Source organism: Vibrio gallaecicus, from assembly GCF_024347495.1.
In the GTDB taxonomy this organism is placed as follows: Bacteria; Pseudomonadota; Gammaproteobacteria; order Enterobacterales; family Vibrionaceae; genus Vibrio; species Vibrio gallaecicus.
In genome coordinates, this window is sequence record NZ_AP025491.1 from 1,441,789 (window position 1) to 1,557,131 (window position 115,343).

The 115,343-nt window shown below is 41.7% G+C and carries 98 protein-coding genes, 1 tRNA gene and 2 pseudogenes (2 of these 101 only partly in view); 46 read left to right on the forward strand and 55 right to left on the reverse strand.

The genetic code is table 11. The annotated features are described in order from the left end of the window. Nucleotides 1–130: the beginning of a DUF2170 family protein gene (locus OCU78_RS21300; protein WP_137371656.1), read on the reverse strand. Its footprint begins 257 nt before the window's first position; the window shows 130 of its 387 coding nt (coding positions 1–130); it begins with the start codon at nt 128–130; the stop codon falls past the left edge of the window. Between the two features lie 880 nt (nt 131–1,010). Here OCU78_RS21300 and OCU78_RS21305 point away from each other — a divergent pair. The 6 genes from OCU78_RS21305 to OCU78_RS21330 all read left to right on the forward strand — a co-directional run bounded on the left by OCU78_RS21305 (nt 1,011) and on the right by OCU78_RS21330 (nt 5,789). Continuing rightward, nucleotides 1,011–2,159, forward strand: coding sequence for an S-(hydroxymethyl)glutathione dehydrogenase/class III alcohol dehydrogenase (locus OCU78_RS21305; protein ID WP_137371657.1), 1,149 nt, complete (start codon nt 1,011–1,013; stop codon nt 2,157–2,159). A gap of 147 nt (nt 2,160–2,306) precedes the next feature. Beyond that, nucleotides 2,307–3,146 carry an S-formylglutathione hydrolase gene (gene fghA, locus OCU78_RS21310; protein ID WP_137371658.1) on the forward strand — a complete coding sequence of 280 codons (840 nt, stop codon included), beginning with the start codon at nt 2,307–2,309 and terminating at the stop codon, nt 3,144–3,146. Between the two features lie 93 nt (nt 3,147–3,239). After that, nucleotides 3,240–3,659 (forward strand): hypothetical protein, encoded by a 420-nt coding sequence (locus OCU78_RS21315; RefSeq protein WP_137371659.1) that lies wholly within the window; start codon nt 3,240–3,242, stop codon nt 3,657–3,659. A gap of 144 nt (nt 3,660–3,803) precedes the next feature. After that, nucleotides 3,804–4,247 carry a CopD family protein gene (locus OCU78_RS21320; protein ID WP_137371660.1) on the forward strand — a complete coding sequence of 148 codons (444 nt, stop codon included), beginning with the start codon at nt 3,804–3,806 and terminating at the stop codon, nt 4,245–4,247. Between the two features lie 115 nt (nt 4,248–4,362). Next, nucleotides 4,363–5,016, forward strand: a complete 654-nt coding sequence (locus OCU78_RS21325) for an HAD family hydrolase (protein WP_137371661.1) — start codon at nt 4,363–4,365, stop codon at nt 5,014–5,016. 29 nt (nt 5,017–5,045) lie between these two features. After that, nucleotides 5,046–5,789 carry an NUDIX hydrolase gene (locus OCU78_RS21330; RefSeq protein ID WP_137371662.1) on the forward strand — a complete coding sequence of 248 codons (744 nt, stop codon included), beginning with the start codon at nt 5,046–5,048 and terminating at the stop codon, nt 5,787–5,789. Nucleotides 5,790–5,984: 195 nt separating this feature from the next. On the opposite strand, the gene exaC is transcribed toward OCU78_RS21330, so the two are convergent. After that, nucleotides 5,985–7,505, reverse strand: coding sequence for an acetaldehyde dehydrogenase ExaC (gene exaC, locus OCU78_RS21335; protein ID WP_137371663.1), 1,521 nt, complete (start codon nt 7,503–7,505; stop codon nt 5,985–5,987). A gap of 282 nt (nt 7,506–7,787) precedes the next feature. Between exaC and OCU78_RS21340 the strand changes: the two are divergent. After that, nucleotides 7,788–9,390 (forward strand): annotated as a pseudogene (locus OCU78_RS21340) (sigma-54-dependent Fis family transcriptional regulator); the annotation flags it as partial. A gap of 104 nt (nt 9,391–9,494) precedes the next feature. Continuing rightward, nucleotides 9,495–9,629 (forward strand): annotated as a pseudogene (locus OCU78_RS23040) (helix-turn-helix domain-containing protein); the annotation flags it as partial. 13 nt (nt 9,630–9,642) lie between these two features. Here OCU78_RS23040 and OCU78_RS21345 read toward each other — a convergent pair. The 7 genes from OCU78_RS21345 to OCU78_RS21375 form a co-directional block, all read right to left on the reverse strand. Then, nucleotides 9,643–10,638: a LacI family DNA-binding transcriptional regulator gene (locus OCU78_RS21345; protein ID WP_137371665.1), complete on the reverse strand. Its 996-nt coding sequence runs from the start codon at nt 10,636–10,638 to the stop codon at nt 9,643–9,645. Nucleotides 10,639–10,836: 198 nt separating this feature from the next. Then, nucleotides 10,837–11,574, reverse strand: a complete 738-nt coding sequence (chbG, locus tag OCU78_RS21350; RefSeq protein ID WP_137371666.1) for a chitin disaccharide deacetylase — start codon at nt 11,572–11,574, stop codon at nt 10,837–10,839. A gap of 200 nt (nt 11,575–11,774) precedes the next feature. Beyond that, nucleotides 11,775–13,130, reverse strand: coding sequence for a 6-phospho-beta-glucosidase (locus OCU78_RS21355; protein ID WP_137371667.1), 1,356 nt, complete (start codon nt 13,128–13,130; stop codon nt 11,775–11,777). Between the two features lie 8 nt (nt 13,131–13,138). Next, on the reverse strand, nt 13,139–13,498 hold the full coding sequence (locus tag OCU78_RS21360) for a PTS lactose/cellobiose transporter subunit IIA (RefSeq protein ID WP_137372245.1): 360 nt from the start codon (nt 13,496–13,498) through the stop codon (nt 13,139–13,141). 186 nt (nt 13,499–13,684) lie between these two features. Continuing rightward, a complete protein-coding gene (locus OCU78_RS21365; protein WP_137371668.1) occupies nt 13,685–15,019 on the reverse strand; it encodes a PTS sugar transporter subunit IIC in 1,335 nt (444 codons plus the stop codon). A gap of 94 nt (nt 15,020–15,113) precedes the next feature. Then, the gene (locus OCU78_RS21370) at nt 15,114–15,422 is read right to left on the reverse strand and encodes a PTS sugar transporter subunit IIB (RefSeq protein ID WP_137371669.1); all 309 of its coding nucleotides are present in this window, start codon (nt 15,420–15,422) and stop codon (nt 15,114–15,116) included. Between the two features lie 392 nt (nt 15,423–15,814). Then, entirely contained in the window at nt 15,815–16,441 is a 627-nt protein-coding gene (locus tag OCU78_RS21375) for a YgjV family protein (RefSeq protein WP_137371670.1), read from the reverse strand. Nucleotides 16,442–16,600: 159 nt separating this feature from the next. Between OCU78_RS21375 and OCU78_RS21380 the strand changes: the two genes are divergently transcribed. After that, nucleotides 16,601–17,287 (forward strand): DNA-3-methyladenine glycosylase I, encoded by a 687-nt coding sequence (locus OCU78_RS21380; RefSeq protein ID WP_137371671.1) that lies wholly within the window; start codon nt 16,601–16,603, stop codon nt 17,285–17,287. Nucleotides 17,288–17,413: 126 nt separating this feature from the next. Here OCU78_RS21380 and OCU78_RS21385 read toward each other — a convergent pair whose 3' ends face one another. Then, nucleotides 17,414–18,691 carry an MFS transporter gene (locus tag OCU78_RS21385; RefSeq protein WP_137371672.1) on the reverse strand — a complete coding sequence of 426 codons (1,278 nt, stop codon included), beginning with the start codon at nt 18,689–18,691 and terminating at the stop codon, nt 17,414–17,416. 90 nt (nt 18,692–18,781) lie between these two features. Between OCU78_RS21385 and OCU78_RS21390 the strand changes: the two genes are divergently transcribed. After that, a complete protein-coding gene (locus OCU78_RS21390) occupies nt 18,782–20,575 on the forward strand; it encodes an ABC transporter substrate-binding protein (RefSeq protein WP_137371673.1) in 1,794 nt (597 codons plus the stop codon). Nucleotides 20,576–20,709: 134 nt separating this feature from the next. Here OCU78_RS21390 and OCU78_RS21395 read toward each other — a convergent pair whose 3' ends face one another. Continuing rightward, nucleotides 20,710–21,891, reverse strand: coding sequence for an MFS transporter (locus OCU78_RS21395; RefSeq protein WP_137371674.1), 1,182 nt, complete (start codon nt 21,889–21,891; stop codon nt 20,710–20,712). Between the two features lie 178 nt (nt 21,892–22,069). On the opposite strand from OCU78_RS21395, the gene OCU78_RS21400 reads away from it, so the two are divergent. Continuing rightward, on the forward strand, nt 22,070–22,567 hold the full coding sequence (locus OCU78_RS21400) for a GNAT family N-acetyltransferase (protein WP_137371675.1): 498 nt from the start codon (nt 22,070–22,072) through the stop codon (nt 22,565–22,567). Between the two features lie 95 nt (nt 22,568–22,662). On the opposite strand, the gene OCU78_RS21405 is transcribed toward OCU78_RS21400, so the two are convergent. Both OCU78_RS21405 and OCU78_RS21410 read right to left on the reverse strand, forming a co-directional pair. Next, entirely contained in the window at nt 22,663–23,718 is a 1,056-nt protein-coding gene (locus OCU78_RS21405; protein ID WP_137371676.1) for a phosphotransferase, read from the reverse strand. Between the two features lie 56 nt (nt 23,719–23,774). Beyond that, nucleotides 23,775–24,053, reverse strand: a complete 279-nt coding sequence (locus tag OCU78_RS21410) for a GNAT family N-acetyltransferase (protein WP_137371677.1) — start codon at nt 24,051–24,053, stop codon at nt 23,775–23,777. A 146-nt stretch (nt 24,054–24,199) separates the two neighbouring features. On the opposite strand from OCU78_RS21410, the gene OCU78_RS21415 reads away from it, so the two are divergent. Beyond that, nucleotides 24,200–24,946, forward strand: coding sequence for a flagellar brake protein (locus OCU78_RS21415; RefSeq protein ID WP_137371678.1), 747 nt, complete (start codon nt 24,200–24,202; stop codon nt 24,944–24,946). Nucleotides 24,947–25,220: 274 nt separating this feature from the next. Here OCU78_RS21415 and OCU78_RS21420 read toward each other — a convergent pair whose 3' ends face one another. Further along, complete coding sequence (locus OCU78_RS21420; protein WP_137371679.1) at nt 25,221–27,581, reverse strand: Lon protease family protein; 2,361 nt, start codon at nt 27,579–27,581, stop codon at nt 25,221–25,223. 326 nt (nt 27,582–27,907) lie between these two features. Between OCU78_RS21420 and OCU78_RS21425 the strand changes: the two genes are divergently transcribed. Next, the gene (locus tag OCU78_RS21425; protein WP_137371680.1) at nt 27,908–28,402 is read left to right on the forward strand and encodes a hypothetical protein; all 495 of its coding nucleotides are present in this window, start codon (nt 27,908–27,910) and stop codon (nt 28,400–28,402) included. Between the two features lie 12 nt (nt 28,403–28,414). Beyond that, the gene (locus OCU78_RS21430; protein ID WP_137371681.1) at nt 28,415–30,043 is read left to right on the forward strand and encodes an ABC transporter ATP-binding protein; all 1,629 of its coding nucleotides are present in this window, start codon (nt 28,415–28,417) and stop codon (nt 30,041–30,043) included. 315 nt (nt 30,044–30,358) lie between these two features. On the opposite strand, the gene OCU78_RS21435 is transcribed toward OCU78_RS21430, so the two are convergent. Together OCU78_RS21435 and OCU78_RS21440 are read right to left on the reverse strand one after the other, a co-directional pair. Then, nucleotides 30,359–31,372 (reverse strand): LacI family DNA-binding transcriptional regulator, encoded by a 1,014-nt coding sequence (locus tag OCU78_RS21435; RefSeq protein WP_137371682.1) that lies wholly within the window; start codon nt 31,370–31,372, stop codon nt 30,359–30,361. A 214-nt stretch (nt 31,373–31,586) separates the two neighbouring features. Further along, entirely contained in the window at nt 31,587–34,664 is a 3,078-nt protein-coding gene (locus OCU78_RS21440) for a GH116 family glycosyl hydrolase (RefSeq protein WP_137371683.1), read from the reverse strand. 66 nt (nt 34,665–34,730) lie between these two features. On the opposite strand from OCU78_RS21440, the gene OCU78_RS21445 reads away from it, so the two are divergent. Further along, on the forward strand, nt 34,731–35,675 hold the full coding sequence (locus OCU78_RS21445; RefSeq protein ID WP_137371684.1) for an aldose 1-epimerase: 945 nt from the start codon (nt 34,731–34,733) through the stop codon (nt 35,673–35,675). A gap of 61 nt (nt 35,676–35,736) precedes the next feature. Here the strand turns inward: OCU78_RS21445 and OCU78_RS21450 are convergent, their stop codons facing one another. The 11 genes from OCU78_RS21450 to OCU78_RS21500 form a co-directional block, all read right to left on the reverse strand. Further along, a complete protein-coding gene (locus OCU78_RS21450; RefSeq protein ID WP_137371685.1) occupies nt 35,737–38,151 on the reverse strand; it encodes a GH36-type glycosyl hydrolase domain-containing protein in 2,415 nt (804 codons plus the stop codon). 104 nt (nt 38,152–38,255) lie between these two features. Beyond that, nucleotides 38,256–39,347, reverse strand: coding sequence for an ABC transporter ATP-binding protein (locus OCU78_RS21455; protein ID WP_009846155.1), 1,092 nt, complete (start codon nt 39,345–39,347; stop codon nt 38,256–38,258). Then, a complete protein-coding gene (locus tag OCU78_RS21460; protein ID WP_137371686.1) occupies nt 39,347–40,696 on the reverse strand; it encodes a GH1 family beta-glucosidase in 1,350 nt (449 codons plus the stop codon). The genes OCU78_RS21455 and OCU78_RS21460 overlap by 1 nt, the downstream gene beginning before the upstream one ends. Nucleotides 40,697–40,713: 17 nt before the next feature. Beyond that, entirely contained in the window at nt 40,714–41,562 is an 849-nt protein-coding gene (locus OCU78_RS21465; RefSeq protein WP_180033665.1) for a carbohydrate ABC transporter permease, read from the reverse strand. Nucleotides 41,563–41,608: 46 nt separating this feature from the next. Next, nucleotides 41,609–42,595, reverse strand: a complete 987-nt coding sequence (locus OCU78_RS21470) for a carbohydrate ABC transporter permease (protein ID WP_137371688.1) — start codon at nt 42,593–42,595, stop codon at nt 41,609–41,611. A gap of 67 nt (nt 42,596–42,662) precedes the next feature. Then, entirely contained in the window at nt 42,663–43,907 is a 1,245-nt protein-coding gene (locus OCU78_RS21475; RefSeq protein ID WP_137371689.1) for an ABC transporter substrate-binding protein, read from the reverse strand. Nucleotides 43,908–43,925: 18 nt separating this feature from the next. Then, entirely contained in the window at nt 43,926–44,933 is a 1,008-nt protein-coding gene (locus OCU78_RS21480) for a LacI family DNA-binding transcriptional regulator (RefSeq protein ID WP_137371690.1), read from the reverse strand. Between the two features lie 477 nt (nt 44,934–45,410). Further along, complete coding sequence (locus tag OCU78_RS21485) at nt 45,411–47,417, reverse strand: methyl-accepting chemotaxis protein (RefSeq protein ID WP_137371691.1); 2,007 nt, start codon at nt 47,415–47,417, stop codon at nt 45,411–45,413. Nucleotides 47,418–47,588: 171 nt separating this feature from the next. Continuing rightward, nucleotides 47,589–48,899: a carbohydrate porin gene (locus OCU78_RS21490; RefSeq protein WP_137371692.1), complete on the reverse strand. Its 1,311-nt coding sequence runs from the start codon at nt 48,897–48,899 to the stop codon at nt 47,589–47,591. Between the two features lie 486 nt (nt 48,900–49,385). Next, the gene (locus OCU78_RS21495; protein WP_240701678.1) at nt 49,386–51,506 is read right to left on the reverse strand and encodes a prolyl oligopeptidase family serine peptidase; all 2,121 of its coding nucleotides are present in this window, start codon (nt 51,504–51,506) and stop codon (nt 49,386–49,388) included. Nucleotides 51,507–51,656: 150 nt separating this feature from the next. After that, nucleotides 51,657–52,574 (reverse strand): LysR family transcriptional regulator, encoded by a 918-nt coding sequence (locus tag OCU78_RS21500; RefSeq protein WP_137371694.1) that lies wholly within the window; start codon nt 52,572–52,574, stop codon nt 51,657–51,659. Nucleotides 52,575–52,906: 332 nt separating this feature from the next. On the opposite strand from OCU78_RS21500, the gene OCU78_RS21505 reads away from it, so the two are divergent. From OCU78_RS21505 to OCU78_RS21515, 3 genes are all read left to right on the forward strand, one after another. Then, on the forward strand, nt 52,907–54,601 hold the full coding sequence (locus OCU78_RS21505) for an L-lactate permease (protein ID WP_137371695.1): 1,695 nt from the start codon (nt 52,907–52,909) through the stop codon (nt 54,599–54,601). A 245-nt stretch (nt 54,602–54,846) separates the two neighbouring features. Continuing rightward, on the forward strand, nt 54,847–55,986 hold the full coding sequence (gene lldD / locus OCU78_RS21510; RefSeq protein WP_137371696.1) for an FMN-dependent L-lactate dehydrogenase LldD: 1,140 nt from the start codon (nt 54,847–54,849) through the stop codon (nt 55,984–55,986). Between the two features lie 140 nt (nt 55,987–56,126). Further along, nucleotides 56,127–59,006, forward strand: a complete 2,880-nt coding sequence (locus OCU78_RS21515; protein ID WP_137371697.1) for an FAD-binding and (Fe-S)-binding domain-containing protein — start codon at nt 56,127–56,129, stop codon at nt 59,004–59,006. Between the two features lie 241 nt (nt 59,007–59,247). Here the strand turns inward: OCU78_RS21515 and OCU78_RS21520 are convergent, their stop codons facing one another. Beyond that, nucleotides 59,248–60,117, reverse strand: coding sequence for an AraC family transcriptional regulator (locus tag OCU78_RS21520; RefSeq protein ID WP_137371698.1), 870 nt, complete (start codon nt 60,115–60,117; stop codon nt 59,248–59,250). Between the two features lie 115 nt (nt 60,118–60,232). On the opposite strand from OCU78_RS21520, the gene OCU78_RS21525 reads away from it, so the two are divergent. Further along, the gene (locus OCU78_RS21525) at nt 60,233–61,381 is read left to right on the forward strand and encodes an aminotransferase-like domain-containing protein (RefSeq protein WP_137371699.1); all 1,149 of its coding nucleotides are present in this window, start codon (nt 60,233–60,235) and stop codon (nt 61,379–61,381) included. A 284-nt stretch (nt 61,382–61,665) separates the two neighbouring features. Beyond that, nucleotides 61,666–62,649, forward strand: coding sequence for an oxygen-dependent tRNA uridine(34) hydroxylase TrhO (trhO, locus tag OCU78_RS21530; RefSeq protein ID WP_137371700.1), 984 nt, complete (start codon nt 61,666–61,668; stop codon nt 62,647–62,649). A 181-nt stretch (nt 62,650–62,830) separates the two neighbouring features. Here trhO and OCU78_RS21535 read toward each other — a convergent pair whose 3' ends face one another. After that, entirely contained in the window at nt 62,831–63,208 is a 378-nt protein-coding gene (locus OCU78_RS21535) for a DUF1840 domain-containing protein (RefSeq protein WP_137371701.1), read from the reverse strand. A gap of 31 nt (nt 63,209–63,239) precedes the next feature. Further along, nucleotides 63,240–66,164 (reverse strand): alkaline phosphatase family protein, encoded by a 2,925-nt coding sequence (locus OCU78_RS21540; protein ID WP_240701691.1) that lies wholly within the window; start codon nt 66,162–66,164, stop codon nt 63,240–63,242. A 338-nt stretch (nt 66,165–66,502) separates the two neighbouring features. On the opposite strand from OCU78_RS21540, the gene OCU78_RS21545 reads away from it, so the two are divergent. Next, nucleotides 66,503–67,684, forward strand: coding sequence for a GGDEF domain-containing protein (locus tag OCU78_RS21545; protein ID WP_137371703.1), 1,182 nt, complete (start codon nt 66,503–66,505; stop codon nt 67,682–67,684). A 101-nt stretch (nt 67,685–67,785) separates the two neighbouring features. Here OCU78_RS21545 and OCU78_RS21550 read toward each other — a convergent pair whose 3' ends face one another. Further along, nucleotides 67,786–68,067: an alanyl-tRNA editing protein gene (locus OCU78_RS21550; RefSeq protein ID WP_137371704.1), complete on the reverse strand. Its 282-nt coding sequence runs from the start codon at nt 68,065–68,067 to the stop codon at nt 67,786–67,788. A gap of 159 nt (nt 68,068–68,226) precedes the next feature. Here OCU78_RS21550 and OCU78_RS21555 point away from each other — a divergent pair, with 159 nt between their 5' ends. Continuing rightward, nucleotides 68,227–69,087, forward strand: coding sequence for a pirin family protein (locus OCU78_RS21555; protein ID WP_137371705.1), 861 nt, complete (start codon nt 68,227–68,229; stop codon nt 69,085–69,087). Nucleotides 69,088–69,505: 418 nt separating this feature from the next. Here OCU78_RS21555 and ppnP read toward each other — a convergent pair whose 3' ends face one another. Then, the gene (gene ppnP / locus OCU78_RS21560; RefSeq protein ID WP_137371706.1) at nt 69,506–69,787 is read right to left on the reverse strand and encodes a pyrimidine/purine nucleoside phosphorylase; all 282 of its coding nucleotides are present in this window, start codon (nt 69,785–69,787) and stop codon (nt 69,506–69,508) included. A 336-nt stretch (nt 69,788–70,123) separates the two neighbouring features. Between ppnP and OCU78_RS21565 the strand changes: the two genes are divergently transcribed. Then, on the forward strand, nt 70,124–70,585 hold the full coding sequence (locus OCU78_RS21565; protein WP_240701679.1) for a DUF2850 domain-containing protein: 462 nt from the start codon (nt 70,124–70,126) through the stop codon (nt 70,583–70,585). 420 nt (nt 70,586–71,005) lie between these two features. Beyond that, entirely contained in the window at nt 71,006–73,534 is a 2,529-nt protein-coding gene (locus OCU78_RS21570) for a glycosyl hydrolase family 18 protein (RefSeq protein ID WP_137371707.1), read from the forward strand. A 250-nt stretch (nt 73,535–73,784) separates the two neighbouring features. Here OCU78_RS21570 and OCU78_RS21575 read toward each other — a convergent pair whose 3' ends face one another. Then, nucleotides 73,785–74,792, reverse strand: a complete 1,008-nt coding sequence (locus OCU78_RS21575; protein WP_137371708.1) for a DNA cytosine methyltransferase — start codon at nt 74,790–74,792, stop codon at nt 73,785–73,787. Between the two features lie 96 nt (nt 74,793–74,888). After that, entirely contained in the window at nt 74,889–76,235 is a 1,347-nt protein-coding gene (locus OCU78_RS21580; RefSeq protein WP_137371709.1) for a phospholipase D-like domain-containing protein, read from the reverse strand. 395 nt (nt 76,236–76,630) lie between these two features. Here OCU78_RS21580 and secG point away from each other — a divergent pair, with 395 nt between their 5' ends. The 3 genes from secG to OCU78_RS21595 all read left to right on the forward strand — a co-directional run bounded on the left by secG (nt 76,631) and on the right by OCU78_RS21595 (nt 77,657). After that, nucleotides 76,631–76,936, forward strand: a complete 306-nt coding sequence (gene secG / locus OCU78_RS21585) for a preprotein translocase subunit SecG (RefSeq protein ID WP_137371710.1) — start codon at nt 76,631–76,633, stop codon at nt 76,934–76,936. Between the two features lie 9 nt (nt 76,937–76,945). Next, nucleotides 76,946–77,030: transfer RNA gene (locus OCU78_RS21590), tRNA-Leu, on the forward strand. Nucleotides 77,031–77,045: 15 nt separating this feature from the next. Further along, a complete protein-coding gene (locus OCU78_RS21595; protein ID WP_167493979.1) occupies nt 77,046–77,657 on the forward strand; it encodes a DUF2913 family protein in 612 nt (203 codons plus the stop codon). Between the two features lie 148 nt (nt 77,658–77,805). Here OCU78_RS21595 and OCU78_RS21600 read toward each other — a convergent pair whose 3' ends face one another. Then, the gene (locus tag OCU78_RS21600; RefSeq protein WP_137371712.1) at nt 77,806–78,651 is read right to left on the reverse strand and encodes an alpha/beta hydrolase; all 846 of its coding nucleotides are present in this window, start codon (nt 78,649–78,651) and stop codon (nt 77,806–77,808) included. Between the two features lie 95 nt (nt 78,652–78,746). Next, a complete protein-coding gene (locus tag OCU78_RS21605; RefSeq protein WP_137371713.1) occupies nt 78,747–79,334 on the reverse strand; it encodes a TetR/AcrR family transcriptional regulator in 588 nt (195 codons plus the stop codon). A gap of 272 nt (nt 79,335–79,606) precedes the next feature. On the opposite strand from OCU78_RS21605, the gene OCU78_RS21610 reads away from it, so the two are divergent. The 3 genes from OCU78_RS21610 (at nt 79,607) to OCU78_RS21620 (ending at nt 82,517) form a co-directional block, all read left to right on the forward strand. Continuing rightward, nucleotides 79,607–80,563 (forward strand): AEC family transporter, encoded by a 957-nt coding sequence (locus OCU78_RS21610; RefSeq protein WP_137371714.1) that lies wholly within the window; start codon nt 79,607–79,609, stop codon nt 80,561–80,563. A gap of 172 nt (nt 80,564–80,735) precedes the next feature. Next, nucleotides 80,736–81,779: an acyltransferase gene (locus OCU78_RS21615; RefSeq protein WP_137371715.1), complete on the forward strand. Its 1,044-nt coding sequence runs from the start codon at nt 80,736–80,738 to the stop codon at nt 81,777–81,779. Nucleotides 81,780–81,869: 90 nt separating this feature from the next. Continuing rightward, nucleotides 81,870–82,517, forward strand: a complete 648-nt coding sequence (locus OCU78_RS21620) for an START domain-containing protein (protein ID WP_137371716.1) — start codon at nt 81,870–81,872, stop codon at nt 82,515–82,517. A gap of 107 nt (nt 82,518–82,624) precedes the next feature. Here the strand turns inward: OCU78_RS21620 and OCU78_RS21625 are convergent, their stop codons facing one another. The 4 genes from OCU78_RS21625 to OCU78_RS21640 form a co-directional block, all read right to left on the reverse strand. Beyond that, complete coding sequence (locus OCU78_RS21625; protein WP_137371717.1) at nt 82,625–83,185, reverse strand: DNA mismatch repair protein; 561 nt, start codon at nt 83,183–83,185, stop codon at nt 82,625–82,627. An 8-nt stretch (nt 83,186–83,193) separates the two neighbouring features. Next, nucleotides 83,194–83,580, reverse strand: coding sequence for an MAPEG family protein (locus tag OCU78_RS21630; protein ID WP_137371718.1), 387 nt, complete (start codon nt 83,578–83,580; stop codon nt 83,194–83,196). Between the two features lie 808 nt (nt 83,581–84,388). Then, a complete protein-coding gene (locus OCU78_RS21635) occupies nt 84,389–84,856 on the reverse strand; it encodes a YjiG family protein (protein ID WP_137371719.1) in 468 nt (155 codons plus the stop codon). Next, nucleotides 84,856–85,593, reverse strand: coding sequence for a nucleoside recognition domain-containing protein (locus OCU78_RS21640; RefSeq protein WP_137371720.1), 738 nt, complete (start codon nt 85,591–85,593; stop codon nt 84,856–84,858). Before OCU78_RS21640 ends, OCU78_RS21635 begins: the two co-directional genes overlap by 1 nt. A 484-nt stretch (nt 85,594–86,077) precedes the next feature. On the opposite strand from OCU78_RS21640, the gene OCU78_RS21645 reads away from it, so the two are divergent. Then, nucleotides 86,078–86,242, forward strand: coding sequence for a hypothetical protein (locus tag OCU78_RS21645; RefSeq protein ID WP_261856057.1), 165 nt, complete (start codon nt 86,078–86,080; stop codon nt 86,240–86,242). Between the two features lie 180 nt (nt 86,243–86,422). Further along, on the forward strand, nt 86,423–87,886 hold the full coding sequence (nhaD, locus tag OCU78_RS21650) for a sodium:proton antiporter NhaD (protein WP_137371721.1): 1,464 nt from the start codon (nt 86,423–86,425) through the stop codon (nt 87,884–87,886). Nucleotides 87,887–88,052: 166 nt separating this feature from the next. Here nhaD and OCU78_RS21655 read toward each other — a convergent pair whose 3' ends face one another. After that, nucleotides 88,053–88,526 carry a methylated-DNA--[protein]-cysteine S-methyltransferase gene (locus tag OCU78_RS21655; RefSeq protein WP_137371722.1) on the reverse strand — a complete coding sequence of 158 codons (474 nt, stop codon included), beginning with the start codon at nt 88,524–88,526 and terminating at the stop codon, nt 88,053–88,055. A 91-nt stretch (nt 88,527–88,617) separates the two neighbouring features. Beyond that, the gene (locus tag OCU78_RS21660; protein ID WP_137371723.1) at nt 88,618–90,087 is read right to left on the reverse strand and encodes a DNA-3-methyladenine glycosylase 2 family protein; all 1,470 of its coding nucleotides are present in this window, start codon (nt 90,085–90,087) and stop codon (nt 88,618–88,620) included. Between the two features lie 223 nt (nt 90,088–90,310). On the opposite strand from OCU78_RS21660, the gene OCU78_RS21665 reads away from it, so the two are divergent. Beyond that, a complete protein-coding gene (locus OCU78_RS21665; RefSeq protein WP_137371724.1) occupies nt 90,311–90,514 on the forward strand; it encodes a hypothetical protein in 204 nt (67 codons plus the stop codon). Between the two features lie 223 nt (nt 90,515–90,737). On the opposite strand, the gene OCU78_RS21670 is transcribed toward OCU78_RS21665, so the two are convergent. Beyond that, nucleotides 90,738–91,628 (reverse strand): LysR family transcriptional regulator, encoded by an 891-nt coding sequence (locus OCU78_RS21670; RefSeq protein ID WP_137371725.1) that lies wholly within the window; start codon nt 91,626–91,628, stop codon nt 90,738–90,740. 276 nt (nt 91,629–91,904) lie between these two features. Between OCU78_RS21670 and OCU78_RS21675 the strand changes: the two genes are divergently transcribed. After that, on the forward strand, nt 91,905–92,261 hold the full coding sequence (locus OCU78_RS21675) for a DUF413 domain-containing protein (protein ID WP_137371726.1): 357 nt from the start codon (nt 91,905–91,907) through the stop codon (nt 92,259–92,261). Nucleotides 92,262–92,355: 94 nt separating this feature from the next. On the opposite strand, the gene OCU78_RS21680 is transcribed toward OCU78_RS21675, so the two are convergent. Continuing rightward, nucleotides 92,356–92,613, reverse strand: a complete 258-nt coding sequence (locus OCU78_RS21680) for a DUF3081 family protein (RefSeq protein WP_137371727.1) — start codon at nt 92,611–92,613, stop codon at nt 92,356–92,358. 397 nt (nt 92,614–93,010) lie between these two features. On the opposite strand from OCU78_RS21680, the gene nagB reads away from it, so the two are divergent. Together nagB and OCU78_RS21690 are read left to right on the forward strand one after the other, a co-directional pair. After that, a complete protein-coding gene (gene nagB, locus OCU78_RS21685) occupies nt 93,011–93,811 on the forward strand; it encodes a glucosamine-6-phosphate deaminase (RefSeq protein ID WP_137371728.1) in 801 nt (266 codons plus the stop codon). A 314-nt stretch (nt 93,812–94,125) separates the two neighbouring features. After that, nucleotides 94,126–94,524, forward strand: coding sequence for a DUF2061 domain-containing protein (locus tag OCU78_RS21690; protein ID WP_137371729.1), 399 nt, complete (start codon nt 94,126–94,128; stop codon nt 94,522–94,524). Nucleotides 94,525–94,712: 188 nt separating this feature from the next. Here OCU78_RS21690 and OCU78_RS21695 read toward each other — a convergent pair whose 3' ends face one another. The 3 genes from OCU78_RS21695 to OCU78_RS21705 form a co-directional block, all read right to left on the reverse strand. Further along, complete coding sequence (locus OCU78_RS21695; protein WP_206383697.1) at nt 94,713–95,249, reverse strand: MltR family transcriptional regulator; 537 nt, start codon at nt 95,247–95,249, stop codon at nt 94,713–94,715. A gap of 50 nt (nt 95,250–95,299) precedes the next feature. After that, nucleotides 95,300–96,448 (reverse strand): mannitol-1-phosphate 5-dehydrogenase, encoded by a 1,149-nt coding sequence (locus OCU78_RS21700; RefSeq protein ID WP_137371731.1) that lies wholly within the window; start codon nt 96,446–96,448, stop codon nt 95,300–95,302. Between the two features lie 208 nt (nt 96,449–96,656). Then, nucleotides 96,657–98,543 carry a PTS mannitol transporter subunit IICBA gene (locus tag OCU78_RS21705; protein ID WP_137371732.1) on the reverse strand — a complete coding sequence of 629 codons (1,887 nt, stop codon included), beginning with the start codon at nt 98,541–98,543 and terminating at the stop codon, nt 96,657–96,659. A gap of 653 nt (nt 98,544–99,196) precedes the next feature. On the opposite strand from OCU78_RS21705, the gene OCU78_RS21710 reads away from it, so the two are divergent. From OCU78_RS21710 to norW, 4 genes are all read left to right on the forward strand, one after another. After that, a complete protein-coding gene (locus tag OCU78_RS21710; protein ID WP_137371733.1) occupies nt 99,197–100,063 on the forward strand; it encodes a glycerol kinase in 867 nt (288 codons plus the stop codon). A 505-nt stretch (nt 100,064–100,568) separates the two neighbouring features. Beyond that, complete coding sequence (locus OCU78_RS21715) at nt 100,569–101,225, forward strand: nitroreductase family protein (RefSeq protein ID WP_137371734.1); 657 nt, start codon at nt 100,569–100,571, stop codon at nt 101,223–101,225. A 417-nt stretch (nt 101,226–101,642) separates the two neighbouring features. Then, on the forward strand, nt 101,643–103,157 hold the full coding sequence (gene norV / locus OCU78_RS21720; protein ID WP_137371735.1) for an anaerobic nitric oxide reductase flavorubredoxin: 1,515 nt from the start codon (nt 101,643–101,645) through the stop codon (nt 103,155–103,157). A 1-nt stretch (nt 103,158) separates the two neighbouring features. Continuing rightward, nucleotides 103,159–104,313, forward strand: coding sequence for an NADH:flavorubredoxin reductase NorW (gene norW, locus OCU78_RS21725; protein WP_137371736.1), 1,155 nt, complete (start codon nt 103,159–103,161; stop codon nt 104,311–104,313). A 185-nt stretch (nt 104,314–104,498) separates the two neighbouring features. On the opposite strand, the gene OCU78_RS21730 is transcribed toward norW, so the two are convergent. The 4 genes from OCU78_RS21730 to OCU78_RS21745 all read right to left on the reverse strand — a co-directional run bounded on the left by OCU78_RS21730 (nt 104,499) and on the right by OCU78_RS21745 (nt 107,838). After that, nucleotides 104,499–104,915, reverse strand: a complete 417-nt coding sequence (locus OCU78_RS21730) for a hypothetical protein (RefSeq protein ID WP_240701680.1) — start codon at nt 104,913–104,915, stop codon at nt 104,499–104,501. A 211-nt stretch (nt 104,916–105,126) separates the two neighbouring features. After that, a complete protein-coding gene (gene gltS, locus OCU78_RS21735; protein ID WP_137371738.1) occupies nt 105,127–106,353 on the reverse strand; it encodes a sodium/glutamate symporter in 1,227 nt (408 codons plus the stop codon). Between the two features lie 308 nt (nt 106,354–106,661). Beyond that, complete coding sequence (locus OCU78_RS21740) at nt 106,662–107,018, reverse strand: YibL family ribosome-associated protein (protein WP_137371739.1); 357 nt, start codon at nt 107,016–107,018, stop codon at nt 106,662–106,664. Between the two features lie 106 nt (nt 107,019–107,124). Next, nucleotides 107,125–107,838: a CatB-related O-acetyltransferase gene (locus tag OCU78_RS21745; RefSeq protein ID WP_137371740.1), complete on the reverse strand. Its 714-nt coding sequence runs from the start codon at nt 107,836–107,838 to the stop codon at nt 107,125–107,127. Between the two features lie 251 nt (nt 107,839–108,089). On the opposite strand from OCU78_RS21745, the gene OCU78_RS21750 reads away from it, so the two are divergent. Together OCU78_RS21750 and OCU78_RS21755 are read left to right on the forward strand one after the other, a co-directional pair. Then, on the forward strand, nt 108,090–108,911 hold the full coding sequence (locus OCU78_RS21750; RefSeq protein ID WP_137371741.1) for a DUF4344 domain-containing metallopeptidase: 822 nt from the start codon (nt 108,090–108,092) through the stop codon (nt 108,909–108,911). A 298-nt stretch (nt 108,912–109,209) separates the two neighbouring features. Further along, a complete protein-coding gene (locus OCU78_RS21755; RefSeq protein WP_137371742.1) occupies nt 109,210–110,871 on the forward strand; it encodes a methyl-accepting chemotaxis protein in 1,662 nt (553 codons plus the stop codon). 205 nt (nt 110,872–111,076) lie between these two features. On the opposite strand, the gene OCU78_RS21760 is transcribed toward OCU78_RS21755, so the two are convergent. The 4 genes from OCU78_RS21760 to OCU78_RS21775 form a co-directional block, all read right to left on the reverse strand. Continuing rightward, the gene (locus OCU78_RS21760; protein ID WP_137371743.1) at nt 111,077–111,463 is read right to left on the reverse strand and encodes a tautomerase family protein; all 387 of its coding nucleotides are present in this window, start codon (nt 111,461–111,463) and stop codon (nt 111,077–111,079) included. A gap of 33 nt (nt 111,464–111,496) precedes the next feature. After that, the gene (locus tag OCU78_RS21765) at nt 111,497–111,910 is read right to left on the reverse strand and encodes a GFA family protein (RefSeq protein WP_137371744.1); all 414 of its coding nucleotides are present in this window, start codon (nt 111,908–111,910) and stop codon (nt 111,497–111,499) included. A 73-nt stretch (nt 111,911–111,983) separates the two neighbouring features. Next, nucleotides 111,984–112,502, reverse strand: a complete 519-nt coding sequence (locus OCU78_RS21770) for a DUF2867 domain-containing protein (RefSeq protein WP_290347254.1) — start codon at nt 112,500–112,502, stop codon at nt 111,984–111,986. A 166-nt stretch (nt 112,503–112,668) separates the two neighbouring features. Then, complete coding sequence (locus OCU78_RS21775; protein WP_137371745.1) at nt 112,669–112,911, reverse strand: Rho-binding antiterminator; 243 nt, start codon at nt 112,909–112,911, stop codon at nt 112,669–112,671. A gap of 127 nt (nt 112,912–113,038) precedes the next feature. On the opposite strand from OCU78_RS21775, the gene OCU78_RS21780 reads away from it, so the two are divergent. From OCU78_RS21780 to OCU78_RS21795, 4 genes are all read left to right on the forward strand, one after another. Continuing rightward, complete coding sequence (locus OCU78_RS21780) at nt 113,039–113,698, forward strand: LON peptidase substrate-binding domain-containing protein (protein ID WP_137371746.1); 660 nt, start codon at nt 113,039–113,041, stop codon at nt 113,696–113,698. Nucleotides 113,699–113,767: 69 nt separating this feature from the next. Further along, nucleotides 113,768–114,394, forward strand: a complete 627-nt coding sequence (locus OCU78_RS21785; protein WP_137371747.1) for a sigma-70 family RNA polymerase sigma factor — start codon at nt 113,768–113,770, stop codon at nt 114,392–114,394. Further along, nucleotides 114,387–115,148 (forward strand): ChrR family anti-sigma-E factor, encoded by a 762-nt coding sequence (locus OCU78_RS21790; RefSeq protein WP_137371748.1) that lies wholly within the window; start codon nt 114,387–114,389, stop codon nt 115,146–115,148. Before OCU78_RS21785 ends, OCU78_RS21790 begins: the two co-directional genes overlap by 8 nt. Nucleotides 115,149–115,230: 82 nt before the next feature. Next, a protein-coding gene (locus tag OCU78_RS21795; RefSeq protein WP_137371749.1) for a YbgA family protein crosses the window boundary here: on the forward strand, nt 115,231–115,343 show its beginning. It continues 835 nt past the right edge of the window; only the first 113 of its 948 coding nucleotides appear in the window; the start codon lies at nt 115,231–115,233; its stop codon lies off the right edge, out of view.

A 115,343-nucleotide genomic window follows, 5' to 3' on the forward strand; every position in this document is an offset into this window, starting at 1 on the left:
CACCAGAAACGGCTAAGAAAGCGTTGATTCCATCTTCATTTTTGATAACTAACGATTGTTCAGCTTCCTCTACGCTCCAACCTTGATGTTCACTTAAGAACGCTTGTAATTCACTTAATGTCCAATTCATCGTTATTTAGCCTTTTGACGTTAATACCTAACACAATACTGCTGCACGATTTTATCAATATGCCATCCACTTAATCATTTGTACCCATTGAGTATTGGTACTAATAGATCGTTCGAATCAAGGCATAAGTTAAATCGTGCGGCACCAAAGTAACCATTCTTTCTAGGTCATGCCCCCAATATTCAGGCAGCAGAGTAAGCCCTAATGATTATCTTAATATACAAAATACCACTTGATAGTTACAGATTTTATAAATGCAAGCAATTGAAAATATTGAAAGTATTGAAAGTATTGAAAGTATTGAAAGTATTGAAAGTATTGAAAGTATTGACAAGAGCAGCAACTGAGTCACATACCCTAATAATATTTTCAATTAAATTCAAATCCCCATAAGCGCATACCTAAGACAGGCACTCGTTCATAATTTAAACAGCGTAATACACCACATGCAAAAATAGAGTTACAAATGTCGCAACCAGCAAAAGAAAAACCGTTAAAAGTTTAACGTTTTTTGTTGATGTCATGATTTGAGGTAAAGCTGTGCTGGTTAAAGTTTCTATACGGTCGGAAGGCAATAAAATAATGGAGGTAATGAAATAACTGCGATTCAAAAACGATTTCCTAAGAGCTCTATTTCTCACTTTGGTTTCGTATTTTCATTTTGACTTACATTTTAATTATTACATATACGTAATAATGATTTTCCATTTGGTGGGATTATCAAACCAATACAAAACTCTATACTAGCCCCAACAAAACGAGAGAGCGGAAACAAACAAGCTCAACTACGCTTAAAACACAAAACTGGGTTACTCAGTTTAAACCGTTGCTTTAAGCCGAATGAAGCTTCCGCTTCACTGACTAATAAAGGAAAACTCCAATGGCACTTGAAATCAAACCAGGTCAAACATCTATTAAATCTAAAGCTATGGTTGCTTGGGCAGCCGGTGAAGCACTTAAAATGGAAGAAGTTGATGTTCAACTTCCTAAAGCTGGTGAAGTTCTTGTTCGCATCGTCGCGACTGGCGTATGTCACACTGACGCATTCACATTATCAGGTGACGATCCAGAAGGTATCTTCCCATCAATCCTTGGTCACGAAGGTGGCGGCATTGTTGAAATGATAGGCGAAGGCGTAACCAGTGTTGAAGTTGGCGACCATGTTATCCCACTTTACACTGCGGAATGTGGCGAATGTAAATTCTGTAAGTCTGGCAAAACAAACCTTTGCCAAGCAGTACGTGAGACTCAAGGTAAAGGCTTAATGCCAGATGGAACGAGCCGTTTCTCTATCAATGGCGAAACGATTTTCCATTACATGGGTTGCTCAACGTTCTCTGAGTACACAGTACTTCCAGAAATCTCGTTAGCAAAAGTATCTAAAGACGCACCACTTGAAGAAGTTTGTCTTCTAGGCTGTGGTGTAACAACGGGCATGGGCGCGGTATTAAACACGGCTAAAGTAGAAAAAGGCGACAACGTTGCTGTATTCGGTCTTGGTGGTATCGGTCTGTCTGCAATCATTGGTGCTCGCATGGCTGGTGCAGACCGCATAATCGGTGTTGATATCAACGAGAGTAAATTCGAGCTAGCAAAACAGCTTGGCGCAACTGACTGCATCAACCCAACGAAATTCGATAAGCCAATTCAAGAAGTGATTGTTGATATGACAGACGGCGGCGTTGAATACTCTTTCGAGTGTATTGGTAACGTAAACGTTATGCGTCAAGCACTTGAGTGCTGCCACAAAGGTTGGGGCGAATCTGTAATTATCGGTGTTGCTGGTGCTGGTCAAGAGATCGCAACTCGTCCATTCCAACTAGTGACTGGTCGTGTATGGCGTGGTTCTGCATTCGGTGGTGTTAAAGGCCGCTCTGAGCTTCCAGAAATCGTAAACCGTTACATGGCTGGTGAGTTTGGCTTACAAGAGTTCATTACTCACACTATGGGTCTGCAAGACGTAAATGAAGCGTTCGACCTAATGCACAAAGGTGAGTCTATCCGTACTGTTTTACACATGGATAAATAGCCTAAACAGGTTTAAGTAACATAAGCTTAGCTAAGTCACCCAAGCAGAAGTCAGTGACCTAGACATAGGCGAACAACCTAACTTCGCTTTACCTAATAGCCGTTCTTCTCTAAGAGCGGCTATTCCAATATCAAAGGCTTAATCATCATGTCTATCGAAAATATCAGCCAAGCAAAAGTTGCCGACGGTTGGCACAAACAATACAGCCACCACTCTGCCACTCTTAACTGCAATATGCGTTTTGCTATCTTTTTACCGCCGAATGCAAGCAAAGAAAACCCAGTTCCCGTTTTATACTGGTTATCTGGCTTAACCTGCACAGACGAAAATTTCATGCAAAAAGCCAATGCTTTCAAAGCGGCTGCCGAGCAAGGCATTGCGATAGTTGCACCTGACACTAGTCCTCGCGGTGAAAATGTGCCAAATGATGAAAGTTACGATATGGGTCAAGGCGCGGGCTTTTACCTAAACGCAACTCAAGCACCTTGGAATGATCACTACCACATGTATGACTACATCGTGACAGAACTTCCAGCGCTAATTGAAGCTTACTTTCCAGTAACGGCAATCAAGTCGATTTCAGGACACAGCATGGGCGGGCATGGTGCACTGACCATAGGTATCAAAAATTCGGATAGCTATCGTTCTATTTCAGCATTCAGTCCGATCAGTAATCCAATGCAATGCCCTTGGGGGCAAAAGGCGTTCAGCCAATACCTAGGCAGTGATATTGAGTCTTGGAAGCAGTATGACGCTTCAGAATTGATGAAAGAACATAGCATTGAGCTTCCAATTTTAGTTGACCAAGGTGAAGCGGATAACTTCTTAGTAGAGCAGCTAAAACCTGAGCAATTGATAGAAGCAGCCAAAGTGAACAATACAGATTTAGAACTGCGCATGCAGCCCGGTTATGATCACGGCTATTTCTTTATCTCTACCTTCATCAGTGACCACATTGAGTTCCACGCCGCCTACTTAAACAAGTAAGCTTGGAATAAAAACCTGTTACCATAGCAACCTTATTTTTATTGATGTTACTGTCACCCTATTAGTAACGGTTGCTATACAGCAAGGTTTGCAATGAATACAAAACTCGCACTAAAAACGGCAAAAGTTCTTTTCTTTATTGTCGTATTACTCAGTGGTTTATTTACCGCTTGGCTTTTTATCCCTACGCCTTCAATTTTGGATAAACAAGTACTCGACGTACCTTTAACCAAGCCATTTAAATTGGTTTCTTACCGAAATAACCCGAACGATGCCAGCATGCCATTCACTTACCATTACTACGTGGTTTCTGACGTAAGTGATATTGAAAATATGGAACCTTTCCTCATCACTACAGATAAGTTTGCCAAACTGGGCGAATTCGATGAGAACACATTTTCTCTCAGTGTGAACGGGAAAATAGAGCAGTACACGAATGATCTTTGGATTGAAAAATCCGATGGAAAACTCCAACACTGGTATGTAAGTATCAATGCTCGATACATTAGGTAACCCTTACGCACACCTCTGCCAATATATTCACACGCACAATGCCAATCAATAATTTTATAAATAGACCGTAACTTTGACTTGGCTCATTTGGAAATGATTCTCATTAATATAAGGTGAGTTATCATTTCCTAAAGTCAGTTAACTATGTTTGGAATATTGCTATTACTGCACGTATTGGGCGCCACCATTTGGACTGGCGGGCATATCGTACTTTCAGTTGTCGTATTACCCCGAGTATTAAAAGAACGATCGCCTGAAGAGTTACTCAAGTTTGAATCTGTCTATGAAAAAATTGGGATGCCTGCCCTCGTAACACAGATCGTTACAGGCATAATGCTTGCCTTCCATATGTTGCCTGACATTAACCAATGGACTGATTTCTCAAACCCTATCACTCACGTACTTTGGCTTAAATTTTCTCTTTTGTTCATCACTTTTTGCTTTGCCTTAAGCGCTAGATTTAGAGTCATACCCAACTTATCACCTGACACCCTAAAAACCATGGCTTGGCATATTATCCCTGTCACCATTTTATCAATATGCTTTGTCGTGGTAGGCGTTTCGTTTCGAACTGGCTGGTTCTACTAATCCAATTGGAAATGCTAAAAATTCAAATGAGAGTTCTCCTAACTCCGCTATAGAAGATGAACTAGGCTTATGTAAGAATGCGGGCTTCACATAATTTTGAGAAAGAAGTCACCACATGAATTTCCAAGCTGCCATTTTCGATATGGATGGATTACTCCTCGACACTGAACGGGTTTGTATGCGTATTTTTGAAGAAGCATGCCAAGCCCAAGGTGTACCATTCCTAAAAGACGTGTATCTCAATATTATTGGCTGTAATGCAAAAACGATTGAGCAATTATTCCGTAAGGGCTACGGCAAAGATCTCGATTATCCAGCACTCAATAACGAGTGGCGTACTCGATACAGCAACATAGTAAAACACCAAGCTATTCCCGTGAAAGAAGGAGTGATCGAACTCCTGGAGTGGCTCAAATCAAAAAACATTCCTATCGCAGTGGCAACTTCCACACAACTTGATCTTGCAGAGGTAAAGCTCAAATTAGCAGGGCTGGATTCCTACTTCACATCATTAAGTACAGGCTGCGAAGTTACTCATGGTAAACCTCATCCTGAAATCTACTTGCTCGCAGCAGAACGTCTTGGCGTAGCTCCAGAAAAATGTCTCGCATTTGAAGATTCAAACAACGGCACTCGCGCAGCCGTCGCAGCCAATATGATGACCTTTCAAGTACCTGACCTTGTAGAGCCATGCGATGAAGTCAAAGCTTTAGGTCATACGATTCTGCCTTCGTTAACGGATACTTTAAAGCATTTAAAAAACGCCTAAGCCTCATAAATAGAAGATAAGGAAAGCCAGTGGAATTCATTCTCGATAAATTTAACGGCATCATTATTGATGTGACAAGTGTGCCAAATGACACCAAAATTTTTGAGCAAGAGCTGACCGAGATCTTACAGTTTTCGTCAGAAAATCGAAAAGGAATCACTTGGCTTAGCTTACCGATCTCTCAATCCCAATTGATTCCTGTGGCTACTCAAGCCGGGTTTGTTTTTCATAATTGCCTTGAAGCTGAAATTACACTGGTTCATAAATCCGATTCAGTCTCTTTTGTGCCATTCATCCCCACTCACACTCTTGGGGCTGGCGCATTAATTACCAATGATGATCATGAACTTCTCGTTATCAAAGAACATGGGATGACAGGTTATAAGCTCCCAGGTGGGCACATTGAATTAGCAGAAAACATAGAAGAGTCCATCATTAGAGAAACACTAGAAGAAACGGGCGTGGAAGCCACATTTCAGTCCGTGGTAGGCATGACAACAAAGCACCCCTACCAATTTGGTAAATCGAACTTGTACTTTATTTGCCACCTAACGGCAGACACTCAAGACATCGACATTCAAGATACTCATGAAATCGCCGAAGCTAAGTGGATTTCAGTGGATGAGTTCATTGAAGACGAGAAGAACTTCCCATTTAACCGCCAAATGGTCCGCGCATTAGTGGGTAAGAAAGGCTTAGAGAAAGTTAAAGTAGAAGGGAATCACGGGCTTCATAAGAAGCAAGAAATCTTCTTTTCTCATACCGAGTTATAAATCTCATCGCACTTTTTTCTATAGTCATTTTTTCTGAAAAAAAAGCGCCACTTCATACGAATGTGGCGCTTTTAGTTAGTTAAGCCAACTGTGTTGTTATTCCATCTTTATTCAATAGCCAAGTTCTGTAGATCAGTTCAATGGCTTAAACTTGTTGACTAGGTCAGTTTTGTTGAACAATTATTCGCTACTCGATTAGAAAAAGCCAAGAGGGTTAGTGTCGTAACTGATCAATAAGTTTTTAGTGTTTTGGTAGTGATCTAGCATCATCTTATGAGTTTCACGTCCAATGCCCGATTTCTTGTACCCACCGAATGCCGCATGCGCAGGGTAAGCGTGGTAGCAGTTCACCCAAATACGTCCTGCTTCAATTTTACGCCCCATTCGATAGGCTAGGTTTGCATCACGAGTCCACACCCCAGCACCCAACCCATACTCGGTATCATTGGCAATCGCCAATGCTTCAGCTTCATCTTTAAAGGTAGTTACGGCAATAACAGGGCCAAAGATTTCTTCTTGGAACACTCGCATCTTATTGTTGCCTTCCAACATCGTTGGTTGAATATAATAGCCGTTACCCAAATCATCAGGTTGTTGAGCAATTTCACCGCCAGTCAGTACTTTTGCCCCTTCTTGACGACCAATTTCCAGATAACTTAGGATCTTATCAAACTGCTCTTTTGAAGCTTGAGCGCCCACTTGCGTGTCGGTATCCAGTGGGTTGCCTTGTTTAATGGTTTGCGCTCTTTCAACCACCTTCGCAATAAACTTATCGTAAACCGATTCATGGATCAGTACGCGTGATGGACAAGTACACACTTCTCCTTGGTTAAAGAATGCCAGCAGCATGCCTTCTACACATTTATCTAGGTACTCATCTTCATGGTTGAAAATATCAGGGAAATAGATATTCGGAGACTTACCGCCCAATTCAACCGTTGATGGAATCAAGCTTTCAGCGGCACATTTCAGTATATGATGACCCACTTCAGTTGAGCCTGTGAAAGCCAATTTAGCAATGCGATCACTGGTTGCTAACGCTTGACCAGCTTCGCTACCAAAGCCATTCACGACATTGATAACACCAGCAGGAAGAAGGTCTGCAATTTTTTCCATTAATACCAAAATAGAGGTGGGAGTCTGCTCTGCTGGTTTTAAAACAATACAACAACCAGCCGCTAACGCAGGCGCAAGTTTCCAAGCCGCCATTAAGATTGGGAAGTTCCAAGGGATGATTTGCCCGACCACACCAATTGGTTCTGGGAAATGATAACTTGCGGTGTTTGAATCCAGCTCTGCTGCGCTGCCTTCTTGCGCTCTAATACAACCCGCAAAGTAACGGAAATGATCAACAACTAAAGGAATATCAGCAGCCAAAGTTTCACGTACAGGTTTGCCATTTTCCCAAGTTTCAGCAACCGCAATTTCTTCTAAGTTTGCTTCAATTCGATCGGCTATTTTCAGTAAAATATTTGAGCGTTCAGTAACACTTGTGCTTGCCCAACTAGCTCTCGCCGCATGCGCTGCATCTAACGCTAAAGAAATATCGGCTTCCGTAGATCGTGCCACTTGGCAATAAGGTTCACCATTGACGGGTGAAATATTGTCAAAGTATTCGCCACTTACAGGCTTCACCCACTCACCGCCGATAAAGTTATCGTATTGAGCTTTAAAGTTCACCACTGCATTTTCACTACCCGGCTGCGCATAAATCATAGTTAGATCCTTCCACTTTCAATTCTGTTTGAGTTATTGATTTCTATTCCGTTTTTTAAACGTAATGTGTTTAAAACATGGTTGTTCCGTGTTTTTCTCACACCAGTAACAACGCAAATCACACGCCAATACTTCAAAACTTGTTGTTAATAAAATGTAAAACTATGATTACCAAACAATAACAACCTGAAGTGTATTAACTTTGAACTGTGGTAGAGGAAGTGTCTCAGTGTTCAAGTGTCCCACTTTGGAACACCCTAACTGTCACAGCTTGGAACGGTCATGCAACTTCAGCAATCCAAAACCTCATTGAAGCACACATCCACTTCTGACTGGCTCTCATCTTCTTGGGGGCGCAGCAGTGAAGCAGGTCTAAAACAAAGGCGTCTCCCAGAAGATATTCGCTTACCTCAATCTCTTCTAAAAGAGCGCAGATACGGCTCGGCTAACCTCATCCAAATCGTCAAGCAAGTCGCACTACCCTTGTTTAATCAAATGTTTGCGCGTAGTGATAGTCGTTTAATTTTGACCGATGTTGAAGGCGTAATATTGGCAAGTTGGGGACAGGAAAAATTTAAGGAGAAGCTGACTACAATCGCATTAAGTTCTGGTGCTTGCTGGCAAGAACAACTTAAAGGGACCAATGCAATCGGCACAGCCATCGTTGAGGCTAAGCCTGTATCCATTATTGGAGACCAGCATTTTATCCACCAGCATCGGTTCATAAGTTGCTCCGCTTGCCCCATTTTTGATCATCAAGGGCAAATGATCGGTATCTTGGATATCACCAGTGAACAGCAGCAACACAACTCAACGGTTCAACTGCTCGTACAGAACATGATTCAACTTATTGAAAATCAGTTACTCAGCCATATCCCACAAGGCACTATTCGCATTGATTTAGCGTATGAAAAATCACTGCTGCACAGTGGCTGGCAAGGGATTGTAATTGCTGATAAAACGGGGCAAATACTTGCGCACAATCAAGTCGCCTCCCAGTTGTTAGAACAAACATCCGTAGTCGGTGAGTCTATTGAATCACTATTCGAAAAGCCGTTCTCTGAATCTTCCTTTGTGTTTGAAAAGCAGCAACTGCAAGCCCCACCTAAACGGACTCGCGCTTTAACTATGTCTTGCGATTTACACCACGGTGACCACCATATTGAACACGTTTGGCAACAAGCGAATAAGGTTATCGACAAAGACATCAGCTTATTAATTCTTGGGGAAACGGGTGTAGGCAAAGGCGAATTCGTCAAAGCTTTACACAAGCAAAGCCAGCGAAAATCGGCACCATTAGTGGCGGTGAATTGTGGTGCGTTACCAAAAGATTTAATCGAATCAGAATTATTTGGCTACGCGCCCGGAGCCTTTACAGGCGCAAGCCATAAAGGCTACCAAGGAAAGATAAGGCAAGCGGACAAAGGCATTTTGTTTTTAGACGAAATCGCCGACATGCCATTAGAAGCACAATGCCGGTTATTGCATGTCTTACAAGACAAGTCCGTTGTACCGGTTGGATCAAACCAAAGTATCAATGTGGATTGCCAAATCATTGCCGCCACCCACAAAAACCTAGAGCAACTAGTTGAAAGTGGAGAGTTTAGACAAGATCTCTACTACCGATTGAATGGACTGGCGTTCCACTTACCAAGCTTAAAAGAAAGAGACGATAAGCCAGCGCTCATTAAAACGATCCATCAAAAATACTCAGAGCACAACCAAACTATTTGCCCTAGCCTAATGGAACGCCTTTGTACGTATTCCTGGCCAGGAAATATTCGGGAGTTAGACAACCTATTAAAAGTGACAGCTTTGCTGTCTTCTGGTGAGCCTCAATTGACTTTAGAGCATGTCCCAAATCATTTAGCTCAACATTTGAAAACAGCATACACACCTGAAGCCGCTTATCATGTAAGTTCACCACAGCATCACACATCGCAACTTAAGACTCCTCCAACAAATGGCTTTATGTCAGAAGGAACAAATTTAAAAGCCGCGGTTGAAGATACCTTGGTTCAAACCTATCAAGCTAACCAAGGTAATATCAGTAAGACCTCACGCATACTGGGAGTCAGCCGAAATACCATTTACCGGAAGCTTAAAACGCTTGGAATTCTTTAACCTTCAATGAAGCCTACGAAGCTGTGCTGCTATTACGGATTCGTAGTTCATGTGGCAATTGATGGTGTGCCTCAATGGGTTGGTTGTTGATTTGTTTCATTAAAACTTCAACTGCGAGGCGTGCCATGTCACTGATAGGAAAGTGAACAGAGGAAACCTTAGGGTAGTACATTTCACACCTGTCGATGCTATCAAAACTGATGAGTGCAACTTGCTCAGGAATCTTAATACCTTGTTCATGGAAAAACTGAACTGCTCCTGATGTCATGTCTTCACTGCATGAAAAAATGGCCGTCATATTAGGGTTTGCCTCATACAGCCTCTTCGCGGCATGGTACCCACTGGCTTGACGATAATCACCAGCGTCTTCAAGATCTTCAGAAATTAGCAAACCATCTTGCTTCAACGCTTCACGGTACCCTTGGGTTCTTAATTGGCTCGATAACCGATTCGGTGAACCTGCAATACAACCTATGGTTTTATGCCCCTGTTCAATCAGATGTTCAACGGCCGCTTTTGCTGCCTCAACATGATCAAATGTGACACAACGTGATTCTAAACCCTCGACTAAACGGTCAACGAGTACAAATGGAGTTGGTTTTTTCGCAAGCTCTCTAAGCTCGTCATCGCTTAAATGACGACTATTCAGAACATAACCATCACATCGCAAATCATTAAACCTTTGGATTGCTTCTCTCTCGCCAGCTTCCGTTTGGTGGCCTTGCGCCGTGATTAAAAACTTCTTATTTAAATCAAGTTCTGCTTGTACTTGATCCATCATCTCTCCGAAGAATCCACCCGTGTAATAGGTGACCAACAAGCCAATCATATTGGAAGATGATGTTGCTAATGAACGTGCAATTGCGCTGGGGCGATAATCAAGTTCTGCCATTGCAGCTTCTACTTTACGAACCGTATCCGCTCTAAATTTCCCTTCGCCGTTAATGATCCTAGAAACGGTGGAACGGTTTACGCCTGCAAGTTCTGCAACGTCTTTAATCCTTGCCATGTAAAGTTCTGTACCTTAATAAACGGCGCCTTTCATTCTTTTACCTAGAATGTATCACCGTTGATAAATTGAAATAGAATGCGTTGAAATAGAATGCACTGAAATGGAGTAGCAACCTGCCTGTATTATTTGTCTTTTGACTAAAAGGGGGCAATAGCTGGCAGGCTGCTAAAATCTTAATATTTGATGTGGATGCTGTTATTCATTCAATATTGAATAATCCGTCACCGTTACTTGTGCTTCATGGAGCGCTTCTTTGAGTTGCTGACTTGTTAGAGTGTTCAGCTCTATTTCTCGTTGATGGTAATAGCTGCTCTGCGCTTTAAGTGATTCATCAAGGTGAGCAGGGTGACACATAAATTCCAGCACATCAGTGTTCGTTTGAAGCCGTTTGATCTCTTTTACAATTGTATCCACGCCTACAGAATCACCATAAAACACATCGCTAAAACAGTAGCGCTTTAAAGATATATCTCCAGCGATTTGCCTTTGACCTCTAACCGGTACTCTATGAAAATTTGCCACTTCCAATACGACAGGGAGTACTTGAGGGTGAGTGTGAACATGGTGATGGCTATCGATATGGCTCAGAGTCGCGCCCGTTTTTTTGAACTGCTCAACTTGTAAACTCAGCTCATCAAACAACTCATTTTCATTGAACTGAGTTCTCGGCCAAAAGCGGTCTTGTGTAAGAAACTGACCATGATTGTCTGTGAGGCTACTTAGAGATGATAAAGCAGATCCTGCTGTTAGCCTAAAATGCAAACCAAGCTTCAGATAAGGTGCGGTCGTCAGTAAATCAATACCATGGTTTTGAGCTTCCATCCCTACCATTAATGTTGTGGAACGAACCACGCCCTGATTGGAGGAGTCAATAATGCCGGTGTTGACTCCTTGGCTCAGCCCATAATCATCCGCATTGAATATAACGTACATCTTAAATCCTTTATAAGTGACCGTTTATCACAACTTCAACTCATCAATATCGGCGTGAGCCATGCTCACACCGATATTAAGCCTGCCAATAATAGCTTTTTACTAATAAAATTTTTAAGTATTTTAGCCTTGCTTGTATTACGTTTTCTCATATTAATCAAAGCTAACTAGGCAAATGTCATCTTACTACTATGGCTAGATTAAGTCGGTACATCTTGCGCGACTTTTTTGCCATAAAACTGCGGTAAGTAGTCATAATTCACCTTCAATATCTCATCTAAAATATTCTTCGCTTTATTGATATCTTGAACCAATGGGTTACACGTTAAAGCCATCAGCCCTTTATCATAATCGCCATGAACCGCAGCTTCGACCGCCAATTGTTCATACGCTTTTACTTGAGTAATGAGCCCAGTAATAGCAGGAGAGAATGAACCAAATGCCAAAGGCTTTGCTCCCCAACTTCCTATCACCGCACTACACTCAATAACGGCATCATTTGGTAAAGCAGGGATAGCACCGTTATTACGTACATTAACAACATTAATCGTATTCAAATTGTTATACAGTGCATCCACTAGATTGAGTGAAGCATCGGAATAATACGCACCACCGCGTTCTTCCAATAGCTTGGGTTTTTCATCCAGCTGAACATCTTTATACAACTCAAACAGTTCAGCTTCTGTTTTCATCACTTGTTCAGCTCGGGTACCTTCACTTTCTGCCGCTTGCTTCTCTTCTGCTAACATTGCATCGGTTTGATAGAAGTAACGGTGGTAAGGGCACGGGATGGCACCTAGCGACTGTAAGAAATCCGGATTCCACGGTTCTTCAAAGATATTTTTCATACTGAAGTTAGCACCGTCCCCTACTTTTTCAAGCACGGTTGACGTTATATCTTTGCCTTCTAACCAGACTTTATGAGCCCACAACAAATGATTTAAGCCGGCGCATTCAAGAGAAAGTTGCTCTGGTTTGCACGCCATCATTTCAGCGATCATCATCTGCATTGAAACAGGGACATTGCACAGCCCTATCGTTTTTACTGAGCTGTATTTAAGAATCGCTTCAGTGACCAAGCCTGCAGGGTTTGTGAAGTTCAGCATCCATGCATCTGGAGCCAGTTCTTCAATATCTTTGCAAATATCCAGGATGACAGGGATGGTTCGCAATGCTTTAGCAAAACCACCTGCGCCCGTAGTTTCCTGGCCGATCACACCGTACTTTAATGGGATTTTTTCATCATTCGCCCGAGCATACAGCCCCCCGACTCGGAATTGAGTCATGATAAAATCAGCCCCTTCAATCGCTTCTCTTCGATTCAAAGTGGCTTTTACCTCAATATTCAAGCCTGAACGCTCAATCATGCGTTTAGCTAAAGCTTCAATAATGTAGAGCTTGTCTCGGCCAGCAGTCACATCAACCAAATGCACTTCATTAATCGGCAGTTGCTGATGACGGTTAATAATACCTTCTATCAATTCTGGGGTATAACTACTGCCACCACCAATAATCACAACTTTAAGATGCTGCTTTTTACTTGTTGTTTGTGTCATATTTTCACCTATACATCAGCAGTCTGAAGTTTAGAAACCAAAGCATCATGCTCTCGTTGCTGGCTATCTAATTTAAGATGAACTTCCAACATTTCTGTTGCGAGTTCTTGGACAACAATCGTCGTCATTAGATGATCTTGCGCGTGGACCATCACTAACGTCATGGGGACTTTCCCTTCACCCTGATCCAATTCAATCAGCTTAGTTTGCGTAAGGTGCGCTTTATTGATGCACTCTCGAGAACGCTTAATATTTTCTCTCGCGACGTCAAATTCACCTTTTCGCGCTTGTTGTAATGCTTCAAAACATAAGCTCCGAGCTTCACCAGCATTGACGATGATTTCCATTACAACTTGTTCTTGATCGATTTCTACAGAGGTATTCTGGTTTTCTTGAACACTCATGGTTAACTCCAAAATAATATCGAGTAAGGCTGAACTTAATCTCTGCCTTGCAATGTAATTCTTTGATAGTAAACCGTTAACTTAAACGTTGAGACGAGTGCTGGAGACAAAGTTCGACTTAGCTGTCACCCCATCACTCGTTCATTTAAATTAAGCGGTAACGCCAGCGCCTGCCGCTGATTCGGCTTCTTTTTTCGCTTGTTCAGCTTCGCCTTCTTGCTTAAGTAATTGCTTTTCGAACATTTTGAAAAAGGGCAAGTAGATGAACAGATCCATCACTAATAAAACACCCACTAATATTACGGGGGAAATGGTCCACCCAGAGCCCCACGATGCACCTAAAAAGGCAGGAGCAGTCCAAGCTGTTTGCGATACGCCCATGCCGACAAAGCCCATGTGCACGGCTGTGTAAGCAACAATGGCGTTTAAGACAGGAGCAAAAACGAAAGGTATAAACAAGGTTGGGTTCAAGACCAACGGGCTACCGAAAATAACCGGCTCGTTGATTTGAAACATTCCAGGAACAAAGCTCATGCGCCCTAAACTGCGTAAGTGCACTGAACGGCTGAAAATCATCAAGAGCACTAACGCTAACGTTGCACCTGAGCCACCAATGAAAATATAGAAATCCCAAAACGGTTGAGTGAACACATTAGGAATTGTCTCACCCGCTAAATACGCTTCTTGGTTAGCACTAATGTTTGTTAGGAAAATTGGCGAAAGCAGACCGACAACAATTGCTGCGCCATGAATACCCGCAAACCAAAGTAGCTGACACAATAACAAGGCACCAATGATGGCTGGTAAAGTGTTAGATGCGCTAACTAATGGACGAAATGCTTCAAGAACTAGGTCTGGAATAAGCATATTAAACTCAGCTTGAAGATATAAGCTTAATGGGAAAACCGTTAGGTAAATGAACACAATAGGGATCAGTACTTCAAACGATCGAGCAATAGCTGGCGGCACCTGCTCGGGAAGTTTTATGGTGATGTTGTACTTCTGGAGGATTCGATTCAGCTCGACCGCAAAGAAAGCACTGATAACGGCGGTAAATATGCCCGTCCCAGACAAATGCCCCATTGAAAGTGCACCTTCAGAAGCTGGCGAGGCGACTAAAAGGAAGGTCATCAAAGCTAAAGCACCATTGGTAATGCCATCCATACTATAAGCACGAGCTAAGTTATAGCCAATACCTATGGAAACAAACACCGCCATAATCCCCATCGTCATATTGAAGGGCATCATAATATTGTCGAAATTAGCGCTCGCAAAATCGAGCCAAGCGCGGCCGAAGCTGTTCGTCGTGTCTTCCGAGAATGGAGGGAAAGCAAAGACTAAAGCGAAACTTCCCACAATAATAAATGGCATCGCGACAATAAAACCGTCACGCATTGCTCTCACATGTTTTTGATTACCAACTTTAATAGCAATGGGTGCTATTTTATTTTCAACAAAGTTAATAACCATATTATAAAACGACATAGCTAAAGTCCTTTTTTAAATATACTTATTCCTACCCACATATTTATGCAGGTATAAATGAAATTTTATTAATTTTTAAAATAGTTGCTTTTAATTAACTCGGAATAAGGTCTAAGGCTTGTGTTAACGCTTCATCACCTTTCATCATTCCATAAGTCATTGCAGGTATGGCTTCTACTTTTTTGTTATAGCGGTCAGCCACTTTTTGAAGTTCATCCTTTTGGAATCGAACTTGGGGACCCAGTAAACATACATCGTACTCCTGGATTAAGTCATTAAATGCACTCACGGACACTGCTTCTATATGGCATTCAACGTTTCGAGAAACCGCGGCTTCTTGCATTTTTTTTACTAACATACTCGTAGACATACCGGCACTACAGCACAATAAAATCTTTTTCATCTTGCTCTCCAATCTAAAAATAATCGTAATCAAAGTGTTGTATGAATCTTAAACGATCAATTTATAAACTAAAAGCGCAACCGGTTGCGTTATGCGTGATTAAGATCTCAATAACCATAAGAATTGTGTATTTAATCGATGCCTATGTAGAATGGGAAATTAAGTGATAATATTATTAAAATAAGCATAACGTTGTTACGTAACCACTTACTAACTTTAAATAACCCAATATTTAAAAAATAAAAAAGAGTAATTCATAATGAATTACTCTTTTTTATTTTCCGTTAAAATGTATTTTAAAATGGAATCATATTGTTATTACGGGCTTGATATGAATAAATCAATCTTACCTCACACATTTTGATCCTTAATAATAAGTACTTCCTACCTCACTACAGAATCTTAATGAAGGCTTTTTCTCCGTCTGCACCTGTGTCATACGAAAAGCCTACAGCTTCCAGATAACGGCGGTGATCATCATTGGCAGCCATCGCTTGTAGTGAAGTAATTCCCCGTGCTTTCATCACTTCAGGGTGAGCTTCGTAGTAATAATGCCCTAACTTGAAGTCACGGAACTCAGGGGTGACGAAATCTAGCAAAATGTTCATGCAGCCACCTTCATCGGTTTCGCCCACTAACACGCCGGCAATACTGTTATTCCTTAACATGTAAAATGAAGTATTCGCGGTTTTAAGTTGCTCTATAGGAATTTGTTTTTCTATGTCAGTTTGATTACTTTCCACAAAGTGAGAGAAGTATTCAGAATCTACAGAAGTAGCAACTAACTTGAACGTTTCATTTGCCTTTCGGAGTTGATAAAGATAGTGCACATTGATCCCTGCAATGCCTAAATTCATCAACATTGTTGGCCATGAATCTATAAAGTAAGCAAACGCTGCAAACAGTAAACAGCCAATAAAGTTAATGACTCTGAGTTTCACAATGGATGTCATTGTCAAAGACACTAAAACAACCAGTGATGCTAAGTAGCCAAACCATTCAACCCAATCAAACGTCATAACCTATCCCTTTGTTTTATATTGCTAAATGAACGCTATCTCACTAAACATAGCACATCCCCAATCATTGGTTAAAAATACAGCAGACGGACATCACAATTTGATTTTAATAAATCTGCCCCAATACTACTCTCCAGAAGTCCATAGCTTGGAGCAGTCATGCCACTAGAAAAGTTTGATTCAATTTACGAACGCGCAGCACACCGTAAAGGTGGGGAAGAATTACTCGAACAATTAATCTACAAGCCACTAAGCGCTGACGAAATAGCGAAAATTTCTGACGACCGCTGGTTGGCAGCTTTCACTGAGAAGGTTTTCCAGTGCGGGATATCTTGGGATGTAGTACGCAAAAAATGGCCGAATTTCGAGGAGGTCTTTTTCAATTTCGACATAGAAAAAATGCTCATGCTTCCTAACGAAATGTGGGAGTCGAAATCCCAAGATCCGCGCATCATTCGCCACCTTACGAAAGTCATGACTATTCCAGCTAATGCCATGATGATCAATGCAGCGAAACGTGAAGCTAACTCATTTTCGGAAATGGTCGCTTACTGGCCAGACGAAAATATTACAGAGCTATGGGCATATTTGAAGAAAAACGGTAAACGATTAGGTGGAAACACCGGGGCATATACTCTGCGCCAAATGGGTAAAGATACTTTTATTCTCAGTTCAGATGTGGAGTCTCATTTACGTAATACTGGGATTATCGATAGTGGTCGAGATACCAAAAGAGCTCACCAAGCTGCAAATAAAGCATTTAATGAGTGGCAACAGCAATCTGGGCGAAGCTTAAGTGAAATAAGCCAGATCATTGCTTATAGCTGCGGTGATAACCGAGTTTAAGCTGATTTACGATAAGTACCATTCAGGTTGAGTAACATTCGCTTTCTATAAACCGAACGTTACTCAAAATATCATTATCTCATTTCATTCTTGTCACCGAAGGGGTGCCACCCCCAACATTCGTGATTAGCGAATAGCGCGAACCTTCGTTGTTGCTAGCCATAGTGCAGCTATCACTTGCAGTGAAAAACAAAGTACAAACGCAGTATGTACGCCATAAGCCGCCACTAAATAACCAGAACCCGCTAAGCCAAATGGCATCAAGAGCTTAAACAGTGATCCTGTGATCCCGGCGACTCGTCCTAAATGCTGTTCTTCAAAGGCTTCTTGTCGATAACTCCAAATACAAATGCTGCTATAAATACCGACTGCACTGACCCATAAGAAGGAAATCATTAATACCCATTGCCCGTTTCTGAAATGCACATTACTCAAATATCCATTAAGAAATAAATCATCCGCAAAAAGTAAACTATGCAAAACAGGCAGTAAAAAACCCAGCGCTTCTAATGCAATAGAGACAATTAATAACACGCCAAGCCCTACTCGCCTTCTTACTTTATCAGCAGTGAATGAACCAACTAACCCACCAATACCAGAAGCTGCAATCAAGTAGCCAACTTCTATATGGCTTAATTCAAGCTCAGATTTAGAGAAGTACATCGCTTGAATCCAAAAAACTGCGCCTGTGGTGTTGATCACCATAACCACCAACGTGATGTGCCACATATTTTTATTAGCGTACAAGACACGCCAGCCCTCTTTTAATGCCACGAAAACAGAGGAGTGCTGAATGGGCTTCGTCGCTTCAAATTTCAATTTATTTAACTGAAAGAAAGCCAATAAATACAACAATGCGACCAGCAGAAACACATTATGCAGAGCTGAAAGCAGAAGTAGCCCACCAGATAACACAGGACCAACCGTCTCAAGTAGATTGTAGAGAGCACTCATTCTTGCGGTCGCAGTATTCTGTAATTGGTGAGGCAATACATTTTTAATCATCCCCATTCGAGCATTATGGTAGCCATAGTTAAATGCCATCATCAAAAATGCGCATGGAAATAAAACATACAGTGGGTCAGCCAACCAGCGAACTGCCAGATACGACATAACTAACACCGCCATTTGCCCAATCAACATACATTGGGACCAGTTCTTCTTATTGAACCTATCTACCCATACCCCAATAAACAGTGCGAGTAACAAGTTAGGCAGAAACTCGACAGCTCGCATCCACCCCATCATCTGAGAAGATTGGGTGAGTTCATACACTAATAAAGGCAAAGCTAAGTCATATATTTTCGATCCGAATGCCACAAAATAGGCGGTTGAGAACAAAATGACAAAGCGTGAGCTTTTCCATATTGAAGGGGGCAAAGCAACACGGTTATCAGCTTCCATTTTCTTTCCTTTTAAAAGTAACCCGATGCCTCTATTATCAAGATTAAAAGATGAAGAAAAATAGAAAGATAAAAATGGAATTTCACCTTTATGTATTATTGGAAAGCCTTAGCCTTTTTTAGAACTCAATTGACCTTGAACCACTCCATACACATGCCGTTAGATAACCTTTCGAAATCCTTAGGGTGTACTAGACGCAATGCACAGCTATTGATCAAAAAATTAGTTGAAGAAGGGTGGATTGATTGGAAACCCGGAGTTGGTCGTGGAAATTTACCTAAGGTCACATTAATTAAATGTGTAAACGAGGCAATAGAAAAGCATGTTGACAGTTTGCTTGCCGAAAACAAAGTAGACCAAGCTTTAGAGTTTGTTGAAGAGGACAAACGCGACCTTTGCTTACTTAGCTACATAAGCCGCTACCAGACCTCGCCTGGCACATTAGATATTCTACAAATCCCTTTCTATCGCGGTACTCACTGCCTCGATTCAATTGAGATATCCCGAAGAACAGAAAGCCATATTGCCAATTACTTATACAGTAACCTCATTCGCTACAATCCTTCCTCCATGACTTTTGACGGTGACCTTGCGATTCAATGGCACAGGGAAGGAAACTGCTGGTTCTTTACCTTACGTAAAGGTATTTTTTTTCACGATGGCTCCCCTATTTTCGCGCAAGATATCAAAAACCACTTCCAACGTCTGAAGACTGAAAATACCACAAACAAAAGTCTGTTTGAGTGTATCTCAAATATCGAGGTAACCAGCCCATACCACCTCTCTTTTGAAGCCAAACATTACACTGGTTATATAGAGTCACTTTTGTCGACGACACCGGCTGGCATAACAAAAGTATCAAGTGGGAAGATCATCGGCAGTGGTAGCTTCCAATTAGTAGAACAATCAAAATGGCTAACCCGTCTTGAGGCATTCAAACATTATCACGGACACCGCCCTTGGGTAGATGCAGTGGAAATGTGGAATGTAGGCGATAAAGCCAAAGATTACGAAATGCACTGCGATATTGTTCATTCGCATCCACACTATCAAGAAGCATCCAACCTGACATTTAAAGAGTCTGAACAGTGGGAGTCCGGCTGTGAATACGCCTTAATCAATGCGCATAACCACCCTTGGTTAAGCAGCATTAAGCATAGGCAGGATTTAAGTGAATTATTGCAGTTGATTGGGGTATCCAAAAACATATCTAAAGATGAAATAAGACCCGCATCTGGAATGCTTTACCAATCAGGCGACCTCTTGGGGACGGAGAAAAATACAGAAATAGAGCAAACATCCGTTAATCAAGCAACCGTTGAGAAAACAACAGCTGAAAATGCGGCACCAGCAAAAACTAAAGCCGCACAACTTTTAGCGGATGGATTAAAGCATTCCAAGCAGCCTATAAAAATTCTAACCTATCAACTCTTTGACCATATAAAAATGGCGAAACACTACTATGAATGGCTGAGTTCGGCAGGAATTGCCTGTGAATATCAGGTATTAGAGTTTCCTGATTTTTGTTTACAAGAAAACCTAAAAAGCGCAGACATCATTATCTCAGGGGCGGTATTTTACGATAATACAAACAGTAGCTGGATGGGCTGGCTACTAAGCACCCCTCCTCTGGAAATCTGTTTTACCCAAGAACAAAAAGAGTGGCGTTCAGAACAGCTAGAAAAGCTGTGGGACTTAAACAATGAACAACAAAGGCAATGTGCATTTCTTGAAATGGAGAAGAGCCTTATTCAATCCGGTGTTTACCGACCTATTTTTCACGTAAAGCAACAACTCAACCAAGCCGATACTGTCAACCCTGTGGAACTCTTAGCCAATGGCTGGATTGACTTCAACCAAGTGACCATGAGCAGGCATTCGTAATCATCCTTAAACCTATCAACTTGAGACTGACTAAAGCAGCAGGGAGAAGCGATAATCACTTCTCCCTGCTTTATTTTATGTTGAACCGACTCATCACTTTTAGCCGAGTGAAACAAGCCTGATCGACTAAACTATTAACGCCAACTTAAAAAACGCACTTCGTTCCCTTCATCTGGCTTTCTCGGAATGTTCAATGACAACAATAAAGAAATAGCCGCCATACCCGCGCCAATATAGAAAACACTCGCAGGAGAGACTAACCAAATCACACCAAAGGTAACCGGGATGACCACCGCTGCAATATGATTAATGGTGAAAGCTACACCTGCTGTTGATGCCATATCTGCTGGGTCTGCAATTTTCTGAAAATACGTTTTTATAGCCAGAGCTAGCGCAAAGAAAAGATGATCGACCACATAAAGCGCAGCCGCCCATTCCGCTGTTTCAACTAACGCATAGCCAACGAACACAAAGATTAATCCAACGTATTCAAATGTCAGAGCCTTTCTCTCGCCCACAACGCCGATAAACTTACCAATACGCTTGGCAAACAAGAAGTTAAATAGATAATTGATTAAGAACAGTAACGTAATATCAGCAGCAGAATAACCAAATTTCTCTACCATCAAGAAACCCGCAAAAACAGTGAATATCTGCCTTCTTGCACCACTCATAAACGTTAATGCGTAGTACAGCCAGTAACGCTTTCTCAGAATTAACTTTTTATGTTGCTGAGTTTGCGTTTGGAATTCAGGGAATGAAAAAGCCATTACCATCACCAAAATAAAACCAATCCCGCCGGTAATGCCATACACCCATTTAAATTCAAGCTGAAATTGCTCCAGCATCAACCATATAGAGCCATAAGTGATCAATGACGCTAATGCTCCCACGGAAATCATTTTACCCAGCATTTCAGGGGCTTCTTGTTTACTTAGCCATTGCAATGAAAGGGACTGCTTGAGAGTTTCAAAATAATGAAAGCCTGTAGACATCAATAATGTCGTCAGTAATAAGCCAAATAAAGAAGGAAATAAACCCGTAATGGCAGTGCCTACCGTTAACATTGCCAAAGAGACGAGCATAAATCGTTGCTCGCGAATAAACAGCAATACAAATACAACCGTAAACGCTAGAAAGCCTGGGATTTCACGCACACTCTGCAGTAACCCAATATCGGCGCCATCGAAGTTAGCTTTTTCAATAACAAAATTATTCAATAAAGCCATCCAACTCGAAAAAGCGATAGGGACGATGATTGATATCAAAATTAAGAAGTTTTGAGGAGTCTTCCAACTCTGTGAATGTGCTGACATATCGGTATCCATGCAAATGATTGAACTATCTTACTCCTGCTTATCAAAAATTAACATCAAGTTAACCTTGAACGGTTTAGGGAAAATAGGTTATATCTAGATGATCTAATAAATTATTATTTTTCAAAGAGCTAGTGGCTGTATTCCGCTAACTTAAAATAAGCACAAGGAGTCATGTATGGAAGTTATCATTCGCCCAGCGCAAGTTTCAGATGCACAAGGTCTTAGCGATTTGTATTCTCAACCGAAGGCGCAACGAGAAACCCTACAGCTCCCAAACTCTTCACCAAAACTCTGGATTGATCGACTCAGCAACATACCAACTGGCGTGTACAGCTATGTGGCTGAAGTTGACGGGAAGATTGTCGGTAATATTGGATTCCAACAAAATCAAAGGCCAAGAAATCAACATATGGCTTCCTTTGGTATGGGTGTGCATGATGACTTTAGTGGCCTTGGTATTGGCAGTAGACTATTAGAAACGGTGATTGAACTTGCCGACAATTGGCTCAATGTTCATCGCATTCATATTGAAGCCCATTGCGATAATGAACGGGCGATCGCACTTTACAAAAAATTTGGCTTTGAAATTGAAGGGGAAGCGAAAGACAACTCTTTCAGAGATGGTGAGTTTGTGAACACTTACTATCTAGCGCGTATAAGGCCATCTAAATAGGTTAAATTAAACCTCAGTTCAAACCACGCGTTAATAAATACTGAAGCGGTCAATCTATCATTTATATTGACCGCTATTTTTCTCACTTTTCAATTTCACTTTTTACTTTCATTTTTACGTTCGCTTTGAAATTCATTAACGACTGAATTTGCCATGCTCTCCGTGTATGAATTTATCTTCCAGTGATTGGGGCTCCACCCTTTAACAAAGCGGTGAAAATCAGCCCAAGCAACGTAAAACATAGGTCTCCATGATGCTTCTACTTCAGGAAACGATAAATGAGGTTGGTAGCGAGTAAGCGCTTCTTGTAAATAACCAAAATAGCTTTCTAGCAATTCACTTTCCAAGCCATCACAATATTCAGGTTCTACTGCGCTACTCATAAATAAAGCGACATCTTTCATCGCGCAGCCGTGTCCTACATATTGAAAATCAACGGCGGCAACTTTGTCACCTTTCAGGTTAAAGCAAAAATTCGCCAGCTTAGCATCGCCATGAACTAGGGTTTGAAATGACGCTTGTTTTAGTTTTCGATCAATAGCCTCTGCTTGAGCTTTCAAAGGTAAATCTTGCAAGGCATTCAGCTCATCAGGGCGCGTATCCAAGTGCCAGTAAGTGCCGCTTTCCCAGACGTCATTAGCTTCTGTTCCAATATGCTTTGCATGAAAATTAGCTAACCATTCTAAGCACGCATTACGCTGCATTTTATTCGCGGTTTGGTGAGTATTCGGAAAGCCCAAGTCTGCTAAGTCTTGCATCACGATAAGCCATTCATTATCGCTTTGCTTACAGAGTAAGCCTTTAGGCACAGGACAATATGGATCAAACACTTGTGTATGATCTTGATACCAGGATGTTTCTACTTGGTAAGAGCCTACTTTTCTTAGGTGAGATCGCTCAGTATTCCACCCTTTAGGATGTTCTGATTTATCAGGTAAAGAGACATGTTTGACGATGAGATTCGGTGGGGTAATTGCATTCGGCTTAGACAAATCATCATTACCCAAATTACCATTGTCCAAATTCTTCTCATCGCAGAATGATAAGCGCACTAATTCCCCATATCCGCCCCATAAACCTTGAATTACTTCAACATTAAATGATGCTTCTATATCTAAAGATGAAACGATATTTTGATATGTAAAATTCAAACGCCTAAACCTGTTTTTTTGTTTTTAAAAGAAGCTATAGCTTGATATGACTAAAGCTACTCAGCCAAAAGATGCGACCATTGCGGGTTTCTAGACATGTAATGCACAACATAAGAGCACACCGGTATTATAGATAAACCTTTTTTATCTAATTCAGTCAGCATCGTCTCCATCATCACTTTCCCATACCCTTTCCCTTTTAGAGCGTCTGGAATTCGAGTTGAATTAATGTGTAATACATCGCCATTTTGCTGATATTTAATCAAAGCAAACGATTCGTCGTTTAACTGAACCATCATTTGGCTTTGATCGCGATCCCATTTTAATGCCTTCATTCGCAACCTTCATCAATTATTAATAGTAAACACAACAATAATTTGAACTCTTTAAATCTTACTAATAAAATAGTTTACGTGCATGTAAATGGCACATGATGTCTAAAATAATTATAAGTTACACGTTGGCGTACAGGGAACATGGAATGAACGCACCACTAAAGAAACACGTTGAACGCAATGAGGTGCATCCAGACTCTCGCAATAAAACAGTTTCAACACTGAACAGTACTGATGCCCTATCAATGGTAGAGCATGGCAGTGAACTCACATTAAATGTCACCACCCCTGTTGGTACAAAATTCCTCACTATGACCAATTTCATTGGTACTCATAGTGACAATTGCGTAGTCATTGAATTACCCAAAATTTCGAATGACGATCTTTCTTTCTTTTTCCAAGAGGGCTTTTGGATGACAGTGCGGGCACTTTCCCATCGAGGAGAAGGGGCTTTAATTCATTTCCGCAGTCAGATAAAACACAAAATAGGCGACCCTTTCCCACTGCTTGTTATTTCAATACCCAGCACAATGCAGGTCACTCAACTGCGTAAAGAAACTCGCTATGAAGTGAATTTAGGTGGCAACGTCATCATGAATAACTCACGCATTGGCTGTGAAATCCGTGACTTATCCAAATGCGGCTGCCGTATTGTGACCTCACCGACCACTAAAACACTGCAAGTCGACGAGAAGATATCCATTGATGTGACGCCTGAAAATTATCAAGGGCCGCTCATTCCACCGCTCAAGGGCAAAGTCTGTAACCTTCAAAAATCGACTCACTACGCAAGGTATGGAGTAGAGTTTGATGACATTGGTAAGTCCAACGTAAAGAGCCTTCTCAACCGTTTAAAATTTGATGGGACAAAACTGCGCTTACGTCAGTCTTAATTTACAGAAGTCAAAATATACGACAGTTTTAACGCGGCCCTTTAGCCTTTTTCCTATGCCTATTTATTTCTATATATTCTTCAAGAATATAGCTTTCTAAATCAATACTCTGAGTTGTAAATTCCCGTTAAAAAAAGCAGCCATACTTTTATATGGCTGCTTTTAATTTAGAGTAAAAACGTCATTATCTGCTTTTTAATCTCTATGAACTTCTCAAGTTGCTCTTTCCAAGTTGAGACTTACTCTTTCATAGATTGAGAATGACTCTAAGCTATTATTTACGTAAAGCATTTAACTTAGCTTGAGCAATACCAAAGATCGTATTAATTGGGTAACTGCCTTCGTCGCTGGCTTCTCCTGCTGCCTTACCCGTAAATAACTCGATAGCTTCAGTTACGTGGTCAATGGCCCATATATTAAACTCACCTTTTTCAACCGCTTTAACGATATCTGAGCGAAGCATTAAGTTATGTGCATTAGAACGAGGAATAATCACACCTTGCTCATTAGTTCGACCTTTGATCTCACAAACATCAAAGAACCCTTCAATTTTCTCGTTCACACCACCGATAGGCTGTGATTCACCAAACTGGTTCATTGAACCTGTAATCGCAATATCCTGACGGTTAGGCTGCTTAGAAAACGCAGACACAACGGCACAGAATTCCGCCATGCTGGCACTGTCTCCGTCAACTCCGCCATAAGACTGCTCAAAGGTGATATTAGTGGTTAGAGGTACTTTAGCCGTACGACCAAATACTGAAGACAAATAAGCAGAAAGAATCATCACACCTTTTGAGTGAATACTGCCACCAAGGTCAACATTCCTTTCAATATCAATCACCTCACCATCACCATAGGCAGTAGTGGCAGTAATACGATTTGGTGCTCCAAACATATGGTCACTGGTGCTAAGAACGGATAGAGCGTTCACCTGCCCAACCGCTTCACCATCTGTTCGAATAAGCGTGGTGCCATTAGTGAACGTTTCCATCACACTGTCTTGCAAGCGACCGACTCTCATTTGTTGATTTGCGAGTGCTTGTTCCACATGACTGGCTCTAATCAAATTCGACTTTGAGCTTTTCGCCACGTAGTTAGATTCTCGTAACAAGTTAGCCGTGTGAGCAGAGTGCAAGGACAACTTCCCTTGATCGCCCGCCTGACGTGAGCTGTGCTCGATAATTCGACCAATCGCTTTTCGGTCACAATGCAGCATGCCGTTATCATGCACAATGCTTGAAATAAAACGTGCGTAGTGCATTTCTGAATCCGGAGAACGCTTCATTTCATCTTCAAAATCAGCAGTAACACGGAACAATTCAGCGAACTCTGCATCGTAATGTTGCAGCAGTTGATAAGTCCGATAATCCCCAAACAAGATGATTTTCACATCCAATGGGATAGGTTCTGGATCAAGCGAAACCGCCCCAGTTAGAGTGACCTCTTTCTCTAAAGACGTGAGGCTTAATTGGCGTGAACGCAACGCTCGCTTTAGACCATCCCATACATAAGGCTGCTCCAGAACTTTCACCGCATCCATAAGCAATACGCCGCCATTCGCTCGGTGTAAACTACCCGCTCGAATCAAAGAGAAATCCGTAAATACGGTGCCTTTGAATGTGGCTGTTTCTACATAACCAAACAGAGAGTGATAGTTCGGATTTTCTTCCACCACTATCGGAAACTTGTTCTCTTTTTGGTTAACAATGACATTCACTTTATAACGACGAGGCATTTTCTTATCGAGTGAAGCCGTCGCTATTTCAGCTTGTTCATTACTTTCTTCTAGGAAAATATCAGCATTTTCAACGATGTCTTTTTGTAGATCAGTCAGATACTTTTTAATATCAGGGTATTGGCTGTAATCTTTCTTCAATTGCTTAATAAAATGAGCAATCACATCTCGAGTGGTGTCATCATTAAGCTTTTCAATTTTTTCAGTATACGTTTCTTCAAGTTCAGTTAGATCACGAGAAATCGTGCGTAAGCCGACTTCCAACGCATCAATGGTTTTATCAAATTGAGCTTGGTCTTCTGGTGAAAGCAGATCAAAGCTTTCCTCGGTATGCAACTCTTCACCATTCATCGCAACAAATTGATAATCACCTTGCGTTGTAATAGTTAAGTTAACGCCTTTCTCTTGGGCTTCTTGACTGATCGCTGCCAGCGCAGCTTGTTGTTTACTGGCAAGTTGGTTTTTAAGCTTATCTGCACGCCCGAAGTACATTTCGTTATCAAATGCTAATGGCATGGCTTTTAACAGCTTGGTCATTAACTTTTCAATATCATTCTTTAAGCTGCTGCCAACACCGCATGGCAACTTAAGCACCTTAGGTGTTCGAATATCTTCAAAGTTAGCCACGTAGCACCAATCATAAAGTTCATTTGCTTCATGTGGGTGGCGGTTTAAATAACGCAGGATCATGGTTCTTTTACCTAAACCATTTCTCCCTATCGCGTAAATGTTGTAACCCTTTTCCTTAATTGACATAGCAAATTCAACGGCTTTTTGCGCACGTTCTTGCCCTACTATCTCATCAATGGGAGCCAGTTCTTTGGTCGACTTACAGGGTAGCTTTTCGAGATCAGCTGCTTGATAGAGCTGCTCTATATTGAGTCTTTGAATCGCCATCGCCGCCTCCTTAGTCCTTTATTATTTTGGGTGTAGATAAAATCAGTGTAGATGCAATTCTCAATAATTTTAGTGACTTACGCAACACCATGGTTCAAGTGAACAAATAACATACAAATCTATCGAGTTTTCTCTAGTTTATGCCTAAAACCTTCTACCCGCTTTTGTACTCTATTCGTGTTCCGTATCAATTATCTATTCATACATCATATCAATTAGCTACGCCCATTTTGATTACGATCCTTCGCTAAACTAAATGATTTTAATTTGCAATTGATAATAAATATCATTAACATCCCTGCATCTTATAAAAAGGAGATGGGAACATGGAACTTGAACAATGCTGGATGTATTATTTAAAAGCAGAGCAGTTAATGGAACAAGGTCACTGGCCTGAAGCTCAGCGACTATACCATGATGTTTTAAGCCACCTCCCAAACCACATTCAAGAAGCCGCTTTTGAAAGTAACATTAAGCCCTGTCAATTTGCTTGCCTGCTTGCAGGTCTTAGAGACGCGAGCGTTGCTCAATCAGAAATATTGAATCGCTTAGGTCAACAGCAACAAGCTTTCGACACCTTGAATCAATCTTATGCGCTCTTGCAATTCATCTCCCTTGAAAATACCAGTCTCATACAAAGAACTTACTTACTGCTCGAAAAGCAAAGTGAAGATCTACTCAATCACTTAATCGCTTTTTGCAGTGCTCAAAGGAGCTCGCATTGGATGCTGGAGCTCGAACAAATACAACGAGCACATCACCACTTTGGGCAACTTAAATCGACACCTGAGACTCATTCATCTCCAAATGTCTTAAATTGATAAGGACGTATCATGTCAGACCAAGCCATTCTCAATGTAGAAAATCTTTCTGTTAGTTTCAAAACGAATGATGGAATCATTGACGCTGTAAAAGGCATTAATTTCTCACTAGAAGCAGGGGAAACGCTCGCGATTGTGGGCGAATCAGGCTCAGGAAAATCGGTATCGAGTAACGCTCTGATGCGTTTACTGCCTGACAATGCCATTTTGCACCCTGAATCTAGAATTGAATTTGAAGGTGAAGAGGTTTTACACAAAACCGAACGTCAAATGCAGGCAATACGTGGCGATAGAATTGGCATGATTTTCCAAGAGCCAATGACCTCTCTCAACCCCTACTTACGTGTTGGCATACAAGTCGCAGAGGCGATCATGTGCCACCGAAAGGTAAGTAAATCCGATGCCAAGAAACGCGTTCTAGAATTGTTTGAGCTTGTCCATTTACCAAACATTGACCAAGCCTATACCAAATACCCTCATGAATTTTCTGGTGGCCAACTGCAACGTATCATGATCGCAATGGCTCTTATCAACGAACCTGACATTCTAATCGCGGATGAACCGACAACCGCATTGGATGTAACCGTTCAAGCTGAAGTTCTAGGGTTGATTAAAGAAATCCAAGAAAAGATGGGCATGGCTATTTTATTTATTACCCACGATCTTGGGGTGGTCAAACACTTTGCTGACCGTGTTCTGGTGATGTGTAAAGGTGAGTTAGTAGAAGAAGGCGAGACACAAGCCTTATTCAATGATCCGAAACACGAATACACTCGCATGCTTATCAATTCAATTCCAAAGGGACAAAAAGACCCAATTGAACCTGATGCGCCAGATCTACTCACGGTAGAAGATATCCGCGTTAAATTCCTAGTGAAACAACATTTCATTAAGAGCAAAAACCAGTATTTTGAAGCGGTTAAAGGTATTTCCTTGTCGCTTAAACAAGGTGAGACGTTGGGAATTGTTGGTGAATCTGGCTCAGGTAAATCAACCCTTGGGCGCGCATTGATTGGCTTACTTCCTTCTACGGGACGCATTGTTTACAAAGGCAAAGACCTTAGCTTGCTTACAGACACTGAACGCTTTGATTTAAAGAAAGACGTACAAATGGTGTTCCAAGACCCATATGGTTCTTTATCACCAAGAATGACAGTAGGTGAGATAATCACGGAAGGCTTAACCGTGCATCAACCTCACCTATCTAAAAAAGATCGTTTACAACGTGCTCGAATAGCACTTGAAGAAGTTCGTTTAGAAGCTAATTCAATTAACCGATACCCGCATGAATTCTCTGGTGGTCAAAGGCAACGTATCGCCATTGCTCGTGCATTAATTTTAGAACCATCATTCATTCTGTTAGATGAGCCAACGTCAGCACTTGACCGTTCGGTTCAATTAACGGTTATTGACCTACTAAAAGATATTCAGAAAAAACACAATATCGGCTTCTTATTCATCAGCCATGACTTATCTGTTGTTAAAGCATTATCAGACCGCGTGTTAGTAATGCAGAAAGGTGAAGTAATGGAACAAGGCACGGCAGATGAGATTTTCCATAACCCTCAGAATGAATATACACAGAAACTGATTGATGCATCTTTCGATTTGGATGAAACACCGAAAGAAAATGCAGCTTAAATTGAACTAATTGGAATTAACAACGTCTTATAGATATACCATCTTGGATAACTCCTGAATGGACTGGAGCAAGAATGGATATAGCTAATCTGGTTTGGCCGCCAAAAACAAAAAAAGTCGCATGGAGGCGGCTTTTTTTGTGTCTGTAGCTTTGTACTTCATCTGTCACTTTTACTTTATCTATAACTATTAGCTCACCTGTATCTTTTTGCTTCACCTTTAACTGTTAGTTTCATCTATAACTGTTAATTGCATCTATAACTGTTAATTGCATCTGCAAATTCTGGGATCACCTAATCACATTGAGCCACAAACTTACCGATACAAAGACTTTGTCGATTCACGAACAATCAAATCAATCGGTGGCAACCTTGCTTCGTGTCTTTCTCCTGACAGAAGGTTAAGAATAGACTCTGCACATACTTCGCCTATTTCTTCGATTGGCTGCCTGAGTGTAGTCAGTGCTGGGGTGAAGTATTTAGACGTAGGTAAATCATCAAAACCAATAACTGAAACATCTTCTGGGACTTTATATCCATGATCATGAAGCGCTTTAATAGCACCGTAAGCCGTTTGATCATTAGCAGCAAACAAAGCCGAAAAATGCACTTTAGATTGAATAAGCTCTATCGTCTTCTCATAACCTTGCTCACTACTAAAGTCGCCTTGCTTGACTAGTTTAGGCATCACTTTGATACCAGCTTCACCTAATGCTTTTTTATACCCTTCAAAGCGTGAGCCTGAATCCGGCTGTGAAGCTAACCCTTTAATATGCGCAATATTAACGTGACCTTGTTGTAATAAGTGCAAAGTCGCCATATAGCCACCGAGTACATTATCTATATTAAGTGAACGAACATTCTCTTCAACAATATCGTACCCAACCATAACGATAGGAATATCTTTAGCGTACTTAGAAATGTCTTCATTGGTCACACTCCCCGTGACGATGATCATGCCATCCACATTGCTTTTGGCTAAGTATTCCAAAGCATGGATTTCAAGTTTTTTTTGCCAATGACCCGTAGCAATCACAAGTGAATAGCCCTGAGCAATCAAGGTTTTTTCCATATCATTCAAAATGCGGCTGGTGTATGGGCTATCTGGGTGCTGGACTAACACCCCAACCGTCAATGTGCGACGATTAAGGTTATCTTGCACCTGAAAGTTGGGTTTGTACCCCGTATCTTTTATAGCTTGTTCAATATTCTGGCTTTTATCATCAGATACATAAGTTGTTCGATTCAAAAAACGAGAAACGGTACTGGGAGAAACACCCGCGAGTTTAGCGACGTCGTATACTGTTGTTTTTCTAGTTTTAGTACGCATTTTTTCCCCTTAAGCCATTAAACGTGAATTTGAAGCCGTCTATGGCACTCGGTCATGGAAATGAGCTCATTAATTCAATTCAATTCAATTCAATTCAATTCAATTCAATTCTAAGTACAGCAGGCTTTCAGCCGATAAAACAAGCTCTAAACCAAAAAATAGGGGGAGAAAAATCTCCCCTCTCACTCAGTAATCATCAACTCAATTCATGAACCTATTCATATAAATAAGCGAATATCATTCCAGGTCTAAAATAGCGACCTGCGGTATATTTTAAACCCGTGTTCAATAGCCACTTGTGTAAATTACTTGCCGTTTCAGCAGTAACGTCAACTTTAAGCATACTAACAAACTCATCAGTATCTTTCGTTAACATTGGGTTGACGCGTTTATCAAAAAATAAAATTTCTTGCTCAATCAAAGCATTTACCCACAACTTAGCTTCATTTATTGACAAGTTAAATTCATTTCCTAATTCAATCTCTGTTACGGATACAGAACAGTTAAACCCTTCGGGCGCTGCAAATGGTATCTTTGAGTAATCATATAAAGCGGTATACACCGTATCCATTAACTGCTCAGCTTGAGGGGTTTTACCCGCTAACTTTAACGCCGTTGCAACACTGAATTGAACGCCAATCCATACATCTTGAGCTTGAAAGGCTTCATGGGGTGAACCGTCAGCGAGTGTCATGTTTGCGATGCCCAATGTAGGGCTATTAATCTCAAAGTTGTGCTTATACACATAGTCTAGTGCACGTTGAATACGCTCTTCTGAAAAAATGCCTTCTAATCCAATTAGCTTTAGGTAGCTATCGGCAAGTAAGGCGTCACCAAAGCTATTATCTGAATCAGGAACTAGGTTTGAATACTCTTGCGTAAAGGCTTGAGGAGCGGTTTCACTGAGTAAACCTTTCTTAGAGATCCTTTGAGATAACTTACTAAGGCTCATTGATGTGTCAGTTTGGTTTAAATAATCATTAAGAATATTTTTGTCGGAAATCGCGTCGCCAGTCAAAGACAGACCTAAATGAACCAGTGCTTGGTAGCCTTCACCCGTTAAATGCTTAGCTTGGATAGGCGTCACAAAAAAGTGGTAATAACCCTCTTTTTCGTCCCACAAACTTTGATCGAGTGTCACTAACGCACGCTTTGAACGCTCTAGGTAACTTGCCGCTAATTCTGATTCACCAACCAGCACTGCCAATTCACTCGCCGCTTGTAATCCTGCAACCCACAGGCTTGCACAATAAATAGAAATGCCATGAGAAGCGAGGTTATCAAAAGTGTCGTCTGTGCCTCGAGTCAGTGGTAAATCATCACCTTCAGCAATCAAGCTAGACAAGAACTCAATGCTTTCTGTAACCGCTTGCCAGCATTCTTGAACGACTGAGATGTCTTGTGTGTTTTGATAGTGGCGGTACACCATCAGAATGTACTTAGGTGCTAAATCCTTCCATTCTTTTACGTTATGCCAACTGTAAGCATCAGGCTGGATATCGAATGGGCTGCCCAAATCGTGTATCACAGCGCCTCTTACAGCCCTTACCCCTTGGTACTTTTCATCTATCAATTCAGCATTAGGCGTCGCTTCGTATTCCCAGTATCGGCGCTCGGTAAAGTCTTCCGCTAGAATGGCTTTAGAAAACTCTTTCATCACGCAACCATCAAGCTCAGGCAGCAAATAAAGCAGAGAAAAAGATCCGTAGAAGTACACATCTAAAGAGTTAAAAAATGGGTAATCGACACACTCTTTCACTAAGAACTTATCACCTTTATCCCATACTGTGGATTCTGCTAAAAAAGAGAGTGAATTCATTGCCATGGTTGAATAACGCAAAGCTGATTCAGGATTTTCTATTTTCTGCTGAGCTTCGGCCAAAAAATCTGCCTGCTGAGCCACAATAGTGTGTTCAATGTTTGCCAATTCAGGAAGTACATCATTAAGAATATCGATTGCAGGCATTGCTTGAGGGTAGAACTGAGTGTATGCCTTTTCTGAAACCCAATCGTTCAGTAGCACTTTACTGTGCGCCATTACTTGCGCAAAACGAAGATCGATCGCTTCGCCAGGTTCCAATTCTATTTGAACCGTAATTAATGCACTTAACGCTTCTCTTCCACTGTAAATTCCAGTTTCAAATTCCTCGTTAGTTCGGCCAGTACGTAAGGCGTATTCAACTTCTTTTTCGGTTTTAGACGTATAAAGAGAAGGTTTAACGGAAACAGACACCTTCCCTTCTTCAATCAGTTGTTTAGACGCTTGAACGCCGAAAACAACTTCTCCCTCAATGTCGCTTTGATATGGAGAGTCACTTATTAAGCGGGCCCCGGAAAACACCAAGTCACCATGATTCAAAGAAACCGAATCATGTTTCTGAGCGATCGAGTTTTGAAATAAGTAGCAAGCGGAATCTTGAATGCCATCACGACTTTTTTGGTAATTAGAACCAATCAGGTTTTGCAATGGTTGTACTAAAGTAATAACACGAGTTTGCTCTGACTTATTTTCACATTCAAAATGGTTCCAGTGGATAGGCAAAGAGCATAATTTTTTATTGCCTTGGACTATTGGGGAGACAACTTTTCTTCTAATTACAATATCATTGAAGCATGAATATGCATATTCAGAACATGGGTATAATGCTCGATAATCAATATCCCCATCATTAATTGAGTTTATAATGTTATTTTTCTTTGAAGCTAAAGATAATAATTCAGATGTGTTATTACTTAACAAACCATTAAAGAAATCTAATGCAACATATATTTGGCAAATTATTGATGTACAGTCTTTTTTAATTAAAAATTGAGTCTTTTCTGAAAAACCCATACGCCACTTTATAAAATTATCTTTATTTTCATTATAAAAACCACCTGATAATAAAGCGGACTTAATCAATAACAGAGCTTCTGATATATTATTTTTATCTATTTTTATTCCATCAAACAAAGCTGGATAGAAATTCAAGTGCACACTAAGATCTTGAATTGAGATGACTTCTAATGAGTCTATAGATGGCACATCCATCACAGAAGCATAAAAGTCATTAAAATTAATATCTTGCTTGGTGCAATCAATAAATATACCCGGGATAAAACTGAAGTTCGGCGTGCTTCCATTAGCTGTTAAAGTGAATGTGTTACCTATTCCCCCAACTGCCATCCCTGTATTTTCAGGCGTAGTAGATATTGGCGTATACCATGGCTGTATGAATTCAGCAGCATCACCTTTTTTGCATAACTGTTCGGCTTTACCAAAATATGTAGTGTATGGAATTTTATTTTTCATTTTTTAAAACCACCATTGAATATTTTATTCTTCTTGTTAATATCTTTAAAAAATGGAGACATCAACATGTTTAAAATTATAAATGAAAATTTTGGAAGTCTTGACGCTGTCACAATATTAAACTCCCAACATGGTATAGAACTACAAATAATCAATGGATTTGGCGCAATAATTAATAAATACATAGTTAATAATAGTCCATTCTCTTTTATTTGCGGCTATGAAAATTCTGATGAACTTATTAATCAGAATCCTTTTTATTCTCGTAGTGCGAAATTATTTCCATTCCCAAATCGACTAAATAACGGTCGTTATCAATTCAATAATCAAACACATCAACTTCCGGCTAATTTTTCATGGTCTGAACATGCCGTGCACGGGTTACTTTATAACCAAACTTTCTCTGTTGTTGCTTCATCAGCTAATGAATCAGAAGCGAGCGTAACGGTGCAATATTCCACCCAAAAACTTCATGAGGGTTTTCCATTTGCCTTTGTGTTGAATGTAACCTTCACTATCGATATTAATGGTTTACTGACGTGTTCCACCAGCATCCAGAACCAAGGCAATCTAACCTTCCCATTTGGCGATGCTTGGCACCCTTACTTTTACTTAGATACCCAACGTGAAGACTGCACTTTAACCATGCCAACCTGTTTAGAACTCGAACACGTTGACGATTTACCTAATGGTCAAAAACACACTTTCGATGCATTTTCAAAAGGGATGTCACTGGCGGATAAGAACCTCAACAATTGTTTTGAATTTGAGACCAACACTCCAATCAACCTCACGCTTGCACGCACCGATGCGAAAGCTTGTTTACATTACCAACAAGATTCGAGCTACCCATTTATTCAACTTTACACCCCTACAACAGAGCAAAGTATTGCAATAGAACCAATGACTTGCCCTGGGGATGCTTTCAATAACCATATTGGGTTACTGACCTTAGAACCGGCGCAAACCAAAACTTTTAGCTGGCAATGCCAAGCTCAATACCGCGAGTAGTAAGTCGCTCGATCAGCTAAGACACAACGGATAAAGGGCGCACTAAGCGCCCTTTCCATTTCTAGCCTAAAACCACTTCAATGCTATGTTCACCTGAAGTAAAGATAGGTGCCTTATTGCCCGTTATTAGGTCCCCATTTACACGCATTTCAACCACGCCTTTACAAACATTATTTGGGTTGGTCACATGGATGTTATAAGTCGCACCACGGAACTGGCGACGGACTTTGAATTCAGGCCATTCTGCCGGAATACATGGGTCCACCAGCAAGCCATCCACTTCAGGTCGAACACCCAGAATCCATTGCGTACCCGCCACGTATGTCCAAGAAGATGTACCTGAAAGCCACGCGTTACGCCCTAAACCAAATTGCTTATGTTCATCACCCAAGATGTTTTGTGGGTAGCAGTAAGGCTCAGATTCGAAGGTATCGATGTCGTCGTTCTTAGAAGCAGGGTTGATTTGACGGTAGTACTCATAAGCACGCTCACCGTTGCCCATTTTCGCTTCTGCGATCATCACCCAAGGGTTTGAATGCAGGAAGATACCGCCATTTTCTTTTGCACCTGGTGGGTAAGTTGAAACACCGCCTAGCTGCGGATCAAAGCCGTTGTAACCAGGAGTTGAAAGCTTAATGCCATTCGCTGTATTCAGCTTGTTGTAAACCGAATCTAGTGCTTGAGTAGCACGTTCTTGAGTCGCGAAACCAGAGATCACAGGCCAGCTTTGACCGTTAGTGTAGATCTGCCCTTGCTCGTTCTTGTGAGAGCCGATTGGCAAACCCTGCTCATCAAAGTAACGAACAAACCATTCACCATCCCAGCCGCATTCATTCACCGTATTCTGCATCTGTTGGTACTGATCTTTAAACTTAGCTGTCAGTTGCACTTCGCCACGCAGCTCACACAAGTCCAACATGTCGAGCAATGCCTTACCGTACATGTTAGCCACCATCATCGACTCAGCACCGGTTGGCAGGTTCACCGTGTCGTTCCAGTCAGCAAAACCTAACAACGGTAGGCCGTGCTCACCAGTATTGGTGTAGGTAAATTCAATCGCGCGGCACAGGTGGTTCCAAACCGTTCCCGTTTCAACTGGGTTGCCCGCTTTGTCTTTTTGATAGAACGGGATCTCTTTATTCAAGAAGTCTGCATTGCCCGTTTCTTTCACATATTGCGTCACCGCGTAGATGATCCACAGGTGATCATCACCGTAGTAATCCGGGCGATCTTCTTCTTCCCGCGAGTCACCGGCGTTCGCTTCCATCGTTGATGGGAAGAACTGGTGCATCGCTGAACCGTTAGTGTTCTGAACAGAAAGCAGACGCTCAATAAACTCGCGCGCTTCTTCTGGCATGTGAGTAATTACGCCTAACGTATCTTGAGAAGAATCACGGAAACCGATGCCACGAGCACCATAGCCAAGCTGATACAGAGACAGGTAACGAGACCAGTTTTTGGTGGTGTGACACTGACGTGGATTATGTACATTAAGCATTGAATTCATTGCCGGATCTGGCGTTTCAACCTGAACTGCTTGTAGGTAACCATCCCAATGTTCAGCCAGTTCAGCGAAAGCAGAATCGACCACTTGATGGTCACGATATTTAGCCAGCAGAGGCAATGCTGCTTCTAGGTTCTGTTCTTGCGCGATTTGTACAATCGTACGTTCAGTCTGCTCTGGAGATAACCAACCTAGACGCAGGTTCAGTGCGCCAATGTTGTCGCCACGCAAACACTCGGTGTTGCCTAATTCATCATTGTTCAGTGCTTCTGGCGCTGCCCATGTACCGTAGCCCAAATTACCTAGGAACGATTGGCGATCACCATCAAAAGACGTCGCAGGGCGATCCGCTGTCATCAGGTTCACCGCGTAGTCACGCTTCATGAAGGCATACTGCTCAAGCACGGTATGACCCGACTCTTGCTGGTGTGCTTTTAGCGTCATGGTTTGTGGAACCCAGTCCGCATTGAGTAGCTGTTTAAGCGCATCGAAGTGTGTAAATTCGTAGACAGGCACCACATCAACGTGCAGCGCTTTGTCTGAAATGTTGGTCACTTTGATGTCTTGTAGCAGTACTTGGTCAGTTTTTGGTACGAAGAAAGTCGCTTCACAACGCACACCAAAGGCTTCTGCAATGATGGTTGTGTATGACAAACCGGTGTGGTTTTCGAACTTATCTAACGGCTTCAAGGTTGGCGTGTAGAAAGGTGAGAACACCTCTACGTTGCCCGCTTCGTCACGTACCTTGAGGTACATGGTCGAGCCTTTAAAATCTGAATTTGGCAGTTGTGCAATGTACTTAGTGATACGGTTGAGTGCAGGATCGCCCTTACACAACAGGACTCCACCGTTGCTATCTACAATGCCACCGAAATCTAATGTGCCGACATAGTTACACCATTTGATCGGCGTACACGGTGTGGTTGCTACGTATTCTTTGTTTTTATCGTCAAAATATCCGAATTTCATCATCACTATCCCTAGCCCCTCCCAAATCAGGAGGAGCCAAAACAATTTGTCGTAAGTTGGTTGGTGTCAGCTCAATGGCTGACTTAAATTGACTATCTCGTAATTGACTAGCTCGCTAGCGAGTTCTCACTGAGAGCATCGAACAAGTGGAAAGCATCCAAATCCAAGTAAAGCGTCAGATCTTTTACATCCACTTCAGCCGCTTGGGTTTCAACCATCAGCGGTTGACCGCCAATTTCTGTTTTCAGAAGAATGCTTGCGCCCAGTAATTCCTTGTCTTTGATTTTCACAGGGAATGGCAGCACGCGGTCATGGTCAACTTGCTCGGCACGTAGGTGAATGTCTGTTGGACGAACACCAAAATGCAGCGCTAGGTTCTTAGACGCCAGAGACTTAAAGCGCTCAGGCAGTGGGATATGAACATCGCCTATTTCAACGAAGTACTCGCCTTCTTTTTCAATCAGTTTTGCTTCCAACATGTTCATTGACGGGTTACCAATGAATTGCGCGACAAACTTGTTTGCAGGACGCTGGAACACCTCGGTTGGTGTACCAACTTGAGCAACATAACCGTCTTTCAGGATCACGATGCGATCCGCCAGTGTCATCGCTTCGATCTGATCGTGGGTTACGTAGATCGTTGTGGTTTTTAGTTCACGGTGTAGATGTTTGATCTCTTCACGCATCACGCCACGAAGTTTGGCATCTAGGTTAGATAATGGCTCATCAAACAAGAACACTTTAGGTGTACGAACCATCGCACGCCCCATTGCCACACGTTGACGTTGACCGCCAGAAAGCTCTTTCGGCTTACGGTTCAGTAGCGGATCAAGCTCTAGCATTTTCGCAGCTTTTAGTACTTCTACGTCGATTTCTGCTTTTGGCATGCCCTTCAGTTTCAGAGCAAACGCAATGTTCTCGTACACCGTCATGTGTGGGTACAGAGCGTAGCTTTGGAATACCATCGCCAAATCACGGTCTTTCGCGTCGACTTTATTCATCAGCTTGCCGCCAACCACAATGTCGCCAGAGCTGATGCTTTCAAGGCCAGCGAGCATACGTAGCGTTGTCGATTTACCACAGCCAGATGGACCAAGGAAAACCACGAACTCACCGTCTTCAACTGTAAAATCAAACTCTTTGACGACTTCAACATCACCGAATGATTTTTTGATGTTTTTAAATTCTACTTTAGCCATTATCTGTTCTCCTCAGCGCGCTCTAGAAGCATATTTCGGTATGCAATTGCGCTCTGTTTCAATGTTCTTTCTTGGGTGGTGTAATCAACATGGACAATGCCAAAACGCTGGCAGTAGCCGAATGCCCACTCAAAGTTATCCATTAGGCTCCAAGCGAAGTAACCGTCGACTTTAACCCCCGCTTCAACGGCGTTGTGAACCGCCTCGATGTGACCTTGGAAATAACGAACGCGTTGGTCATCCATCACTTGTCCGTTAACGCGCTCGTCGTTACCCGCTGCGCCATTTTCAGTAATGTAGATAGGTGGTATGTTTTCATAACGAGCATCCAGTCTTACCAATAAATCGGTTAAACCTTGTGGGTTGATCTCCCAGCCGATGTAAGTGTGTTCAGCTTCAGTTTGTTTCACCGATTCAATATCGCCGTTCTCATTAAAGCGAGCGACATTGCGTGTGTAGTAGTTGATGCCGATGTAATCCACCGGTGCGCTGATAATGTCTAAGTCACCTTCGAGGATCATCGGCATGTTCATCGCTTGGCGTTCAACCACTAACTGTGGGTATTCACCTTTCAATACTGGGTCGATAAACCAGTGGTAGTTCTCCGCTTCGCAGTAGTCTGCTGCCGCTTGGTCTTGTGGTGTTAATGGGTAAGCCGGTGTCGCGTTGAATACCACGCCGTGCTTAGCGTTTGGCGCATTTTTACGAAGGATCGGCATCGCTAAACCATGGCCTAACATCAAGTGGTGAGACGCTAAGTAGCCCTCTTTCTCGCCTTTGATACCTGGTGCGTGTTCGCCCCATCGGTAACCTAGAAATGCAGACACAAACGGTTCATTAAGCGTGGTGTACACGTCGATGGTATCGCCAAAGTATTTACTCACCACTTCTGCGTATTCTGCGAATTTGTAAGACGTTTCACGATTTAGCCAACCGCCCTTATCTTCAAGGTATTGCGGCAGGTCCCAGTGATAAAGCGTCACATAAACCTTCATGCCACGAGCATGGCACTCATCAATAATTTGCTCGTAAAACTCTAAGCCTTCTTGATTCACCACACCGTCTTGCGGCAGGATGCGCGGCCATGCAATAGAGAGACGGTAAGCATCCACGCCTAAACCTTGTATCATCTCAATGTCTTGTTGCCATAAGTGGTAGTGGTCACACGCCACATCACCACTGTCGCCGTTATCGACCTTGCCCGGTGTCTTACAGAAAGTGTCCCAGATAGACGGTGTACGACCGCCCTCTTCAACGCCGCCTTCGATTTGGTATGAAGACGTAGCCACACCGAATACAAATTCCTTACTGCGTAACTTTGAATCACTTGGAAGTTGATATTTATTCATTGTTATAACCCTTAAACCTAACCTTTGACTGCGCCGGACGTTAAACCACTGATCATCTGTTTCGATGCGAACAGGTAAGTGATCACGAGCGGTAAAATAGAAATTGTGGTACCTAGCATTACCGCGCCCCATGGCGTATTCGGAATACCTTGAACACTTCGAAGTGCTTGTGTAATGACATAGTTATCTGGGTTGTTTAGCACCACGAGAGGCTGCATAAACATGTTCCAGAAGAAAACGAACTGAACAATCGCAAGCGTTGCCAATGCTGGCTTCATCAGTGGCAATACCACGCTCCAGTATGTTCTGAACTCGCCAGCACCATCCAATTTCGCTGCTTCAAGTAGCTCTTTTGGAATCGATGCAATCACGTGCTGACGCATCAAAAAGATACCAAATGGTGTGGTGGTGAACGGTAGCCATACCGCCATGTGGTTATCCAACAAACCTAAGAATTTCACGATCATGAAGTAAGGGATCAAGCTAAGCACCGGCGGAATCGCCATTGAGCCAACCAGCATGCCGAACAACACATTCTTACCGCGGAACTTAAACACAGCAAACGCGTAACCACCCATGCTACAAAACAGCAGCGAGATAGTGGTACCTAAGAACGCCACGTAAATCGAATTAAACATCGCTTTCCAAAACGGCATGATTTCCAGCAGTTTTGCGTAGTTCACCATTAGGCTATCGCCAATCGCAAAGCTGATGCCTGAGCCGAAGATTTCCGAACGATCACGTGTTGAAAGCAGAGCTGACCATACAAACGGAAACACCGTAATGATTGCAGAAACCACCAGTAAAATGCCTAACATGACCATCAAGATTTTAGTCAGAATGTACATGCTGCGTTCGCTTGGCATCAGCCCACTTAGTGGTGAGGTATTTGTCTTAATTGATGTCGACATCTTAATGTTCCCCTAAGCCTTTCTTACCGAAGAATAAAAATTGAACCAAGGTACACGTTGCAATGAGTGCAAACAGAAGCCATGAAATCGCTGACGCTGTGCCCATTTCTAACCATTCCCAACCCACTTTGTAGAGGTACATAGAGATAGTTAAACCAGATTGACCCGTACCACCTGTACCACGCGTTAGAACGAACGGTTCTTCAAACATCTGCAAGTTACCGATGATCGTCATCGTGATAGCAAAGAAGATGAACGGACGAATCATTGGTAGTGAAATGTTCCAGAAACGGCGGAAGGCATTCGCACCGTCCATACGAGCAGCTTCTAAAATGTCTTTAGGAATCGTCATTAAACCTGTGGTGTAAAGGACGATGTTAAAACCGGTGTATTTCCAGAAAACCATGATTGCGATAGACGGCTTCACCATAGTGGCATCGTCTAACCAACGGATTGGTTGGAAATCGTTAACCCAAGCGAATGCCCAACCAAACAGCGTGCTATCGGCGAGAGCCATCAGCGTTTGGTTAATAATTCCAGAGTTAGGAGAGTACATATTGAAGAAAATCAGTGACGCTGCGACCGTTGATGTAATGAACGGTAGAAAGTACGCCGATGTTAGCCAGTGACGCATGCGGTCACCCATAGAAACCAACATGTAAGCTACTGGTATAGCGACTAAGTGCTGAGCTACACCTGACGTGATGGCTAGCCAAAGCGTGTTCTTTAATGAACGCCATAACCATGGGTCCGTTAAAGCAATGTGATAGTTCTCAAAACCAACGAACTCCATCGCATCCATGCCTCTTACCGGGTTCCACTCGTGGAACGACAGGTAAACAGAGAACAACAGCGGGAAGATCCCAAATACAGAAAAAATGATCAGAAACGGCAGAAGGAATCCATACGGTGTAAGCGCTTTCAAATTCAGGCGAGAAAAAAGGCTTTGCTCCGAAGGTTCTATCGTTGTGCTCGCTGTATGATTCATAGTAACGACCTCTTAGAAAAGGAAGCGCGTTATCCACGCTTCCTCACTTACTTAAAAAATAACTAAATTAAAGATTACGAGTACGACGCTTGATTAGACGCTCAGCCTCTTTAAGCGCAGTCTTGATGTCTTTGCCTTCATCAAGCACTTCCATCAATGCGTTCTCTAAAATAATAGAACGTGCAACATGGTCACCTTGTGCTGGAGCGACTGGTTTAATATTTTGAGCGACTTCAGCAAAGATTAGACGAGCTTTTTGTCCACCTAGGAACTCCATTTCTTCTTGGAATAACGCATCGTCATACGTAGTGACATTTGCCGGGAAAGCAGCAATCGTTTCGAAGTGCTTAAGTTGAACGTCACGTTTAGTCGTCATGTATTCAATCAGCGCCCAAGCTTCATCTGGGTTGTCTGATTGAGTTGGAATTGAAAGGAATGAACCGCCCCAGCTGCCATAGATGCCATCAGGTAGGTTTTCTACTGCCCACTTACCTTTGGTTTCAGGTGCAATCCAGTTGTTTAGGTGTCCCAGCAGCCAAGCGCCAGAAAGTTGAGTTGCGAATGTGCCGTTACGGAAGCCTTCGTACCATTCGTTAGACCAAGCCAAAATACGGCCATCTAAGCCTTTATCGCGGATTTCTTTCGCGACTTCAAAAGCGTGAACAAAACGCTCTGATGTCACGACTGGGTTACCATCTTTATCGAAATAAAGACCTTCACCTTCAGGAACGGTTGTGAAGATAATCGCTTGTGCTACGTCTGCCGCTGAAGCAATAAGCTGTACGTTTTGCTCTTTCAGTTTTTCACCAGCCGCAATGTATGAATCCCAATCCTTGATTGCTTCATTGACATCAATACCCGCTTTTTCAAATACGTCAGTACGGTAGTACATGACACCAGGACCTAGGTCGACAGGGATGCCGTACATATCGCCGTCAGCACCTTTACCTTGTGCCCACGCATACGGTGCAAATCGTTCTTCGTATTTATCTGCGCCGTAGTTTTCAGAAAGGTTAACTAGACCTCCAGAACCCACGAATGGACCGATTTTTTCTACATCCACAACAATCACATCACCCGCACCAGAGCCAGTTGCTAAGTTTGTGGTCAGTTTTGTGTGGTGATCACCGTGGTTATTCATTAGGTAGTCGACTTTGATTCCCGTTTCCTTTTCAAAATCAGGCAGTAATACTTTCAGGCTACTATCGAAATCTGGAAAGCCGTCAAAACGAATTTCTTTATCAGCAGCGTTTGCTGTTGCAGCAAGTCCTAAAGCGACTGCGCAAGAAAGCGCTAAGGTCTTAAGTTTCATGTTCTATCCTTAATATTTTTATAGGGTATCTAGTAAATTCGTAACCGAGTTTCTAGCAACCAAAGTCGGCAACAATTTAAAATTCACATCACGTTTAATCTTGTTGAGTTTTTGCAAAGTCAGCTGAACCGCTTCAATGCTCATCTCTTCTATTGGAAAATTAATGGTGGTCAAACTAGGGGTTAGGTATCGAGCGAATATGGTGTTATCAAAGCCCACAAGAGAAACATCCTCTGGTACAGAAAGCCCTTCTTCATGCAGCACTTCAAATGCGCCAAATGCCATGTGATCGTTTGATGCAAACACTGCAGTAAATCGGCATTTACGGTTAATCAATTTCTTCATGGCACTAACACCGGTTTGTTCCGTGAACCCAGCCTCTGAAACCAATGCTTCATCGTAGGGCACATTCGCCTCTTCCAAAGCCTTTCGATAACCTTGCAAACGCCCCCGAGCATCTGCTTTATCTAAAGGTCCGGTAATACATGCGATTCTGGTGTGCCCCTGTCGCAGTAAATATTGAGTAGCAAGTTGTCCCCCGACCTCGTTATCAATATCTATGCAGCTCATTGCCATTTCTGGAATAAAGCGGTTAATTAAAACCACAGGGGTTCCCTGATCTTCCAGTTCAATTAAATAATCATCGCTCAGCATTTGAGTATGAAGTATCAAAGCGTCCACTCGGCGCCCTAATAAAAACTCCACAGACTCACGTTGCCCTTGCTCTGTATTTGAACCAGCAGTTACCACAGCGTGATAACCAAAGCGGCGGAGGTTCTCTTCTAAACAATGCAAAATCCCCGAATAGAAAGAACCACCAAGTTCAGGTACAACAATCCCAATGCTGCCACTACGACTAGACGCTAAAGCTTGAGCAATAGAGTTAGGGCGATAACCCAACTCTTTAATCGCTTTTTCAACTTTTAGTTTCTTGTCATGACTGACTCGGCTCGTTCCATTAATCACTCTGGAAACTGTCGCCTGAGATACACCAGCATGCTCTGATACGTGCTTTATTGTCGCCACTCGAACCTCGATACTTCATTAGCTTGTAACCGCTTTCATAAAGATTATTGACGAAGTGAGTACTAGTTTGAGTGAGTACCATCACACTAAACTCGGGGTGAAATGGCTAGATTGGTAAATGTTGAAAGCGCTTACAAATTAATTCCGCGCCATGAAACTGTTTCATGAAATTATGGTTCACCTAATCAAAATAGCACTCGGTTACCCGTCATATCTGCCTTGCCAAACACACTTAAAGTCCACTAACTTAGAAGCGCTATTAAGTAATCAACCTACAACAGAAAGTAATATACGGGTCTATATTGACCTTAATGTTTCAGCGTTCATGCGAAACTGTATGGGAACATTTCATAGCACTTTTAGTTCAAATACTTGTATCAAGAATGAAAACAGAAATAGAAATAGAAATAGAAACGCCCAGCTAAAAGGCTGGGCGTGGAAACATCAGAAAGACCTAAATGGTATCCAAAATCTTATTTAGGATGGTTTCGCTAGTTTGAATTCTTGAGTTAACGAAAATTGCTGCTGTGACATGGTTTCAAGCTGCAGACCATGAGAGAACAATACCTGAGATCGTTGAGAGTTATCTTCTGCCAATGTGTGTATCTGGCTGATGTTTTGAGTAACTTGAGAAGCAACCACTTGGTGCTCAGTAGTTGCAGTCGCGATTTGATGACTTCTTTGCTCTACTTCGTTGAGAAGATCAGAGACCATCGATATCGAGTGATTAACTTCACCTGTTTGCTCAACGCATTGAACCATCCCCATCACGCATTGATTAATTTGCTCCACCGCCAGTTTAGAGCTAGTTTGCAGCTGCTCTATCTTGTTGTGTATTTCTTGCGTAGAAGCATTAGTTTTTGCCGCTAACACGCGAACTTCATCGGCAACCACAGAGAAACCACGCCCTTGCTCACCCGCTCGCGCCGCTTCTATTGCTGCATTCAATGCCAATAAATTGGTTTGCTCAGAGATCCCAGATATTACATCCAGTATCGAACCAATGCTGGCGCTTTCGCTTTCAAGCTGATCGATGGTCGCCGTTGACTCCGCCAATTTACCTTCTAGATTGCTCATCAACTCGACACTTTTATCCACCGTCTTTTGTCCATGGTTAGAACTCGAAACGGCTTCGGTCACCAAGGTTAAGGTTTGATTCGCGGCTTGGGTTATCTCCGTCACAGAGCACTCGATCTGCTCCATCGCCGTTGCCACCATAACCGTTTGATTGGTTTGATCCTGCATCGCCTCACTCAGTGAGCGACTGGTGCTTTGGTTCTCAAGAGAGGCTTCTTTCAGACGCGATGACGACTGACGCATGCTCTCAATGATTTGAGTCAGGTGACTGATCACCAAGTTCACTTTATCGCTCACCAAGCCGAATTCATTGTGGGCTCGATACTGAACCATCACGCTCAAATCTTTGTTGGCAACTTGTTCTAAAGCACTTTGCAACAACTTGCTTGGTTTGCGAATCCCTTTGGCAATATTCAGCCCTATCAGCAGAGCAAGAAAAACAGAGCCTACAGCAATAATAGTTTGCATCATAAGGGCTCGCAGTGAAGAGCCCATCGACTCGTGATACAGGCGTGTTGCTGTGTCTTCTGCGTAAATGGATAACTCATCAAAATGGTTCAATTGGAGATCAATCAACTGCTCAATTTCCAACCTTTGCTGCGTAATGGACTCATCTAACTTGACTGTTTCCTTGTGTATAGACACTGAACCTTTCGCTGAAAAAGCATGAGAAGCGAGCAGTGACAAAGACTGCTTACTGCGGCGCAGCGCAGACGAGTCCAAACGGTCTAAGTCTGATACAGCTTGTTCGAATCGCTGTTTTCGACTTTGCAGGCGGCGCTCAACCCCACGAACTTCCGAAGAGGTTTGCAATGAGAAAGCCTCATTAGATTCAGCCGCTATCAAACTTAATTGCACCAGCAATGCTTCTACCGCTTTTTGTGTTTGCGCTGAATTCGCACTCGCCAGTTGATTAACCAAAGTGTTATTTAGCTGCCCCACTACAGACTGAAATTGAGTTTGCCTCATCAAGCCGAGATCTTTGCTATCCAGATAAGTAACGTAACCTTCTAACAGCTGCTCAATACTACCGATCGTAGCGGCACCAGTGTCATTAATATTTGAGAGCAGAAGTTCAAGTGGCGAGCCCGATTCAGCCTTGCCATCAAACCAATCTAACTGCTGTTTATATTGTTCGATACTACTCAAAACGGTTTGTTTTAGTGGTTCCAGTTCATCAATGTAGTTGGCGGATAAATAGGGAGTAGTACTGCGATTTATGTCCAAGAACCGAATCGTAAGAGTGGAAGATTGGAGCATTAAAGGAGTGGCTTGTTGAGCTATGGTTTCGATGTGTGAGGTTATGTTCTTGTTACTGCTAATACTCAACCATGCGCTACCAAGCATGATGACTATCAGCGTGAAAAAACCTAAATAAACTCGAGACACGATGGAAGAAAGCCTCATAGTTATTCCTTGCTCTAATGGCGAAAAAAATGGGCACAATAAATGTGCCCATAAGGGAGTTAATCTATGTAATGTTGCCCTAATAAAACTGCCTTTAGGGCTTAAATGGACAGTTACTATCTTTAAGTGATAAGCGAGCCTATTAACCCGTTAATCGTTGACGGGTAATCTTTACCACCAAGCTTCAAACATTGCGCCAAATGCAAGCGTATCGGCAGTCTTTCGTTCCGTCATATTTTTCGTTTCAACATCGCCAATCGTAGTATAGAAGCGAAGCATTGGTCGGCTACCAGGCATGCCGCCTAATGAAACGTTTTGAGAAAGCGTGACTTTCCAACCATTTTTCTCACCGCCATCATCAAAGTCTTCCATCGCATAACCGGCTTCTAACCAAGTTGAATGCACGTCATCCCATTGGTACTGTGGACGAACAATACCGGCGTATTCATTTTTATCTAAGTTTCGACCTGTATTAGCATCTTTGTAGTCATCACCTGAAATGTCTTTGTAAGAAACAAGGTAGTCGATAATGAATTGGTTGCTGACCGCATAATTACCTTCCACACTCGCGTAAAATACGCTTTTGTCTCCAGCTAAATCGAATACCGAGTCATCTGCACCATCGGCATATTTCACTACTAACTTATTACTATCACCCAAGCCTAGCGTTGCACCTAATTGCCAAGCATTCTCATCACTGACTTTTGCTTCGCCCACTTCGTTCGCTTCATCAGACGCAAAACCGTAGTTGGCGTAGATATCTAAATTACCGATACCTGCATTGATTGAGTGAAGCTTAGAAGTCACGGCGTAGCGACCATTATCATTGCCTAATGCGCCATCTTCCGAGTCAACTTGACCGACAATCGCCATATCAAATTTAGCTGCGCCCAAGTTTAAGTTATTGAAACCACCACCTTGTCCATCATGCGTCATCCAGAAGTAATCGTTCAAACCTTGTTGTGGACGTTGGTGGAAATCACGACCACCCCACATATAAAGCTCTGGTTGGCTTTCAAAAATGTTCGTCACACCTGCGTACATTTTTTTCAGGTTAATGCCACCAGAAGATCCCCAAGCATCGTTACTCCAATCGTCGACCATGAACACGAGATCCCATTTTGCGCCACTGTCTGCTTGGAATATTTTAGCTAACTGAACCTCACCCCCGTTCGATTCATTACCTAAACGACCAAGCGAACGGCCAGTACTGCCCACTTCAACGTAGCGATTGTCGCCACTTGAGCTGTGCGCGCCGTATCGAGCATAACCCGAGAAGATGATCCCGTCGGTAACTGGTGTGTCTGGCGTTAAAACGGCTGGTTGTTGGTCATCGGTATAATCGATGTCCACCACTCGAGATTCCAATTCTTGAATACGTTTTTCTAGTGCTTCAATGTCGGCGTCTGCTGCAAAAGACGAAAGAGATGCAACCGAAGCCGCCACTGCTACTGTTATTGGCAAAAGCTTAAAGTTTTTCATTTAATTTTCCCTGTTATTTTTATGTTGAACTCGAACAGGGGAAATATTAAGCAATGAAACAATTGAAAAATAAGCGGCTCTTCACACTGGTAAATTCATGACATTCTCATGAAATATTCTGAAGACTAGGTAGGCATTGTTATCTTTTAATTTTCAGTAAGATAAAAATAATTTTAAAAAAGATGATGGTTTGAAATCGCTTTCATTTCATGGCTATTGGCGGGGTCAGTCACGAAAAATAAGCGGGGGTCACCACTGAAACACACACCTAATATGACTAATTTTCACAATGCTGAAATCTTTCATGACTGGGGAACTATCACTTGAGCAAAGTAATGGGGTTTGAACAAAATAAAAGGTGCCCAACTTGTCGAACTTTAAAAAAAATGCCACATCAAGTGCGGCATTTCCTTTAAATATTCGTACTAACATAAATGCTATATAGGTAAACGCTGTGGCGGTAAAGCCACTTGCATTCAATACTTTCTAAAGTTGTTGAATACCCATATTAAACAAAGTGAATGCGTACATATCAGCAGTCAGATCGATCACTTTATTCAATGGCATGCCTGCTCCATGCCCAGCATTCACATCAATTCGAATCATCACTGGAGATTCGCCTTGATGCTTATCTTGAAGCTCAGAGATAAACTTGTATGAGTGAGCAGGTACTACGCGATCATCATGGTCGGCGGTCGTCACTAGCGTTGCTGGGTATGACACACTCTCCACATTGTGAACAGGCGAGTAACCTAATAGATACTCAAACATATCTTGGCTTTGAGCTGAAGTTCCAAAGTCATACGCCCAACCTTCACCAGACGTAAAAGTGTGGTAACGCAGCATATCAAGTACACCAACCGCAGGTAACGCCACTTTAAACAAATCAGGTCGCTGAGTCATGCAAGCACCGACAAGCAAACCACCATTTGAACCACCTCGAATAGCAAGGGTTTCTGAGCTGGTGTAGCCCTGTTCAATTAAAAACTCAGCCGCAGCAATAAAATCATCAAATACATTCTGCTTTTGCTGTTGCGTACCGCCTTTGTGCCAATCTTTACCATATTCGCCACCACCACGCAGGTTAGGCACAGCAAAGACTCCTCCAAGCTCTAGCCAGCTTGCGACCGTGCCTGAAAAAGAAGGCGTTAAACTCACATTGAAACCACCGTAACCATACAAAATAGTTGGGTTGCTACCATCAAGTGAGATACCTTTTCTATAAGAGATAATCACAGGGACTTTTGTGCCGTCTTTAGATGTATAAAAGACCTGCTTAGATTCATATAGATCAGCGTCAAAAGGGGCTTCTGACTTTTGATAAACGTTAGACTCACCAGCATCAACATCGAATGATAAAATAGTAGGAGGAGTCACGTAGTTGGTGAATGTGTAATACAACTGCTTATGTTCTTTCTTGCCTCTTAAACCACTCGCTGTGCCTTCACCTGGAAGCTGAATATCTCGAATCAGCTGACCTTGATAATCAAACTGCTGAATTTTAGACACAACATCAACCATATAATGAGCAAATAAATACCCACCTCCGGTACTGATTTCTAGAGGCTGCGGCTTTTCAGAGATGATATCTTGCCATTGCTTAGTGCGAGTATTGAAACTCGCGACTTTGCCATTAGGCGCATCGAGATTCGTGTATAGAATGAAGGTATCACCTTGGTTATCTATCACATACGTGTCGCTATCAACATGGTCGATCAGTGTTTCAAACAGTTGAGCTTCTTCTAGTGTCGACGCTGATGTCAGATCGATGTAAAACAGTCGGTTTCCTGATGTCGACTCCTGACCTAAGATGATCAAATAATCATCATCGTCTGTTGTATAACCTGTGACATAGCGGTGCTGTTCACCTTCAGCATTACCGAAAATCACCTTATCTTTATCTTGGCTCGTGCCCAACTCATGGTAATACAGCTTATGCTGGTCTGTACGCGCAGAAAGTTGGCTGCCATCTGGCTTGTCGTAACTTGAATAATAAAAGCCTTTACTGCCAAGCCAAGAAACATCGGTAAATTTGGCATCAACAATTTCAGGTTCAAGCTGTTCTTTGGTTTCAGAATTGATGACAAAGATTTTACGCCAATCACTACCGCCTTCAGAGATGGTATACGCCACTAAGCTGTGATCTTTTGAGAAGGAAACTGACCCTAGTGATGTAGTGCCGTCTTCAGAGAAAGTGTTAGGGTCAAGAAAGACTTCTTCAGCTTGCCCTTTACCTTCTTTAACACGATATAAAACACTGTGATTTTGTAAACCATCATTTTTATAGTAGTAAGTATATTCACCGCGAACAAAAGGCTGAGAGCTCTTTTTATAATCTTGAGCGTGCGCAATACGCGCCCTTAATTCATCGCGGTAAGGAATGGTGTCGAGATAATCAAAAGTAACGGCATTTTGTTTATCCACCCACTCCGCTGTTTCTTCGCTGGTATCGTCTTCTAGCCAGCGGTATGGGTCATCAATGGTTTGCCCAAAGTAGACGTCACTAACAACTCGCTTTTCGGTGTTTGGATACACATGAGAGCTTGAAGTTGCTTCTGTTGGCGTAAACTGCTTTGAAGCAGGTTCTTTTGTTGGATTTGACATCATAATCCCTAATTTTAAATGATAGTAATTCTCAATATATGGTCTCGGTTACTGCACCAGCAATCAAGTATTAAAATGCGACAAAGTGTAATCATGCGATCTGTCAATAATTTCACACATTATTCTTCTTGTTTATTGAGCCAATTCCCTGAATCAAAAGTAATGGGAAATCGTTAAATATCGGGTGCGAATATGCTCAATAAGCAACTTAATCTTGTTCGGTGGTTGGCGAGTAAATGGGTAAACCGCGTAAATACCCAATTTTTTACCGACCAACTCAGGAAAAATATCAACGAGCTGCCCATTACGAATATCGTGATACACCAAGCACCGTGGAACATAAGCGACGCCATGCCCCCCAAGTGCTGCTTTTCTAAGGGCCGTAGCATTGTCCGTAGAGAAGGAACCAGATACGCGAACAATGTATTTATCATTCTCACTGTTTCTATCTTTGTCATGAAGAAATTGCCATTCACTTGCACCGGTCGTTTGGTAAGCGTACTGCAAACAATTATGTGCCACTAAATCTTGAGGGTGCATCGGTTTGCTGTTTTTTGCGATATATGACGGCGAAGCACAAACGACCCACTGCGAATCCAAGATATGCCGAGCGATTAAACTCGAATCTTCCAAATACCCCGTTCTAATCACTAAATCGAAGCCATCTTCGACCAAGTCAACAAAACGGTTGTCGAGTGACATGTCTACCGTTAAACCTGGGTGCATATTACAAAACTCAGCAACCGCATCAGCAAGGATCAAATCCCCTGAAATGGAAGGCACTGACATTTTGATATGACCGCTGACATTCTCACCAAAGCCTGAAACTGCGTCCATAGCCTCTTGAGCCGCCTGCTTCACATTTTTGGCTCCGTGCAAGATCGCCTTGCCTGCCTCAGTCAGCGTTAATTTGCGCGTCGTTCGATATAATAATTGCACGCCGATCTCTTCTTCCAATCGAGCTATTCTTTTACTAACTACCGAATTTGTAAGGTTATTTTGCTCAGCAACCTTACTGAATGAACCCAGTTCTACTACCTGTGAAAACAGGATTAAATCATCTGCTCGCATCTGATTATGCCAATTTTGGAATTAATTATTTTCATTATTTCCCTATATCAATAAAAAATAAAGGGGTAAATTCACGCCAAATTAACAAATTAATTACAACCATAACGATTGAGGTCACTTCAATCACAACGATTAACCCTATAACTATTACAAATTTAGCGATTATAAAGTCAGTAATTACAACGGCTCTTACAAACCAGTTGTTATAGAACCAGCAATTTTTTAAAGCCCCTACAGCAATGCTTTAAGAAATTACGGTCACAAAATAAGAACTAATAACGTGTTGTTAACTTCAAACCTGATTGTTTGAATCCATGTACGAGGAAGTACCCATGAGTGAAACTCTACTAGCATTATTGGCCTTTTCGCCGATAGTTATCGCTGCCATCCTATTGGTTGGTTTAAATTGGCCGGCTAAAAAAGCCATGCCTGTTGCTTTTGCCCTAACTGTAGGGATTGCTCTCACGGTTTGGGATATGTCAGGTACACGTGTACTTGCTTCAATATTCCAAGGCTTTGGCATTACAGTATCGGTTCTCTGGATTGTGTTTGGCGCTATCTTTTTATTAAACACTTTAAAACACACTGGAGCCATCACTACTATTCGCAACGGGTTTACGGATATTTCCGCTGACCGCCGCGTTCAAGCCATCATCATTGCTTGGTGTTTCGGCTCTTTCATTGAAGGGGCATCCGGGTTTGGTACTCCAGCCGCTATTGCCGCTCCATTACTTGTCGCTATTGGCTTTCCAGCTTTAGCAGCTGTATTGATGGGCATGATGATCCAATCAACACCAGTATCATTTGGTGCGGTGGGCACGCCAATTATTGTTGGTGTAAACAAAGGGTTAGACACTCATAATATTGGTGAAGCACTGATTGCCAACGGGTCTACATGGGAAGCTTACCTGCAGCAAATCACTTCAAGCGTTGCATTAATTCACGCTGGTGTGGGCACTATGATTCCGGTACTTATGGCAATGATGCTGACTCGCTTCTTTGGTAAAAATAAGAGCTGGACTGAAGGGTTAGATATTCTGCCATTCGCTCTATTTGCAGGTCTTGCATTTACTATTCCTTACGCGCTAACGGGTGTTTTCCTAGGACCTGAGTTCCCTTCTCTGATTGGTGGCTTAATTGGTCTATCTATTGTGGTAACAGCTGCAAGAAAAGGCTTCTTAGTTCCGAAATCTAAATGGGATTTTGAAAGCGAAGACAAATGGCCAGCAGAATGGTTAGGTTCACTAAAGATCGACCTTAACGAATCTAAATCTGACAAGCCAATGAGCATGGCTATGGCATGGGCGCCATATGTGCTACTTGCTGTAACACTTGTTGCAAGCCGAGTGAGCCCTGAATTCAAAGGGCTACTAAAGAGCATTAGCCTATCGTTCAGCAATATCCTGGGCGAAACGGGTGTAAGCACCGCGATTCAGCCTCTGTATCTACCTGGTGGCATCTTAGTATTCGTAGCGCTTGTCGCGGTTCTAATGCAATCACGAAGCGCCGCGCCGCTAGCCAAAGCGTTTGGCGAATCAAGTAAAACACTGATTGGTGCAGGCTTTGTTTTAGTCTTCACTATCCCAATGGTTCGTATCTTCATTAACTCTGGTGTGAACGGCGCTGATTTAGCAAGTATGCCAGTTACCACAGCGAACTTTGCGGCCGACTTAGTTGGCGGTGCATTCCCAGCATTAAGTGCAACAGTAGGTGCCTTAGGTGCATTCATTGCGGGTTCTAACACGGTATCAAACATGATGTTCAGCCAATTCCAGTTTGAAGTTGCACAAACACTGACTATTTCTAGCGCTGTGGTTGTGGCTCTACAAGCAGTAGGTGCAGCTGCAGGTAACATGATTGCCATTCACAACGTTGTAGCAGCATCGGCGACCGTTGGCTTGCTTGGGCGTGAAGGAGCAACATTGCGCAAAACAGTCATCCCAACGTTCTACTACTTAGTGATGACCGGCATTGTCGGACTCGTCGTTATCTACGGCTTCAACATGACAGATGCATTGATGAAGTAAATCTAGAGCCAATTAACACAACAAACTTGGCGTTAATGCCCAACTACCCCGACATATTGCAGAAGTTACCGACAGGTTTGAACTGACGTTTCTTCAACGTCTCTCCACAAGCAAGTAGGTAACTGACGCAAGCGGGTATTAACGCCACTTTATTTTACGAGACATTATTTATCGAGCTTGGCGGAATCAACATGGTTATCGCCAGACTTTCGAACAGGTAAGTACCCAAATTTAGGACTGACATTATGATTATTTCCGCATCGACTGATTACCGAGCAGCAGCGAAATCGAAACTTCCTCCTTTTCTTTTTCACTACATTGATGGTGGCTCATACGGTGAGCATACTTTACGCCGCAACACTGAAGATCTTGCGGAAATAGCACTAAAGCAACGTGTGCTTAACGATATGTCAGATCTTAACTTAGAAACCGAATTATTCGGTGAAAAGCTGGCAATGCCGATTGCGCTAGCACCTGTGGGATTAACAGGCATGTACGCAAGACGTGGTGAAGTTCAAGCAGCTAAAGCCGCGGCGAATAAAGGCATCCCTTTTACAATGTCTACCGTGTCTGTTTGCCCAATTGAAGAGGTGGCCCCTGCCATTGAACGCCCAATGTGGTTCCAATTGTACGTCTTGAAAGACCGCGGCTTCATGAAAAATGTCCTAGAACGCGCAAAAGCCGCAGGTGTGACGACGCTGGTTTTCACTGTTGATATGCCAGTTCCAGGCGCCCGTTATCGTGACGTTCACTCTGGTATGAGTGGCCCTAATGCAGCTGTGCGCCGAATATTTCAATCGATGCGTCACCCGAGTTGGGCCGTTGATGTTGGTCTACTCGGTAAGCCACACGATCTTGGCAATATCTCGACGTACCGCGGATCTCCAACCAAACTAGAAGACTACATCGGTTGGCTAGGTGATAACTTCGACCCTTCGATTTCTTGGAAAGACCTAGAGTGGATCCGTGATTTTTGGGATGGCCCGATGGTCATCAAAGGCATTCTCGATGAAGAAGATGCAAAAGACGCCGTTCGATTCGGTGCGGACGGCATCGTAGTTTCAAACCACGGTGGTCGCCAATTAGATGGTGTTCTTTCTAGTGCAAAGGCACTGCCAGCGATTGCTGATGCGGTAAAAGGCGATACAAAAATCTTAGTCGATTCCGGCATTCGTACTGGACTAGATGTGGTGAGAATGATGGCAATGGGCGCAGATTGCACCTTACTTGGTCGCTCATTTGTTTACGCGCTGGCGGCTCAAGGTCAAGCTGGCGTAGAGAATTTGATCGATTTATACGACAAAGAAATGCGTGTAGCGATGACCTTAACTGGCGCAAATACCATTCATGACCTATCTCAAGATTCACTAGTAAATCTTAAATAATCACCTATAAGCCTTTAGTCTACTTAGATTAAATTCTAATCGGTGTCACAGCATTTGCTCTTACGTTGTGACACCGTCTAAGCACTGGAATAAATAATAAAAATGAAAAATCAGTGCACATTAAGCACAAGGAAGCAAAAATGGCGAACGTTGAATCCCAACAGCTAGAACCAGCTGATCAGCAACCAATTTATCACCAATTAGAAGCAAAGCTTGCTGAATTTATAGACCCTGAGCGCATTATCACCCAAGAAGCAAAGCGGCTCGCCTACGGCACTGACGCCAGCTTCTACCGACTGGTTCCTAAAATTGTCCTCCGCCTCAAAAATATCGATGAGGTTATCTACACGATCAAAACCTGCCAAGAGTTAAGCATCCACTTCACCTTTCGCGCCGCTGGCACAAGTTTATCTGGTCAAGCAGTTTCAGACTCCGTATTAATCACGCTAACCGATGACTGGCGCGGGCATCAAATCCTCGATAACGGTAACAAAATCGTTCTTCAGCCGGGAGTCATTGGCGCAGATGCAAACCGCTATCTTGCTCCTTTTCAAAGAAAAATAGGTCCTGATCCAGCCTCTATTAATACGTGTAAGATTGGGGGCATAGCAGCCAATAACGCCAGTGGCATGTGCTGTGGTACCGCGCAAAACTCGTACCGGACCATCGACAGTATGAAAGTCGTCTTCAACGACGGTACCTTGCTTGATACATCAGACACACAAAGTATTGAAGCGTTTAAACAGTCTCATCACGCCTTTATTTCTGGCATACAAGACCTTCATCATCAAACCACCAGCAACCAAGCTCTTACTGAGCGTATTCGCCATAAATATCGCCTTAAAAATACCACCGGATATGCCATCAATGCTTTAGTTGATTACCACGACCCAATTGAAATTATCGAACACCTCATGGTGGGCTCAGAAGGTACATTAGGCTTTATTGCTGAAGTCACCTACAACACAGTGGTTGAGCATTCTAATAAAGCATCGTCCCTGTTGGTGTTTGCCGATATTGAGCAAGCAAGCCAAGCAGTCACGGTTTTATCGAAGACTCCCGTTGCTGCTGTGGAGCTGATGGATGGTCGAGCGCTGAGATCCGTCGCTAATAAACCCGGCATGCCTGAATTCATGCCGAACTTAGATTTAGAAGCCGCGGCAATCTTAGTGGAATCTCACGCCAGCTCCCAGGCAGACTTAGATTTACAATGTAAATCAATTATGGATTCTTTAGCGGATTACACCATTCTTGAGTCCGTTCCTTTCACTTCTAATGCTCAAACCGTTGCCAACCTATGGGGAATTCGTAAAGGTATGTTCCCAGCGGTTGGTGCAGTAAGAGAAGTGGGCACGACGGTTATTATTGAAGACGTTGCCTTTCCTGTCGAAAACTTGGCAAACGGTATTCGAGAGCTGCAGGAGCTATTCGATAAATACGATTACAACGAGGCCATCATTTTTGGTCATGCGTTAGAAGGCAACTTACACTTTGTCTTCACCCAAGGCTTTGACAGTCAAACCGAGATTGACCGCTACGGCGGCTTTATGGATGACGTCGCCGAACTAGTTGCCGTCAAATATCAAGGTTCATTAAAAGCAGAGCACGGTACAGGCCGTAATATGGCACCGTACGTTGAAATGGAATGGGGAAAAGATGGCTATGCTTTAATGCAGAAAATCAAAGCACTCTTTGATCCTCAAAACCTCATTAATCCGGGCGTCATCATTAATGACAACCCAAAATCGCACCTTCAAGATTTAAAACCCATGCCAGCCGCTGATGACTTGGTTGATCGCTGTATTGAGTGCGGGTTTTGTGAACCCGTTTGCCCGTCCAGAACGTTAACTCTTTCTCCGCGTCAGCGCATCGTGCTCTACCGTGAGTTACAGAAAAGGCGAGCCGCCGGAGAAGACATAGAAGCTTCTGAACTAGAAAAAACATTTGAATATCAAGGTATTGATACCTGTGCTGCAACCGGGTTATGTGCTGAGCGCTGCCCTGTTGGGATCAACACCGGCGACTTAATGAAAAAGCTGCGTACCGCAAAGTACGAGAAGTTTACTCCCATTGCAAAATGGACAGCCGAACACTTCGCCACCACGACCAAGCTGACAAAAGCGGGTTTGAAAACCAACCAACTAGCCAGTAAAGCATTGGGAGCAAAAACGGTTGGAAAATTAACCAATGGCTTTCGCTCAGTGACTAAAGGAGCAACCCCGATTTGGATGCCTGAAATGCCACAGGCAAATTCACATTCGTTAGAACAGGCTGCTTCTTCATTAAACAATAATGAACAGAAAAAGCTCAACTCGTTGGTCAAAAAAGTGGTTTACCTACCTTCATGTGCCAGCCGTACTATGGGGCAACAAGTGGACGCACAAGATCAGCGCCCTTTAACCGAAGTGACTTTATCGTTGTTAGAAAAAGCAGGTTTCGAGGTTATTCTACCGAACAAGTTAGACGACCAGTGTTGCGGAATGCCCTATGACAGCAAGGGTATGACAGAGCTTGCTCAATCTAAATCTCAGCAATTAGAAGACACACTATGGCAAGCCAGTAATCAAGGCGAGTACCCTATTTTAATGGATACCAGCCCATGTGCTAAACGCAGTATTGAGCAGTTTACTAAACCACTACAAGTGCTAGAACCGACAGGGTTTGTGAACCAATACCTACTTGAGCACTTAACGATTAAACCTATACAAGAAACCGTGATGCTGCATGTGACTTGTAGCTCTCGTCGCATGGGCTTAGAGGGCGCGATGTTGAACCTTGCTAAAGCGTGCACCGAAGAAGTGATTGTTCCTGAGCATATTCAATGTTGTGGTTGGGCGGGTGACAAAGGCTTTACTACGCCAGAGCTGAATGAGGCTGCAGTACACCCACTCAAAGAACAAGTACCGAGCAATTGTACTCGCGGATTCAGCAACAGCCGAACCTGTGAGATAGGTTTATCACACCACAGTGGCATTCCGTATCAATCCATCTTGTACTTAGTGGACGAAGTCGCGCAATAGCGCAGTTTCCACCGCTTCAGGTATCGAGCAAATAGCTTTAACCTAAAACAAAAAATGGCAGCCCAATCAGGCTGCCATTTCTTTATTCGGTTGTTTGACTCAAAAAACACCCTAACTATTCGAGCCTCAGTTGTTAGCATCACAGCTATTAATGAACAGCTACTAATGAACAATGATTAATGAGTAACTATTGATGAGTAGTATCTCTATCACCAAGCCCAAATTGATGGCTTCATATCAGTTAATAAAAACTCACGGGAAGGTAGAAATCGAGCTCAAAGACTTCATCACTATTAAGAAAATGATTCTGATGATAATGCACATACGCGGGTGTTGAGCGTTGCTTGAAACCAGAAGTTGGCAGCCATTTTTCTAATACCATACTGATCTGTGGTAGCAGCTCACCATAGCAGCCATTGAGTCGAAACACGGCGTGTAAGCCGCCCGGAATCACCATCTGGTTCACTACGCTGCGGTACTTAATCGGCTTATCAAGCGCGATACACGCGACATAACGACACTGATCCATTTCCACCCAAGCAGGGTTTGAGTGATGCAAACCGAACTGGCTCGAAAAGTCGCGTTGTTCTGAATTCGCCCACGCTTTCAATATCAACCACGCATTACGAATGGAACGATTATAACCAGTGTGTCGAACATAGGCCGCCATTCTCTCTGGTACTTCAACTATCTTCGGCTCTGGTAACACACGCTTCGCCACGTTCAAATAGCCCGCAGCCACTTCAGGGTCTTTCAAATAAGGTTTTTCAGCGATCTGTAAGTCGTGTTTACGCCATTCACCCGGAGACATATTAAAGGTTGCTTTAAACGCGCGGCTAAACGAAGACACCGAACTAAAACCACATTTACTAGCAATTTCCATTACGGACGAGCTGGTATCAAACATCAATTGATTGGCAGCATACTCCATGCGAGTACGTCGAATGTATTGATGTAACGATTCCCCAACCACACTTTTGAACGTTCGATGAAAGTGTTGCTCTGAATAAGCCGCAATTTCAGAAAGCGCTTTTGCTGACAAAGGTCGGCTTATGTCTTGGTGGATATGGAACAGAACATCATTGATTCTGGATATGTGTTGTCGTGACATCGTTCAAATAGCATAAATGGACATGTTTGTGAGCATAAACGGACACGCTTGTTTTTACAATTGCCGTGTAATATCAAGCAATAAAATAAAAACGAAAAACAACGAGACACAACACATGGAAATCGCACAGTCATTACAACAGATTCAATCTTCATACATTCGAGAGATCCTTGCTGCCGCAAGCGATCCAAATGTCATCTCATTAGCCGGCGGTTTACCGGATGAGAAAACATTCCCTATCGATTTGATGAAGCCAACGCTAGAAAACCTAGCGAATATGCCTGAAGTTTTCCAATACGGCTCTACTGCAGGTTACGGTCCATTGCTTGAGCACCTAACGCAAAGCTACCAATTGCCTGAATCTCACACAGCCATGATATGTACGGGCTCTCAACAAGGCTTAGATTTGATTGCACGTGCATATGTTGACCCTAATGATGTGGTTGTGATGGAAGCGCCTAGCTACTTGGGTGCAATGCAAGTTTTTGGCTTAGTGCAAGCAAATATTGTGACTGTGTCTCAAACTGAATTTGGTCCTAATCTAGACGAACTAGAGACATGCTTTGCACAGCATTCACCTAAAATGTTTTATGCCGTACCTGATTTCCACAACCCTACTGGCGTATGTTGGACAACAGAGACTCGTCAAAAAGTGGCTGAGCTGTGTATTCAATACAACGTAGCATTCATTGAAGATGCACCATACCGTGAGCTACGTTTCACAGGCACAGAACTACCAATGGTGTCTTCGTTCTGCCCTGATCACTCTATCGTTCTTCGTTCATTTTCTAAGATTGCATCGCCAGGTTTACGCATTGGCGCCGTAACAGGTAAATGCAGCTACCTTGAACCACTGATCAAGGTGAAGCAAGGAGCGGATTTACACTCAAGTGTGCCAATGCAAGCGCTGCTCGTTGGTCTTCTGAAACATGAAGATTTCAACCTGCACATGGAAAACATTCGCACGCTCTACAAGTCTCGTTATGAAGTGCTCTTTTCAGAACTAGAGAAACAGCTGCCCGCAGACTGCGTACTAAAAGCGGTTGATGGCGGGATGTTCATTTGGGTAGAAGTCCCTGAGTGTGACACTTTTAAACTGGCTAAAACTCTGCTTTCAAATGGCGTGGCGGTTGTACCAAGCCCTGTATTCTATCCAAAGGCTGACGAAGCAAAAGCTGCATTGCGTTTAAACTTCACCAACGCCAACCCAGAAGAGTTAACCGAAGCGGTGAAACGCTTAGCGGAAGTACTGAACCAAGCGTAAGCGCTAATTAAGTTAGACTGACTCGATAACAAAGCCCTGTTGTATTTTTACAGCAGGGCTTTTTGTTGTACGCCATCACTGCTTAGAACATTTAATCTTTCAAATTGTCAGGTATAGAGAAGCTCTATTTACTGAGATGCTAAAAACCTCTGTGGTAAATAACCCTTCAATTAGTTGGTTTTTGTCTTACATTGCCTTAGCTATACTGCGGGCGATTTTAATAAGCCTAGTCAAAGGCAAACTCTCGCTCTGGATTTACGTTCCAGCTCGCAAAAGGAAAAACCATGTCTCAATATGTTGTATGTGCGCTCTATAAGTTTGTAGCACTGAATGATTACACCGAAATCCGCCAACCACTGACCGATGTTTTAGAGTCAAACCATATCCGTGGCACACTATTGCTCGCAAGCGAAGGTATCAATGGTACGGTTGCAGGAAAGCGCGAGTCTATTGATGCTTTACTTAAATGGTTTAAGAACGACCCTCGTTTAGCCGATGTGGTTTACAAAGAATCGTTTAACGACGTTCAACCTTTCAACCGCACTAAAGTGAAGTTAAAGAAAGAGATCGTAACAATGGGCGTTGAAGGTATCGACCCTCTAAATGTTGTTGGCACTTACGTTAAACCGAACGAATGGAATGACTTAATTTCAGATCCTGAAGTACTTCTTGTTGATACGCGCAATGATTACGAAGTTGATATCGGTACATTCAAAAATGCCGTGAATCCAAACACTGAAACTTTCCGTGAATTCCCGCAATATGTTGCCGATAACTTAGACCCAGCTAAGCATAAAAAAGTCGCGATGTTTTGTACCGGTGGTATCCGTTGCGAAAAATCGACTGCCTACATGAAAGAGCAAGGTTTTGATGAGGTTTACCACCTTGAAGGCGGCATTCTAAAGTACTTAGAAGAAGTGCCAGAAGAAGAAAGCATGTGGGAAGGTGATTGCTACGTCTTTGATGGCCGCGTTGCGGTTAACCATCAATTAGAGAAAAGTGGATACGATGTATGTAATGCTTGTCGCCTACCAATCACTGACGAAGACAAAGCGTCTGAACACTTTGAAAAAGGCGTAAGTTGTCCTAAGTGTGTTGATAAGCACAGTGATGAACAAAAAGCACGTTTCCGCGAGCGTGAGAAGCAAGTTCAACTGTCTAATGAACGTGGCGAAACCCACGTTGGTGGCGCAGCAGCGCAGCTTATTGAACAACGTAAGAAAGAAAAGCTAGCGTTAAAAGAGCAGCAGCGCTCTTCTAAGAAATAAGTACTAAGTTCTTATTACAAAGCTGCCGCTGAGGAAGCTTTTACTCGCTAAGCGACTACTCAGAAAGAAACAACCTAAAAGAGCCAGTGCAAGCAAGCCTATTTATTAAATAGACTTCGCCTAACACTGGCTCTTTTTGTAGGTGCTGATTCTGTTTCAAGTATTTTTAGCGTTAAACTAATTAGAAGCTTTTATTGCTTGAATCTTCCCACATCACTTCACATTCTTCTTTTACAGCAGACTCTAACAATTCAAGTAATGGAAAGGCTCGATTAGCAATATTCACAGGCACATCTGTATAGCTATCACCTTCATTTAAATCGTCTGCGTTCAGATCATCGTCGATGTCGTCATAGCCCGTCGATTGCTTACTTTCCTTTTCAAGGCGCTTTTCTGCTTCTATTGCCTCGCGTAAACGAGCAAGGGCATCAGGAATAGAAGACGCATCTAACGCCCCAGGAATATCGCCACTATGACCAAGTAATTTAATCAATTGCAGACCAACATCACCAAACATGGTGACATTAGAGTGCGACTTACAGCTAAACGTAATTAACATAATAAAGCCTTTAATAGTTCACTTACCCCGTTTAAAGGGCTGACTTTTGAGTAGTCGGTTGAATAATATCTAACTTATTAATTAGCGAAGGATATCCCCAGCCGTTTTCACCCGCGATGACTTCTTCCCCTGTCAAATATTCAAACAAAGTTGGAGCCAAGGACCCGTTAGATTCAATATTCATTGGCACAGGTTTATCTCCTATAGGAGAGCCCCAAAACCCAAGAAAAGCATCTTTTTCTAAATAATCTTCACCCGCATGTCGCCCCGGTACTTTCGTGTTATAGCCGATGCCTTCTTTAGGGAACAGATTGACGGTACCTGCACGATCTTCTAAATACACATCCACTAATTGGTTTAATGCATCAGGTCTTGGGGTTAACTGGGTAAGGTTCTTCCATTCTTGACGGTTACACCAAGTCTCTACTTTGTCTTTTTCTGCTCGATTTAAACACTTATCGACTAAAGCTGAATACTGCGCGAACGCAACACGAGTCGGCTGTGGAAGATATGGATTCAATTCTTGCACATTTAAGAGTCTCGGATGTTGATTATCCATCACAGACTCGTAGAAAATCTTATCCCGATCTCGCGTGATAAGCTCATCAATTCGTTGAGTCTTTCTATTACCGATCACCCGCACCTGACAAAAGCTCGCATTACACTCTTGCTCTCTTACCACTAAGTAGTCGAGAGTTTCAGGTAAGTGCTGGACCGTTTGGGCAATAATATCAATGGACTCACCAGCAGGTGCAGCAATAGGTTTCCACTGTGTCAGTTCAGAGTATACAGGTTGATGTTTCCACCCTAGTTTAGAATTAAAGAAGTCCATCATAAAGTTACCACCAGCAGTAGAGGCGACGACTACATCGACCTCTTTCAAGCTTGGGAAGCTCAGAGCATTGGTGATCTTTGGTCCTTCACCTTCATCTGAAGATATCTTTTTGACCACAACTGGGTAATCCAACTCTTTCTGTAAATTACCTAAAACCTGCTTTTCAGGGTTGAGGGCATAAAAGACCGGCATTAAGCCATGGTCACCAGCCATCCCCCACAAAGTTTGATCGTAAATTCCAGCGGTTTTATAGGTTTTCTCTATTTGAGTTAACCAATAATCTAGGCGGTTTAATTCTCCCGTTGGCATCAATATTTCATCACTGAATGGACCGGTGAAATGGGCAAAATGATCAGGCCAAGGGTTATACACTAAGGTATAATCTGGCATGCCTTTACCATCTAGTTTTGAGTATGCGCTAATGGCTTGTTCAACCTGAACCTTCTTCGCCATTTTCGTAAATACGTCAAATCCAGAAATAGATATATAAGACTGAATATCTTCAATTAATGCGGCACGCTGTTGCTTTAAATCGACCTCAACTTCCGCACGTAACTGTAGTTCTTTTACGCATCGTTTTTCCCCATAGTCCCGTAAAGATTCGCCTAAACCAAGGTTAACTAAACCGTCATAAGTGGTGTGTGCATTCCAGTCATACTGACCATTACAGTTGAGTGTCTTCAAATAATCCAGGCGATCAAACATGGTTTTCACTTTTCGATCAGCCATTAAAATATCCAGCTGTAGAGCATCATTACCAAAGAAGTAGTAAGCGCGATCTTCTTCCCGATCGACAAAATGGAAATTAGGGATTCCAGTCCCTCCTTCCCCTGAAACTTTCGCTCCTGTTTTTATAATAGGCAGGTTTCGCACACTAATAGTTGGAGTAGAAGACACGCCCACACGGCTTATACTCGGTTTATTTTCGTGATATAAGCGCTTAAAGAGTGGAAGGTAATGGGGGTCTTTATAGACTTGCTCAGACAGCACTTCCATAAAGCGAACTTGTTGTTCATGTTTTGGCTCTATCACGGGTTCAAGAGTCGGTTTGTAAGACGCTCTTTGTTGGTGCTTTTGGTAAGCTTGGTGAATAAATGGAGAAGTCGGATCAACAAGCCCTTCGATTAAACCTTGTTGCAAACCATCTACGGTCACTTGAACAGCAAAGCGGCGGTTTTGCTGCGAGTGAAGAAATTGCACTAGGCTATTCGGGCTATCGTCAAATACCTGCTGCATCCAATCATTCAACGCAACTGCGCGTTCTTCTTTAAAGACAAATTGGCGGTAAGCTTTCAGTAGGTTAAGACGAACAAAGTCGATCAGTGTAATCGTCAATGCTTGTGCTTTATTATTCGGCTTGGATAAATTTTCGGATTTACCATCTTCCGCAATCGCCAACAATGCCCACTTCATCTCACCATCATCCATGCCAAAAGCGGCTTTATTGATCAAATCAACAACAATAGGTTGAACGGTGTTAATAATGGCAAGATCTTCATCGGAATCAGTTAAATAAGTATAGCTCTCGGGTAATTGTTCCATGTCTTGCCATACACCAAGATCAAACAACGCATCGTAAATCACCACCATATTAGCAATGAACTTGTCATCGACTTGAATACCCTCGTGGTGCCCTGTCGGCTCTGTGGTTTTGATTGGTTCGTCAGCATGTTTCTCTGCACCATTTTTAACAGAAGCATGCCCTTTATGAGCGTCGCTATCACTTACAGAAAACAAGCTATGCTCAAACCCTTTCAGCACTTGTTCATCATAAATTGTAGAAAGATATTGCTTAAACTCATCTTCACTGCTTAAACCAGAATATCGGTCATAATAGGTATATAAGAAGTATCCCAAAGGAACGGAATAAGTAGGGTTAGAAAGCTGAGCAATCACCTTTGCTTTAAGCTTTACTTCTAGCGGTAGAGTTAAAATGTAGGTGTCTAACGTCACACCAGCAATAGTAAATAAAGCAGCGTCTCTTGTTAAAGTAGTCGAATAACTTAATGTTGAAAGAACCTGATTTTTTAAGACTTCTGATGAACTGAATATCCCCCCAACAACAGGAGTGGTAGAAATATCGGCAGAAGTAGGCAATGACAGTAATGATGCACCTAACATTGGGAAAATGGTGCTTTTACGTATTTTTGATGGCAAAAGCCTCAATTTACGCTTAGATTCTTTTTTCATAATCACGCTCTAATCTATAAACTGATGTTATTGTTTCAGGTTATTGTTATTAGTCAATAAAATGCCACCATGCCAATAACCATATAAAATGTAAGTAAATGAGAATTCGTCACAAAACCGACTGTTACTCATTAATATGAATATAAGCCTGACATTCTTTATATGAAACTTAGAGATCAATCACACCAGATGTGTGTGATATCCATCCAAAATCATATATTTCACCTAAGCTTAACCTGCAACTGAATATTTACATGCTAGGGAAAAGTATGACAAACCTTGTAGGGAGACACTTAGAGGAAATGGCGGATATCCGCTCGACTCGAAAACAGAAAATAGTTTACTTGTGCTCTCTGGCATCCTCCATTTTGTTCTTTTTTTATGCTTGGACGTATCTACAAGCCGATCAACTGATCTTAGCTGGAATAGATTTTACTTTCGCAATTGTCGCGCTCTTAAATGCAGTGTATGTCAAACAAGCTCGACACCCTCGATACTCAGACTTAATTTTAAGTTGGGTGTTATTAGTCCAAGGTACGATTCTTTTACTGTATAGCGAAGCCATCCCAGATAGAACGCTTTGGCTATATCCTATCCTTGCTACTGTCATTTTCATTAATGATTTTAAAATTGGATTACTACTGAGCATGTCATTTTGTGTGTTCATTAGCGGGTTACTGGTTTTCTCTAACTCCGCCTTTACCCTACCTATTGACTCTACACATCGCTTAACCTTAAGCCTATTCACTATGAGCGTTGTATGCCACACATCCTCTTATTACTACAATAAAGTCGTCAGCTATATTCAATGCTTATATCAAGAAGGAATTGAAGATCTCGCGTACATGGATCAATTAACGGGTCTTGCAAATCGTTGGAGCTTTGAAAACTGGGCATCAGAGAAACTCAGAACCGTTGATACTAAGCGCTCTGTCACTGCATTAGTTTTCTTAGATATTGATAACTTTAAATCAATCAATGATAACTACGGGCATGATGTGGGAGACAGGGTGTTACAACACTTTGCGAAGCGATTAAGTAATAACATTCGTACTAAAGACAGAAAGACAGAAAAGCATGACTACTCCATTGCTAGGTTTGCCGGTGATGAATTTGTTTTGATGCTTTATGACGTTCGTTCAATAGATGATTTAGACAGTATTCTTGGAAGGATTTGTCGATTATTTGAAAACGGTTACCAAAACCAAGAACGCTTAAATGAACTCACCTTGAGCGTGGGGGTTGCCTTGTACCCACAAGATGCAACGGAATTACCAGAATTGACTCGGTGTGCAGACAAAGCGATGTACCACGCTAAACATTCTGGGAAAAATCGTTTCGCTTATTACCACAATAATCCTTCCTCAACCAAAATTGAAACCTGCCCAGATATGTTTGCTCCCTTAATGGAAGGCAGCAATGTTACCCCGCTTAAAAAACGGAAAGAATAATGGTTCTGCTCGCTATTGATACCAACTAGAATCGTAGTTAATGAGCTTGTTGCTATGAATCTGCTTGTCACTATTTATCTACCTACTGCGATGAACAAGCACTAGTTAGTCATATACATTGCCCATAAGCTGATCAAACCGATCATAATTATCCATATGACTTGTCTAACTTTATTCGGCTTTGACGATTTCGTTTTGACAACTGGTTTAAATGCTGCCCTTTTCGCTGATTGGATAAACCGGTCTTCGATAAGCTGTTTCTTATCGCGTCGATGTACCGCTTCATTGGCAACTTCAGTAAATCTCTGTCTTTGTTCTGTGGTGAAATCGTCCTCGAAACCAATTCTACCGTGCCTATCTTGATGTTTAGGTTGTACAGCCAAAATTGCCTCCTTACTGAAATAACCATGACTTAATTATAGTCAGTTTTTCATAATTCATGATCATTCAAAATTTTCGAATATGTCACTCAATGTTATACGGTCTTCTTTGCACATCGGATTACTTACACTGTGTTCATTCCAATTTAAAAGGACGCCAACATGACTAACATTAGATATGTTCAACAAGTTATCAATGCACATGCCACTTCAGATGGTGACGGTGTAAAAATAAGTCGGGTTGCTGGTTTCAATAATGCAAAATTCTCGCCATTTTTGATGATCGACGAATTAAAGTCGGACGAGAGTAAAGATTATGTCGGTGGATTTCCCCCTCACCCGCATCGAGGTATAGAAACATTAACCTATATGATGAAGGGGCATTTTCAACATAAAGACCATATGGGTAACACGGGAGAGCTAAGGAGTGGTGGAGCTCAATGGATGGCTGCAGGTCGAGGGGTTATCCATAGTGAAATGCCAGTAATGGAAGAAGGTTCATTACACGGTTTCCAAGTTTGGATAAATCAGCCTGCAAAAGACAAAATGACGCCTGCACGCTACCACGATTTTCAACCAGAAACTATCAATGAACATAGTGCTTCAGACCTAGGTTTGCTAAGAGTAATTGCAGGTAAAATTCAGCTAAAAGACCAAGCAATTCAAGGGCCTTTAAGTACGACAGGGGTTCCTTTAACCGTTGCAGATTGGAAGCCCAAAACAGGTGGAAAAATATCATATGCACCACCGGTTACTCACAATGTGATGGTGTACGTATACCAAGGTGTGCTGACAGTTAATGGCAAAGTGATTCATCAAGGTCAACTTGCTTTAATGCCACCACAAAGCACAGAGGCTGAGTGGGTCCAAATGCAAGCGGAGACAGATTCTGGCGCCCTATTATTCAGTGGTGAACCAATAGACGAGCCGGTTGTTCACTATGGCCCTTTTGTTATGAATAGCATGCAAGAAATTGAGCAAACTATTCAGGACTACAACAATGGACTGTTTGAAACTTATTAATTTCATATTTTGATTGTCAATTTGAGAATCATTTTAGATTTGTAGGAAACAATCTACTTTCGTGTAAATCGGGTTTTGCTCTTAATATCTTTCGCCAGGGGTTACAAGTTTATTTATAACTAGTTTGATTATATGCGGCTAAATTAAAACGAGCTTAATAGTGACCAACTGAGTGTAAGACTAAGATGTGATGGCTAGGCTAGGCTAGGCTGCGCAAAATGGATAGGACGTATCTTAGAAATGAAAACACTTATTTTATTGCATTTTAATAAGTGAATACTTGAATTCAACACAAATTAGCCACGCTTTGTATAAAAATAAAGCGTGGCCTTTTTTATTCACTGCTTTAGATGAAGCCACTTAAATTGTTTAAGGTAACGATCTAAGAGAAGTCAGCCTGCATCAAGGACAAACAGAATTATAAGTACTCACACAAGTATGCCGTTGCTTCTGTCACTTTAACTTCAAATGAAGAGTCGCCCACAACATCAAATGCAGAGCCATCACGGTATGTTGTCCAATCAGAGTCACCCACTCGTTTAATCGTTAGTGAGCCTTTTACTACCGTCATTTTTTCAGGGGCAGCAGTACCAAAGGTATACTCGCCAACCGCCATAACACCCACACTGATCTCAGCGTCATTTTGTGAAAAACCAAGAGACTTAACGCCGCCATCAAAATATGTATTTTCTTTAATCATGTTACTTCCTTGTGGACTGTTAACGGTCTGTCGACCAAATAAATGCAACAAACTTTGTAACCAATTCCCTTAAATCACACAAGCATTAAATACTCAGTGTTGAATTATTTTTATGGCTTAGAAAAATTCAGGTCAATACACCTTCATCTCTATAGCCCTACACCTAGGATGGGAAATACATAACTTAGTGGTCAAATAGGACAGCAAATAAGAGCCTTTCAAACTAAAATTTGGAATAGAGGTTGGCTTAAGACATAGTGCATCGCAAACTTATTTTGCAAATAAACACTTTAATCAATAAGATCAACAGTCAGATCAAGCGATGGCTAGGCTTTTATGGCAAATAAGAAAAAATCAAATCATGCACGAAACATGCTGATAGCTCGCGTGATCTTTGGCGGTTTAGCACTATCTTCTATTGCTTGGTTTGGTCTGTCTTCGTACCAATCACATTTGGAATTTACCGACCCTAGCAATGTATATGGAAGCTGGGTTGAGGTGGGCTCCCCTCCCTATAAAACCGATAAACTTTCGCTATCTGAAAAGGGCGTTGTTCGTAACCATCGCTTAATTAGTACAAGCTTTGAATTTGATGGCTCCAATGTTTTCATCACAACTGGTAGTGGTGTTTCCATCTATAAAATGAGCGGTAATATTCGTTCACCACAGTTGAAACGTATTTCCCCAGCCATTCCTCCACAAACACTGGTCAAAGAAGGCTTCGAGCATACTGTGACCTCGGTCAGTGGCGGTGCCTCTCAAAGACGAGCTTCTTTGTCTGAACACTTCAATCGCTAGCAAATCCTCTATCCTCTATCCTCTATCCTCTATCCTCTATCCTCTATCCTCTATCCTCTATCCTCTATCCTCTATCCTCTATCCTCTATCCTCTATCCTCTAGTAAATGTTAGTCATGAAAAAACTATCCGCTACATTCCTCGCATTTTCCTTTAGCTTATTTCATTTTTACCCACTTATAAGACTTTTATTAGAACGATATTAAATTTATAAAACCTTGGCTCAATCCCTCACTCAAGATGTAACAAATTGATAACGACAAGTAATTTATCGACTCTCTATCGAAAAGCGATTTATTTTCCGTTCTGAATTTAAAACTCTTTTGAATACTAAGTGGGATGCTCAATTTCGTTGTAGAGAAAAGAGCAGCTTATGAAACTGGCTTTGGTTTCATAACATTCAAGGAATGAGAGATATACTATGATTCGTTTTAACATGTGTGCGGCTAGCATCGCACTGGCGCTTTCAGGGGCGGCACAAGCTGCACCAAGTGCACCAAGCATCGACATGTATGGTTCAAACAACCTTCAATTTTCTAAAATTGAATTGGCTATGGAAACTACGTCTGGCTATAACCAAATGGTTAAGTACCACGACAAAGCTAAAGTGGCAGTAAAGTTCAACCAATGGAGTGGTACATCCGGTGACACTTACAACATCTATTTCGATGGCGTAAAAGTCGCAACGGGGCCAATAACCGGTAGCCAGACCACAGCCACTTTCGAGTATGGTCAAGGTGGTTTATACGAAATGAAAATTGAAGCATGTGATGCTACGGGTTGTAGTATCAGTGCACCAGCTCAGATCACAATCGCCGATACGGATGGCTCTCACCTTCCTCCTCTCACAATGAACATCGATCCAAACAACAAGACTTACAATACAGACCCAAATACTGTCGTAGGTACTTACTTTGTTGAATGGGGTATTTACGGTCGTGATTACACGGTTGATAACCTTCCTGCGGATAACTTAACCCACATCCTTTACGGCTTTATCCCAATTTGTGGTCCAAACGAATCTGTTAAATCAGTGGGTGGTAACAGTTACAATGCCCTCATGACTGCATGTAAAGGCGTGAATGACTACGAAGTCGTTATCCATGACCCTTGGGCTGCATTCCAAAAAAGTTTCCCACAAGCAGGGCATGAATACAGCTCTCCTATCAAGGGTAACTACGCGATGATGATGGCGCTTAAACAGCGTAATCCTGATCTAAAAATCATTCCATCAATCGGTGGTTGGACACTTTCAGACCCATTCTTCGATTTCACAACAAAAGCAAACCGAGATACGTTTGTCGCTTCTGTTAAGAAATTCCTGAACACTTGGAAATTCTATGACGGTGTTGATATTGACTGGGAATTCCCTGGTGGTGGCGGTGAAAACGCGAACCTTGGCGATACAGTGAATGATGGACCGGCTTACATTGCGTTAATGCAAGAACTTCGCGCAATGCTTGATGAGCTAGAAGCAACCAATGGTCGTACTTACGAACTGACTTCAGCAATTGGTGTTGGTCACGATAAAATTGAAGACGTGAACTACGGCGAAGCTATCCAGCACATGGATTACATCTTCGCTATGACTTACGATTTTTACGGCGGTTGGAATAACGTACTTGGTCACCAGACAGCTCTGAACTGTGGTAACTTCATGCGCCCAGGTCAATGTGATGGCTCTGGTACGGATGAAAATGGCGAGCAGTTTAAAGGCCCTGCTTATACAACTGACAACGGCATTCAACTGCTACTCGCTCAAGGTGTTCCAGCAAATAAACTGGTTGTTGGTACCGCAATGTACGGTCGTGGTTGGGAAGGTGTGATGCCTTCTTCGCTGACAGATCCTACCGACCCAATGACAGGTGTGGGTAACGGCAAACTGAAAGGCAGTACTGCACAGGGCGTTTGGGAAGACGGCGTTATTGATTACAAAGGCATTAAAGCACATATGCTTGGTGCAAATAACCAAGGCATTAATGGCTTTGAATATGGCTATGACGAAATGGCAGAAGCGCCATACGTTTGGAACCGTACTTCAGGTAAGTTGATTACGTTTGATGATGACCGTTCAGTAAAAGCGAAAGGTGCTTACGTTCGCAGCTTAGGTTTAGCAGGTCTATTCTCATGGGAAATCGATGCGGATAACGGCGATATCTTAAATGCAATGCACGAAGGTTTAGCTGGCGGCACTACAGACCCTGTAAACCGTAAACCAACAGCTGCTGCAGGCGCAGACCAATCAGTTACTGGTCCTGTTTCTGTCTCTTTAGATGGCAGCACTTCTAAAGACAGCGACGGCACTATTGCTAGTTATGCATGGGCTCAAGTAGGCGGTACAGCTGTCACTCTTGCAAATGCAAGCAGCGCAGTAGCAAGCTTTGATGTGGCTGAAGTAGCGCAACAAGAAACACTGACGTTTACGCTAACAGTGACGGATAACGAAGGAGCTTCGGCAACGGACACAGTTGTTGTGACAGTAAAAGCTAAAGACACTGGTCCTGTAAATACGGCTCCTGTAGCGGCTGTATCAGCTCCTTCTCAAGTTAACGCTGGAGATGTGGTAGTGGTTGATGCATCAGGTTCAAGTGATGCAGACCAAGATGCACTGACTTATTCTTGGGATGTACCAGCCGGTCTTAATGCAACGGTTCAAGGCGCTTCAGTAAGTTTTGTAGCGAGTGAATATACGCAAGACACTGTTCTAAACTTCACAGTAACGGTAAGCGATGGCGTTGCAAACTCTGCCGCTTCTGCTTCTGTTAAAGTACTTAAGAAAGTGATTGATGGTGGCACATGTACAAATGCATGGGATTCTGGCGCTATCTACACTGGCGGTGATCAAGTCACTAAAGGCGGTACTATTTGGGAAGCTAAATGGTGGACAACAGGTGAAGATCCAACAACCACTGGTAAGTGGGGCGTTTGGAAAGAAATTGGTCCTTGTTAATCGTTCACTACTAAAAATGAGTGGTTAACCTAATCGTTAATCATTCACTAACAGGTTTACGAGGATCTTATTGAAGTGAGTGACTCGTAAAAATCTGGCATAAAAAAGGTCAAGTAAGCTTAACAACCGTTAATCTTCTTGACCTTTTTTCTCAACTCAACTCAAAGCCAGTTAGCCATGTGCTTTTAACAATGACTCTTCTATTTTGTTAATGGTACGTCTTATACCTTTTCTAAGAAGAATCTTTGAGTTAAGCGGCTTGTTTTGATTTAGCTTGTTCTAAGTGTTCTTTTATACTCAATGCAACTGACTTAGCGAAAGGCACGGCTACCGCATTACCAATCATTTTATAACCTGCCGCCACATTCTTATAAACAAACTCAAACTCGTCAGGGAAGCCTTGAATTCGTGCACATTCGCGCACACTTAGGCGTCGGTACTCGTGACCTTCAACAAATTTAAATTTATCGGTTTCAACTTTTTCCATTTTCGGTGCGCTTGGGTGAATCGGTGCATGTCGCCCACCAGCCTGAATAGTAAATGAAGGTTCATCCCAAGTTCTTACTCTGTTTCTCGACATAAACATCGTTGAAAACCCACCAATCATATATTCATGGTTTAAAAACTTAACGTCAGGGTTTGGTCTTTGTTTATCAAGAGCAGGTACAGCCGTTCCGTCCAAATCCTTCAAAATATGCTTTAACGCTTTACGATCTTCTTTTTCAATCGGTTCTGGAAACGTATAATCAATTTCGAGATCACTTCGAAAACCAACAAAGATAACGCGCTTACGGTCTTGAGCCGCGCCGTGATCGACCGCATTCATCATTTGGTAGAAAAGGTCATAGCCGGCTTCTTTAAACATTTTCTTGATGTTATCCAAAGCATCCGCATGGCGAGAATGCTGCATTCCACTCACATTTTCTGCTAAGAAGAATTTCGGTTTTTTTGCTTCAAGAATACGAATAAAGTCAAAGAACAGTTGCCCACGCTTATCTTCGATACCACGCTGTGCGCCCGCTTCACTCCAGCTTTGGCAGGGTGGACCACCAATAATGCCGTCACACTCAGGGACTTCATCCGCTTCGATAGCAGTGATACTTCGCTGATCTAAAGTAGTATGTGGGTGGTTCTTTTTGTATGTTGCCCAGATATCCTTATCGTATTCGTTCGCCCAAACCACATTGAAGCCTGCTTGTTCGAAACCTAGATCTAGCCCGCCAGCGCCAGCAAAAAATGAAACAATTCTATCTGTCATAACTATAAACTTACCCTTGAATTTGGCGCCGATTATAGCAAAGAGCTGTACATAAGGTCAGTGCTTTTTTTTCGTTAAGTAAACCAGTCAGTTAGTTCAATGATTCTCAAATGCGGTGACTGTTGTCGGTAAGCGAGCGAGGGTTAAAAAGTGGTTTGAAAGTTTTTGGGCTAATTTAGGTTGATTTAATCCTATGTAATAGGCGTTAACCTCTGAAAACGTGCCTTGATAAGAGGCATTAGGCATCTTTGAAAATTGGCTTATCGATACATCTTTATAGATAAACTGAGTATCGGTAAAGTTTCCAGTCGATATGACGACATGATCGTCAATCACAATAAACTTCAAATGAATCGAATTATTAAAGTAACATTTTGCCTGAGGGATATTTTTCAACTTATCGATGTACAGACGGAAGCTTGAAGAATTTTGTGGGGTTCGAGGCTTTACTTTTCTTCCATCAATCTCAACCGTTTTAGATCTCTCATCATACGTTTTATCTGTGTAGGTTTGAGATAATACTGACACTTCCACTTTTGCTTTCTCTTTGTCCGGCAGCAACGCACAATTACTTACATGCTGACCACAAATCATCACTCTTCTTTGAGCTTTCGAGATTAATTTTGACAATTTAGCTTCAACTTTCGAGTTGGAGTGATGTAAGAAACTACCAGTAAAATACACATCTTCTACTGCGTGTTTAGGCGTTATCTTATGTGTATCCTCTTTAAAATTTAAGGGGTGACTTGAGTTATTTCCCTCTACATTGAGCGAGAGGAGCTCATTACTATTTCTTTTTAACTGCCGATAAAACTCAGCCGCTTTTTTATCAGATTCTTGAGAGTTTTGCAGAACTATACACATCTCTTCTTTGCGTAAATCTCGCACCGCTAAGTTAGACGAAGTAATGACGGTAAAGCTACTGCCATCTTTCATTTTTATGTAAATGTTTTTGATATGTAGGCTATACGGCGCAGTACCTCGAGAAAACGGTTTGACCGATTTAGAACGCAAATAAATATGGTCATAAATGAATAGATTCATTGTCTCTGAATGCTTCAAGTAGCCATATACTCGCTCTGCGATGTCTTTCTTACTGCTTTTATTAACACCGCTTTTCGTATTATTCAGGATCGAATGATTAAAGTAGCTTGGGAAAAGACCATTTTTTGCCACAGTACCGTCATAGCCTTCCAGGGGTATCGAATAGATATTTATTTCAATTCCTAGCTCAGCCAACTGCCTAAGCTGGTCAACCAAAGCCAAGTTATTACATAAATAAAGGCTTAGATTGACCTCCAGTAGCTTTGCTTGATTAGCACTTAGAAAATCAATAATGCGATTAACAATAACGGGACTTCCACCCTCCGCATAAAACTTGAAGTCTTGCAGCCCTCCATTTTGATGTGGGCCATCAAATGTAAGGTCGATAACATTATCCATTTCTATTCCAATTTAGCGCCATGTCAAAAAAGTTTTTAAATGCCGCTCATGATTGATACGCATCCCATGGGATTAATGTTAATCATGCTGAAATAAATTAAAAATGACCCAAGTCGTATGAATTGTGAGATAGCTACCAAGAATCTAAGCCTAAAACACAATATTGCTCTGATAACCATCGAGCTTTAAAAGGTGATATCCATTTTTGAATAGAAACTCCCACCTTATAAATGGTAATACCCGCTGAAGCCTGCGCATAAGAAAGCTGCACTTATTTACCTGCGCAATATATGCGCATATTTTAACCACTTAAGACCTCATTAAAGCTTGTTTCTATACAAGTTACACGTTCTTGGTTATCATCTACGGCTGTCTTATTTGGGTCTTAAAGCGTTATGGAAACTATTATCACAACAATCTGCCTTGTATCTGCAGTTGCTACTATTGCATTAATTCTTTTGCAAAAAGGCAAAGGCGCAAACATGGGGACAGCCTTCAATACAGGCACGCCAAGCGCAGCTTCTAATTCTTCAGAATCTGATACCCGTTTGAATAAGCTTACAACGGCTTCTGCTGTTCTATTCTTTGGTTGCAGCATCGTACTGACTAACATCTCTATGAGCTCACCAACGATTCAAGAAGAAAGCCCAGCTTCAGTTCAAGCTCCTGTAGAGCGTTCAGAGTTCGACATTCCTCAATAACATTGATTTGCCGAGATGGTGAAATTGGTAGACACGCTAGCATGAGGTGCTAGTGCCTTTGGGTGTGAGGGTTCGAGTCCCTCTCTCGGCACCATGAATAAAGAAAGATTTGAAATCACTATTATCTAAAGAAGAACAAGCGCACCTTCTACTTAGAGAGCTATCTCTAAGTGCTTTGTTGCACCTGGAATTCAAGCAGCTTGAAAAAAAATCACCCCTTTCTCTAAATGACAAAAACCTGCTTTTAAAGCTTTGGTTAAAAAAGCAGTCGACCACATCTAAATACAAACTTTTAAAGAAAAAATTGAAGTCACTATTAAGTGCAACCAATAATCAAAAAGTGAATTTAGAAGTGCTTTTTTTAGAGGTGATCAACTTTCATAGTGAAGTGAAAGCTGCCGATTTAGAAGAATACTTATTACTGGTTCGTTCCATAGAAAGGGAACTGAACAGCACAGTTATGCTGTCTTCACCTAACGAAGTAGATCTTGATTACAAAGGTGGCAAAGACTTCATTTGCGTACTGGCTGATGATTTGAATCGCCACTTCTCGCCCGAAGGTCACCTTGAATCAACAATCAGTTTTTTAGGCAAACTGTCTAAGTATGATCGTACCAAGGTATTCAATTCAGTCTTTATGTTTAATCGTTTTTCGTATGAAGTTAAATATGAAGACGATAATTTTGTGCGCTTCGATCTCATCAAAAACGTAGCTAAATAAAATGACTCAATATACGAATGGCATAGGCTCATGCCATTCGTTTCAATCCCTTAGCTACATTCCTGCAAAACCCATTGTCCAACCTACTTTATACGTGCTGCTTGCCTGCAAAAGAGCAGATAAGAATAGAGGGAATAGGTAGGCCTTATTAAATCAGATTATCGAAACTCTCAAACACTTCCTGACATTTCATTACCCGCCCATGACCTTGCCCTTGAGTGGCAACCAAGTTGACCTTTTCCATTTCATTCGCAGCACGCTGTGACACACTAAACTTCGTGAACTTGTCTTTTTCATCATGAACGATGATAGTACGAGAAGACCGTAGCGCTAACTTGCCATATGGATCGACAGATTGAATTGGGTAGTTAAACTGCTCTTCAACTTCCCCTACCACCGCTTCAAATAGTTTCATGGAATAGCCCGAACGCGCAACGCTGCCAAACAGGTTATCTAAATAGTCCAATACAGGAGCAATCAGTAGTAGCGGTTTGTTCTCAAGCTTTGCGTGTTTGCACTCTAATGCTGAAGCTGTTCCCATACTATGCCCAACTAAACCCACCACTTCATCCGCTGAATCTAAAATCGCTTCTAAGCCATTAACAAAAGCAGGTATATGACCATGAACGCCGTCACTGCCGCCATGAGCAGGGTGATCATAAGCCAGAGCAGTGAAACCTTGCTTAGCAATATGCTCCATCAAAGGGTAAAACTGGCTAGCAGTACCTGACCAACCGTGAGTCAATACCCAAGTAGGTCCAGCGCCAAGAGAGTAGGTTTTTAAGACTCCATCACGCCCAACCACTTCAGCTTTGGCTAAACCTTTTGGCTCTGCATTTTTTGCTTCTGTTCGCACAGGCGTAAGCAGCAACTTTCGAGCCGTTTTCTTGGCATGAGATGGCGCTAGAATATAATGCAGGTTCGTTGTCGCGCCTATCAAGCTTCGTTTAAAGCTGAATTTATTCGAAGTATTAAAGTAGATTTTTTCACTCATGGCTCTGTCCTTATGCCAACCGCCCAAAACGAACGACCGTGCTTTTTATTAGTCTAAAAAAGGAGGACATGCCTCCCTATTATGTTTGTTCTGCTTTATTTCCAGCTGGCAATAAGGCGTTCAACCCCTTGCCAGAAGTGACGATGGCTCGCTTGTTGACCTTGAAGCGAATAAAACAAATTTGCACTCAAATACAAACCATAAAGTTCGAATGTCGCTTGTTTTGCATCTAAGTCCGCTCGAAACTGTTTGCTTTCTATTGCCTTAGAAATTTGAATCGTTAGATATTTAATCCAAACGGCAATGGTGTCTTGCAACGCCTTTTGAATAGGAGAGCTTTCACTAGAAGCATCTTTCCAAGCATCAATAAACATGCAACTACCTTGAAACGAATGATTCCAGCCCAGCCAGTTTTCTAATAACTGCTTTAACTTGGCTTCAATGTCTGTATCGCCTAGCACGCGAGCGGGGGCAATAACACGTTGGGTAAAGATGGCGTTTGAATACTCTAAAACCGACACTTGTAAGTTTTCTTTTGAGTTAAAGTGAGCAAAAAGACCACTTTTCGACATGCCACATTTTTTTGCCAGCTCACCAATGGTTAAACTTTCTAAACCATTCTCACTAGCTAACTCAAATGCACAGCTCAAAATGTATTCTTTCGTTATTTTACCCTTACTCATCATTCACCAAAACTATTACTCATCCGGTCACTTCATTCTTAATGATGTTATTTTTAGCACGTTCGTACTTTTTTGCAAATTTTCTTTACCTCAATACCCAAATTACTTTGTTGAAAGTCTAAATTGTGGAAAAATGCGACAGTATTCATACAAAAACTGAGCACTAAGTAGTAGACAAGGTACTTAATATTAGCCTTGTCATTAAGCATTAAGCCGCATAACTCATTGGATTGAATTTAAGTTAGCCACCAATTCATTTATAAGGAATATTCATGACATCTCTATGGGAGCAGTTTGCTTTTTCAGCCTCTATAACCGGTCCTATCTGCTTGATGCTAGTCTTGGGAGTCATACTGAAACGAGTCGGTTTGATTAATGAAAATTTTATTGATGTTGCCTCAAAAGTTGTCTTCCAAGTCACTTTACCTGCCATGTTATTCCTCAGTATTGTTCAATCTAATCATGACTTTTCAGCAAGCGCGAAGCTGGTTATTTACGGATTAATCGCTAACTTTCTCTTTTTTCTATTCACCATATTCACAACTAAACTGGCGATAAAAGATCCTAGAGACAGAGGGGTGATTGTTCAGGGGGGATTTAGAGCAAACACCGCCATTATTGCCCTAGCTTACGTGGCTAATATATATGGAAATGAAGGCGTTGCGCTTGCTGCGATTTACGTGGCTTCAACAACGGTACTTTACAATATTCAAGCCGTCATAGCCTTAACACCTAAGGGCGAAGAGTCTGGCGGAAAAGCCATTCAATTGATCATCAAAACACTCACACGTAACCCTTTAATTATATCGATAGCCTGTGGAGTTCTGTTTTATTCGTTATCAATTCCCGTCCCCAAAATGGTCGCTGACGCGGGTCAGTACTTTGCCAATATGACCTTGCCACTTGCTCTTTTATGTACTGGTGGGTCTCTGGACATTCGCTCACTAAAGCATGATAAAGGACCGACTTGGTTTGCTACTGGCTACAAACTGATCCTTTCTCCATTAGCCATTACCCTTGGCGCTTTGGCCTTTGGGTTCAAGGGATTAGACCTAGGTTTAATCTTCTTGATGAGCGCCGCTCCAACCGCTGCAGCCAGCTATGTAATGGCAAGAGCCATGGGGGGGAATTCGACCTTAGCGGCCAATATTATTGCACTCACTACCTCGGTATCTCTTATCACCTGTACTGTCGGTATATTTATTTTATCTACGGCTAATTTGATTTGATCTCATTTACAAATTGGGAGTGATATCGCACTCCCAAGCGCCTAAACCATGATTTAAACCAACAACTAAAGAAGAAATACTGATAACTTTTAACTCATATTCTAGCTTTGTTTCCCCAACGAACTCCTGATTCACAAGGGAAATTTCCGCCTTATTTATATTGAGAAAAATTATGTCAGCATCCTCCTTATCGCCAACTCGTCAAAAAATTGCGAGCCTTGAATTTGGGCGCGTAATCGCAATATTTGCCATTATTGGCTTACATTGCCAAATGGCTCTTACCTATTGGCAAGTGGATGGCATTCCTTGGGTGGGTTATGTACTGAACCAAGCATCTCGATTTGCTGTACCTCTATTTTTCTTGATTGCGGGTTACCTAATTCAACCTAAACTCGCTCAATCTCCTTGGCAAACTCTCACCTCCTACTCCAAACCATTGCTGAAAGTGTGGGTAGTATGGAGCATCATTTGTTTAGCTACCCCGTTTAATATTAAAAATGTTATTGAGCATGGTTATTTGGGCGAACGTGAAGGCTACTGGGGGTACCTCATGTCGAACCCGCTGAATTCATTGATGGAAGGTGGCTTGGTTCATTTGTGGTTCTTACCAGCTTTGATATGTGCCGTGCTTATCATCACGATTTTGTTAGATATGAAGTTAGGTAAGTTTGTACTTCCTATCGCGATAGGGCTCTATATTTATGGTGTATTGGCTGGCAGTTACGTCAACATAACTGAATTGCCTTCACCATTCTTCACTCGCAATGGACCCTTTTTTAGTACGTTAATGGTGGTTATTGGATTCTCCGCAAGAGAAAATCGTTGGAGCCTATCATCTCGTCAAGCCATTCTGATGGCTATCATCGGAATGCTCATCCACTTTTCAGAAGCTTATGCTCTGACATTTGTAAATAGCCCATTCAACACCCATGATTTCTTATTTGGAACCGCCTTATGGGGCACTGGTATTTTTATGTGGTTGCTTGCTAATCCTAACTTCGGACAATCTACGTGGGTAAACTCGATTTCAAGCCGAACGCTAGGCATATACGTGAGCCATTTATTGGTGGTGATCCTCATGTTCAACATTGCAGGCGTATTCGAGATACAAGGGGTCGCTAAAGATCTACTTGTGTACCCAGCAACATTAATCATCAGCTTTTTATTAATCGCAGCAATTGAAAAAACACCTGCGAAGACATGGTTACTTCGCTAATTAATCATCATATTTATTAGCCTTCACATAAAAGCTATTACCGATTTTGATGTAAACTGAATCGGTATAGCTTTTTATTGATGGATTAATATGACCGCTAACCCACTGCTGCTTCTATGCTTTTTCTGCTTACCGGCTTTTGCTCAAACTCCCCTACCATGGCTGTTTGAAACAAGCGAAAACGGAATTACATTACACAAACGTCATCATACAGACGGACTAATTGAAATACGGGCACAAACCTTTGCTCAAACCAGTTACTCCGGCTTTCTATTATTATTAGAAGACAGTAAAAATGTGCCTAAATGGATTGATAATGTCGAAAACAGTTATGTTCTCCAGCAAATATCGGCAAATGAAAATATTGTCTATACTCAGTTTCTCGCTCCTTGGCCAGCAAAAGATAGAGATATGGTGACCTACTCTCGATACCAAATCGAAGATGGTCAGTTTGTTCTCACCATCAAAGACGCATCAAGCTACCTACCCTTACAACCCAGCTATATTCGAATTCTTGGTGTTAAAGCCCAATGGGTTTTACAACCTTTAGATAATGGCACAACGCACATCACCTACACCGCTTATGCCGATCCCGGCGGAGCATTACCAGACTGGCTGTCGAACAAACTATCTGTTTCAGGCGCACTATCGACCTTTAAAGGGCTAAAAGAACAATTGCCCAAATATCAAAACAAACAACATCCTAATTTACCAAAAGAAAAGGTAACTATAGAGTGATGATGGTGGGAGCACAGCTAAAGGAAGAATGGAGAGGCAAAGAATATAAAAGGCTTTCTAGCCGTAAGCAGCTAATAGCTAATAGCTAATAAATAGTTAGCCGCCAGCTAGGACTTACGGGCAAGGTCTCTTGCTAGAATTAAAGCTAATCCGAAAATTTGTAGAAACAAGGCAATATTTTTGTAAAACGCCATTTTATCTTCCAACAGCTGCATCGTTTCGGAAAGCCCTAAATTCTCTAGATAGAAATCATCTATTCTTGTTCGTTCTGCTTGTTGGGCTGTGTTGATCAGCATCATGATTTCAGAAAGATTGGAAATCTCAATAGCCGGTACGTTACCACCAACCCAAACCGAGAGTTGTCCCCGTAACGCATCGCTCAATGCAGAAGCTCTTACAGGAGAAGAATAAAGAGAAGAAGGAGAGTTAGGAGGATGAACGGGGGATCTATCTAAATGCAGTAAAATCGACTCACGCTTGCGCTCTAATGTTTCAATCGAATTCCAAGCCAGTTGTATCGAATATATATTGCTGCTTTTTTTCTCCCCAAACGCCGCCTGTTCAGAGACTAATTCATCTAAAACCAAACTAGATAGCACAATCGACATAATGTTCAGAACTAACCCAGATAAAACAATCATCCATGCAGGCGGAAGGCGTAATGCCATAAAATTCCCTAAAACATTTTATCAAAAGGTAAGTAAACCAAGTTTAGAACAATCAAACTCACCATGCTTAAAAGCGTCATGATCATGCCTTTTTTACGCCCGGTGAGGCTGCGCCCAAGAATCCCTTTTGCATGGATAATACGCCCTATAATAAATACCAAGCCTGTTGCATGAATAAACCATATATTAGCGCCATTCATCTCTAACAGCCCCATAAGAATTACAGTGATAGGAATGTAGTCCATGGCATTACTTTGTGCCGATCGCGCAATTTGCAATGATTCTATACCACCATCGGCATGCGCAATTTGATTCAACTTTCTTTGCTTAATCACTTCAAATGCTAGCCAAATCATTAACACGGTGAGTAAAGATGCATAAAGTGCCGTTACCATAATATTTCCTAATTAATTCATTTCTTTGGTCAATCTAGCCAACTCACCGTCGATCAGCAAATTTAAGTTATCACTAACTTAAACAGTGTTACTTAAGTCACGACTCTATTCATTAATATATGGTCTCACCGCTAATGCTGATCTGATTTTTATTCTCTTTAATTGAACAAGTAGAGTTATCACAGCCCATTTTTCATCTAAATCGGCATGATCTTTAGATGAGGCAACAAAGGGTTATAATTAGATTTGTAAGAGATCTCGCACACGGCATGTAGGATATGACGCTTTCTTACCGTTATCCTTTTGTTGAGTTAGCCTCTAACCAATTGATACATAAATGTTAATAATTACAATAAACAACCAAATGCATATTTTTGTTATTTTTTAACCATTGTGAAGAACTTCAATAGAGTGTTTAATTAATGGGTCGACAGGATGTTGGCAGGAACAGGACAAACCCTAACGGATTAGGTATCTTCAGGATGAAGATTTGATGGCTTAGGACGAGTTATCAGCAAGGATGTAATGCTCTAGGAAAGAGTTGCTAGTCAGGAAGATAGGCTTAAAGGACACCGCTAGGATGGCGATGGATAGGAAAGGTTAACGGATTTAACCAGTTCAAGGAACGATGCAGGGAGCATACGTTACCTTATTGAAGAATAAGTAACAGCGTCAGTAGCAGGATAGCTACAAAAAGAATAGACCCCGTTTGGTGAAAGCCAAGCGGGGTTTTCTATTTTAAGCAGCTTATTACCTAGCATCTATTCTAAGAAGTTAATATCCATATCTAATTAGATACAAGGCTGCTCTACAATATGATGTTCATTAAGAACATGGCACCAAAAGCATTCAATACTGATATCGCTATCATCACTGGGATATAACGACCTTCCGTCCCAATCGGCCCCATTATACGGCCCATATACTGAACTTGAGAGCCCATAAGGTAAATGGCAGGCGCAAGAATCGCAATATGGTCACCATTCAAGATCCCTTGGTCAAATAACGTAATAACAACACCAACTGCGCCTCCCATCGACATCCAAGCACCAATCAAAACCGCAGCAGCTTCTCCAGGTAGACCAAAGACAGCCATAATAGGTGCAAATACGTTACCCATAAGCTCAAGGGCACCTGTAATCTGCAGCGCTTTAATTATCACAAAAGCCATAAGCACATTTGGTACAGTAGAAGTTGTGGCTATCACCCACCCTTTCTTCGCACCTTCTACAAAGATATCGGTCACCATAGGCTTTTTCGCTTTAACATCGCTCATTATGCTGTCTCCTCTGTCAGTTTCTCATCTTTCTTTGGCTGAGATTTATCTTCTTTACCTTCCGTGATATTGAGGTAAATACGGAATATATTTGCACCTACAAATTTGAATACAAACATCACCACTACTGCTAAACCAATAGAAGAAGTCACCGCTAAAGACCCATCAATTGCAGTTAACGTGAATAACACCGCACCAGAAGAGAAGAAGTTCACAATGGCAGCACCTGCGGTAAACTGAAACATGGTAAAAATATCCGTTTCACGTTTCGTTAGGTGGCCTTCATCTTTGAGTTGACGAGTCATTGCAGCACCTGCATCGGTACTTTGCAGTGAGGCTATAAGCGCTAAACCAGAATTTCCTGGAATACCCATTAGTGGTCGAAGTAGAGGAGTAAGAAGCTTACGGGCAGCTTCAAGTGCACCATAATGCTCAAGTACGTTGATCATACCTAACGCGAACATAACTGTAGGAATCAAAGTTAAAGCAAAAATGAAACCATCACGGGCACCACTACCGCCATTACCACGCAGAGAAGTCGTCGCCGCTTGCACACCATCCGCCGTTTCACTGACATCATAAGCGACCTGACCAAATGAACCATTCAACGTAGTGAAATCAAACACTCCATACCATTCATTTGATTTCATTAGTCCAGAAAAAAATACGACAGCAAACGCCAACGCAATATAACAACCGATGGTAACTTTACGATCGGACTTAACAGGGTTAGTCATAAAAACCTCTATACATCTTGTTTATGTGGAACAGAACACTTATGCATTGTGCTAGAGATCAGACCACCTTCTTATGACCGAAATCAACAAGATGATAAAGTCATACAACTTAGATAAATTAATATATAAAACTGTGATTTCGAGTTAAATCGGAAATTTACAACCATAAAACCACAGATAAATAGAACTAATAACTAGTATTAAATCAATACATTATCAATATCAAATATCCTTTGTTAGTGTAAGAGATCTCTCACGCTGAAATTTACAACCATTACAAGAACAATTAAAAATCAACAACTTAATAAATGAACAAGTAATGATTTAAATGTAAATTCCATACGGTATCTGACCAATAGACTACAGCTTAGGTACTGAGCTCATATAAGAAGTATTTGAGCCCAATACGAAATACCCTATTTCAGGCATTATATAAAATCGCGCTCAAATAATAGTATTAAGAAAGGCGACAACTGCTATGGAAATGAACACAATCAAGTATCAAGTAATGGGCTGCGGTAAATGGATCTCAGCAACCGTATCTCGTATTGTCGCGCTTAAACTTGCCGCCGAATATGAATCATATGGCTGGCCTGTGGAGGTTTGCTCGGCAGATATGCCTATAGAGGTCGATCAGAACGCAGCTTAAAGCGGTATAACTTCTTTAGGTTCCTGAACAATTAAGCTGACCTTCCTAAGCTCCTCCAATTTATGGTGGAGCTTTTTCATTTCAGCTTATCGGCTTATTTTCGATATCAATCACACTTAGCCCTTTGATTTACGTCTACTATTTTTACGCGTGTTAATTCCCTATTAACTTGGAGCGTATATGAAAGGCATTCAGCTAACGGTTCTTCTCTCATCTTGTTTCGTTTCATCGTTGGCTGTTGCTTCATCAATAACACCCACTACAGCCATATCATCCGCAGGATCAGCGCTCAATCTGACTCAATCTTTTTATGGTTATCTATCGTTAGTCATTTTCACCATTGCCTACACGGTTGTCATGCTTGAGGAGTACTTAAAACTTCGTAAGTCAAAACCTGTATTGCTTGCTGCAGGTTTAATTTGGATCATCATTGGTTTTGTCTATAAAGAGCACGACCTTACTGAAGTCGCACAGCAAGCACTTGAGCATAATTTATTGGAATACGCTGAGCTTTTACTTTTCTTACTCGTGGCGATGACTTACATAAGTGCGATGGAAGAGCGTAGGTTATTTGATGGCTTACAAGCTTGGATGGTTGGAAAAGGCTTCGACTTTAGGTCCCTATTTTGGTTAACCGGCTTTCTGGCTTTTTTTATTTCCCCTATTGCCGACAACCTAACCACCGCTTTATTGATGTGTGCAGTGGTCTTAAAGGTCGCAGGCTCCAACACTCGCTTTGTCAACATTGCTTGCGTTAATATCGTTATTGCAGCCAATGCTGGTGGTGCTTTTAGCCCATTCGGTGATATAACCACCCTGATGGTATGGCAGGCTGGGCACGTCAGTTTTTCTCAATTTATGCCACTATTTTTACCCTCCGTTATTAATTATTTAGTTCCAGCGTTGATCATGTCTTTCTTCCTTCCAAAAGATCAGCCTGATACGGTTCATCAGCATGTCGAGCTAAAACGCGGTGCTAAACGTATTGTTCTGTTATTTATATTCACAATTGCGACAGCAGTAGCATTCCATGCAGTACTTCACTTCCCTCCTGTAATGGGAATGATGATGGGGCTCGCCTATCTGCAATTTTTTGGCTATTACCTAAGAACCTCTTTGCCGAACTCTTTAGCGAAAAAGAAAGCACTCGCCATTGCTAACCATGATGAAGGAGCATTAAGGAAATTAGGTTCCGTTGTGCCATTTGATGTATTTAGACGAGTATCCCATGCCGAATGGGACACGCTTTTATTCTTCTATGGTGTGGTTATGTGCGTGGGAGGACTAAGCTTACTGGGTTACTTAGAGTTGGCTTCAGGGATCATGTATAACCAGTGGGATCCCATTTGGGCTAATGTTGCGATAGGCGTACTTTCGGCTATTGTCGATAATATTCCGGTGATGTTTGCGGTGCTTTCAATGGAACCTGAAATGTCGATGGGTAACTGGCTATTAGTCACATTGACCGCAGGTGTGGGCGGAAGCTTACTTTCAATAGGTAGTGCTGCTGGCGTAGCACTTATGGGCGCGGCACATGGTAAGTACACGTTTTTTGGGCATTTAAAATGGATGCCGGTGATTGCAATTGGTTATGCAGCAAGTATCGCAATACACCTTATGTTGAACCAAGCACTGTTTAGTTAAGCTCTGTTTGATGCAATACCTTGCCACAGCTATCCAAATCTGAGCTTGGCTAAATAACCAAAGTACGAGTAGCAATTACTTTTATCACGAATTAAAAATCCGCTTATTCATCAGTAAGCGGCTTAGTGCTCTCCAAATCGAACTATTTTTATTCTTAAATTAGCGTTTAGATCGCTTGTTCTAGTTCCAATAGTTTTTGCTTGCGTTCAACACCACCCGCGTATCCCGTTAACTTACCGTTTTTTCCTATCACTCGGTGACACGGCACAATAACGGAAACCGGATTCTTTCCATTTGCTAACCCGACAGCGCGCACTGCTTTGGGGTTTCCAATGAAATCTGCAATTTGTTGGTAGCTCCATGTCTCACCATAAGGGATCGCTAACAATGCTTGCCAAACCGACAACTGAAATTCCGTTCCCTTCGCGGCAATAGGCACAGTAAACTCTACCTTCTCACCCGAATAATATTGGCTAAGTTCACGAATGGTTTGCAGTAGCGCAGGGAACGAATCATCTCTAATTCCGAGCTCTTCAGGTTGAGTCGTATGAACTTCAAACCAAGCACCCAATAAACCATCATCGTTGGCTTGTAGAGTCATTTGCCCCAATGGGCTTTGGTAATATGTGAATCGATTCATTTTCGTATTCTCTTTCAATCGCTATTCAAGCCAGTTAATAAAATTCAAACTAGGCGCTATAGATTCAAACAAGATATTAAAAATACAAGCACTACTGATTCCAGCAATGGAAAGTGGCGTAGCTTCCCCAAGGGGAGACACTGTCTGGAGTAATGTTTGGTTTATTCTCAATAAATTTCTTAACCACAAGATCCCCAGATAATAAATGGTTGGGCTCACCTAACCCACGTAGCAAAGCATATTGAATCGTCCAAGGACCAATACCCTTCAATGCTATCCATTTACTTGGGTGTTCATGGTCATTTTCAACCATGTATTCCGCAAATCGCTTTAAAGTTTCTTTTCGGCTGTTAGGCATTCGTAAAAAGCTCAGGTCAGCAGCAGAGACCTGCTCCGGAGTAGGAAAATAAAGACGTTCATCAGTTTTATCTTCCTCATTACCTTTACTTTGTTCATAAGCTTGATCACTCGTACTTGAGAGTTCACTAGGTGCTGATGATTGATTAACGGCTAAACCATTAACTGATAGTTCTTCAACCAAGAGATTCAATTGACCAATCGCAGCTTTGACTGATACTTGTTGCCCTAAAATGGCACGAACACCAGCCTCCCATGTACTCAATACACCAGGAATTCTAATCCCACTTTGTCGAACTAACTGCGGATCAATGGATTTAAAAAAGGCTTCAATTTTTGAAATGTCGACATCTAAATCGAACATTCTTCTTATGGACGAAGTCAAACTTCTCAGCTGGCTAATATCACTGAGTTGAAATTCAATATCGAGTGTGTTGTCTTTAATTAAAGTCGCTTTAAACCAACCTTTAACACCATTAATGACCACTGTACGCTGGTAGTCATTTTCTCCAATCAGCTCGACACCAGCTATCTGCCTCACGCGATAAAAATTCAGCATATGCTGCCAATTTAATGGGTGACGAAACCCCAATTGAATATGGTTTGATACGCTTTCCATAGGCTTAGATTTTCTCACTTGTGTGGGGGATAGTTGCAGCGTTTTACTAAAAGCATCATTAAAACGACGGGTACTATTAAAGCCGCTGGCAAAACCAATATCAGTAATACTCATTTGGCTGTTGTGCAACAATTGTTTAGCAAACATGAGCTGTAAGTATTGGGCATATTGTTTAGGGGACACACCCAAATAGGTGTCAAATAGCTGCCTTAAATATCGGTCTGAAATACCTAACCGTTCTGATAGTTCAACCGTACTGCCAGAGCTTAAGCTGCCAGCGTCTATCAGCTTTAGGGCTCGTAGAAAGGTCGTTTCAACACCTTTCCAAGCAAATGATGAAGGCGCACTATCAGGACGGCAGCGTAAACAAGGACGATAGCCAGCCTTCAATGCCTGAGCTGGATTGGTATAATATTCAACATTCTGCTCTTTTGGCGGATTAGCTGGGCATATGGGCCTGCAGAATATTCCCGTCGTTTTAACCGCTATAAAAAATACCCCATCAAAACGTGCATCTCTAGCATGCCTAGCTAGACTGCATTGCTCATTAGTGAGGTCGCTATAGTCATGAATTGTTTGCGTCATGGTGAAGCTCTACTAAACACTGTTGATAGAAAGTGTATCGTTATTCCACCTAAACACTAGCCACTTTCGGAACTGAATAATCGATAGCTTTAAAGAAAAATTGTATTTTTTAGGATTAGTTAGCTATTTTTACTTAGTCATAAATTTATTTCTAACACCGTCAGGAAGTGGGTACTTTGCACAAAAAGATGCGAAGACACGCTTATTCATAAGGATATTGGCTATGAATCTACACACTTGCAGAATTGTTTTAAAAAACCATAAAGTGCTTACCTGCCAGTCAGTTGAGCAATCTCTCCTCCACCTAGAAAGCTTGGGTGATAACGGAATTTCTCAAATTCAAATCGATGCAAGCGATGGGCATCAAATTTACTCTTATCAATCTCACTCATTAGAAGAGTCGCTAGAAAACCTAATGAACCTTTAATTTCGCTAATGTGTAAGTCCAATAGGGCACAAATCACCCAGACTATAGTTCATTAGTCCGGAAGCTTTTTAATCATAAAGTTCATTAGCTCGAAATGAATTCGAATAAGAAATTTCAGGTATAAAAAATGGCTCCTATCGACAGGAGCCATTTTCGTATTCAAAGCAATAGTATCTTAGACTGGCTTATTTTAGCGGTAAGCCCACTAAGGATACTTTCACCTCTAATCTGTGGCTGGCTCTGCAGCTTGTTGTAACGTATAAGCTGTAGAAGGGTCTATCTCTTTCACCAGCTCTTCAACTTGCACTATCGCCTCTACAGAAGTACTGCTCTTACGATAGCTTAAGTAAATTGGACGATACCAATCTTCTACACCCGTCACCTTATAGAGCTGACCAGAAGCTATAAATGGCTCAACTAAAGATGCAGGTAAATAGGCACTGCCACCTTTTTCTAAAATAAAATCTAACGCAATACGAGCAGTTGAAGTACGTAGGTAAGGTGCGGGTACTTTAGGGTGACGCTCAGCGTGTTCAGAACCAAAACGGGTGCCCCAATCGACATACACGTATTTATGTTCGAATACAGATTCCAAGTTGTCAGGCTTTGTCGACACCAACACTAAAACTAGATCAGCCACTTTCTTACAATTTAGTTCTTCTGCTTTAATTTGGTCGAAAGCAAACGCCATATCTAAAGTGCGTTCCAGCAAGTTTCTATTCAGTTGCTCCCGCCCCATCACTTCAGCCATGAAACCATACCCACCGAATGAGTCAGTCACCACACTTAAACAATTTTGTAAGTACGCATCCCAAATATTCGGGGTTCCGCCCAACGTTAATTGAAGTGCTTTTCCACTTTCTAAAGACAACTCAAATTTTGCCTGCTGCAAAGTGGTGACCATCACTTCCGCGTAACCGATCAAACGCTCACCAGAAGAAGTGAGCTTAATGTTATTACGGTCACGAATAAAAAGCTGAGTGTCAAAGTAGCTTTCTAGCTGTTTGATACGAGCACTTACTGCCGCTTGAGTCAGGTACAAATTTTCTGCAGCACGACCAAAATGTCGCACTCTAGCAACCTCAAGAAAGGTTCTAAATACTTTCACATCCATCAAATACATCTCTGTAATAAATCTGCTAAATAGCCGATCTAGGATTGTTTATCGTAAAGGTAAAAACGTTTTGTTTTTCATTTTTGCCTTTTGACAATATTTTCGCGTGAACCACTATTGCTTTCTCGTGAGGCATCATTTCATGCGAACAATAGCGGCATGTAAACAACTATTTTGTGTAAACAGCAGTTACTTATACAAAGCTTAGTTTTTACGTGAACAAACACACAATTTTCTATCTAACTATATTATATCTAACCATATATTGAGGCTGATATGTCTGAGACTGAATTCCGACACGGAAAAAAACGTTTTTATGACACCAATAAATTCCCACGAGGTTTTGCCAAGTCAGGCGATTTTACTCTTGTAGAAGAAGAAATCCTAACCTTGTTTGGCGATACTATGCTTGCGCTTGAGACTGGGGAGCTGCTACCTACCAACTCTGAAGAAAAACATTTTTTAAGAGTATTAGCTCATCCGCATAAAGCTAAGTCAAAATTAGAGCAAGTGTGGCTTAAGTACATCAGGCTCGCTCGCGGGCGTCGACGTTTTCATACTTTGAATGGTTGCAAGCGCGCAGGCAGCTTTAGGGAAGAGTACGAGAATGACCTCGTTTTAGAAGAAGATTAGGCTCTTTGCTAGTGCCTGCTTTACCAAAATAAAGCGGGCACTTCATTTCTAGCCTTGTCTTTGTCTTACCGCGTAATTTGAAATTCCAACCAGGTTAATGCTCTTCTAGTATTTTGTGCAGCTTTTCGAATAGTCGGTTTTTTTTATCTTCATTGGCATAATCAATATGATAACGTTTTAGGTCTTTTACTTTTAATTGCGCCCCTTCCGTTCTCATACGGATTTCTTTTTTATCTTCATTCCAGCTACTTTCAACACCTTCATACATTTTACCAAGAGCAGTGTCCTTGCCTAGATGCATAATTAGGGAATGAGCTTGAAAAATTTCTTTCGGGCTAATCTTGTAAACCATAGTTGACTATTCACTCCGCTATCTTCATTGATGAATCATTTCACTGAAGCCGTGTTTTCTGTTTGAGCAATTTTTATGAAGCTCTGTTTTTTGAAGCTCTGTTTACGGGAATAACATTTTACTGAAGCTATATTTGACTATAGCAATGTTTGCTTAAGTATAGGTTTGAAGCTTGTATTGGCAAATAGATATATCGACCATTTATTATTCATTAATTCTTCTTTAACTCTGCCAATTATCCACATATAGACAGATTAAGTTTTGAGCTAATTCGCACATCTACCACGCTAATTTGTAAAAATTTGACTTAAAACAATAGCAGATCACATCAACTTATTTTATAATGCGAATTAATGTTTCAGAATACTAAAATTTATTATATCTAGGGGCTACATCAATGAGACTGATTCCATTAAGCAACAAAGCAAAAGTAGGTAAATGGGCTGCACGTCACATCGCAGATTCTATCAACAAATTCGCTCCAACTGCTGAGCGTCCGTTTGTTCTAGGCCTTCCTACAGGTAGTACTCCTTTAACTACTTACGCTGAGCTAATTGAACTGTACAAGGCTGGCGAAGTAAGCTTCAAAAACGTTGTAACATTCAACATGGATGAGTATGTAGGCATTGATCCTAACCACCCAGAATCTTACCGTACTTTCATGCACGAGAACTTCTTCAACCATGTCGATATCCAAGCTGAAAACATCAACCTTCTTGATGGTCAAGCAGACGACATCGATGCTCACTGTGCAGCATACGAAGAAAAAATCCGTTCTTACGGCAAAATCAACTTGTTCATGGGCGGCGTAGGCATTGATGGTCACATCGCATTTAACGAGCCAGGATCTTCTCTATCTTCTCGCACTCGTATCAAGACATTGACTGAAGATACTCGTATCGCGAACTCTCGTTTCTTCGATGGCGACATCAACCAAGTTCCTAAATACGCACTAACTATCGGTGTTGCTACTCTTCTTGACTCTGAAGAAGTAATGATCCTTTCTGTAGGTCACAACAAAGCGCAAGCTCTTGAAATGGCTATCGAAGGTTCTGTAAACCACATGTGGACAGTTACTGCTCTACAGATGCACCGTAAAGCTATCATCGTTGCTGATGAGCCAGCTCAACAAGAGCTTAAAGTTAAGACTTTACGCTACTTCCAAGAGCTAGAAGCTGAGAACATCCAAGACCTATAATTTTATTAGGCTTGAGACCACCTCTCGCATGAGCGTTGAATCGAGATCTAAGATCATGGTTAAACGTTTATGAAAAAAAATCCGATATTGAGCTCTCAGTATCGGATTTTTTTATATCTATAAAGCAGTAGGGAAAGAAAATAGCTTCATCCTATTACTGGCAATAATTATACGTTTTCAATTCTTCAAAATTATAGACACCAATCCAATCGCAAAAACCTATTAACTTAATAGGAATTCCCCACTTCAACCAATGCGAATAATTATCAATAATATCCATATAGACACAGAGCATTATTTATGAGGATAGTACGATGATCAAGACAGCAACGTTTGCAGCAATCCATTTTACCATTGCAACCTTGGTCGCTTTTTCGTTAACAGGCGACTTCTTACTAGGCAGTTTGATTGCCATGGTAGAACCATCCATTAATACCGTCGCCTTTTACTTGCATGAAAAAGCATGGCAGAAAGTACCTTATCTGAAGCGTCATGAATCAATGACTCAAATAAAAACCGCAAGTTTTGCTGTCATTCATTTTAGCGTTGCATTTACTGTAACTTACGCATTAACAGGCGATGCTTTTATTGGTGGACTGATGGCAACTATTGAACCTGCAATTAATTCAGTCGCGTATTTTTTCCATGAAAAAGTATGGCTTAAAAGAAAGCAAGAGAAGGGGTTTGCTAGCAATGGGATGGTTTGTGCGTAGCTCTATACATTCATTAAATTAAAACTAAATGCAAATTTGAATTATCAATAAATTGAGGCAGTCATTCAATACACAATAAGATTAGAGTGAGATGCCTCAATTGAATAGTTTCTTGGCTAAAATTGGTGAAATAGAATACCAAATGGAGAACTTAGCTCTAAGACAAAAGCTAAGTTCAGGTATATCGATTAAGAGGTCAAAGCATTCTCTCTGCAAAGCAGGTTTACTATATCGGTGATAGCCAACACAATGGTTGACTGAACTTTCTGATGGTGTCGACCTAAGAACATTTCCAGCATAGGTCCTGACATGGTTTTCACCAGGTCTTCGTCGTAATCGATAGGCATAATTTTCTGGATTGCATTGACTCTATTCAATTCAAACAACACATCGACTTCAGTGAAGCTCACATTGTTATCTTGTATTTTTGCCCACTCTTTTAGTGTGACAAAAATTTCAATGTCGTCATACACTTCTTTACTGATTACCCCTAAACCTAGCAGAAGTTTCCCTCTCACCATAATGTCACCAAGCGGACCATCGTTGCTCAGTAGAGGCTCCACAACAAATTTAACTGCGTAATCATCCTTATGGAAGATGTTGTGCAACAAAGCATCCACAGTATCATCCAGCGCATCATAAGCTGCAAGCAAACACTCAGAAGCGCTATCGGCTTCAGATAGCGCTTCTAATAATTCAGTTTCATGGCTCGGTTGTATTGGCATAGCGGCTCTATAATGGAAAAATGCCACGTTCGTGGCACTTTGGTGAACTATCATTTCAAGGCTAAGTAAGCTTGTTCTGCTAGTTTAACAACTTCTGAGTCACTATTCAGCTCAGAATAATGCGCTAATGTCTCAACGAAGCCTTTTTCAGCAAACATTGCTTGAAGTTCAACCGCTTGAGGGTCATCTTCATTCTTGTAAAGGAATGCAGCTGCAATACCGTTCAAGAGGTGCCCATTCGGAAGGTTGTATTCTAGAGTACCATTTAATGGCTTGATTAAACGATCTTGAGGGCTCAATTTACGAATTGGCTGACGACCAACTCTATCTACTTCATCACGTAAGAACGGGTTCGCAAAACGACCTAGGATTTTTTGAATGTAAGTAGCGTGCGCTTCTGGGTCAAAACCGTAACGCTTAATCAATACTGCGCCACTCTCTTCCATTGCTGCCGTCACTTCTGCGCGAATTACATCATTTTCAATCGCATCTTTAATCGTTTCATGACCGGCTAATACACCTTGGTAAGCCGTGATTAAGTGACCAGTATTAAGAGTAAACAGCTTACGCTCAACAAACGCCATTAGGTTATCTGTGCATTCCATTCCAGGAATGTTTGGGATCTCACCTTTGAATTGAGTTTGGTCAACAATCCACTCGCTGAATGTTTCAACGGTTACTGCTAGGGGATCGGTTTCACCCGCTTCTGCAGGCGGTACAATACGGTCTACTGCTGAATCAACAAAACCAATGTGTGCTTCAGTGAACGCTTTCATTTCATCAGAAAGGTGCTCTAAAACGGCAGCTTTTAATTGGCTCGTACCACGAACCATGTTTTCAGCAGCAATGATGTTCATTGGTGACGTATTGTTTGCTGCAGCACGCTTCTCGATACCTTGAGCAATCGATTTTGAAATAATCTTCAGAACCGTTGGACCAACCGCTGTCGTAACTAAATCAGACTCTGCAATGCTGTCCACGACGGCACCAGTTGCTGAATTAACCGCAGTAACGTTTTTAACCACTTCTACAACGCACTCTTCACCAACGATTTTTACTGGGTACTCATTACGTTCAATTAGTGCATTCACAACCGTTTCATTTACGTCTGCGAATGTTACTGCGATGCCTGCATCTGCTAGTAATTTACCAATAAAACCGCGACCGATGTTACCTGCACCAAAATGTAACGCTTTCATAATTTTAAACCTTATAAAGATTGAATCTACATAGATAACGACTCAACAACATGCCATCAATCTCGTGGCATTAAGCAGTCAGCTATCCAGACTGAATGGCGGTTAACTAGCTGAAGTAACCACTCTATAAAAATCAATTTAGGCCCAAAATGAGACCAGTGGGGGGGACACTGGTCTCTTCACTCGGGAGCCTAGACTAGAAGCTCGATTACTTACCGTTGAGGATTCGAAGTACATCTTCAGGGTTAGATGTAGACTTCAAACACTCAATTGCTTCTTCGTCATCAAGTGAATTCGTAATAGCCATCAGCACCATGTTGTGCTCATCACCTTGAGCCGCGATACCAATAACAAGCTTAGCGATATCATCTTCATCTTCGCCCCACTGAATACCTTCAGGGTATTGACAGAAAACGATGCCTGTTTTCTGTACGTACTGTTTAGCTTCGATAGTACCGTGAGGCACTGCGATTGATTCACCAAGGTAAGTCGTTACAAGCTCTTCACGGGCAAACATGCCTTCAACATATTCTGGAGCAACGTTACCAAGCTTCACTAGTTGCTCTCCGGCAAACTTAATAGCGTCTTGTTTTGACGTCGGCTTCATGCCTAAAAAGATGTTATCGCTTGTTAGTGTTAGCGTGCCTTGAGGCTCTTCTTCTGTAACCGGAGCTACTGCTTTCACTTCACCGGTTTGCGCTTCAATTAATTCAACAATTAGGTTGTCGTATACATGACCGTCTAAGAAGTTATTCAATGAAATATGCACCGCTGATGTCGCGTGCTTACGAGCACGGTCAGTTAAATCTTTGTGAGTCACAACAATCTGAGAGTCTGCAGGCAAATTGTTGATAGCAAGGTTGGTTACGTGAATGTCTAACCCTGCCGCTTCCACTTTCTTACGTAGTAGACCAGCACCCATTGCACTTGAACCCATACCTGCATCACAAGCAACGTAGATAGCGTTCACGTTAGACATATCAACCGCTTGACCAGTCACTTGACCTTTAGAAGAAGCTTTCATGTCTTTCATTGCACTTGATGCTTTCTCTAGTGAACCTTCATCTTCACCAGCATCACCTTGTGTCTTCATTAGAAGAGATGCGACTAGGAAAGAAGTACCTGTTGCAGCGATTACAGAAAGAATTACGCCAACAAATGATGCTTTCGGAGTAAGAAGCAAGATAGCGATAATTGAACCTGGAGATGCTGGAGATAAAAGACCTGAAGCAAACACTACGTTTGTGAATACACCAGCCATACCACCTGCGATAACAGCAAGGATTAAACGAGGGTTCATTAGCACGTATGGGAAGTAAATTTCGTGGATACCACCGAAGAAGTGGATGATAGATGCACCAGCCGCAGATTGCTTAGCATTACCTTTACCAAATACCATGTACGCTAGAAGAAGACCAAGACCCGGACCTGGGTTTGCTTCAATAAGGAAGAAGATTGATTGACCAAGTTCTTCTGACTGCTGAATACCAAGTGGTGAGAAAATACCGTGGTTAATAGCGTTATTTAAGAAAAGGATTTTTGCAGGTTCAACGAAAATTGATGCAAGAGGGAGAGCACCTGCTTCAACCATTACGTTCACACCAGCCGCAAGACCAGAAGAAAGCACTTTCACTGCAGGGCCAATTGCCATGAAGGCAATGATGGCGCAGATCATACCAATAATGCCGGCAGAGAAGTTATTCACAAGCATTTCGAAACCGCTCTTCACTTTACCGTGAACAGCTTCATCGAATTTCTTGATTGCGATACCACCGAGTGGACCAACAATCATCGCGCCCATGAACATTGGGATATCAGTACCAACGATAACACCCATGGTGGTGATAGCACCGACAACCGCACCACGGTCGCCACCTGTCATCTTACCACCAGTGTAACCAATCAAGAGTGGTAGTAGGTATGTGATCATTGGACCAACCATTGATGCTAACGTTTCGTTAGGCAACCAACCCGTTGGAATGAATAGAGCAGTAATGAAACCCCACGCAATAAATGCGCCGATGTTTGGCATCACCATGTTGGATAGAAAACGACCAAAGTTTTGAACCTTGATCTTCGCTTCTGGAGATAGCATAGGTAGAACCCCGTAATGTTTTGGACGGCCAAGTGGCCAAAAAATGTGTCATCAAAAGTTGATTGAAATGTATCACAAGATTTTTAAAATGCACTTAACGAGAAAAATCGAGACTCAAATCACAAAATAATGGACAAATAGTATTAATCATACAATTTAAGATCACAAAAACACTATGTTTGTTAGTTACAAAGCCAAATTAACGATAATGATTATCAATACATATTGATACAAATCACACTTTAATGCCGACCACTAAAAAATAAAAAGTGACATTTATCACATAAATAATAATGTCAATATTTTAACAAGGAAAATAAGAGCAAATGTACAGCGTACACTTGAATGAGATATGAGCCCACCTGCATATAAAATACCATTTGTGTAATAAAATTACACAAATCCCAGTATATTTGAGCGTGCTGTCAAAAATCCTAAAAAGCATAGAACCAACAAAGTGTGATCTAGCGCTGCATATTCGATATGTACGGTCCATATAAGTCTTATATGATCACCACCAACGCTTCACTTCATACAACAGAGCAACAGTACTGGCTCATAAATCAGAAACTAAACGAAGTGTAGTGTAGTACTCACCCACACTTTCTAGATAAAATGCAATCCATACTCTCGTGTGATTAAAGGGATATTAAATGCCAGAAAAACACTCAACTTCCTCGATGGCAAAGCTTAGACAAATAGATGCAAAGCAGCTTTTTAGTGAACTCAAAGCCTCTGGGTATATAGTGAGAGCAAAAGATAAATGGGTACTTACTGAACGAGGTGAGAAATTTGGTGGGGAATATGTCGAGCACAGCAAATTCGGAACATTTATCGTCTGGCCAGAAAACCTACTGATTGATCATGCATCTACATCTGGAAAAAACTTCACCGCCACACAAGTTGCCAAGCACTTCGAGCTTAGTGCAAAAAAGATTAACCTACTCCTAAGTGAATTAGGATGGATTGTAAAAAGTGAACAAGGTTGGCAAATCACAGAAACAGGCTTAAAAGCAGGCGGCGAGCAACGCGAAGATAAGCAAACCCAAAATCAATATGTGGTTTGGCATGACACGATTGTTCGCCATAAAAGGCTTCGCCAGTCGGTTGTGGAGTTTTTAGGTCAAGATGCTGAAAGCCATTCAACTGATGCCTCACTTTCCAGTTTCAGGCAAAAATTTGAAGCCAAACATCGAACACTAGATGGTCATTATGTTCGTTCAAAAGGCGAGCTAATCATTGATAACTGGCTCTATATGGCAGGCGTAGTACACGCTTATGAGCGCCCTCTTCCTATTGAACAAGATGTGATGAGTGATTTTTATCTACCATCTGGCAAAGTCTATGTACAATATTGGGGAACTGACAGCGGTAAGGTTGATGATAAAAAACGCATCGCCACGACTCTCATTTATGAAAAGCATGGCTTTGCTTTGATTGAACTATTCCCAGACGACATTGCCAATCTAGATAAAGTGCTACCTTTTAAGCTTCGTCAATATGGTATAAAAGCGTATTAATTTATACGCTTTACTCCAAGCTTAGCCTTCCTTTCTATCTATCTATCTATCTATCTATCTATCTATCTATCTATCTATCTATCTATCTATCTATCTATCTATCTATCTATCTATCTATCTATCTATCTATTACGACAGCACCTTCTTATACAACCAACAAACATTTTGAAGATAGTTTAGTCACCACTTCGATTTATATGGACATAAACTGGTAAGTAATAAGAAAAACTGCCCCAAAAGGCAACTTAAGATCACATTAACCACTTCATTATGGATTTAATTATCCATAGTGATTAGGGATCTTTGCCATTTTTTTTATCCACAACTTCGATTACCTTATGCTCATCGACTTGAGCAACCGCAGAGATTCGATAATTGGGTAAGGTCGATACCCATTGAAAACAGAATGATTGATTCTGTAAATTTTATGGGCTGTCTGTTTATTGTGAACGTCATTGAACATTAAACCCTTCAACATTTAGTATTAAAGATATTAGGATTCAACATGACTCATCCAATCATCACTGATTTAAACACTCGCTACACTGCAAAAAAATACGATGCTGAAAAACGTGTTTCTGCGGAAGACATGGCTATCATCAAAGAAGCACTTCGTTTATCGGCTTCTTCTATTAACTCTCAACCTTGGAAATTCATTATCATTGAGAGTGACGAAGCGAAGCAACGTTTCCACAATACTTTTGAAAACATGTTCCAGTTTAACCAACCGCATGCAAAAGAAGCGTCGCACACTATTCTTTTCGCTCACGATCCTAAGTACACAAAAGAAAAATTCGCTAAACGTGCTGACACTGAAGTAAGTTCAGGTCACCTACCAGCGGAAATGTACGAACAGTTCCTAGGTGCTTACGCATTCGCAGAAATGAACACAGATGAAACAGGTTTTAATGGTAACTGGACTAAGTCTCAGGTTTACATTGCACTTGGCAACATCATGCACACTCTTGCTCGTCTAGGCATCTCATCTACACCTATGGAGGGTGTTGACGCTGCAATGATCGGTGAAGAGTTCGCTGATGAACTTGAAGGTCACGTTGTTGATGTAGCGCTAGCAATCGGCTTCCATAAAGAAGGCGAAGACTACAACCACGGTAAACCAAAAGCTCGTCTAGCTCTTGATGAAGTGGTAACAACGCTTTAATACTAAGCAATAGTGCTTGTGTTAGACATACCGCTTTAAATATTAGGTCAGGCTCAGCCTGGCCTTTTTTATGCGTAAAACACTTTTTAGTGCATAAAGCATTTGATGCCAGAAGCTAAAATACAAAACTTAATTTTAGCCATCCTCTTATCCTCTTATCCTCTTATCCTCTTATCCTCTTATCCTCTTATCCTCTTATCCTCTTATCCTCTTATCCTCTTATCCTCTTATCCTCTAGATAGAATACACTCTGATTAAAAAGACACAATTATGTTAATTAGACCTAACAAATGCAAGTGTCATATTGACTCGTAAATTTAAATTTAAAAATAATAAACCAACAAAACCAATAATATAAAAACATGGCACAACTAGTGCAATGATGACCTTAGATAACATTAATAAGGTATTATCATTATGACTATTCACGTTAAAGGCAATGTTCACTGGGTTGGTATTCACGATTGGGAAACTGAACACTTCCATGGGAAGGAATATCACATGAACAAAGGTACCAGCTATAACTCGTACCTTATCCGTGAAGAGAAGACGGTTCTTGTCGATACTGTTGACCACCGCTTTACCGACCAATTCTTAGCAAACCTAGAAATGGAAATCGACCTCAATGAGATTGATTACATAATTTGCCAACATGCAGAAGAAGATCATTCAGGTGCTCTCTCCGCTTTACTTGAAAAGATCCCAAATACACCTATCTATTGTACTGAGGCTGGGGTGAATTCCATCATTGGTCACCACCACAAACCTGACTGGAATTTTAGAACCGTAAAAACAGGCGACGCGCTCGATATTGGTAATGGTAAACAGCTTATTTTTGTTGAGATGAAAATGCTGCATTGGCCGGATTCGATGGCAACTTACTTAACCAGCGACGAAGTGCTTTTCAGTAACGATGCTTTTGGTCAGCATTACTGTGATGAAAACCTATTTAATGACCAACTGGACCAAGTCGAACTTCATGATCAGTGTCTCCGATATTTCTCAAATATCCTGACCCCTTTCGCTCCTCTTGTGAAAGCCAAGATAGAAGAAGTATTAAGCCTTGGTGTACCTATTGACGTTATTGCCACTTCACATGGCTGTATATGGCGTGATAACGCGACCCAAATTGTCGAGCAGTATTACGAGTGGTCTAAAGCTTATAAAGAAGATCGTATTACGATTGTCTACGACACCATGTCTAACAACACTCGAATGATGGCTGATGCCATCGCAAAAGGTATTCGTAAAAGCAGCCCAGAAACAGCAATTAAAGTTTTTAATATTTCTAAGCACGACAAAAACGACATTCTCGCTAATATCTTCCGTTCAAAGGGCGTGTTAGTTGGCTCTTCAACCATGAATAACGTAATGATGCCGCAAATCGCCGCGTTATTGGAAGAGATGCACGGTCTACGCTTTGCTGAAAAACGAGCGGCGGCATTTGGGTCGTCTGGTTGGACTGGTGGCGCAGTAAAGCGCATTGATGCACGCCTTCGTGAAGCCAATTTTGAAGTTAGCCCTGCGCAGCACATTCATTGGAAACCCGATACAGACGCACTACGACAGTGCATCGACTACGGAATGACACTCGCGGATGTATGGCGAGTAGATGCTGATGAAGTATGCCAACCAAAGCAAGTTGAGCGCAAGAAAGCTCAAATTGTAGAATCGGGAACAAGTACTAAGCAGAACGCTGAGAGTAGCGTTTGCAATTCAGATTTAGAGATGGAAGTTAAGACTGAAGTTGAGCAACCAAACCATAACTCAGACTGCACTTGTTGGCGCTGCACGGTTTGCGAATGGATCTATGACCCTCAACTTGGGGAGCCAAATCAAGATGTAGAACCCGGGACACCTTGGGCACAAGTACCAGACTATTTCCTTTGCCCTGAATGTAGTTTGGGTAAAGAAGTGTTTGTAGAGGTGTAGTATGCAACCAATTATCATTGTAGGCGGCGGTTTTGCTGCACTTCAAACTATAAAAATGCTACGAAAAGTCGATGCTCAAGTGGCGATAGAAATCTTTACTGCGGATAATGGTACTGAATACAATAAGCCAAGTCTTTCTCATGTATTCAGTAAGAATCAAAGTGTGAAGGACCTTACTCTAAATAGTGCAGCAGCATTGGCAGAGCAATACAATATCGTCATTCACACCCACACTCATGTGGAAAGCATTAACGCCGAAGCGCAATACATAGAAGCAAGTGGCAAACGTCATTACTACTCAAAACTAGTGCTAGCGACGGGAGCGCGTACTTTTGTCCCACCAGTAAAAGGGCTGGACCATAGTAAAGTGCTCACGCTAAACAGCCTAGACGAGTTTCATCAATCCAAATCTCGCATTGATGCTGCAAAACGAATAGCCATTATTGGGGGTGGTTTAATTGGGGTTGAGTTAGCACTTGATCTACAAGTCGCGGGAAAAGAAGTCACAATATTCGAGCCGGCTTCCGACTTGTTGCCGAACCTTTTGCCTAGGTTTGTTTCTGCTGAATTAGAACGGGAACTCATCAAAAGTGGCGTGCAAGTTATGACGAACACGGCGATCATAGAAGCTAAGCATAATGAAACTGAACTTGTATTAAATGCCTCTTCTTCTGTATCCGCTCGACTCGCCAATATCGAAGTAGATGAAGTGATCGCCGCTGCTGGTCTGCGTCCAAATATAGAGCTTGCAGTACAGGCGGGAATCGATGTTAATCAAGGCATTGTGGTTGATTCAACACTTTCTAGTAGCATTAGTAATATCTTTGCGATTGGAGACTGCGCGGAAATTGAAGGGCGAGTGATGGCTTACCTACAACCTGCCATTTTGTCAGCAAACGTACTTGCTAAACAACTGACCAGTTCTGAAGGTAACTTAGCTTTACCATCGATGCTAACCAAAGTGAAAACGCCGAGTTATCCTATCCAATTGTCAGGAAAGAACATTCACACTGCAACACGCTGGGAAGCGAAATTTACCCAAAATGGCATAGTAGCTAAAGCATTTAACGATGCGAATAGCTTCGTTGGGTTCGTTGTCACTGGCAACCATTCCAAGGCTGCATTCCCGCTATTACGTGAACTGCAATTGGCTTAGCCATTATAGAGGAGGTTGAGATTGTGGAATAACACATCTCATCCTTATTGCTTATTTCTTATTGCTTATTGCTCGCTCAGTTCATTCACCGAACGGGGATTTAATTCTAATAAAAATTTGGCTGCCTCTATTTACATAAAATAAATAGAGCAGCCTAAACCTAACTCAAGAAGGGCCTATAAGAGTTAGAAATTGATACCAGCACCAACGTAAACATTGTCACTGTTTTTAAAATCTTCAGAAGCTTCTTTATAACCAGCTCGCAGCGTTATCGCATTGTATCTATAACCCACCTCAGCACCGTACACAAAAGCAGCATTAACATTGCCACTGAAATAGTGAAAACCGCCAATTGGTGCAATATAGAAGTCACCATGAGGAAAGGATGGTTTTATGTTAATCCCAAGCGAGTGCATGTCGTTACTGTATTGGGCATATTCCCATTCATAACCGAAATCTAACTCCGGACTGGCTTTGAAATAAAATCCATACTGTAATGCGTACTTAGAATCATTCGTAAGGTAATCAGCACCAAAATACAAATTTGGTTCAGCGAAGCTTATGCTTGGAAATAACGCTAAAAAACACAAAAACTTCTTCATCACTTGTCTCGCAATCATTTATAAATTGACTTATTTATGGCTGCAAAAATAGCACGATTTTCAAACGAGAAGTGTAAGTGCCTGTAAGCAAGTACATTCAATATGAAAGAAATACTGCCCATAAAAAAAGCCAGAAGCTAATGCTACTGGCTTTTTAAAGCGAACTGCACCTCAACAAAAGGAGCCGTCATATCCGGTCTAAAACCTAAGGCTATCCAATAAAGGAAATGTATCCTTGCAGAATAATCAAGTTAACAATATCAATAAAGAAAGCACCAACAATTGGAACGACCATAAAGGCTTGAGGTGATGGACCAAAGCGATTCACAAGTGAACCCATATTCATCACGGCAGTAGGTGTTGCCCCTAAGCCGAAACCACAGTGCCCACCAGCCATTACCGCAGCATCATAATTTGAGCCCATAACTTTGAACGTCACAAAGTACGAGAAGATACCTAAAACCACAGCCTGCACCGCTAAGATGGCAAGGAATGGAATCGCAAGGTCAAAAATATTCCACAGTTTTAAGCTCATTAAAGCCATTGCTAAGAATAACGACAGTGAAACCGTGCCAAGAATATCGACAGTCTCACTGTCTGTTTTATGAATCTTAGTGACTTCGAATACATTCGTAATAAACACACCAATAAACAGCGCGTAAACGAAATCAGGGATCATCAACCAAGTAATTTCAAATGTACTTACCCACTGCTCTAAATAACGAGCACCCGTAATACAGATAAGAAGAATAAACAGCACTTCAATAACCTTCTTCGCCGTGACTTTGTCTTCTTCATATTCGTTGTAAGTGACAAGTTCCGGGAAGCGTTCGTGAGTATGAGTACCCGTGCCATATTCCGATTCTAGGTTATTCTTATTGATAAGCTTTTGAGCCACAGGGCTACCGATGATGCCACCAATGATCAAACCAAAGGTTGCCGATGCCATTGCGATTTCCAAGGTATTGGCAATGCCATACGTGTCGGAAAAAGTTTGTGACCAAGCAGCGCCCGTTCCGTGACCACCAGAAAGCGTTATCGAACCAGCGATAAGCCCCATTAATGGATCTAAACCTAGAGCAGTCGCGAGCGTTACACCCACACCGTTTTGAATGATGATATAGACCGAAGCAACACCTAAAAATAGGAATACTTTTGCTCCACCTTTCATCAGCTGAGTATAGTTAGCCGCTAAACCTACTGTCGCGAAAAACATCAACATGAAAGTCTTTTGTAAAGGTAGAGAAAACTCTAGATCAATACCGTTAAAATGAAGACCTGTGATAGCAAAAGCAACAATCAACCCACCAACAATGGGTTCAGGGATATTGTATTTTTTAAGTACTGGAAGCTTTGCGTTCACAAAATGACCTAGAAACAACACACTAATCGCGATTAGGAAAGATTCTAGTGGCCCTATTGAAATTAAATTATTCATATAACCTCTATATTTTTTACGTTCTCATCTTCCCTAATGAGTTCAATTTGTCAGTTACTGGTTTATGTTCTGCCTGTATGCAAGTGGATAAGATAATCATGGTTAAAAAAAGAAACTAATTTACTTAGCAGGTCAAAGCCTATGTTAGTAGCAAGTTAAGTTTTCTAAAAAACAAAAGATTTTGTGATTACAATCAAACCTGTGATTTGAATTAAGCGTAACTAATGTCATCACAAAGTAACGTTTCTAACCCGTGAAAAAGCAAAAAGGAGCTATCACTAGCTCCTTTTTCATTACCGTATCGGTAATTAGAATTTTTTCGGGGCAAACCCTGTCATCACTTCAAGGCGAAGCTCTTTACCCACTTTAGTCATTGGGTGAACAACCACTAATCCTTTAACTGACTTTTTCAGTTTACCCATATCCGCTTGCTCAGCTTTCGTAATTTCACGACGAAATGGCATATCAACCAGAGCTTTACGTTCCTGGTTAACATCGTAGCTTTGCTTATGTTTAAGCTGTGCAATTTTCTTCGTTAACTTTTTGATTTCATCTTCAAATTGATTAACGACAGGACGATCATTACGAGCCTTAGCAGCCGCTAACTTGTGGCGACACTTGTCTAGACGGTTGTTAATTTGTTGAAGTTCGTTTGTACCACTCATAATAATTTCCTAAATTTAGCAAGCCAATGCGGATTGGGGCGCGGAGTATAGCATAAATGCACGCCACTACAGAAATTTATATTCCTGCTTGCAAGACTCCCTTTTCCTATTGTTTGTCATTCATCTGGTAGGCTATCAAAGCCGACTTTAATGATTCGATATCTGATCCACAAAGATGCCTTTTCAGCGCTTCAAATTTATCAGCAGGCCAATCATAAATACCCATTTCCATGAGCGTTTGAATGGTCTCTTTATCAAACCTAAACTTCAATAATGTGGCAGGAGAGCCGCCTACAACAGCATAAGGCGGTACATCTTTCGTCACCACACTATTAGCCGCAATAATCGCACCTTCACCAATAGTGACACCTGGCATAACCATCGCTCGCATGCCTATCCACACCCCATCATGAATATGAGTATCACCTTTGCCTTGGTAGGCTTCGTCAATGAAATCCATAAACGGATACAAACAAAACCAATCCGCACGGTGCGTGTGGTTGCCTCCCATCAGGATAACGGCTTCAGCACCAATACAGACATAGTCACCAATGTACAACTGATCTATTGCCCAGCGCGGCTCGCGGTCTTTAGTCAACCAATCACCATGTAAATATCGAACAACCGAGTCTTCAAACCCATTATCCCAACAATCGCTGTAATAACTGTGAGTACCTTTGAGATGAATATTAGGGTTTTTCACAACGTCATGAAGTAACTGAAATTGAGACCAATGCTTTCGCGTTGGTACCGTGCTTGAATCGGCTTCTGGTTTAGACTGAACCGGGTGATTCTGATGAATCGAAGTATTTTGAGTCATGTGAGATTCTCTTGTTAGCAATAAATATCGGCTACAGAATCAAACTGCAGCGCTACTTGTAAAATTAATCAAGTAGCCCGCTAATGAACCCAAGGTTGGACAAGGTAAGCAATAAATAACATCTTTTACTCAACTATCGAATTTGTCATTATTATCTAAACTATAACTATGCCGTATCGCTTATATGTCAATATTCAGTAAAGACATACGAGAAAGCCATGCTAAATTGCTCAATAAAATAAGAGAGAAATATGAGAACACTATGGCTCACAGGGATAAGTTGTCTAATATGTACACCTTTACAGGCTGCGTTCAAAAGTGCTCCTGAAAGCACACGCGATTCTCAAAACGCCGCTGATGCAAAAAAAAGCGTCATCGTTGAATATTTGCCTTCGCAAGATAACTTTGAAGCATCTCTGAAATCTGAAATCGAACAAAGTGGAATCAACAGCACGCTCATTGACCTCTCCGAACAATTATTCCCTTTTAATAACACTCTGATACTGCAATACGGTACTGATGAAGGTCCGATGTATGATCCAGAAACTCATACCATTCATATTCCATACTCTTTCTACGCCGAATCTATCGATTACTTTACAAAGAACAAGTACAACGAAAAATACAATAAACCCGCTAAATTGGGGGCAATAGATACCCTCTTACATACGCTACTTCATGAAGCTGGACATGCGTATATTGAAGACCAAAACATTCCGATATTAGGCAAAGAAGAAGACGCCGTAGACAACTTCGCCACCATCATATTGCTGAACTATATTGAAGATGGAGATGATGCGGCCATTAGTGCTGCTGATATGTTTGCTTTTGAGTCAGACGATAGACCCGATTATTACGACTTTGGCGAATACATTGATGAGCATAGTTTTGACTTACAACGCTACTTTTCAACGTTGTGTCTCGTTTACGGCAGTGACCCTGAAAAGCATGCCAATTTACTGAACGAAGTTGAGAACAACTACTTAAGTGACCGAAAAGATTTTTGTATATTTAATTACGACACTATCAGTCAAAACTGGGGAGAGTATTTAAATTCGCAAAATAAACAATAACCCAAACAAACCACACAATTTAAAGTGGTTAATTAGTTAAATACCACCCAAACACTTAATTTAAAAGAATAATGGTTGGCTAGATAGGTTTTTCTTTTAAGCTTTTTATTTATATAAAGATTAATAAAATAAAGAAAAAGTTATTACTAGCCAACACTTAACACTGTAAATACATGTAACAACATACAAACAACGAGTTGTTCACATTTCATTTTATAATTTCCAAGTAAGCTCACTATATAACTATTAAAATTATAAGGTTAGTGAACACTGCCTATAGCTCAATTAGGAAAACAAGATGAGTATTACCATTCGCAAGCGACTTTATATCCTGTCCATATTCCCATTGCTTATTATCACTATTGGCATGATGACTTTGAGCTATATGGAGCTGAATAACCTCAACACTAAACAAATTCAAACCACTCATGAAAGTATGATGGAAATTAAAAAGACGGAGCTTAAATCTTATGTTGATATAGCAAAAACCGCTCTTAACCCTATCATTGCAAACAATGGCACAAGAGAAGATGCCATCAATACACTTAAAGAAATTAACTTTGGTGAAAATGGATACATCTTTGGCTATACATCAAAAGGTGTCCGCGTTCTTCAGGGGCAATCAGACGCAGGGATCGGTAAAAACTTCTTTAATCTACAAGACAAGAAAGGCAATTACCTGATTCAAGATCTCCTGAAGAATTCAAAAGTAAACAAATTCACAACCTATTACTTCCCCAAGCCGAACCAAACCATCCCACAACCTAAACTGAGTTATTCGGTATTTTTTCCACAGTGGGACATGATGATCGGAACGGGCTTTTATACTGACGATGTAGACAGCACCATCGCCATTATGGATAAACAATCAAAAGACATTGCAGACAAAAGCCTAGTGACTATTGGTCTGTTTTGTTTAGCAATCACTGCGATTGTAGTGATTTTTGCTATGTACATTAACCGCAGTATCATGCGCCCACTTGAACAGTTTGATGATTCAATCCGCGCCTTTGCAAGTGGTGATGCCGACTTAACCGCTCGCATGGATATTTCATCGGTCCCAGAATTTAAAACACTCACTACTAACTTCAATATCTTTGTTGCAAGCCTACAAGACATCATTGGAAAAGTAAGTTTGGTCAGCCAACAAGTCGTAGATGAAACCAACAACATGTCTAGCAGAGCCACTCAGGTGGATGAACTGGCTTCAGGTCAACAACTCGAAACCGACCAAGTTGCTACTGCAATGACAGAAATGACCTCGACTGCTCACGAAATATCCAACAATGCAAATCAAGCTGCAGATTCAGCAAAAAATGCTGAAGACAACGTGAATGAAGCGAATGAGATTGTCTCTTCTGCAGTTCATTCTGTGCAAGATTTAGCTTCTGAGGTTGCCCAAGCGAGTGAAGTCATTTCTAAACTAGAAGGTGATGTGAGAAATATTTCATCTTCACTTGAAGTGATCCAAGATATTGCCGAGCAAACAAACCTGCTTGCGTTAAATGCAGCTATTGAAGCAGCTAGGGCGGGCGAACAAGGTCGCGGCTTCGCCGTTGTAGCAGATGAGGTAAGAAAACTGGCAAGCCGGACTCAAGAAAGTACTGGTGAGATTCACCAAATGATTGAACAGCTAAAATCGGCTTCTGATAATGCAGTAAAAGCGATGGATACCAGCCAGTCTAGAAGTAATAGCGCGGTTACCGAAGCAAACTCAGCGAAAGAAGCACTTGAAAAAATCAAAGGTTCTATTGATATCATCATGGATATGAACTCTTTAATAGCAACCGCAACTCAAGAACAAAGCCATGTGGGGCAAGAGATCTCACAACGTATTACTGTTATCTCAGACCAAAGTAACCAATCCGCTTCTTTGGCAAATGACAACCGAGTTGGCAGCCAAGACCTTAATGGTAAAGCGCACCAACTTCATGAGTTAGTCGATAGATTTACGGTGTAACTCAGTCAGTCTAAACCCGAGATATTCACTTTAAAGATCAAAAAAGGACAAGTAGTTTTCCATACTTGTCCTTTTTTTATTGCTTTAATTTGCTTGTTCAGCTTGCCCTTTACCTATCCAGTATGGCTCTTAACATTCCAGCTTGGCTACTAGAATTTCAGTATAGCTATTAGACTTTCAGCATAGCGATCAACATAGAGAAAGATTAGACATTCACCTTATATTTAAGGTCTTGAGCTTCATCACCTGTCATCCCTCTAAAGCCCCAGCAGTGTGAAGGTTGTTCTTTAATCGTGATCTCTATATCGATGGGTTTAATCCCAAGCTTGAGTTCAATCTCAGAAAAAATCCTCTTGATGAGTGCTTTCTTGGTGCGAACCGTTCGTCCTTCCATCATGTTTATTTCAATAACAGTGTACGCATCTGTGCGACCTTCTGGATAAAAGAAGTCATCTTTATCGAGTGGGACAAAGCGATGAGCTCGCTTATCATCGGGTAGGCCCATTTCACTGTTTAAGCAAAACTGCAAAATGTCTGACAACTGAAGTTTAATAGGGTTAAGTTGTGCCTTAATGCCGTAAATAACAATCATATTCATTCCTTGAGATGCTAAAGGTTTAAACAGTTAAGGTTGTTTATCAAAGATTTTAACGCCTTCAGGAAGGTCCACCCAACTCAGTTTTTCCGAAACCCAAACATGCGCAACCGGTTGGAAAATAGTGTCATGTTCAAAGCCGACTGGCTTCAGTTTTAATTTAAGGGTGGTTTGATCGTCTGGATTGTAGTGATAAACACGGTTGCCGCAATCAGGACAAAAAGCCGCGGTATTCCGATTACCGGAATCCGACATTCGGCTCCATTCTTTCAGCTTTCCTTGAAACTCAATATCACCTTGCGCCACAATCGCCGTGACACTAAATGGGCTGGTAGAGAGCTTTTGACACTCTTGACAATGACAAGCCAACACCATTTTCGGCTCAGCTTTAAGCTGGTAGGTCACTTGCCCGCACTGACAGGCTCCTTCGATAGGATAATCCATTCATCACTTCCTCAATTACGCACATTAAAATGGTATGACGCTTTCTTAAAAGCTCGCGACACACTTTATCTCCCTATGACAATATGGCATAAGGTAGCTGTTTTAGAGAGTTCGGAACGATGATTTTATGAACAGGACCTACAAAAAACATGTAGACCCGACCTAGCCTGTTGTTTACATGAACAACCGATGTTGCATGCACCTTTGCTTTATTTCCATTAGGTTCAATCGTAAAAGATAATTTCACATTAAGGTGCTTATCTCGGTCTTCAACAATGACTTCCGATGCTGATTTCGAATACAAAGAAAAGATACCAACTTTATCGCCGACCTGATAATCAGCCGCTGATTTCGTCCTATCGATCTCAGTCATACTGCCTAAATTTTTCAACCCAAACAGCCCAACGATTCTATTTCTCAAAGCCATTAACGTTGTGACCCATTTCGGTGTCGCTTGCATAAGGTCTATATAAACATCCATAGCGGATTGCCCATGGTATTGAATGTCGGTATGAAAAGAATCAGCAAAATAGGCGTCTTCTAGGTGTGAACGAATATCGGCATTATCAGGTAATTGATGCATCTCAGTCATGTTCTCCATATCATTGCTTCTATCAGAAGTATCCTTTTCGACTTTACCCATCCTTTGTATGAGAGAAAGCCTTATTCAATTTAAACGCCTGCAGTCTCAATTAAGCAACAGATTAACACTACGAGTTATGAAGCTAATTAAGCCTCTAAACATTCGAGTACTGGTCTTAGAATCTCACCATCTTAAACTTAGGGTTCTGAGTTAGCACTTCTAAGCTTAACAACTCATCTAATACCACTAACTTTGAACCTGAATCCAGATTAATCAAAATACACTCTTGCTTATCATCATCTCTTTTTGTGTCCATCGCAATGCCTTGAATACTTTCACCAGACTTTAGCGTTAATAAGATTTCATATTGATACAGACACACAATTTCAATGTAATCGTACTGGTTGCAACTGATCATAGTTCCTCCAACATTTATCATTTCTCTTAGCTTTACACTGTAAAACAAAAGAAAGCAGACAGCACTGATCGAGTGCGACCTGCAGTGCGTACTAACCAATAAGCGTACCTATTTAAAAGAGTGGCATATGCAGGAACCAACCTCAAAAAATACACAACAGGCAATGATAAGCACTAATCAACCTCCTCATTTACAACTGCAAGTTCAACATAATCTTGCGGTGTTCCCTTTGCCAATTTTTTTATTGCCAGAAGGCAGGCAGAGATTACGTATATTCGAGAAAAAATATCTATCAATGATAGCTAATGCTTCCAAGGGGGAAGGGTTTGTTATTGCACGTTCCGATAAACAACGAGATTACCAAGTCAGTTCATGGGGAATTAAAGTCGCCATTGTTGACTTCAACATGGGGGATGACAATATTCTTGAAGTGGATGTCGAAGGCATAGAGTTGGTGAAAATATCTAATTTCACCTATCAAGACGATGGTTTGTTGATAGGGAGTGCACTTGCGACTAACCATTGGTCTAGACTTGATAATAATGAACCAACACCAATACTATCCGCTTTTTTAGAAAAATTATTTCAAGAACATGAACTCATTCAATCACTGTATTCAAACACCAAGTTCGATGACCCTATCTGGGTTTGTTCTAGATTGATAGAGATACTGCCTATTTCACTCGGAAGAAAAGAAACCTTTCTTTCCCCCACAAGTTTTCCTTCATTAGTTGCGCTATTAAACGAGGTCGTATCAGGAAGTACCATGCAAAATGAAATAAGTTAAAAATAAAAGTGATCCATTTTAGTACTAGCGTCGTAATGATCTCTAAATTCGCTGAGTGGTTGGTTTAATATGGAAACAATCAGAACAACTGGGAAAGACAAGGAGCACGTCATCATCCCTGAATCGCAAGTCCCTACCGAGCTTTCAAGCTGGCTGGTTCTCGTTGCGAATAAGCGAGACAAACAAGCCTTCACTCAATTGTTTAAATTTTTCGCACCGAAGATCAAACGCTTTGGCATGACGAAACTGAACAATGAGGCTTCTGCCAACGAATTAGTTCAAGAAACAATGACCAATATTTGGAAAAAAGCGCACCTTTACAATGAAGATAAAGGTGCGGCGACTACTTGGGTATATACCGTAATGCGTAATGCGGCATTCGATATGCTACGAAAAGTGAAAGCTAAAGCCGAACAAAATGTGGCTGACGATATTTGGCCTATTGATGCAGCCTTAGCAGAAAGTCATGAAGAAGCCTCTCCTTTCGCTGACCATTTGATGTCACGCCATATGATGAGCCAAATCGATACACTCCCTCCTGCACAGAGAACTATTGTTAAGGGCGTGTACTTTCAAGAGCTATCTCAGGAGCAACTGGCACAACAGCTGGATGTTCCATTAGGTACGGTCAAGTCTCGTTTACGTCTAGCGCTTGCCAAGTTAAAGCAACAAATGGGAGACCAATACAATGATTAAACATCACCCCAACTTTAATGTACTTAAAGAATTTGTTGCTGGAACACTTCCAGATTCCATTTCACTGGTCGTCGCAAGCCATGTAGAAATGTGCGCCGAATGCCAAGCAACCGTTGAACTACTAACAGAGCAAGCAGCGCAAGCTTTATTCGAGCCACTCGAAGCGGCTCAGGAAAATGAAAATACCCTAGATGATGAAAGCAATGTGGATGTAGCTATCAACTTTGACGCTATTTTTTCACAAGGTAAAGGTGATGAGGTTGATAAGAATAATGACATGCTGAATCTTCTTGATTTAGACATGATCAACCAAATCACAGCCAATACAGATCTAGTCCAAACCACGTCCCCTACCGAAAACGTTGAAGTTGAGGTGGCTGGGCAGTCTTTCACTCTGCCAAGAGCACTACATTCGGTGGTACGGAAAGAGTGGTTAGGTCTAGGGAAAATTTCGCGAGCACGACTAGACTTTGAAGATGGATCACGCCATGCCAGCCTGCTGCATATCGCGGAAGGTGGGCAAGTGCCTTCACACACACATAAAGGATTCGAAATCACACTTCTGTTGCAAGGCAGCTTTGATGATGAGATGGGGCACTATTCGGCGGGTGATTTCGTTTGGTTAGATGGAAAACATACTCATAACCCAGTCACACAAGAAGGTTGCGTATGCTTAACTGTATCTAGCGACGCGCTCCACTTTACTAAAGGGGTCAGTCAATTATTTAACCCTCTTGGTAAATATATTTATTAATGATTACGTACTCAGTCGATTTGAAGTTCAAACCAATATAACAACTAAATTATGAATGACACTGGCTTGAGGGAGAGAAGCAATGGATAAGAAAATTAAAATAGGTATCAGTGCATGCGTCGCTGGGCAAAAAGTTCGCTTTGATACTGGTCATAAACGCTCACGTTTTTGTACTGAAGATCTCGCAGACTACGT

Bases quoted from the DNA above. Each gene is read 5' to 3' on its own strand.
- OCU78_RS21625 (WP_137371717.1), bottom strand. From the start codon at position 83,185: ATGGCATTACGCCTTCCGCCTGCATGGATGATTGTTTTATCTGGGTTA.
- OCU78_RS21785 (WP_137371747.1), top strand. From the start codon at position 113,768: ATGGAAACAATCAGAACAACTGGGAAAGACAAGGAGCACGTCATCATC.
- OCU78_RS21600 (WP_137371712.1), bottom strand. From the start codon at position 78,651: ATGAGTGAAAAAATCTACTTTAATACTTCGAATAAATTCAGCTTTAAA.
- OCU78_RS21375 (WP_137371670.1), bottom strand. From the start codon at position 16,441: ATGACGTTTGATTGGGTTGAATGGTTTGGCTACTTAGCATCACTGGTT.
- OCU78_RS21740 (WP_137371739.1), bottom strand. From the start codon at position 107,018: ATGAGTGGTACAAACGAACTTCAACAAATTAACAACCGTCTAGACAAG.
- OCU78_RS21465 (WP_180033665.1), bottom strand. From the start codon at position 41,562: ATGCCAAGCGAACGCAGCATGTACATTCTGACTAAAATCTTGATGGTC.
- OCU78_RS21700 (WP_137371731.1), bottom strand. From the start codon at position 96,448: ATGAAAGCGTTACATTTTGGTGCAGGTAACATCGGTCGCGGTTTTATT.
- OCU78_RS21390 (WP_137371673.1), top strand. From the start codon at position 18,782: ATGTATTATTGGAAAGCCTTAGCCTTTTTTAGAACTCAATTGACCTTG.
- OCU78_RS21505 (WP_137371695.1), top strand. From the start codon at position 52,907: ATGAGTGAAACTCTACTAGCATTATTGGCCTTTTCGCCGATAGTTATC.
- OCU78_RS21400 (WP_137371675.1), top strand. From the start codon at position 22,070: ATGGAAGTTATCATTCGCCCAGCGCAAGTTTCAGATGCACAAGGTCTT.
- OCU78_RS21780 (WP_137371746.1), top strand. From the start codon at position 113,039: ATGCAGGAACCAACCTCAAAAAATACACAACAGGCAATGATAAGCACT.
- fghA (WP_137371658.1), top strand. From the start codon at position 2,307: ATGTCTATCGAAAATATCAGCCAAGCAAAAGTTGCCGACGGTTGGCAC.
- OCU78_RS21635 (WP_137371719.1), bottom strand. From the start codon at position 84,856: ATGAGCGATGTTAAAGCGAAAAAGCCTATGGTGACCGATATCTTTGTA.
- OCU78_RS21645 (WP_261856057.1), top strand. From the start codon at position 86,078: ATGAACACAATCAAGTATCAAGTAATGGGCTGCGGTAAATGGATCTCA.
- OCU78_RS21610 (WP_137371714.1), top strand. From the start codon at position 79,607: ATGACATCTCTATGGGAGCAGTTTGCTTTTTCAGCCTCTATAACCGGT.
- OCU78_RS21540 (WP_240701691.1), bottom strand. From the start codon at position 66,164: ATGTTAGGTGCATCATTACTGTCATTGCCTACTTCTGCCGATATTTCT.
- OCU78_RS21450 (WP_137371685.1), bottom strand. From the start codon at position 38,151: ATGATGAAATTCGGATATTTTGACGATAAAAACAAAGAATACGTAGCA.
- chbG (WP_137371666.1), bottom strand. From the start codon at position 11,574: ATGTACGTTATATTCAATGCGGATGATTATGGGCTGAGCCAAGGAGTC.
- OCU78_RS21575 (WP_137371708.1), bottom strand. From the start codon at position 74,792: ATGACAGATAGAATTGTTTCATTTTTTGCTGGCGCTGGCGGGCTAGAT.
- OCU78_RS21630 (WP_137371718.1), bottom strand. From the start codon at position 83,580: ATGGTAACGGCACTTTATGCATCTTTACTCACCGTGTTAATGATTTGG.
- OCU78_RS21470 (WP_137371688.1), bottom strand. From the start codon at position 42,595: ATGAATCATACAGCGAGCACAACGATAGAACCTTCGGAGCAAAGCCTT.
- OCU78_RS21315 (WP_137371659.1), top strand. From the start codon at position 3,240: ATGAATACAAAACTCGCACTAAAAACGGCAAAAGTTCTTTTCTTTATT.
- OCU78_RS21620 (WP_137371716.1), top strand. From the start codon at position 81,870: ATGACCGCTAACCCACTGCTGCTTCTATGCTTTTTCTGCTTACCGGCT.
- OCU78_RS21485 (WP_137371691.1), bottom strand. From the start codon at position 47,417: ATGAGGCTTTCTTCCATCGTGTCTCGAGTTTATTTAGGTTTTTTCACG.
- OCU78_RS21490 (WP_137371692.1), bottom strand. From the start codon at position 48,899: ATGAAAAACTTTAAGCTTTTGCCAATAACAGTAGCAGTGGCGGCTTCG.
- OCU78_RS21565 (WP_240701679.1), top strand. From the start codon at position 70,124: ATGGCAAATAAGAAAAAATCAAATCATGCACGAAACATGCTGATAGCT.
- gltS (WP_137371738.1), bottom strand. From the start codon at position 106,353: ATGAATAATTTAATTTCAATAGGGCCACTAGAATCTTTCCTAATCGCG.
- exaC (WP_137371663.1), bottom strand. From the start codon at position 7,505: ATGATTTATGCGCAGCCGGGTAGTGAAAATGCAGTGGTGAACTTTAAA.
- OCU78_RS21665 (WP_137371724.1), top strand. From the start codon at position 90,311: ATGAATCTACACACTTGCAGAATTGTTTTAAAAAACCATAAAGTGCTT.
- OCU78_RS21715 (WP_137371734.1), top strand. From the start codon at position 100,569: ATGACTCATCCAATCATCACTGATTTAAACACTCGCTACACTGCAAAA.
- OCU78_RS21690 (WP_137371729.1), top strand. From the start codon at position 94,126: ATGATCAAGACAGCAACGTTTGCAGCAATCCATTTTACCATTGCAACC.
- nagB (WP_137371728.1), top strand. From the start codon at position 93,011: ATGAGACTGATTCCATTAAGCAACAAAGCAAAAGTAGGTAAATGGGCT.
- OCU78_RS21370 (WP_137371669.1), bottom strand. From the start codon at position 15,422: ATGAAAAAGATTTTATTGTGCTGTAGTGCCGGTATGTCTACGAGTATG.
- OCU78_RS21790 (WP_137371748.1), top strand. From the start codon at position 114,387: ATGATTAAACATCACCCCAACTTTAATGTACTTAAAGAATTTGTTGCT.
- trhO (WP_137371700.1), top strand. From the start codon at position 61,666: ATGTCTCAATATGTTGTATGTGCGCTCTATAAGTTTGTAGCACTGAAT.
- OCU78_RS21385 (WP_137371672.1), bottom strand. From the start codon at position 18,691: ATGGAAGCTGATAACCGTGTTGCTTTGCCCCCTTCAATATGGAAAAGC.
- OCU78_RS21750 (WP_137371741.1), top strand. From the start codon at position 108,090: ATGAGAACACTATGGCTCACAGGGATAAGTTGTCTAATATGTACACCT.
- OCU78_RS21580 (WP_137371709.1), bottom strand. From the start codon at position 76,235: ATGGATAATGTTATCGACCTTACATTTGATGGCCCACATCAAAATGGA.
- OCU78_RS21545 (WP_137371703.1), top strand. From the start codon at position 66,503: ATGACAAACCTTGTAGGGAGACACTTAGAGGAAATGGCGGATATCCGC.
- OCU78_RS21775 (WP_137371745.1), bottom strand. From the start codon at position 112,911: ATGATCAGTTGCAACCAGTACGATTACATTGAAATTGTGTGTCTGTAT.
- norV (WP_137371735.1), top strand. From the start codon at position 101,643: ATGACTATTCACGTTAAAGGCAATGTTCACTGGGTTGGTATTCACGAT.
- OCU78_RS21440 (WP_137371683.1), bottom strand. From the start codon at position 34,664: ATGAAAAATAAAATTCCATACACTACATATTTTGGTAAAGCCGAACAG.
- OCU78_RS21430 (WP_137371681.1), top strand. From the start codon at position 28,415: ATGTCAGACCAAGCCATTCTCAATGTAGAAAATCTTTCTGTTAGTTTC.
- OCU78_RS21705 (WP_137371732.1), bottom strand. From the start codon at position 98,543: ATGCTATCTCCAGAAGCGAAGATCAAGGTTCAAAACTTTGGTCGTTTT.
- OCU78_RS21500 (WP_137371694.1), bottom strand. From the start codon at position 52,574: ATGCGAGCAGATGATTTAATCCTGTTTTCACAGGTAGTAGAACTGGGT.
- OCU78_RS21365 (WP_137371668.1), bottom strand. From the start codon at position 15,019: ATGTCGTTTTATAATATGGTTATTAACTTTGTTGAAAATAAAATAGCA.
- OCU78_RS21730 (WP_240701680.1), bottom strand. From the start codon at position 104,915: ATGAAGAAGTTTTTGTGTTTTTTAGCGTTATTTCCAAGCATAAGCTTC.
- norW (WP_137371736.1), top strand. From the start codon at position 103,159: ATGCAACCAATTATCATTGTAGGCGGCGGTTTTGCTGCACTTCAAACT.
- OCU78_RS21570 (WP_137371707.1), top strand. From the start codon at position 71,006: ATGATTCGTTTTAACATGTGTGCGGCTAGCATCGCACTGGCGCTTTCA.
- OCU78_RS21305 (WP_137371657.1), top strand. From the start codon at position 1,011: ATGGCACTTGAAATCAAACCAGGTCAAACATCTATTAAATCTAAAGCT.
- OCU78_RS21555 (WP_137371705.1), top strand. From the start codon at position 68,227: ATGACTAACATTAGATATGTTCAACAAGTTATCAATGCACATGCCACT.
- OCU78_RS21760 (WP_137371743.1), bottom strand. From the start codon at position 111,463: ATGATTGTTATTTACGGCATTAAGGCACAACTTAACCCTATTAAACTT.
- OCU78_RS21415 (WP_137371678.1), top strand. From the start codon at position 24,200: ATGAACGCACCACTAAAGAAACACGTTGAACGCAATGAGGTGCATCCA.
- OCU78_RS21355 (WP_137371667.1), bottom strand. From the start codon at position 13,130: ATGACACAAACAACAAGTAAAAAGCAGCATCTTAAAGTTGTGATTATT.
- OCU78_RS21770 (WP_290347254.1), bottom strand. From the start codon at position 112,502: ATGACTGAGATGCATCAATTACCTGATAATGCCGATATTCGTTCACAC.
- nhaD (WP_137371721.1), top strand. From the start codon at position 86,423: ATGAAAGGCATTCAGCTAACGGTTCTTCTCTCATCTTGTTTCGTTTCA.
- OCU78_RS21755 (WP_137371742.1), top strand. From the start codon at position 109,210: ATGAGTATTACCATTCGCAAGCGACTTTATATCCTGTCCATATTCCCA.
- OCU78_RS21410 (WP_137371677.1), bottom strand. From the start codon at position 24,053: ATGAAGGCATTAAAATGGGATCGCGATCAAAGCCAAATGATGGTTCAG.
- OCU78_RS21395 (WP_137371674.1), bottom strand. From the start codon at position 21,891: ATGTCAGCACATTCACAGAGTTGGAAGACTCCTCAAAACTTCTTAATT.
- ppnP (WP_137371706.1), bottom strand. From the start codon at position 69,787: ATGATTAAAGAAAATACATATTTTGATGGCGGCGTTAAGTCTCTTGGT.
- OCU78_RS21605 (WP_137371713.1), bottom strand. From the start codon at position 79,334: ATGAGTAAGGGTAAAATAACGAAAGAATACATTTTGAGCTGTGCATTT.
- OCU78_RS21380 (WP_137371671.1), top strand. From the start codon at position 16,601: ATGCCACTAGAAAAGTTTGATTCAATTTACGAACGCGCAGCACACCGT.
- OCU78_RS21535 (WP_137371701.1), bottom strand. From the start codon at position 63,208: ATGTTAATTACGTTTAGCTGTAAGTCGCACTCTAATGTCACCATGTTT.
- OCU78_RS21495 (WP_240701678.1), bottom strand. From the start codon at position 51,506: ATGATGTCAAATCCAACAAAAGAACCTGCTTCAAAGCAGTTTACGCCA.
- OCU78_RS21670 (WP_137371725.1), bottom strand. From the start codon at position 91,628: ATGGATGTGAAAGTATTTAGAACCTTTCTTGAGGTTGCTAGAGTGCGA.
- OCU78_RS21675 (WP_137371726.1), top strand. From the start codon at position 91,905: ATGTCTGAGACTGAATTCCGACACGGAAAAAAACGTTTTTATGACACC.
- secG (WP_137371710.1), top strand. From the start codon at position 76,631: ATGGAAACTATTATCACAACAATCTGCCTTGTATCTGCAGTTGCTACT.
- OCU78_RS21475 (WP_137371689.1), bottom strand. From the start codon at position 43,907: ATGAAACTTAAGACCTTAGCGCTTTCTTGCGCAGTCGCTTTAGGACTT.
- OCU78_RS21435 (WP_137371682.1), bottom strand. From the start codon at position 31,372: ATGCGTACTAAAACTAGAAAAACAACAGTATACGACGTCGCTAAACTC.
- OCU78_RS21745 (WP_137371740.1), bottom strand. From the start codon at position 107,838: ATGACTCAAAATACTTCGATTCATCAGAATCACCCGGTTCAGTCTAAA.
- OCU78_RS21445 (WP_137371684.1), top strand. From the start codon at position 34,731: ATGTTTAAAATTATAAATGAAAATTTTGGAAGTCTTGACGCTGTCACA.
- OCU78_RS21525 (WP_137371699.1), top strand. From the start codon at position 60,233: ATGGAAATCGCACAGTCATTACAACAGATTCAATCTTCATACATTCGA.
- OCU78_RS21655 (WP_137371722.1), bottom strand. From the start codon at position 88,526: ATGAATCGATTCACATATTACCAAAGCCCATTGGGGCAAATGACTCTA.
- lldD (WP_137371696.1), top strand. From the start codon at position 54,847: ATGATTATTTCCGCATCGACTGATTACCGAGCAGCAGCGAAATCGAAA.
- OCU78_RS21420 (WP_137371679.1), bottom strand. From the start codon at position 27,581: ATGGCGATTCAAAGACTCAATATAGAGCAGCTCTATCAAGCAGCTGAT.
- OCU78_RS21680 (WP_137371727.1), bottom strand. From the start codon at position 92,613: ATGGTTTACAAGATTAGCCCGAAAGAAATTTTTCAAGCTCATTCCCTA.
- OCU78_RS21520 (WP_137371698.1), bottom strand. From the start codon at position 60,117: ATGTCACGACAACACATATCCAGAATCAATGATGTTCTGTTCCATATC.
- OCU78_RS21460 (WP_137371686.1), bottom strand. From the start codon at position 40,696: ATGAATAAATATCAACTTCCAAGTGATTCAAAGTTACGCAGTAAGGAA.
- OCU78_RS21325 (WP_137371661.1), top strand. From the start codon at position 4,363: ATGAATTTCCAAGCTGCCATTTTCGATATGGATGGATTACTCCTCGAC.
- OCU78_RS21320 (WP_137371660.1), top strand. From the start codon at position 3,804: ATGTTTGGAATATTGCTATTACTGCACGTATTGGGCGCCACCATTTGG.
- OCU78_RS21615 (WP_137371715.1), top strand. From the start codon at position 80,736: ATGTCAGCATCCTCCTTATCGCCAACTCGTCAAAAAATTGCGAGCCTT.
- OCU78_RS21695 (WP_206383697.1), bottom strand. From the start codon at position 95,249: ATGCCAATACAACCGAGCCATGAAACTGAATTATTAGAAGCGCTATCT.
- OCU78_RS21765 (WP_137371744.1), bottom strand. From the start codon at position 111,910: ATGGATTATCCTATCGAAGGAGCCTGTCAGTGCGGGCAAGTGACCTAC.
- OCU78_RS21640 (WP_137371720.1), bottom strand. From the start codon at position 85,593: ATGACTAACCCTGTTAAGTCCGATCGTAAAGTTACCATCGGTTGTTAT.
- OCU78_RS21425 (WP_137371680.1), top strand. From the start codon at position 27,908: ATGGAACTTGAACAATGCTGGATGTATTATTTAAAAGCAGAGCAGTTA.
- OCU78_RS21660 (WP_137371723.1), bottom strand. From the start codon at position 90,087: ATGACGCAAACAATTCATGACTATAGCGACCTCACTAATGAGCAATGC.
- OCU78_RS21455 (WP_009846155.1), bottom strand. From the start codon at position 39,347: ATGGCTAAAGTAGAATTTAAAAACATCAAAAAATCATTCGGTGATGTT.
- OCU78_RS21710 (WP_137371733.1), top strand. From the start codon at position 99,197: ATGCCAGAAAAACACTCAACTTCCTCGATGGCAAAGCTTAGACAAATA.
- OCU78_RS21515 (WP_137371697.1), top strand. From the start codon at position 56,127: ATGGCGAACGTTGAATCCCAACAGCTAGAACCAGCTGATCAGCAACCA.
- OCU78_RS21345 (WP_137371665.1), bottom strand. From the start codon at position 10,638: ATGGCAAGGATTAAAGACGTTGCAGAACTTGCAGGCGTAAACCGTTCC.